The following is a 99,564-nucleotide window of genomic DNA, read 5'->3' on the forward strand; positions in this document are numbered from 1 at the left end:
CATCGACAGGGATTTGCTTTGTCGGGGTGGCAGGATTCGAACCTGCGACCTCCTGGTCCCAAACCAGGCGCGATAACCGGGCTACGCTACACCCCGAAGAAGCGGAGAGACTGGGACTCGAACCCAGGCGACAGTTACCCGCCGACAGATTAGCAATCTGCTCCGTTACCACTCCGGCACCTCTCCGTTGCAATCAAGTTTACCTTTTTTGCGGTTGCAAATGTAACTTTTCATTCGATATTTAACAACTAATTGCAATTTTTTTTACTGTTTTTTTTGGGCAGTCGGGCAAAGCACTTCATTGTCAACAAAATGAAACCATTTAGGCGATTCGGCGCTATTTAATTAATTGCAAAAGGACATCCTAAATCGCTTGAAATTGGTTAAATTCGCAACCAAACAAATTAGCAACAATACTATGAGCAAAAAAGTGGTTATCGTGTCGGCTGTGAGGACGCCAATCGGAAGCTTTATGGGTGCCCTGTCTACGGTTCCCGCGCCAAAATTGGGTGCGGCGGCCATCAAGGGGGCGCTCGACAAAATCAACCTCGACCCCAAATTGGTCGATGAAGTATTAATGGGCAACGTCGTACAGGCGGGCGTCGGGCAAGCACCGGCACGTCAGGCGGCACTGTTTGCCGGGTTGCCCGAAAGTGTCGTCACGACCACGGTCAATAAAGTATGCGCCTCGGGTATGAAAGCCGTGATGCAGGGCGCGCAGGCCATCATGCTGGGCGATGCCGAGATTGTCGTGGCCGGCGGTATGGAAAACATGAGTTTGATCCCGCACTATGTACAAATGAGAACGGGCATGAAATTCGGCGGGACGAGCCTCGTCGACGGTATGCAAAAAGACGGACTCAGCGACGCTTACGACAACAATGCCATGGGTGTTTGCGCCGATGCGTGTGCCGTGGAATACAACATTTCGCGCGAAGACCAAGACCAATTCGCGATCAACTCCTATGAGCGTTCGGCCAAGGCCTGGGACGCCGGAAAATTCGACAACGAAGTCGTTCCCGTGGCCGTGCCGCAACGCAAAGGCGACCCGATCATGGTGACCAAGGACGAAGAATATACCAATGTGAAACTCGACAAAATACCGGCCTTGAACCCGGCCTTTACCAAAGACGGTACAGTCACGGCGGCCAATGCCTCGACCATCAACGACGGTGCGGCGGCCTTGGTCCTGATGAGCGAGGAAAAAGCACAGTCGCTTGGGTTAAAGCCGTTGGCCTATATCAAATCATACGCAGATGCCGAGCAGGCGCCGAAATGGTTTACGACCGCACCGGCCAAAGCGTTGCCGATTGCACTCGACAAGGCGGGCATCACCAAGGACCAGGTTGATTTCTTTGAATTCAACGAGGCGTTCTCGGTGGTTGGTTTGGCCAATACGCAAATCCTTGGCCTGGACGGCAACAAAGTAAACGTCAATGGCGGTGCGGTATCGCTCGGGCATCCGTTGGGCGCTTCGGGAGCCCGGATCATCGTGACGCTCATCAACGTGCTCGAACAAAACAACGGCAAGATTGGCGCGGCGGCGATTTGCAATGGCGGCGGCGGTGCATCGGCGATTGTGTTGGAACGCGCGTAATTTTTATTTTAAATGTTGAATTTTAAATTTTGGATGGTGGGACGCCAGGCGCCGGAAAACCGAAAAAACATCGGTGACGTTACAGGCCCTAGCCCCGATAGGGCCGAGCGTTAAAAAACAGTCCGGTGGACTGTTTTAGCGAAGGAGCCAGATGGCGCGCTGGCAATATTTAGAAAAAACATTATAAAAAGTACATAGCCCTAGCCCGGATAGCAGCGAAAATCCTTTTTGCCTAATCATGAGATTTCTCCATGCGATCGAAATACGAAACGCACCCAGAAACATCATCGTGCCACAAAAAGCAAAAAGATTAGCTCACTTAACACTTATTTTATTTAAGTGTTCGCTGAATGCTAAAAAGCATTTGCACCGGATAGCGGGAAATAGCTCCCAACCATTCAAAATTTAAAATTTAAAATTCACCATACAACCAGATGTTCGGAATCTGTAACCTAGCCATCATCCCTTTGCGCGCCGAAGCCAGCGACCGTAGCGAAATCGTGTCGCAGGTATTGTTCGGCGAACACTTCGAGGTTTTGGAAACGGCCAAACAGTGGACGCGCGTGCGTTTACAGTACGACCAATACGAAGGCTGGATCGACACCAAACAGTACCGCGCGATCACCAAGGAACAGTACAAGCAGCTCAGCGAAGACGCGATCGTGCTCAATTCGGATTTGATCGAATACATCACCTCGCCCAACAATTTGCTGTTGCCGATTCCGTTGGGTGCCTCGTTGTCGTTTTTGAATTATCCCGAGATCAACACCGACAATTTTGATTTCGAGGGCATGCGCATCAGCGGCGTCAAGCCCAAGGCGAATTTGATCAACACGGCTTTTGCGTATTTGAACGCGCCGTATTTGTGGGGCGGCAAGACGCCATTTGGCATCGACTGTTCGGGATTCACGCAAATGGTGTACAAGCTCAACGGGTACCATTTGCTGCGTGACGCCTCGCAACAGGCCACGCAGGGCGAACCCTTGAGTTTTATCGAAGAGGCCGAGCCGGGCGATTTGGCGTTTTTTGACAACGACGAGGGCCGCATCATACACGTGGGCATCATCATGGACAACAACTACATCATCCATGGCAGCGGGAAAATCCGTGTGGACCGCCTGGACCATTTGGGGATTTACAACGCCGAGCAGAACCGGCATACGCACAAGCTGCGCGTGATCAAGAAAATCATTTAAACCGTTTACCGCAAAGTACGCTAAGTTTTCCGCAAAGGTTTGGAAGGTTAGAAAAGTTAGGCCATAAAAAAGCCGCCCTGATCAGGACGGCTTTTATTTTTAAGCATAGCCTTTGTGAACTTTGCGAAAACCTTTGTACACTCTGCGGTTAAACTGTTATTTCCCCAACTTGGCTTTGAGCGCTTTTCTCTTTTCGGTCAATTCGAGCGCGCCAAGTTTTTCACAAAGATTTGGAGGAAAAAATAGGCCATAAAAAAGCCGCCCTGATCAGGACGGCTTTTATTTTTAAGCATAGCCTTTGTGAACTTTGCGAAAACCTTTGTACACTCTGCGGTTAAACGGTTATTTCCCCAACTTGGCTTTAAGCGCCTTTCTCTTTTCGGTCAATTCGAGCGCGCCGTATACGTTGTACAACGTCTCTCCTACTTCGACATCCGGGTTGATTTCGTAGGCTTTTTCCAAATGCGGGACGGCCGAACGGAACATGTCGTCGCGTTGCTTTTTGAGCGCGTCGTAGCGTTTCATGTCTTTGTCTGAGGTGCCAAGCTTGTTCATCTCGTCTACCAGTTTTTGCTCGTTGGCCATCTTGAGGATCGCCAGGTTCAGGTGCGCCTGCCAGTAATCGGGTTTGATTTCGATCGCGCGTTTGTAGTAGCCTTCGGCCGCAGTCGGGTCGCCTTTTTGCGAGGTTACGCCCAGGTTGAAAAACAAATCGGGATTGTTTGGCTCTTTCTCGACGATCTTTTTGGTCACAGCCTTGTAGCCTTCCATGTCGTTCATCTTGAGCAACACTTCGGCTTCGGCTTGCAGGATGTTGATATCGTCCGGGCTCAACGTTTTGGCTTCGGCCAACGCGGCCTTGGCCTGCTCGTTCTTGCCTTGTTGCACATAGATCAAGGCGATGTACTTGGCGATTTCGCCTTTCTTGGACGCCATTTTCTCGTCACGCGGCGCGGTGGCCAGTTTCAACCGAACCTGGTTGTCGCGGTTTTTCTTGGCGGCATCGTCAGAACCGTAGAATTCCTCTTGCTCGCTCACCGCATTCTTTGCGTAATAATTGGTGGCTTCGCCCGTGAAGTTCGATTTCTTGAGTTCTTCGAAATACTGCAACGCCTTGTTGTAATCGGCGGCGGTCATGTAATAGCTCGCGGCATAGTACAGGTTCTCGAGGTTGGACGTATCGGCTTCATAGGCCGCATACAGCAAATCGGCGGCGCCTTTGTTGTTGTCTTTCTTGATCTCGGCCTGCGCAGCGGTCAGCAGGTTGTTCTTGGCCTTGCCCAAATTGGTTTGTGCGTCGGAGGTGAACTTGGATTTACCCGCCGCCTTTTCGATCGCGAGCACTTGCGTATAGGCCTTGGCCGATTCGACAAGGTTTTTGCCGAGTTCCATTTTTTTGTCGGCCAGATCCATATGTGCGTTTCCTTTGACGAAATAATATTGCGCCTTTTCGCTTTCGGATGCACCGCCAATGCTGCCTTCGGCCTGCTTGAGTTGGTTGATCGCCTCCATCGCATTGCCGCCTTTGAGTGCTTTCTCGGCCGCCTTGATCTGGTCTTTTTGGGCCAAACCGCTCGCCGAAATCAACAGCGCCGAGGCCAATATTGCATATTTGCTTTTCATTATGGTTGTGTTTAATTGTTATTCTTCTTCGTTGCCTTCTTCGGGCTGGTCGTCTACGTCTTCGTCGTCGTAGTTGTCGGTCGCTTCAGAAGTCGATACCGGAACCGCGTTCGGCGAGATGATGTCGCCGTTCTCGTCGCGTTCTACGTCGAGCGACTCCTCTTCTTTCATGACCTTGGTCACGGCCGCGATCGAATCGTTGCCCTTGAGGTTGATCAGACGCACCCCTTGTGTGGCACGGCCCATGACGCGCAAATCTTCGACGGCCATACGGATGGTGAGCCCCGATTTGTTGATGATCATCAAATCGTCGGCATCGGTTACGCTGTTGATCGAAACGAGTTGCCCCGTCTTGTCGGTAATGTTGAGCGTCTTGACACCTTTTCCGCCACGGTTGGTGATGCGGTAGTCATCGAGCGACGAACGTTTGCCGTAGCCGTTTTCTGAAACCACTAGGATTTCGCTGTTCATGTCGTTGACGGCCACCATACCGATGACTTCGTCTTTGTCATGCGCCAGCGTGATGCCGCGTACCCCCGAGGCGGTACGTCCCATCGGACGCGTCTTGCCTTCTTCGAAACGCACCAATTTACCCGATTTGACGGCCACCAGTACGTGGCTTTGGCCTGTGGTGAGTTTGGCCTCGAGCAGCTCGTCGTCTTCGCGGATGGTAATGGCCGCGACACCGTTGGCACGTGGGCGTGAATATTGTTCGAGCGGGGTTTTCTTGACCTGCCCCTGCTTGGTCACCATGATCACATAGTGCCCGTTGATGTATTCCTGGTCTTTGAGGTCCTGCGTACAGATGAACGCCTTGACCTTGTCGTCCTGTTCGATGTTGATCAGGTTTTGGATCGCACGGCCTTTGCTGGTCTTGCTGCCCTCCGGAATCTCGTAAACGCGCATCCAGAAACATTTTCCTTTTTGCGTAAAGAACAACATGTACTGGTGGTTGGTGGCCACATACATGTGCTCGAGGAAATCGGCGTCGCGCGTACCGGCACTCTTTTGCCCTACGCCGCCGCGGTTTTGCGTCTTGTATTCGGTGAGTGGCGTGCGTTTGATGTAGCCCGCATGCGAAATGGTGATCACCACGTGTTCGTCGGCGATCAAGTCTTCGATGCTCACGTCGCCGCCCGCATATTCGATCGAGGAACGACGGTCGTCGCCGTATTTGTCCTTGATCTCGACGAGTTCGTCCTTGATGAGCTGCATGCGCATTTCCTTGCTCGCGAGCAACGCCTTCAAGTGTTCGATGAGCTTCATGATGTCTTCGTATTCGGCGCGGAGCTTGTCCTGCTCAAGACCCGTGAGCTGACGCAAACGCATCTCGACGATCGCCCTCGACTGGATGTCGGAAAGGCTGAAACGCGTCATCAACTTCTCGCGCGCCTCGTCGGTGTTCTTCGAGCCGCGGATGATGGCGATGACCTCGTCGATATTGTCCGAGGCGATAATAAGCCCTTCCAAGATGTGCGCGCGTTCCTCGGCCTTGCGCAATTCGTACTGCGCACGACGCACGACCACTTCGTGACGGTGCTCGACAAAATAATGGATCAAATCCTTGAGGTTGAGCAACTGCGGACGGCCCGCCACCAGCGCAATGTTGTTGACGCTGAACGACGACTGCAACTGCGTATATTTATACAAGGTGTTGAGCACCACATTCGGCACGGCGTCGCGTTTGAGGATGTATACGATACGCATCCCGTTGCGGTCCGATTCGTCGCGGATGTTCGAGATGCCTTCGATTTTTTTGTCGTTGACCAAATCGGCGGTCTTTTTGATCATCTCGGCTTTGTTGACCTGGTACGGGATTTCGGTCACGATGATCGATTCGCGCCCATCGACTTCTTCAAAATTGACCTTGGCGCGCAACACGATACGGCCGCGGCCGGTCTTGAACGCCTCGCGTACGCCGTCGTACCCATACACCACGCCGCCCGTAGGAAAATCGGGGGCCTTGATGTGGTTCATGAGTTCGTCGATTTCGATCTCGTTGTTGTCGATGTAGGCCAGCGTACCGTCGACCACTTCAGACAAGTTGTGCGGCGGCATGTTGGTGGCCATACCTACGGCAATGCCCGATGCCCCGTTGATGAGCAAATTCGGTACGCGCGTTGGCATGACTTTGGGTTCTTCGAGGGTGTCGTCGAAGTTGAGTTGGAAATCGACCGTTTCTTTGTCGATGTCTGCCATTATGTCTTCTGACATCTTGCGCAAACGCGCCTCGGTGTAACGCATGGCCGCCGGGCTGTCGCCGTCGATCGATCCAAAGTTACCCTGACCGTCCACCAGCAGGTAGCGCAAGCTCCAGTCCTGCGCCATACGCACCATGGCGTCGTATACCGACGAGTCGCCGTGCGGGTGGTACTTACCCAAGACTTCCCCTACGATTCTCGCCGATTTTTTGTGGGCACGGTTCGAGAAAACGCCCAGGTCGTACATCCCGTACAAAACCCGTCGGTGTACGGGCTTTAGTCCGTCGCGTACGTCGGGCAACGCCCTTGACACAATAACTGACATCGAATAATCGATGTAAGCAGATTTCATTTCGTCCTCAATGTTAATCGGAATTAACTTTTCTCCGTCAGACATAGGTTATAATTTGGTTTAAAAATATTCTATATAAAAAATCCCGCTAATATAACCTTTCCCGCCCATTTTAAAGGCATCGGTTAACATAAATTTACCGCTATTTATTAACAAAAAAGCGCCAAAATTCCGTTGATAAGTTAGTAAATCTTTAACGCGGGAATTGGAGTTTTTTTCGTCAATTAGCCTGACAGCAGATGTTGTCAGTCCCGTGTCAGGAATGGTTTTTGCAAAACCGCACCATTATTATTAAATTTACAAGACCAACTTCATTATTATGGATGATAATTTTTCACCAAGAGTCAAGGATGTAATCACGTACAGCAAGGAAGAGGCGCTCCGTTTGGGGCACGACTTCATTGGTACCGAGCACCTGATGTTGGGGATACTGAGGGATGGCAATGGCAAGGCAATCACAATCCTGAATAATTTGTCGGTAGACCTCGAGCATTTGCGCCGAAAGGTCGAAATCCTAAGCCCGGCCAACCCCAACGTAACAACAAGTAACGAAAAGAAAAACCTGCACCTGACCCGCCAGGCCGAGCGTGCCCTGAAAACCACATTTTTAGAAGCCAAGGTGTTCCAGAGCACCTCGATCAGCACGGCACATTTGCTGTTGTGCATTTTGAGAAACGAAAACGATCCTACAACCAAGCTGCTGAACAAACTCAAGATCGATTATGATTCAGCCAAAGAACAGTATTTGAACATGACGCCAAACGAAGATAATTTCCTCGAAAATTTACCTAAGAATGAGTCTTTCAACGAAGATTCAGGACAGGATGACAGCCTTAAGGAAGGCTCGTTCAACAACCCGGCCAACAAGTCGAACAAAAAATCGAAAACGCCGGTACTCGACAACTTTGGACGCGATTTGACCGAACTGGCCGAAGAAGGCAAGCTCGATCCGGTCGTAGGCCGTGAAAAAGAAATCGAACGTGTGTCGCAAATTTTGAGCCGGCGCAAGAAAAACAACCCGCTGCTCATTGGTGAGCCAGGCGTCGGTAAATCGGCAATTGCCGAAGGATTGGCGCTACGCATCATCCAAAAGAAAGTATCGCGCATTTTGTTCAACAAACGCGTGGTGACGCTCGATTTGGCGAGCCTTGTCGCGGGAACCAAATACCGCGGACAGTTCGAAGAGCGTATGAAAGCCGTGATGAACGAACTCGAAAAGAACGACGACATCATTTTGTTCATCGACGAGATCCACACCATTGTGGGCGCTGGCGGTGCCACGGGTTCGCTCGATGCCAGCAACATGTTCAAACCAGCGCTTGCCCGTGGCGAAATCCAATGCATCGGCGCGACGACTTTGGATGAGTACCGTCAGTACATCGAAAAAGACGGTGCTTTAGAGCGTCGTTTCCAAAAGATCATCGTAGAACCTACATCGGTCGAGGAAACGATTACCATCTTGAACAACATCAAGAACAAATACGAAGACCACCACAACGTCACGTATACGCCCGAAGCCGTAGAGGCCTGCGTAAAATTGACCAACCGATACATGAGCGAAAGATTCCTGCCGGACAAAGCGATCGACGCGATGGACGAAGCCGGATCGCGTGTGCACATCACCAACATCGAGGTGCCGAAACAAATTTTGGATCTGGAGCGCCAACTCGAAGAAGTGCGCGAGCTCAAGAACTCTGTCGTCAAAAAACAGAAATACGAAGAAGCGGCCAAGTTGCGCGACGACGAAAAACGCATCGAAAAAGATTTGGCGATTGCACAAGAACAATGGGAAGAAGATTCCAAATCGAACCGTATTTTGGTGACCGAAGACAATGTCGCCGACGTCGTTTCGATGATGACCGGAATCCCCGTGAACCGCATCGCACAAACCGAAAGCAACAAACTGGCCAACCTGCCCGAACTCATCGAAAACAAAGTCATCGGGCAAAAAGAAGCGGTGCTCAAGATCGCGCGTTCCATCCAAAGAAACCGCGCGGGATTGAAAGACCCGAACCGTCCGATTGGTTCCTTTATTTTCCTTGGGCAAACGGGCGTCGGTAAAACGCAGCTCGCCAAAGTCCTGGCCAAGGAATTGTTCGATTCTGAAGATGCGCTTATCCGCATCGACATGAGTGAATACATGGAGAAATTTGCGATTTCGCGATTGGTGGGTGCGCCTCCTGGGTACGTCGGCTATGAAGAAGGCGGACAACTCACCGAAAAAGTGCGCAGAAAACCGTATTGCGTGGTGCTTTTGGACGAGATCGAGAAAGCGCATCCGGATGTGTTCAACATGATGCTCCAGGTTTTGGACGACGGGTTTTTGACCGACAGTTTGGGCCGTAAGATCGACTTCAAGAATACGATCATCATCATGACTTCGAACGTGGGCGCACGCCAACTCAAGGATTTCGGACAAGGTGTCGGGTTCGGAACGGCTGCCAAAGTAGCCAATGCCGACGAACATTCAAAAAGCGTCATCGAAAATGCGCTCAAGAAGACGTTCGCCCCTGAATTCTTGAACCGTATCGACGATGTAATCGTATTCAACGCGCTCGAGAAAGCCGACATCGACCTGATCATCGAAATCGAACTCAAGAAATTGTATGCACGCATCCAGGAGTTGGGCTACAACCTGACGTTGTCGGACAAAGCCAAGGCGTTCATCGCCGAGAAAGGTTTTGACAAACAATTCGGGGCCAGGCCGCTCAAACGCGCGATCCAGAAGTATGTCGAGGACGCGCTGGCCGAAGAGATCATCACTTCGAAGATCAGCTCGGGCGACGAAATATTCATGGATATTGAAGACGACACTTCGCAAGAACTTACCGTTAAAATCAATAAAACTGAAAAGCCTACTAATTAAGTAGGCTTTTTTTAGGCAGCGAAAGTTGCTATATTTGTCCCTTAAGAAATCGAACCGCAATGAAAGAAACCGAGGAGCTTTTAGAACTTAACAAACGCCAGAAGGAATTTTACAATTCGACACAGCCGTCCAAGAAAAACTTGCCGACACGCATTTGGTCTAATTTCCGCAATGGCTTGCTCAGTGATTTTCGTAAGAAGTTCGACTTGAAAGACAGGGTTTATCAGGAACACAAAGTTTGGATGGGCGATTTAAGCGACAAAAAAATCCTGGACCTTGGATGCCTGCGCGGCAATGCTTTGTCGTTGTACATGGCCGAAAATGCAAAGGAATACATCGGTATCGATTTGAGCGACGTCGCCATTGCGACTTTGCAGCAAAAAATAGAAGCTGGAGGATATAAAAATGCTAAGGCCATTGCGATCGATTTTTTTTCCCCCGAGTTTAACCACGGCGACTTTGATATTGTTTACGCTTACGGCGTGTTGCACCATTTTGAAAATTTCGACATGTTGGTTGCCCGACTTAAGGAAAAACTCAAGCCGGGAGGTATAATCGTATCATACGATCCGCTCGAGACAAGCCTCCCTATCAAGGTGTTGCGCACCTTGTACCGCCCATTCCAGAACGATGCCGATTGGGAATGGCCTTTCACCAAAAAAGTCATCCAAAAAATCAAGAACAATTTTGAGGTCGAACAAGTGCGCGGTATACTTGGCCGTAGCAAGTATGGTGTGCTGATCAACGTTTTGCCGTTGGGAAGCAACTACAAAGCAAAGATCATCTCAAAAATGATCGAAAAAGACTGGAACACACAAAACATAGACGACATCTACTCTTGCATGCACGTCACTTTGTTGTTGCGAAAATAAGACCAATCTTACGCTCCTTGATCGTTTGTCCACGATACGCTAGCATCGGAGAGACAACCATGTTTCTTTTTGGCGACGAAATCTTCATGGATATTGAACACGACACTTCGCAAGAACTTACCGTAAAAATCAACAAAACTGAAAAGTCTACGAATTAAGTAGGCTTTTTTGATGTGATTACAGAGGGGAAATTTACGGTTTTTCTGCAACAAGGGTATCGAAAAAAATCGTATTTTCTACCCAATTGGGTAGGGGAATTGGGTTTATCCCTAACCAATATTTTTGAGACTTGGATACAGAAAAACTGCATCTTTTGTTAAATAACCATTGCCTTAGCCCCTTTTTCAAATACTTTCGAAACAATTCAGAAGTCAACCACTTTTATCACATTGTTATTTTTGTGTTAGCAATGTACCGCCTATCGATTTTTAATTTAATTTCGGGCACTTTTTAGAACACCATGACCGAAAACAAAGTCATACTCGGCAGCGAAGAATGGTTCTCGTTTCCCGAACTCGACATCCCAGCCATCAAGGCACGCATCGATTCGGGCGCAAAAACCTCTGCCCTGCATGCAATCAACATCGCGCCTTTTCAAAAAGACGGCGAGAATTGGGTCAAATTCGATGTCAAACCTATCCAAAACGACCTCAAGACTGTCATCCATTGTCAAGCACAACTCGTCGACAAACGCATCGTCAAAAGCTCGAGCGGGTTTCGGGAGCAACGGTTTGTGATCCGTACGACGCTCGACATCGGGTCTGGAAACTGGCCGATCGAAATGACGCTCACCAACCGCGACTCGATGGGGTTCCGGATGCTGCTCGGGCGCGAAGCCATGAGCGGACGTGTGCTCGTGGATCCCGAACAAAAATACGTCCTGAAAAACAACCCTACCGACAAGCTCAAGGAAATCTACAAAAACGCGCCGGAAGCCCAAAATGGCCTTCGCATTGCGTTGCTTGCGAGCAATCCCGAACTATACAGCAACAAACGGATCATGGAAGCGGGCACCATCCGCGGGCACGAAATGGAATTCCTCAACATCAAGGAGTGTTACATGAAGCTCGATGCCAAGTTGCCCGAAATCCATTACCGCGGCGGTAAGATCCTGCACCGTTTCGACGCCATCATCCCGAGGATCAGGCCGAGCGTTACTTTTTACGGCTGTGCACTCACACGGCAATTCGAGGCGCTCAAGGTGTTCTCGCTCAATTCGTCCAAGGCCATCGCGCAATCACGCGACAAACTGTATTCTTTGCAGTTGTTGCTCAACCAGGGCATCGACATCCCTACCACGGGGTTCGCCAATTCGCCGCTGGACACCGACGATTTGATCAAAATGGTGGGTGGCTCACCGCTCATCGTCAAACTGCTCGAAGGCACGCAGGGCAAGGGCGTCGTGCTTGCCGAAACGAAAAAGGCCGCCGAATCGGTGATCAATGCGTTCAAGAGCGTCAACGCCAACATCCTGGTGCAGGAATTCATCAAGGAGGCCAACGGAAAAGACATCCGTTGTTTTGTAATCGACGGAAAAGTGGTCGCGGCCATCCAACGCGAAGCGCTTCCGGGCGAGTTCAGGGCAAACGTCCATTTGGGCGGCAAGGCTTCGGTCATTAAGGTTACCGATGAAGAAAAACGGATCGCAATCAAGGCCGCCAAGGCGATGGAACTCAAGGTAGCCGGCGTAGACATCATCCGATCGGCCAAAGGCCCATTGTTGCTTGAAGTCAATTCTTCGCCGGGCTTGGAAGGCATCGAGGGCGCGACCAACAAAGATATTGCGGGCAAGATGATCAAGGCTATCGAAAAAAACCTTAAATTTAAACTGACCAAACAACCGACGGAATAACCAAAAGCAGTCGGCCCAATTGTTTTATCAGTGAATCCGTATCTCGATATCGCCCTGCGTTCGGTAGCCGTCTATGTTTTTATGGTGGTGGCCTTGCGCCTGTTCGGCAAAAAGGAACTCTCGCAGCTCAATCCGGCCGACATCATCCTAATCCTGCTCATCAGCAACGCAGTCCAAAATGCGATGGTTGGGCCTGATACGACGCTACTCGGCGGGCTGGTCGCGGCCACCGCATTGCTCGTTCTTAATTTCATCCTCAAAAAAGCCATGCACCGTTTCAAATCGGTCGAGGGCCTGCTTGTCGACAAACCACAAATCCTGATCCACAACGGCAAGCTCGATTTCAAGTTGCTTTCTAAACTCGACATTTCGAACGACGAACTCAAGGAAGCCATCCGCGAACACGGCATCGAGCACTTCACCGAAGTCAAGCTGGCGGTATTCGAACCCGACGGGAACATTAGCGTCATCAGCGGCGATGTACGGCTACGCGAAACGCACTACAAACGCAGAAAAGCCAAGAAAACGCTGGTTCGCGCGCAATAAAAAACGGCCCGCATTGCAAGCCGTTCTTCTACCAATCATTAATTTGTTGCAAAAAAACGGTCAGGAAATAAACCATTCCGTTATGGCCCTACGCCCGATTTTGACGCGTCCTATTTTTTGTCTCTGTGTTGTTGGCCATCGTCGTCATGTTCCTCGATCATGTCGTTTCCAGAAACATCACGATTCGACGGCGCCATTTCGGATACTTCTTCCGATCCGTCACGGTGGTCGTAGTGACTCGGCGAATCATCCCGATCGCGTTTGTCCAAGTGATGTGTTTCCATAATTTGATTCATTTACACTCCCCAAGTTACAAAAACCATGGCCCGTATGAAACTTTTTGGCGAAAGTTTGGGACGACGTTAAAATCGAAAAAATCAGCCCAACAGCTCCTCCTCGATCCTGAAACTTCTCAAAAACGCAACCGATTTCTCGATGTCGTAATGCAAAATCCTGTCCTCTTGTACGACGGGTACATCGGCGCGATAGGCTTTTAGGAACGACTCGATGAGCCCGCTCGATTGCAAAGGTCTTCTGAATTCGATGGCTTGCGACGCGTTCATGAGCTCGATGGCCAGGATGCGTTCGAGATTGTCCATCACACGCAAGACCTTGGTTGCCGCATTGGCGCCCATGCTCACGTGGTCTTCCTGTCCGTTGCTCGACACGATGCTGTCGGCGCTCGCGGGCGTACAAAGTTGTTTGTTCTGGCTGGCGATGCTGGCCGCAGTATATTGCGGGATCATAAACCCCGAATTGAGTCCGGGATTGTTGACCAAAAACGGCGGCAACCCGCGTAAGCCTGATATCAATTGATAGGTCCTGCGTTCAGAGATGCTGCCGAGTTCCGACAATGCGATCGCAAGGAAATCAAGCGCGAGCGCCAGCGGTTGGCCGTGGAAATTACCGCCCGAAATGATTTGGTCGGAGTCGATAAAAATATTGGGGTTGTCGGTCACCGAATTGATTTCGGTCCTGAATACTTTCTTGACGTAATCGATTGCATCTTTCGAAGCGCCATGCACTTGCGGGATGCAACGAAACGAATAAGGATCTTGTACGTGCTGTTTGGGTTGTTCGATGATTTGGCTGTCGGCAAAAAAACCAAGCATGCGCTCGGCGGTGACGACTTGCCCTTTGTGCGGACGGATCAAATGGATCAGCTCGTTGAACGGCTCTTTTCTGCCATCGAATCCTTCGAGCGAAATGGCACCGATCAAATCGGCAAACCACGAATATTTAACCGCGCGCAACAGCACATGCACCCCATAGGCGCCCATGAACTGGGTTCCGTTGAGCAAGGCCAATCCTTCTTTGGATTGCAACACTATGGGCTGCCACCCGAACTGTTCGAGCACCTCGGCCGCCGCATAACGCTTGCCCTGGTAATCGACCTCGCCTTTGCCGAGCAACGGGAGCGACAAATGGGCCAGCGGCGCCAAATCGCCCGAAGCGCCCAACGAGCCTTGTTCATAAACCACCGGCAGCACGTCGTGGTTGTAAAAATCGATCAAACGCTCGACGGTGGCCAACTGTACGCCCGAATTCCCGTAGCTGAGCGACTGTATTTTAAGCAACAGCATCATCTTGACGATGGCGTGCGGCACTTCGTCGCCCGTTCCGCAGGCATGCGACATGACGAGGTTTTCCTGTAATTTCGAAAGGTTCTCGCTAGAAATCTTGATGTTGTAAAGCGATCCGAATCCGGTGTTGATGCCATAAATGGGCGTCTCGTTCTCGCGCATTTTCTGGTCGAGGTATTCGCGGCATTTGTCGATGTTGATCGTGGCTTCTTCGGATAACGCTAGTTTTTGCTGATGGTCTACGATGTGTTGTAAATCGTCGAGTGAGATTACATCCGAGGAGATGTAGTGTGTATTGTCCATGGTCATAAATTGTAGGCCAAAATTGCGCAAACCATCCCTAAATTCCAAGGTTTGTTAATAATATTTAAAATAATCTGAAGCCTTGGATTTTATCAATACATTTGGCTGGATTAATCGACTTCACCATGAAAAAAATATTGTATTTGTTGTTTTTGATGACGCTCCCCGTCCTTGCCGGTCCTACGCAAACCATCGTGTTTTCGGGAAAAATCAGTAATTCGCCCGACGGTGTGCTGAAAGTACGCGGCGAATCGTTCGAAAAAGACATCAAACTCAAACCCGACGGTAGTTTCTCGGAAAAACTCGACTTGGGCTACAACGGATCCTACCTGATCGCCTCGGGCAACAACCGCGCGGCGGTATATTTGACGCAAGGCATGACGCTGGCCCTCAACGCCGACCACAACGACTTTTACAAGACGATCAAATTCTCGGGCAAAGGCAGCATGGAAAACCAGTACATCGCCAGCAAGAATGCCTACGTGAATGCGATCAACCAACAAAAACTGTACGTTTTGGACGAGACCGAATTTCTCAAGGAAATCCAAGCGGTCAAGAAAGACATCCTCGTTTTGTTCGATGCGGGTAAATTCCCCAAAGGTGTATTTGCCGAACGCGAACGCAAAAACATCGATTACCTCGCGCAGATTTTTGTACTCAACTATGGCAAAAACCACGCGCATTTTGCGCAGTTGCCCGATTTTAAGCCATCGGAATCATTCGACAAAATCGACCCGAAGATCAACCTCGACAGCGAAGCCGACTTTTTGTTTTCGAACCCTTACAAGCAATTGATCAACCTCGATTTTAACCAAAAACTCGAGGCGCAACTCAAGCCCGAAGACCAATTCCTTTGGAAAGTAGCGCTGCCCGAGATCAAAAAATACAAAAGCCAATCGATCAGGAACGCGTTGGCCTATGCGCTTACGGTAGAAGTGAGCGGGTCGAACCCCGAGGTGGAAACGCTTTACAACGAACTGCTTGCCTTGTCGACCAATCCGCATTTCAAGAAAGAGCTTACGCAGCAATACCAGAAAATAAGCGCGCTCAAACCCGGCGGGGCCTCGCCTGCTTTCAACTACGAAAACCACAAGGGCGGCACGACTTCGCTTGAAAGCCTCAAGGGCAAATACGTGTACATCGATGTGTGGGCCACGTGGTGCGGGCCGTGTATACGCGAAATTCCCGCACTGCAAAAAGTGGAAAAGGATTTCCATGGAAAGAACATCGAATTCGTGAGCATCTCGATTGACGCCAAAAAAGACCACGACAAATGGAAAAAGATGGTGACCGACCGGCAAATGGGCGGTATCCAACTCATGGCCGATAACGATTGGAACTCGCAATTCGTGCAGGACTATGGGATCATGGGCATCCCAAGGTTTATCTTGCTCGACCCGGACGGGAAAATCGTCAACGCCGATGCGCCGCGACCGTCCGATCCGGCATTGCTGGCACTGCTGGCAGAATTGAAAATCTAGACAGGGCCCCGTTTGGGGCTTTTTTTATGGGTTGTGGTTTTTTTACATCCGCAAATAATCTGCATTAAAATTAACATCTTTTCACAAAGCAAGACCAATCAAATAATTATTCGCAAAAATTTCACACAACTGCTTGCCGATTCAAAAAAGTACCTATTTTTGAAACCATGACACGGAGCAAAAACATCCATTTTAACCGCACTGCCACCCTTTGGACAGTCACATCCGTGGGCACCACTACCCCGTTGGGGTAAACACAATCACATATCATCCGCGCTGTGTTTCTTGTCATGAGAAACGTTTTTCTATTATTTAAATTTCCAAAAAATGAACGTACTGAAATTCGGCGGTACCTCTGTTGCCAATGCCCAAAACATACAAAAAGTCATCGAGATCGTCGCGAACCAATCGCACCAGGAACGGCTCGTGGTGGTCGTGTCTGCCTTTAGTGGCGTAACCGATTTGCTGCTGCTTGCCTCGAACAAAGCCGCACAAAAAGACCGCAGCTACAAAACCGCGATCTCGGACATCGAAACCAAACACCTGACGGCCATCGCCGAACTGACACCGGGCAACCCAGCCGTAGCCGACCACACGCGCGGCCAGATCGGGCAACTCGAAACCTTGCTCGACGGGTGTTTCTTGCTCGGCGAACGATCGGAGCGCACCGCCGACGCGATTTTGGGTTTCGGCGAGTTGCTTTCGTCGTACATTATTGCGCAGGCCTTTGTGCATGCGGGGCACCAGGCGCAATACAAGGACAGCCGCGAGTTGATAAAAACCGACAACCGTTTCGGGAAGGCCAATGTCGATTTTGAATTGACCAATCAACGCATCGCCGATTACTTTTCACAGGACAACCATCCCATTACCGTTATGCCGGGCTTCATCGCCGATTCGACCGATGGACACCACACCACTTTGGGCCGTGGTGGATCGGACTATACGGCGGCCATACTCGCGGCGGCGCTCAATGCAAGACAGCTCGAGATTTGGACCGATGTAAACGGCATGTTTACGGCCAACCCGAAAATCGTCAAACAGGCCACGCCCATCACGACGATTTCCTATCAGGAAGCGATGGAACTTTCGCACTTTGGCGCCAAGGTGTTGTATCCGCCGACCATACAACCCGTACTCAGCAAAAACATCCCAATCCTGATCAAGAACACATTCGAACCCGATGCCGAAGGGACCACCATACATGCCGACGCCAACGGCGAAAACCCGATCAAAGGCATCACACACATCGACAAGATCGCGCTCGTAACGCTCGAAGGTTCGGGCATGGTAGGCGTCGCGGGATCGTCGAAGCGGTTGTTTGAGGTGCTTTCGCATGAATCGATCAATGTAATCTTCATCACGCAGGCATCGTCGGAACATTCGATTTGCATTGGGATACTCGACGCCGACGCCGACAATGCCAAACGTGCCATCGACCATGCATTCGCAACCGAGATTGCCCAGAACAGGATCGAACCTTGCCTTGTCGAAAAAGGACTGTGCATTGTGGCGCTGGTGGGCGAAAACATGAAGAACCACCAAGGCATTTCGGGCCGCATGTTCAGTACGTTGGGCAAGAACAACGTCAACATCAGGGCCATTGCACAGGGCGCTTCGGAACGCAATATTTCGGTGGTCATTGCCGAACGCGACGTCAAGAAAGCGCTCAACACCTTGCACGAACGTTTCTTTGAGGACAACACCAAACAACTCAACCTGTTCGTCATGGGCGTGGGCAATGTGGGTGAGAAATTCATCGACCAGATCCAGCAACAGCGAAAATTCCTCAAAGAAAACCTCAAGATCAACCTGCGCGTGATTGCATTGGCCAATTCGCGTACCATGCACTTTGACGAGGACGGCATTTCTTTGAAGGACTGGAAAACGTTGTTGGCCGACGGCGAAAAAGCCGATATGGCACAGTTTCTCGAGAACGTCAAGACACTCAACCTGCGCAACAGCATTTTTGTGGACATCACGGCCAGCGAAACCGTGTCGCTGACCTATGCCCATTACCTGGAGGAAAGCGTGGCGGTGGTCACCTGCAACAAAATCGCGTGCGCATCGGCCTATGAGAATTACAGCGGGCTCAAAAGCTTGTCGCGCAAATACGGCGCGCCGTTCCTTTTCGAGACCAATGTGGGTGCGGGATTACCGATCATCGACACGCTCAAGCATTTGATTGCTTCGGGTGATAACGTGCATAAAATACAGGCCGTACTGTCGGGTAGCCTCAACTTTATTTTCAACAATTTCAGCTACACGCACAACTTTCACGATGTCGTAAAAGAAGCAGGTGTTCAAGGATTTACCGAGCCTGATCCAAAAATAGATTTAAGTGGTGTAGATGTGGCGCGCAAAATCCTGATCCTGATTCGCGAAAGCGGCTACCACATGGAAATCGAAGACATCGAAAACAACAGTTTCCTGCCTGCCGACTGCATGCAAACCACCAACAACGACGATTTTTTCAAATCGCTTACCACGCATGCCGCGCACTTCGAACAACTGCTTGCCCAGGCCAAGGCAAAGGACAGCCGCATCAAGTTTGTCGCCGAATTCGACAACGGAAAAGCCAAAGTGGGGCTGCAATTCATCGCAAAAGACCATCCGTTTTACAATCTGGAAGGAAAGGACAACATTGTGTTGTTTTACACTGACCGCTATGTCGACCAGCCGCTGCTCATCAAGGGCGCGGGCGCGGGCGCGGCGGTGACGGCCTCGGGTATTTTTGCCGACGTGATACGCATCGGAAATGTTTAACTTGCCGTCATGAAATCGATCCGAATATTCTGCCCTGCGACCATCGCCAACCTTTCCTGCGGTTTCGACGTGCTCGGACTTTGCCTTGACACCGTAGGCGACGAGATGATCATCCACAAATCTGCCGAGCCCGGTGTGCGCATCACCAAGATCGAAGGCGCAAACCTGCCGACAAATCCCGAAGCGAACGTCGCGGGTGTTGCCGCCTTGGCGTTGTTGCACGAATGGCAAACCGATTTTGGCTTCGACATCGAAATTTACAAACGAATCAAAGCCGGCAGCGGTATCGGGAGTTCTGCAGCCAGCGCAGCCGGTGCCGTATTTGGCATCAACGAATTGCTCGCACGCCCGTTCGAAAAAAACGAATTGGTCAAATTTGCGATGAAGGGCGAACAACTGGCCAGCGGCAACGCACACGCCGACAACGTGGCCCCTGCCCTTTTGGGCGGATTTACGCTGGTGCGCGGCTACAATCCACTCGATGTGATCCGTATCGAAAGCCCAGATGAATTGCACGCGGTGGTCATCCACCCGCAAATAGAACTCAAGACCGCCGATTCGCGAGCCGTGTTGCAGCCCACCGTGCCGCTCAAAAAAGCGATTGCGCAATGGGGCAACGTTGGCGGATTGGTCGCAGGACTGTATACGAGCGACTACGATTTGATCGGACGTTGCCTGCACGACGAAGTGGCCGAGCCGTACCGAAAGGCATTGATCCCGGCGTTCGAGGAAATCAAGAATGTCGCGTTGCAGCAAGGCGCATTGGGCTCGGGGATTTCAGGATCGGGGCCGTCTATTTTTGCGTTATGTAAAGGGTTGTCAACCGCAAAGGCTGTCGCTTCAGGAATTTCTGTCGTGTACGATCGTATCGGTTTGACCTACGAAACCCATATCTCTACCGTCAATCCTAACGGCATCAAAATCCTAAACCAAGACTGATGAAGTATTACAGCCTCAACCATAAAGCCCCTAAAGTTTCGTTCCAACAAGCCGTCGTCGATGGATTGGCACCCGACAAGGGATTGTATTTTCCTGAGCGCATCACACCGCTCAGCGCGGATTTCTTTGCGAGCATCGGCCAAAAATCGAATGTTGAAATTGCGTTCGAAGCCATTCGGCAATTTGTCGGCGATGAAATTCCGGAAAACGAACTCAAGCGAATCATCGATGAAACGCTTTCGTTTGATTTCCCATTGGTCAAAGTCGAAGACAATGTTTTTTCATTGGAACTTTTCCACGGCCCGACCATGGCATTCAAGGACGTGGGCGCACGGTTCATGGCGCGTTGTTTGGCCTATTTCAACCGCAACAATCCGACGCAAAAAAATACGGTCTTGGTCGCCACATCGGGCGATACGGGCGGCGCGGTAGCCAGCGGCTTTTTGGGCGTAAGCGGCGTAGATGTGGTGATTTTGTATCCGTCGGGCAAAGTCAGCGACATCCAGGAACGACAGCTCACGACGCTCGGCCAAAACATTCGTGCGCTTGAGGTGGACGGCGTGTTCGACGATTGCCAGGCCATGGTCAAAAAAGCGTTTCTTGATGAGAGCTTGTCGCACAAGAACTTAACATCGGCCAATTCAATCAATATTGCGCGTTGGCTGCCGCAGATGTTTTACTTCTTTTTTGCCTACAAACAACTCGCGGCGCAAAATAAACCGCTCATCGTTTCGTGCCCAAGCGGCAATTTCGGCAACATTTGCGCGGGCATTATGGCCAAACGATTGGGTTTACCGATTGCGCATTTTGTCGCGTCGACCAACGCCAACGATACGGTCCCTCGTTTTTTTGAACATGGAAAATACGACCCAAAATCTTCGGTCGCGACAATCTCAAACGCCATGGACGTGGGCAATCCGAGTAATTTTATCCGCATCCAGGAATTGTACGGCAACGATTTGGCAGAATTCGAAAAAGACTTTTCCTCGTATTCATTTTCCGACGAACAAACAAAGGCTGCGATGAAACAAATCCACCAACATTCCGGCTATGTCGCTGAACCGCATGGCGCCGTGGGCTACCTGGGTTTGAAAAAGGAATTGGGAAACCATCCGGATGCGGTGGGCGTATTTCTCGAAACCGCGCATCCGATTAAATTTGACGCAATCGTCGAAAACACTTTAAAGGTCAAATTGGAAATTCCCGAACAAATCAAAGGTGTGCTCGATAAGGAAAAGGTCCGTACCAAAATCAAGACTTACGAAGATCTGAAAGATTTTTTGGGATAATCACCTCAAAGTAAAGAAGTTCACGCAAAGGACGTCAAGCTGGTGTTGTGTTTCTTAGCGCTTCTTTGCGAAACCTTTGCGCGCTTTGCGGTTAACCTACAAAACCAATTCACCAAACAACCGGTCGAACGTCTGCTCCAAATCGTGCGTCATTCCCGGATGCGGACGCGAGGTTTGGATAACGGAACTCCGGATTGCCGTGAGCCAACGGAAACGTTCCGGGACTTCGAATTGCGCGATCGGGCCGCCGGTTTTTAAGCCGTTGGCGATTTTGACGAACGAATCGAGGTTCAAACGAATTTGCGCCACATCGGTTTCTGGCGACAATGCCAACAATTTGGCCTCGTCAATCTCGAACCTGACATGTATTTTCTTCGCGCGTTTGCAAAACAAAACCAGCCCGACGTTCAGGAATTCTTCGCGTTCGACCCTTGGCACGACGCGGATGACGGCATACTCATACAACTGCAGCTCTGGCATCTTGGGCTTGTTTTAGGAAAATGGCGGAATGGTCGCGGCGGGTTTTCAGGAATTGGAAATAAATGTCGCGGATTTCGTCGGGCGATTGGTCGGCGTCTTGCCACTCTAACCAATCTTTTGGAATGAGATTGATGGTGGATTGCAGGACATCGTCGGTCAAAATCGACTTAAATTCACTATCGACTTGTTCCAACTGCGTGGCCTTGGGCAACAAAACGTGGTCTTTGATCAGCGCGAACGGTACTTTGGCCTGCGTATCCGAATCGGTGAATGCATGGTGGAAATAAAGGCACGCGCCATGGTCGATGAGCCACAATTCCTTATGCCAGACCAACATATTGGTATTTTTGAACGTACGGTCTACGTTGGTGATGAAGGCGTCGAGCCAAACGATTTGCGACGCGAGTTTTTCCCCGACATCGGTCACGACGGGATCAAAATTGATCGCACCCGACAAATAATGCAGTGCGAGGTTCAAGCCTTGGCTGCCTTGCAACAAATCCTGGATTTCCTCGTCGGCTTCGGTACGGCCAAAGGCTTCGTCGAGGTTTGCAAAAACCAGCTCTGGAACAGGCAATCCGAGTGCGCGCGCGACTTCGCCACCGATAAGCTCGGCGATCAAGGCTTTGACACCATGTCCCGCGCCCTTGAATTTGAGCACATACTTGAAATCGTCGTCGGCTTCGGCGAGCGCAGGGAGCGAGCCGCCTTCGCGCAACGGCGCAATGTATCTCGTGACGTTGACTGTCCGCAATTGGATTGGCTTTTTCATACGGTTACAAACTTACTACTTTATTTGAAACCGATTTCATTGCGGTTGCCCTGCAAGGTCAGGAATGCCTTTCCGAGAAAATGGATGATGTTTGACGCGACAAACGATTCATGCCCGGTGTGCGGCAAAGCCAAATCGGCAGTCAGGCCGTGCAGGTAAGCGCCGAGCTGTGCGGCTTCTAGCGGTGTGTAGGTTTGAGCAAGCAAGCCTGTGATGATACCGGTTAAGACATCGCCGCTACCGGCCGTGGCGAGCGCTTGATTACCGGTGGTGTTTTCATAGACGTTGTCGCCGTCGATGATTTGCGTGGGTGCGCCTTTTTTGACGACGATCAGTTGGTGTTCTTTCGAAAACGTGATGGTTTTTTGTATCGTCTCTTCATCAGATTGGGTTTTGCCTATGAGCCGCTCAAGTTCTTTGGGATGCGGCGTCAGGATGGTTTGTGGCGGCAACAGTTCAAGCCATTTTTTATTTTGGGAAAGAATATTGAGTGCGTCGGCGTCGATGACGAGCGGGGTTTTGTTGGTCTGGAGAAATTGATGCAATGCGTCTTGGGTTTCCTGCTCCTGCCCTATTCCCGGGCCGATACCGATGGCATTGGGTATTATGGTGAATTCGATGCAGGAAATGTGTTCTTGGACTTTGTCGGTGATGACCATGACTTCTGGATTCGCGGTTTGCAGGATTGGATAGCCACATTTGGGGATGAAGGCAGTGACCAGACCTGCACCTGCATGCAATGCCGCTTTGGACGAAAGTGTGATGGCGCCGATTTTACCGTAGCTACCGCCGATGAGCAGCGCGTGGCCTTGTGTGCCTTTGTGGGCTTGGGCGGCGACGGGTTTGTAGATTTTTTGGATATTCATTTATTTATTATTCTTTATTCTTATTTTTTATTGTTGATTCGACGTTCGACATTCGACGTTCGACATTCGATGTTTTGAGCCTATGAATGTTGAACATTGAAGTTACGGAAATTTCGCTTAAACGAAAAGTTTGTTTTGGATGACGATTCCTAGCCCGGATAGTAGCGGCATCCTTTTGCGGCCGCAGCGCAGCGGAGGCCGTAAAAGATAAAGCGGATAGCCGGAAAAAGCTCCTAAAAAACATCCGCAAACGATTTCAAATTGCAAATATTTCCCCTAACTTGCGGCTTCAAAATTCACCACACAAAACCATGAAAAATACTGCGCTGACGCACATCCACGAACAACTTGGCGCCAAAATGCTGCCGTTTGCGGGCTACAATATGCCGATTACTTATGAGGGCGTGAACGCCGAACACGAAACCGTGCGCAATGGCGTGGGCGTTTTTGACGTGTCGCACATGGGCGAGTTCTTTTTGAGCGGCCCGAAAGCTTTGGATTTGATCCAGAAAGTGACGTCGAACGATGCATCGACACTCACCGTAGGTCGTGCGCAGTATTCGTGTTTGCCGAACGCCGATGGCGGAATCGTCGACGACTTGATCGTGTACAAAATGGCCGAAGAGCAATATTTGCTTGTGGTCAATGCATCGAACATCGATAAGGATTGGGCGTGGATCTCGAGTCATAACGATTTGGGTGTGACGATGGAAAATGCATCCGACGACCATTCGTTGTTGGCCATTCAAGGCCCGAAGGCGGTTGAGGCGATGCAGGCATTGACCGACATCAATTTGGCCGACATCAAATACTATCATTTTGAAGTGGGTAAATTTGCAGGATTTGACGACGTGATCATTTCGGCCACGGGTTACACCGGTTCTGGCGGATTCGAGATTTATTGCAAAAACGACCAGGCCGAAGCGATCTGGAACAAGGTTTTCGAAGCGGGCGCATCTTTTGGCATCAAGCCGATCGGTCTCGCAGCGCGCGATACGTTGCGACTCGAGATGGGCTTTTGTTTGTATGGTAACGACATCAACGATACGACATCGCCGCTTGAAGCGGGATTGGGTTGGATCACGAAATTCAACAAAGATTTTGTCAATTCCGAAAATCTGAAGCAACAAAAGGAAGCAGGCGTTTCTAAAAAACTTGTCGGATTTGAACTGATCGAACGCGGGATTCCGAGACATGATTATGAAATTGTTGACGCGTCGGGCAATGTCATTGGCATCGTCACGTCGGGAACCATGGCGCCAAGCTTGAACAAAGGCATCGGTTTGGGTTACGTTACGACCGAAAACAGCGCAGTCGATTCGGAAATCTTCATCCGCATCCGCAACAAAGACATCGCCGCCAAAGTGGTCAAGTTGCCTTTTTACAAGAAATAAAGTACCTGAGTACCTGAGTAGCTGAGCACCTGAGTGCCTGAGCCATTTGTAAATCGGATAGAAAAAATTATTTTTGCACCACAGCAATAAAAAATAACAATAAAAAATAAAGCATAACTAAGGATGGGAAGAGCGTTTGAATTTCGCAAAGGAAGAAAAATGAAACGTTGGGCGGCCATGGCCAAAGCGTTTACAAGAATCGGCAAGGACATCGTGATGGCGGTCAAGGAAGGCGGGCCAAGCCCCGAAGCCAATGCGCGTTTGCGTGCGGTGATGCAAAACGCCAAGGCGGCGAACATGCCCAAGGAAAACGTAGAACGTGCGATCAAAAAAGCGACCGACAAGGACACGGCCAACTACAAGGAAGTTTTGTTCGAAGGTTATGCGCCGCACGGTATCGCTTTACTGATTGAAACGGCAACCGACAACAACAACAGAACGGTGGCCAACATCCGCAGCTATTTCAACAAATGCAATGGCACGATGGGCACGCAGGGCTCGGTGGAATTCATGTTCGACCATACGTGTAATTTCAGGATTCCATCGGCGGGCATCGATCCCGAGGAATTGGAATTGGAACTCATCGATTTTGGCGCCGAAGAAGTATTCGAGGACGAGGACGGCATCTTGATCTATGCGCCGTTCAACAGTTTCGGGTCGATCCAAAAGGAGCTCGAGAACCGCGGCCTCGAGATTTTGTCGTCGGGCTTTGAAAGGATTCCACAAGTCACCAAACAACTCACGCCAGAACAGGTGGCCGATGTCGAAAAGTTACTCGAGAAGATCGAGGAAGACGACGACGTGCAGAACGTGTACCATACGATGGAGGAATCCGGGGAATAAGATGATACGCAAGAGTCTATTTTTCGGTCTCTTTTTTTCAGTGCTCGCAAGTTGTGGCGACGATGAAGGGCAAGCTTATGTGCATCCGACTAAAATTATGCAAGTAAAGCAAGTTTTCAGTAATGGAAGCGTCGATGTAAAGAATTTTACGTTCAAATTCGGAAGCCTGAACGATTGCCAACGGATCACTTACGATACCAACAGTACAGATAACATCATCCAGAATTTTATCTACAACGAACAAGGCGTGCTCGAAAAGGCGTTTGCACAAAACAACCGTGTTTATTATTTCTGGCTCGAAAGCGGACTGGTCACCAAGCGAGAGGAAGCCGGATTCCCCGCAGACTTAGGTGAAGACGTGATGGCGCGTAACATTTACATTTACAACGCCGACAAGCAATTGACCGGAATTGATTTTTATGTGCGGCAACCGACGTCTGTAGATTTGGTGTTGCTCCAACGGTATGTTTACGAGTACGACGGGCACGGCAATATCGTCAAATTGAATTACATCAATCCCGGCAGTCCGCAAAATAACTCGTACACGTTGTATACGCATGACGACAAGGTCAATCCGTACCACAATTTTGAACCCAAAGTAAATATCTCAGCATACAATCCATACAACAAGAATAATATTCTGACGCAAAAGACTTATCGTGCCAGCGATCCGTCGACAGTATTGAATGAGATCACCTACAGCTATCAGTATGACGAAGGTGGCTATCCGACCTATTCGCTCACCACAAGTAGTGGCAGTTCGCCATTGCAAACGTATTTCACGTATCAGCACTAGTTGAAAATAAAAAAACTCCGAAAGATTTATTCGGAGTTTTTATATCTATAAAACGAAGTGTGTCTATTTAATGAATTCGATCTTCTGCGCTTCCTCGACATTCACGCTGTCAAAGAAACCTTGCTCGTTCATCCATTCGTCGCTGAATACCTTGCTCATGTAGCGTGAGCCGTGGTCAGGGAAAATCATGACGACGTTGCTGTTGGCGTCGAACTCACCTTCTTCGGCGTATTGCTTGATGGCCTGCATCACCGCGCCTGAAGTATAGCCGACGAACAAACCTTCTTTCTTGGCGACCTCGCGGGTGGCGTGCGCGCTTTCCTCGTCGGTGACCTTGATGAATTTGTCGATCAGGTCGAAATCGGTAGCCGATGGAATCAGGTTCTTCCCGAGTCCTTCGATACGGTACGGGTAGATTTCCTTGTTGTCGAACTCCTTGGTTTCGTGGTATTTCTTGAGCACCGATCCGAAGGCATCTACGCCCAGGACACGGATGTTCGGGTTTTTCTCTTTCAAGTATTTGGCCGCACCCGAAATAGTACCGCCTGTTCCGCTACAAGCCACCAAATGCGTAATCTGTCCGCCGGTTTGCTCCCAAATCTCGGGGCCGGTCGTTTTGTAATGCGCATCGATGTTGAGCTGGTTGAAGTATTGGTTGATGTAGACCGATCCTTTGATTTCTTCGTGCAAACGCTTGGCCACGTTGTAGTACGAACGGTCGTCGTCGGCAGAAACGTGCGCCGGGCAAACATACACCTTGGCGCCCATGCTGCGCAGCATGTCTATTTTGTCTCTCGAAGATTTGGAACTCACCGCAAGGATGCAACTGTATCCTTTGATGATGCTCACCATGGCCAGGCTGAATCCTGTGTTGCCAGAAGTGGTTTCGATGATGGTATCCCCCGGGGTAAGAATGCCTCTGCGTTCGGCTTCTTCTATGATATAAAGCGCAATCCTGTCTTTGGTGGAATGTCCGGGATTGAAAGCTTCTACCTTTGCGTAGAAATTGCCCTCTAAATTTTCGGTTACCTTGTTGAGTTTGATCAGCGGGGTATTACCTATTAATTCCAAGACACTATTGTAGGCCTTTATCTTTTCTTTCATAAAAAATTGGTTAATCAAGGTGGCATTCCGGTTTTAACGGACCTCAAATCCTTGCAAATTTAACAAAAAAAAACTAACTAGGTTTTAATTTTTTCCAAATCTAGTAAAAAACTGAACTCCTTGGCGACTTCCTTTAGCGCTTCGAAACGCCCCGAAGCCCCGCCATGTCCGGCTTTCATATTGGTATCTAAAAACAATAAATTTTTATCGGTCTTGTTTTCGCGCAACTTGGCCACCCATTTGGCGGGCTCCCAATATTGCACCTGCGAGTCGTGTAACCCCGTAGACACATAAAGGTTCGGATAGTCCTTTTTGGCCACGTTGTCATAAGGCGAATACGACTTCATGTAGTCGTAGTATTTTTTGTCGTTCGGGTTGCCCCATTCGTCGTACTCTCCCGTCGTGAGCGGGATGCTGTCGTCGAGCATGGTCGTGACCACGTCTACAAATGGTACCTGCGCGATCACGCCGCGGTACAATTCGGGTGCCATGTTGATCACTGCCCCCATGAGCAAACCGCCGGCCGAGCCGCCCTCGGCATACAAATGTTGTGGCGACGTATAGTTTTGCGCGATCACATACTTAGAGCAATCGACAAAATCGGTGAACGTGTTTTTCTTTTTAAGCAGCTTGCCATCCTCATACCATTTACGTCCCAACTCCTCGCCGCCCCTGATGTGCGCAATCGCAAAAATAAATCCGCGGTCGAGCAACGTGAGCCGTGCCGACGAAAAATACGGATCCATCGATGCGCCGTACGAACCATACGCATACAGCAGCAACGGGTTCTTGCCGTCCTTCGATATCCCTTTGCGGTATACCATCGAAATCGGGATCTTGGTTCCATCGGCCGCCGTGGCCCAAACCCGTTCCTCGGTATAGTTGTTTTTGTCGAACTTCCCGCCAAGCACCTGCTGTTCTTTCTTGACATCCTTGGTCTTGGCCTTCATATCAAAATCGATGACAGACGGCGGTGTGGCCAGCGATTGGTAGCTGTACCGCAACACATCGGTATCGAAATCTACATTGGATGTCGTATAGGCGGTATAGGTCTCGCTGTCGAACGGCAGATAATAATCGCCCGAACCGCTCCACGGCTTGATCAGGATTTTGTTGAGTCCGTTCGAGCGCTCCTCGACCACGAGGAAATTCTTGAAGATTTCGATGTCCTCGAGTAAAACGTCTTTGCGGTGCGGAATCAAATCGACCCAATTTTCCTTTGAAGTCGCCAATTCGGGCGTTTTCATGAGCTTGAAATTGGTCGCCTTGTCCTTGTTGGTCACAATGTAAAAATGGTCGCCGTAATGCGCCATGTGGTATTCGAGCCCGCGCGTACGCTTTTGAAACACCTTGAATTCGCCCTCAGGCTTATCGGCAGGTAGGATCCGGAACTCGGTGGTCATCGTGCTCGAACAACCGATCACGATGTACTTTTTTGATTTTTCCTTGCTGATCGACACATCGAACGTATCGTCTTGTTCGTCATACACCAGCGGGTCTTGGGTCACGTCGTCGCCCATCTTATGCCGATAGACCTTGTCCGGACGCAGTGTCACCTTGTCCTTGCGCGTGTAAAATATCGTACGGTTGTCGTTGGCCCAAACCGATCCGCCGGTCACATTGTCGATCTGGTCGGGCAAAATCTCGCCCGTTTGCAAATCCTTGATACGGATGGTGTAAATGCGGCGGCCAACGGTATCAACACCAAAGGTGGCAAAACGGTTGTCGGGGCTGATGCCCAACCCGCCGAGTTGAAAATAACTGTGTCCTTGGGCCAGTTCGTTGCAGTCGAACAAAATTTCCTCGGGCGCCGACAAACTGCCCTTTTTGCGCGCATGGATCGGGTAATCCTTACCCTTTTCGAAACGCGTGATATAGTAGTAGCCGTTGTACAGGTACGGCACCGACTCGTCGTCTTCTTTGATGCGCGCCTTCATCTCTTCGAACAAATCGGCTTGGAACGTTTTGGTGTGCGCGGTCATCGCCTCGTAATAGTCGTTTTCCCGGTTCAGGTAATCGATCACTTCGGGGTTGTCGCGGTCGTTGAGCCAAAAATAATCGTCGGTGCGACGATCGCCATGTTTTTCAAGAACGACGGGCTTTTTGGCCGCCGTCGGAGGGGTTGTAGTAGGCATCGAATGGGTTTTGCTTTGCGGATACGATACAGCAAACATCAGGCAGTGCAAGCCCAGCAACATGACATTTTTCATTGGTATGTTTGTTGAATATCACCTCGCAATTTAGTAATTTCGGCCTGTAAACACCATAAAAATTATCAACATGTTTGGAGACCTCATGGGCATGATGGGCAAGTTACAGGAAGCCCAGAAAAAAGTAGAAGAAACCAAAAAAAGACTCGACACCGTACTGGTCGACCAACAGAGCAACGACGGCCTACTCAAGGTGACGATGACCGCCAACCGCCAGCTTAAATCGATTGCGATAGACGATGCGTTGCTCGAAGACAAAGAACAACTCGAAGATTACCTGCTCTTAGTTATGAACAATGCCATTTCGCGCGCCACGGCCATCAACGAGGCCGAATTGGCTGCGGCGGCCAAGGACGGGTTGCCGAATATTCCGGGGATGTTTTGATAGTCGTAAAGTCATAAAGTCGTAAAGTCTTAAACGCAATCGTCGCCGGAAGCAAGCCTTTATGACTTTACGACTTTACGACTTTATGACTTTACTACTTTATGACTTTCGACTAAAAACCCAACTTCTCCAACGCCTCCAACACATACGAATGCATCACCTCCTTATAATCAAGGTGCGTCACGATGCGCAGTTTGCCCTGCCCCATCGAACTGATAAAGATGCTTTTTTCCTTGAGTTTGGCGATGATTTCGTTTTCGTTCCGGTCGGGTTTGACCGAAAAAATCAGGATGTTGGTCTCGACAGGCTCTACACCCGAAACCCAGTCGCATTTTTGCAACGCAACGGCCAATTCCTTGGCGCGCCGGTGGTCTTCGGCGAGTCGGGTGATGTTGTTCTCGAGCGCATAGATCCCGGCCGCGGCCAGATAACCCACCTGACGCATACCGCCGCCGAGCAGTTTCCTGACCCGTAACGCCTTGTGTATCGTTGTCTTGTCCGACAGCAAAACAGAACCAATCGGCGCGCCTAACCCCTTCGACAAACAAACCGAAACCGTGTCGAACAGCTTCCCAAATTCGCTCGGATGCTGCCCTTTGGCCACCATCGCGTTCCAGATACGTGCGCCGTCGAGGTGAAACTTGAGCCCATGTGCGTCGCAAACCGCCTTGATCTTTTTGAGTTCGTCGATCTCGTAACACGCGCCTCCGCCTTTGTTGGTCGTATTTTCGACACATACCAACGACGTGAGTGGCGCATGGTAAAACTCAGGATCGTTGATCGCGCCGCGTACCTGATCGGCGGTGATCATGCCGCGGTTTCCATCGAGCAAATGGCACGAAACCCCGCTGTTGAACGCCACGCCGCCGGCTTCATAATTGAACACGTGCGCGTATTTGTCGGCAATGAGTTGCTCGCCGGGTTGCGTGAGCAGCTTGATGGCCGCCTGGTTGGCCATGGTTCCCGACGGGAAAAACAATGCGGCCTCCATCCCAAAAAAATGAGCCAGCCGCGCCTCTAGCTCGTTGACCGTCGGGTCTTGTTTGTACACGTCGTCGCCCACCTTGGCCTTGAACATGAATTGCAGCATCTCGTTCGAGGGCTTGGTTACGGTGTCGCTGACTAAATTTATTTCCATAATCGCAAAAGGATGTCTATTTTTGTGTGATTTTTTAGGAGCTATTTCCCGCTTTCCGCTTGCTGCAAATGCGAAGCATTCACCGAACACCTATAAAAAATAAAAGTTCAGTGAGGTAATCGGGGCTAGGGCTTCCCAAGTACTTCGACGTTCGGCGTTCGTTAATCGACATTCAAGGTTCAAAAAACTTAAAATGTCGAATGTCGACTAACAAATATTGAATGTCGAAGTAAAAAACACAACCACATTCCCGCAAAATTATAAACTATTTATGACAAATACCGAACAAATCAAAGGTATTACAGAACGTTTGGGGGCGCTCAAAAAGTATCTCGACATCGACGCCAAGCTCATCGAGATCGCCAACGAAGAAGAGAAGACCTTTGCACCAGACTTTTGGAACAACGCCAAGGAAGCCGAACTCATCGTCAAAAACCTGCGCGCCAAGAAAAGTTGGGTCGAAGATTACAACAAAGCCATCGAACTCGCCGACGAACTCCAGATCACCTACGAGTTCTTTAAGGAAGGCGAACTCACCGAGGCCGAACTCGACGAACAATTCGACAAGACCAACACCCATATCGAAAACATCGAATTCAAGAACATGCTTTCTGACGAGGGCGACAGCTTGAGTGCGGTGCTCCAAATCACGGCCGGCGCCGGCGGAACAGAAAGTTGCGACTGGGCATCGATGCTCATGCGTATGTATTTGATGTGGGCCGAGAGCCACGGCTACAAAGTCAAGGAGCTCAACTTCCAGGAAGGCGACGTCGCGGGCATCAAAACCGTGACGCTCGAGATCGAAGGCGATTTTGCATTCGGCTGGCTCAAGGGCGAAAACGGCGTGCACCGTTTGGTGCGCATCTCACCGTTCGACAGCAACGCCAAACGCCATACTTCTTTCGTATCGGTCTATGTGTATCCGCTGGTAGACGATACCATCGAAATCGAAATCAACCCGGCCGACATCGAAATCACGACCGCGCGTTCTTCGGGCGCCGGCGGACAAAACGTCAACAAGGTAGAAACCAAAGTGCAGCTCGTGCACAAACCCACGGGCATCCAAATCCAATGTTCCGAGACGCGTTCGCAGCACGACAACCGCCAGCGCGCCATGCAAATGCTCAAGTCGCAGTTGTACGAAATCGAACTCAAGAAACGCCTCGAACAACGCGCCGACATCGAAGCCAGCAAGATGAAAATCGAATGGGGCTCGCAAATCCGCAATTACGTGATGCAGCCGTACAAACTTGTCAAAGACGTGCGCACCGCTTACGAAACCAGTAACGTGGATGCGGTCATGGATGGCGAAATCGACGAATTTTTGAAGGCGTATTTGATGATGATGGGACAAAGCGAAGATTAATCTTCGTAAATTCTAAAATCCAAATTCCAAATTCTAATGCTTCTTAGAACGTTTGGAATTTGGAATTTGGAATTTGATTTTTCCTCTTTCATCTACCCATCGAAAGGTTGCCCAACCGATGCGATTGTTTATCTTTGAAAGAAAACAACCATGTCGAGACCCATTTTGTCATTCATCGTTTTACTGATGTTGGGCTGTCAGCAATCCAAAACCGAAACGCCGGCGGATGTCGTCGAAAAAACCGTCGCCAATCCGGTTGCCGCGGTCAAACGACCAAGACCCGTGATCGATACTTTTATAGTGGGCGACAACCGCGACACGTTGTTCATGCAATTCGACACCGTCAAAAAATCGGCCGTATTCCGCTACAAAGGCGAACCCATCCTGTTGCAATCCCAACCCACGGGCTCTGGCATCAAGTACTCCAATGCCGATTTCGAGTACAACGAATGGCACGGCGAATCGACACTTAAAAAGAACGGCAACGTCATTTTCTCGAACAAATGAAAAAATTAGTTTTCCTGATGCTTGTCACGGTAGGCGTTTCGGCGCAAAACCTCAAGGTGATGAGCTACAACATCCGCGTCGATTTTGGCGGCGACGGCGAAAACAACTGGGAATTCAGACGCGATTTACTGGCCGGCCAACTGGCGTTTTACGATCCGGATTTCATCGGGACGCAGGAAGGCAAAAAACACCAGCTTGATTACATCGACCAATCGCTGGCAAACCATGGCTACATTGGGATCAGCCGCGACAATTCTAAAACCGAAGGTGAGTTCAGCGCGATTTTTTACAACACCAAAAAGTTCAAATTGGTCGAACAACAAACATTTTGGTTGTCGGAAATACCCGAAGTAAAATCAAAGGGTTGGGACGCCGCCTACGAAAGGATTTGTACCTATGGCTTGTTCGAAGATTTGCATACAAAGAAACAATTTTACGTGTTCAACACGCACCTCGACCATGTTGGGGAGTTGGCGCGAACGAAAAGTGCACAACTCATCGTCGACAAAATCAAATCGGTCAATACGAAAAATTTGCCGGTAATCTTTACGGGCGATTTCAACAGCAACCCGACGAGCAGCGCCTACCAAACCATCGTGGGTCACTTGAACGATTCGAAAATGGTGAGCAAACAGATGCCGTTCGGACCATCGGGTACGTTCAACGGATTCAAGTTCCACGAACCCGTGACGCAACTGATCGACTACATTTTCATCAGCAAGGAAGCCATCGTCTTGAAACATGCAGTAATGAGCGATTCGAAGGATTGTAGGTATCCGTCGGATCATTTGGCGGTGTATGCCGAAGTTATCCTTAACCAATGATGAAAATATGCAGAATTTCTGTATCGCAGTATCAAAACTTTTTTTTAGGGGTAAACCCTACTCCCCCTGCCCTACGGTTAGAAATTACGATTTTTTTCGATACCCTGGCTGCAGAAAATCTGTACTTCTTTTGTTGCTCTTGACGGTGTCGGTTCATGCGCAAGAAGATGACAAACCGCTTCCGTGGATTGTTAAACTCAATGTGCCGCAGCTGATCGACATGACCAATTTCCCTGTCGTTCAATTGTCCTTGGAACGCAAAATAAATTCCGAATGGAGCGTTATTGCAGAGGGTGGCGTGCAATGTTACGACGACCGCATCAAACCCGACACCGTCTTCTATAGTCCCCGTGGCTTTAAAGTCAATGTCGAATTGCGCGCATATTTGTTAAAAATCATCAACCCAGAACGATTCCATAAGGAAGGCGGACTATTTGTGGGAATCCAGCCGTTTTATAGATACAATCAATTTTCTGAGGAAGTTTCTTATTTTAAAGAAGAAGCCGACACCGCACCAAAGGATTCGTTAACCGAGCGCATAGAATACAATGATTCGTTTGGCGCGAGACGCAAAGTATTCGGCGTAAATCTAACCGTGGGACACCAACGGTACTTTTGGAAACGCTTTGTCATGGAGCCCTCGCTGGCCGTTGGATACGCCTATCGAAAGGTAACCAACATTAACCGCAGCTATGATCCGATAAAAGACAATTCGACATTCAACCACGACCTTTCCCAAATGGAATACCGCGCAACAAGCGAGAGCAATGGAAGCACGTTCAATTTTACCATCAACTTCAGAATCGGATACTCTTTCTAACATGAAAACCTACATCGCCCTACTCCGCGGCATCAACGTCAGCGGCCAGAAACTGATCAAAATGGACGCGCTTCGCAAGGCACTTACGGAACTGGATTTCGAAAACGTGTCGACCTACATCCAAAGCGGCAACATCTTGTTCCAAAGTAAGACCGATGACGTCAAGAAACTTGAAAAACTAATCCACGATTTGATCGAAAAGCATTTCGGTTTCGACGTTTCGGTGATTGTCGTGACACCGCAGGATTTGGTCGATACAATGAAGAGCAATCCGTTCGCAAACGACCATATCGAACTGCCGCAGCCTTACGTCAGCTTTCTATCGGACGTGCCGACAAACGAAAACACGGCAATCCTAAAAGCGATTGATTTCCAGAAAGACCGTTTTGAAATCGTCGGCAAAAACCTATACATCCACTATGCCGATGGCGCGGGCCAAACAAAACTCAGCAATGCCGTCATCGAAAAGAAATTGAAATTGACTTCAACCGCGCGCAACTGGAAGACTGTGCTCAAACTCATCGAGCTGGCCGAGGCGATCAAATAAAAAAGCCACCTGAAAAGGTGGCTTGTGTTTTATAAGAAGACTTTTAGGATGTAATAAAATATTCCCGCGATCACCGCCGATACAGGAATCGTCAGGATCCAAGCCCAAAGCAGGTTGATCGTGACACCCCAACGAACGGCCGAGACGCGCTTGGTGATCCCCACCCCGATGATACTACCGGTAATGGTATGTGTGGTCGAAACGGGCACCCCGAAATGTTCGGTCAAATACAACGTCACGGCACCCGAGGTTTCGGCGGCCACGCCTTCGAGCGGAGTTACCTTGGTGATTTTCGAACCCATCGTCTTGACGATTTTCCATCCGCCCGACAAGGTTCCGAGCGCGATCACGACAAAACTCGCCAGCGGCACCCACCACCAGAATTCGTCGTTGACGAATAATTTAAAACGGTCGGCAGAATCGGCGGCCACATAGACAGGATCGGCCATATCCATTTTGTAGCAAATGACGGCCGCACCAATGATACCCATGACTTTTTGCGCATCGTTACCGCCATGGCCCAAGCTGAACATCGCCGACGAAACGAGCTGCAATCGCTTGAACCAGCGGTCGGCCTTGGATGGGTTGGCCTTTCGGCAAATCCACATGATGGCCACGGTGATAAAATAAGCGATGATCAAACCCAGCAACGGCGCCAAAAAGATGAACATGAACGTCGGGATGACCTTGGCGTAGTTGATGACGTCGACTTCCTTGCCGTCTACGATGGCCGACAAAGCCCCAGCGTGCGCCAGTGCCGCGCCCATGAATCCGCCGAGCAAGGTGTGCGACGAAGACGACGGAATACCGAGCTTCCAGGTCAATAGGTTCCAGATGATGGCCGCGATGAGTCCGGCCAGGATCACGTCGAGCGTAATGAAATGTTCCTCGACCGACTTGGCGATGGTATTACCGATCTTGAATTCGCCGATGATGAACTTGGAGATGAAGTAAGCCGCGAAGTTGAACACGGCCGCCCACAAAACAGCCTGGAACGGCGTGAGCACCTTGGTGGCGACAATGGTGGCTATCGAGTTGGCCGCGTCGTGGAATCCGTTGATGTAGTCGAATACGAGCGCCAGTACGATGATGATGATGAGCAACGTAAAATCCATAGTGTCGCGGGGTTACGAATGCTTGACCGAAATTTGTTCGAGTACGTTCGATACGCTCTTACACTTGTCTGATGCCGATTCGAGCGCCGACAATACCTCTTTGTATTTGATGATGTTCTTGGCGTCGGTCTCGTTCTCGAAAATATCGGCGACCGCTTTGTCGAATACGGTATCGGCCTTGCTTTCGAGCTTGTTGATTTTCTTGCACACCTCGGCGATGCGTTTGTGTCCGTTGTCCAAATCTTTCAAATGCTTGATGGCCTGCGCGATAAGCTGGCAAGCTTCAAGGTTAATTTCGGTGAGTTTGCGGATCGACTTGGTGATTTTTTCGACCTGGTACAAACGCATACGACTGGCCGCCCCGTGCATGTAATCGGCCACGTTGTCGATCGATTTGATCAAAGAGTGGATGTCTTCGCGGTCAAACGGCGTAATGAAGTTACGGCTGAGTTCGAGGTGGGTCGTGTGCGTGATCTCTTCAATCTTGGCTTCGAGCTCCTCGATTTTCATGAAATAGTCTTCACGTTCGGTTTTTGGTACGTTGATGGCTTCGTGCAGCGTTTCGGCGAGCAATGTCAGGTTGGCCGACGCCTGTTCGAAAAGCGGGAAAAACTTCTTGTCTTTGGGTACTAAAAACTGGAAGATGCTGTTTAGGTTCATGTTGTCTTTTTTGATGGTGCAAAGGTAGGCTTTCAATGTTAAGAGAACATTAAGTTTTGATTCGATTGCGGGGAGCGGTTTTTTGGGTGCTGTGGATTGCGGTTGCCGGGGTTTGGGTTGGGGATGCTGAATTTATTTCAGCATCTAGGCCCAGACCCTGAAATAAATTCAGGGTCCCCACCACCCCAACCACTCCAAAAAAATACAGTCCCAAAAATCGCAAACGTTTTCGTAAATTAGCCCCGCAACTAACAAACCGATTTCCTAACTTCGGCCCAAACCACGATTTATGGATCTGAACTTCAATAAAAACGAAGACCACAACAAACTTTTACGCTCCGAACTCAAACAAAAACTGGCCAAAGTCAAACTCGGCGGCGGCGCCAAACGCATCGAAAAACTCCATGCCGAAGGCAAGATGACCGCGCGCGAACGCATCGACTATCTTTTAGACGACAAAGCCAAAAGCATCGAAATAGCAGCATTTGCCGGCGAAGGCATGTATGCCGAACACGGCGGTTGTCCATCAGGCGGCGTGGTCGTCAAGATCGGCTACATCCGCGGCAAGCAATGTATCGTCGTGGCCAACGACGCCACGGTCAAGGCCGGCGCCTGGTTCCCCATCACGGGTAAAAAGAACCTGCGCGCGCAGGAAATAGCCATGGAAAACCGTCTCCCTATTATTTATTTGGTCGATTCTGCGGGCGTGTATCTCCCGATGCAGGACGAGATTTTCCCCGACAAGGAAAACTTCGGCCGTATCTTTCGCAACAACGCCATCATGAGCAGCCGCGGCATCACGCAAATCGCGGCCGTCATGGGCTCGTGCGTGGCGGGCGGTGCCTATTTGCCCATCATGAGCGACGAGGCGCTGATTGTCGACAAAACGGGAAGCATCTTTTTGGCCGGAAGTTACCTGGTCAAGGCGGCCATCGGCGAGTCGATCGACAACGAAACTTTGGGCGGTGCGACGACACATTGCGAAATTTCGGGCGTGACCGATTACAAAGCCAAAGACGACAAAGACGCACTCGATACCATCAAGAACATCGTAGACAAGATCGGCGATTTCGACAAGGCGGGCTACAGCCGCGTCAAACCCGAAAAACCCAAACTCGACGAAAAGGAAATATTCGGCATCCTGCCCAAGGCGCGTACCGAGCAATACGACATGATGGACATCATCGCGCGACTGGTCGACAATTCCGAATTCGAAGAATACAAGGCAGGTTACGGCCAAACCATCATCACCGGCTATGCGCGTATCGACGGCTGGGCGGTCGGTATAGTGGCCAACCAGCGCAAGGTCGTCAAATCTAAAAAAGGCGAAATGCAGTTCGGCGGCGTGATCTATTCGGATTCGGCGGACAAAGCCACACGGTTCATCGCCAATTGCAACCAAAAGAAAATCCCGCTCGTTTTTTTACAGGACGTAACAGGCTTCATGGTTGGCTCGAAATCGGAACACGGCGGCATCATCAAAGACGGTGCGAAAATGGTCAACGCCGTATCGAATTCCGTCGTACCGAAATTTACCGTCGTCGTGGGCAACTCGTATGGCGCAGGCAATTATGCGATGTGCGGCAAGGCCTACGACCCAAGATTGATTTTTGCCTGGCCAAGCGCCGAAATGGCCGTGATGGGCGGTACGCAGGCGGCCAAGGTGCTCATGCAAATCGAAGCATCGGCGCTCAAGTCAAAGGGCGAGCAAATCGATGCCGAAAAAGAAACCGAACTGTTCAACAAGATCAAGGCGCGTTACGACGAGCAGGTCTCTCCTTATTATGCGGCGGCCCGGATTTGGACCGATGCGATCGTCGATCCGCTCGAAACACGTACCTGGATTTCGATGGGCATCGAAGCGGCCAACCACGCCCCTATCGAAAAACCGTTCAATTTGGGTGTGATCCAGGTGTAACCAAAATCGTATCTTCGCAACCAATCGCAAAGATTTCCCATGAACAGATTTGTCTTGTTGCTTTTGTTGGTTGGTTTTCAGGCCAGCGCCCAGCATTTTACGCGTAAAGATTCGTTGCGCGGCAGCTTACGTACAGAACGCACCTGTTTTGACGTGCAGCGTTATGATTTGAACCTGCGCATCGACCCCGGCCAAAGATCGATCGTGGGCTACAACGACATTTCGTTCAAAGTAATTGAAAACACCCGACGCATCCAGATCGATCTGTTCGCCAACATGTCGGTCGACAGCATTGTGTTTGGTACGCAAAAACTCGCCTACCACCGCGAGTTCGACGCGGTTTTTATCGACTTCGACCATTCGCTTGAAAAAAATACGCTGCAAAAAATCCGGTTTTACTATTCGGGCAAACCAATCGTGGCCGCGCGCGCACCTTGGGACGGCGGATTCGTATTCAGCGACGACGATGGCAAACCATGGATTGGCGTGGCCGTACAAGGCATTGGCGCGAGTTTGTGGTACCCGGTCAAGGATACCCAAACCGACGAACCCGACCAAGGCGCATCAATCAAAGTCGCCGTTCCCAACGGACTCATGAATGTGTCCAACGGACGTTTCCTCGGAAGTGAAGATTTGAACGACGGCTATACGCGTTGGGATTGGGAAGTCAAGAATCCGATCAATACCTACGACATTACCGTCAACATTGCCGACTATGTGCATTTGCACGACCAACATAACGGGCTCGACCTCGATTATTACGTATTGCGTCGCAACGAGCAAAAAGCCAAGGCGCATTTTGAAGAAGTCAAACCCATGATGGATTGTTTCCAGTCTAAATTTGGACCCTATCCTTTTGCCAACGACGGCTACAAGTTGGTCGAAACGCCGTATCTGGGTATGGAACACCAAAGCGCCGTGGCCTATGGCAACCGATTTTTAAAGGGCTATATGGGCAACGATTTGTCGGGAACGGGCGTTGGTTTGTTGTTCGACTTCATCACGATACACGAATCGGGGCACGAATGGTTCGGCAACAGCATCACCAGCGCCGATGTGGCCGACATGTGGATCCACGAAGGGTTCACGTGCTATTCCGAATCGGTGTTCCTCGAGTGTAATTTCGGTAAGGAAAAGGCCTACACCTACATCAACGGGCTCAAGCGAAATGTAGACAACGACAAGCCCATCATCGGGCAGTATGGCGTTTGCAACGAAGGTTCGGGCGATATGTATTACAAAGGCGCGCTGATGTTGCATACCATACGCCACATCATCAACGACGATCAAAAGTGGTGGAAGCTGATCCTCGATTTTTCGAATACATTCAAACACCAAATTATTGTCCACCAAACCGTCGTCGATTTTTTCAATGCGCAAACCGGACTCGATTTGACGCCCGTGTTTGACCAATACCTGCGCCACAAAAACATCCCGACCTTCGAATGGCGCATCAAATCGAAAAAACTGGAGTACCGTTGGGTGGCCGATGTTTCGAATTTTGACATGCCGGTCGACGTTATCGTTAACGGAAAAACCGTTCGGCTCAAACCTACCACGCAATGGCAACGTTCCGCGATCAAGGTCAGGAAAAAAGCCGATGTGGCGGTGGCTGTCGATCGTTTCTTTGTGAATACGGCCCACTAGTCGGTTTAATTTAACGCAGAAAATTCACATAATATATTAATTATCCGTAATTTAGTTTGAATTTTAAAATCAAACAATCATGGATAACGTTAAAAAATGGAACAAATGGGCCAACGCCCATACCAATTATCCGCTCGACTTCTTGCGGATCGCGTTGGGGATTTTCTTGATTCTAAAAGGAGCCTCATTCATCACCAACACGGCTTACCTCGACAACATCCTGTCGTCGGTCAGTTATTTCCCCGGAGGGATGCTGACCTTTCACTACATTGCGGCGGCGCACATCATGGGCGGGATCATGATTGCCGTAGGACTGCTCACGCGCTGGGCCATCATCGCACAGTTGCCGATTTTGTTCGGCGCGGTGATCATCAATTTTATCGGGGATTTCAGTTTGCGCAACCTGATGCTGTCGCTTGTCGTGCTCGCGGTGTGTCTGTTCTTCCTGTTTTACGGAAGCGGCAAACATTCGGCCGACTATTTTTTCAAGATGCAACAATGACGGAAACGCAAAAAAACAACGCCTCGTAATCGAGGCGTTTTTTTATGTATTCAAGGCTTGCAAAACGGTTTCCTTTCGCATGATTTTGCCGGTCTCGGTTTCCTTGAATCGGGCCACATAGATTACCTCCTTGGGTTTCTCGTACTTATCGAGGTCGTCGAACGACAATGAAGTTTGCGGTTCACCTTCGATGAACAACACCAGCTTTTGCCCTAGCTTTTCGTCGGGTACGCCGGACACAAAAAAACGTGCGTTGACAGACCCCGCCAATTTGTCTTCGATTTGCTCTGGAATCAACTTGATGCCGCCGCTGTTGATCACGTTGTCAAAACGCCCCAAGAACTGGAACTGGTTTTCGTTGACCAATTTCACGAGGTCGTTGGTCACGATAATGCCGGACGAAATGCGCGGCGCGTGGATCACCAGGCAGTTGTTGTCGTCGTAGGACAAAGTCACGTTGGGCAATACCGTGAAGGCCTTCTCGCCTATTCTCTTGGCCGCGATATGGGTGATGGTTTCGGTCATGCCGTAGGTTTCCCATACTTCGGTGGGTAATTTCCTGAGTTCCTTTTCGAGCGACTTGCTGATGCCCACACCGCCCACGATCAACTTTTTGGTTTTCCTGAGCTTGTCGAGCGACTGTTGCGCCTGCAACGGCACCATGGCCACAAAATCGTAGGATTGGTCATTGTTGGCGGCGAACGGCTTGGCGCTTGGTTCGACAAAATCGGTATCGAGCCCGAGCACAAACGCACGCACAAGCATCATCTTGCCCGCGATGTATTTGACAGGCAAACAATGCATGATGCGGTCGCCGGGTTGCAAGTCAAAGAAATCACCCGTGGCCAGCGCCGAATTGACCATCGCCTGTTTGTCGATGCGGATTTGTTTGGGTTTGCCCGTCGTACCCGAAGTCGTCATTTCTACATAAGGCAAGTCGTCGAACCAATCGAGGATGAAATGCCCCACCGGTTTTTCAAAATCGTCGCCTTCCTTGATGAAGCTGTAGGCCACGCGGCACAAATCGTCTTTGTCCAGATGAAAGCCATTGAGCTTAAAGCCCGTGTGGACGTTGTGGTAAGTCGGGATCGCCAGGGTTTCCATGATCGGCTGTATTTACGGTTGAAATCGGTTGCAGTTTTCCGGTAAGTTTGGGCCACCAGTCGCGCCAACCGTAGCGCCTACTAAAGATAAACAAAAGAATCGGGAAAACCACCACCACAGGCAAAAGAACATCTAAAGTGGCGTCGGGTTCGGCGGTGCTCTTGAACACAGAATAGGTCTGGAACGCCGTCCAGTCTGAAGTGACGAGCAAAGCCGTCAGCAAATTGTTGGCCGCGTGGAACCCGAGCGCGAGCTCCAGCCCGTCGTCCATGAGCGTCAGTATGCCCAGAAAAAAACCTGTGCCGATGTAGTACACCATGACAATGTAGCCCATCTTGCCGACCTCTGGATTCATCAGGTGCATCCCTCCGAACAGTACCGACGTAACCAACAACGGCACCCATCGGTTGCCCGCCATGAGGCCGATGCCTTGCATGAGGTACCCGCGAAAAAGGTATTCCTCGGCCGAGGTCTGGATGGGGATCATCAGGGTCGCGATGACCAACAAAATCAGGAACGGAACCGGTTTGAACGCCACCACAAAATCTTCGGGATAGGCCCAGTACAGCGCCAAGGTCGATACGACGCTAAAAGTGGCCCAAACCCCGAACGCAAAAAAGATGCGCTTCCAATCGACTTGTGGCCGCGCCGTGGTGAGCGACAGGAACGATTGCTTGTGTACCAATTTGACCACGAGAAAAATCGCGAGCATCGTGGCCACAAACGTGAGCAGCACCAGGAACAGCGACAAATTGGGCTCGAGTACCGACATGATCTTGGCCGGATCGATGTTGATGCCCGTACCGTCGGCCATCGACTTGGCCAAAACGGCCACCGTAAACGGAATTTGCCCGATGACATAGCCCAGGGCAATAATCACGATGCCCAAAAAATACCTGACAAAATAGTCGCCCGAACCCATGTTCGGCTTGCGCGCTTGTTCTATAAACATCTTTGTTTTCGTTTTAGTTGGCCTAAATTTAGCCATTTTTTTGCATCGGGCGTGGCTTTCACCGCTATTTGAATCGGTTTCACCGCATTTAACAAACCTTTGTGATTTGGCGCTTAAACCAAAAACTATTTTTGCTTTCTCAACGCCCAAAAAAAACCACATGAAGAACGCATCCCTGTTCGCCTTTCTTTTGATCCTGTCAAGCTTTACGACATGGGCACAAGACAAAGCCCAAACCTCAAAAATAAAGATCACTGGCAAGGTGATCGAAAAAACCAGCAAGCAACCGCTCGAGTACGCGACCGTAACGCTCACCAATACGCAAAACCCCAAGGGAATCGCGGGCGGGATCACCGACAACAAAGGACAATTCGATGTAGATGTCGCGCCCGGCACCTACAACATCAAAATCGAATTCATTTCGTTCAAGGCCACCGAAATCAACAACAAATCGATCACGCAAGACACCAACCTCGGCACCGTTGCATTGGCCGAAGACGCCACGCAGCTTGAGGACGTCGTGATCCGGGCCGAAGCCACCACGGTGCAAATCAAGCTCGACAAAAAAGTGTACAGCGTTGGGCAGGATTTGATGGTCAAGGGCGGTACGGTAAGCGATGTACTCGACAACATCCCGTCGGTGACGGTAGATGCCGATGGTACCGTGGCATTGCGCGGCAATGAAAACGTGCGCATCCTAATCGACGGAAGACCATCGAACGCAATCAACATTTCCGAAGCTTTGCGCTTGATTCCGGCCGATGCGATCGAAAAAGTAGAAGTCGTGACCAACCCATCGGCGCGGTATGATTCCGAAGGCGGCGGCGGACTTTTGAACATCATCCTCAAAAAAGGCAAGAACCAGGGCGTAAACGGCACCGTCATCGCGTCGGCAGGAAACCCCGAAAATTATGGGCTTTCGGGCAACATCAACTACAAGACCGAACAATTCAATTTATTTACGACCACGGGCTACAATTACCGTGTGAACCCAGGGAACTCGCTGACCGAGACGCAGTACTTGAATCCGTCCGACCCGAACCGCACCTACATCGACGAGCGCCGCAACAACGAACGCATGAGCAAGGGCATCAACTCGAATTTTGGATTGGATTGGTACCTGACGCCATCGATCACCTGGAGCAACTCGATCAATTTGCGCAAAAGCACGGGACAAAACCCCGATTTCGTATCGTTTGATTATTACGACCAAAACCGCGTACACCAGTTTACCGACTTTCGTTTGAACGACCAGCAGGACCGCGACAACAATGTCGAGTATGCGACCAATTTTGTCAAGAATTTCAAGAAAGACGGCCACAAGCTCACCATAGACGCGTCGTTTTCTAAAAACAAGGACAACGATTTTTCGGTCATCAACGGCATCGAAGAAGTCACGTTCAACAAACAAACCCAGGGGCGCAACATCGTACAGCTCGACTACGTGCTGCCGATTGGCGAAAAAAGCCAGTTCGAGGCGGGCTACAAAGGCGATTTCAACAAACTCGTCACCGATTTCGAGGTCGATACGCTCAACGTGGCCACAGGCAATTATGAAGTGCATTACGGGTTTACGAACGAGCTCGAATACAAAGAACAAATCAATGCGTTTTACACGCAGTTCGGTTCGAAAATCAAGAATTTCTCGTGGCTGCTGGGCCTGCGTTACGAAGATTCGAACATCGACATCAACCAATGGTCTACGGGCGACTACAACAACAAAAAATACGGTAACTTTTTCCCGAGCGCTTTTTTGACCTACGAATTGTCGGAGCAAAGCAGCACATCGCTCAGTTACAGCCGCCGCATTTCGCGTCCGCGTGGGCGTATGATCAACCCGTTTTCGAATTATTCGAGCAACATCAACATTTTCAGGGGTAACCCCGACCTCGATCCGTCGCTCACCGATGCCCTCGACCTGGGCTACCTCAAACGCTGGGGCAACAAGCTCACGTTGAGCACCTCGGCCTATGTGAACATCACCGACGACGCCACACAATTCATCCGCCGTGATTCGGGGTTGCGTTCCAACGGCATCCCGGTAATCGAAAGCACACCCGTGAACATCGCGACCGAGACGCGTTTCGGGTTTGAGTTTACGCTCAACTATTCGCCGTTCAAATGGTGGCGACTCAACGGCAACTTCAACTTTTTCAGCAACCAGACCGACGGCGAGTATACCTTCATACAACCCGCCACCGACCTCGCGCCGAGCTCGGTTGAAGTCATCGACCTCGACAACAAGGCCACGTCGTGGTTCACGCGCGTGACGTCTAAGGTGACGCTGCCGTACAAAATCGACTGGCAGACCAATTTCACCTACAACGGCGCACAAAAAACCGCACAGGGCGAAAGCAAAGGCATCGCCAGCGCGAACCTTGGGTTCAGCAAGGATCTGTTCAAGGAAAAAGCGACGTTGGCGCTCAACGTACAGGATTTGTTCAACTCGCGCAAACGCATCAACGAGACCTTTTTAGAAGACGTTTCGAATTCCTACAGCGAAATGCAATGGCGCGAGCGCACGATCACGCTGTCGTTCACCTATCGCTTCAACAAAAAGAAAAATGAAAAGGAACGTCCGCAACGCCGCTCAGAGGACGATGGCGGGGAATTCCCTGGATAAACCGCTTGTCGGCGCATTTACAGTGTGCACAGCAAGGTGTAGATTTACAGATTTTATGTAATGGATTAATCGGCCAAACTGCTAACTTCGTTCCATGGGAAGGGGGAATTGGAAGGTATCCCTAAAAAAATCCACTGAAACATCTTTATAGAAAATCTGCCTTTTTTGTTAAATTTTTTTCTAGGGGCTTGGGTCTCAACCAAGCATAAAAAAAGGAAGCTGCAGGCTTCCTTTTTTTCAACTGCATCTAGCGATGACAGCTGTTACTCTTCGAGTTTCTTTTTGGCTCTTTTCTCTTTCCAAAGCTCGATGCTCGCCCCGAAAACCCAGTAAAATACGAAGTTGATCAGGAAAATCATCAGCCAGAAACCCATCGTCAAGATGGTCAAGAAAAGTAAGAAGCCCAAATACTGTTGAAATTCAAACATGTTTTCCGGAATTTTTTTGAATTATACGCAAATGTAGTTTTTATTTTTTTCACGGCAATATAACCCCGACGATTTTTATAAAATAGTTTTTATGCGTACTTTCGCGTAGGTTTTTTGGGAGCTTTTTCCGGCTATCCGCTTTTATCTTTTGCTTCGTAAACTACGCAAAAGGATAACCGCTTCTATCCGGGCTAGGGCCTTGTCAAAACCTCGGCGTTCATCATTCAAATATTAAAAATGTCGAATGTCGATCAACAAATTTCGAAGTTCGAAGTTCCAAATAACCACCCGAGGCGCAGCCGAACTGATGGAGCGCAGCGGAATAAATCAACAAATACACACCCGAGGCCAAAGACCGAACTGAACAAAGTTAAATCAACAACAATAACAATGGAATACAGAATCGAAAAAGACACCATGGGCGAGGTTAAAGTCCCTGCCGACAAATACTGGGGCGCCCAAACCGAACGCTCTAGAAATAACTTCAAGATTGGCCCATCGGCGTCGATGCCCAAGGAAATCATCGAAGGTTTCGCCTATTTGAAAAAAGCCGCGGCTTACGCCAACTGCGACCTCGGCGTATTGTCTATAGAAAAACGCGATGCGATTGCCGCCGTGTGCGACGAAATCCTCGCGGGTAAACTAGACGACCAGTTCCCACTCGTGATCTGGCAAACCGGCTCGGGTACGCAATCGAACATGAACGTCAACGAAGTCATCGCCAACCGCGCGCAAGTACTTGCAGGTTTCAAAATCGGCGAAGGCGAAGCCGTCGTCAAAGCCAACGACGATGTCAACAAATCGCAATCGTCGAACGACACCTACCCTACCGGCATGCACATCGCCGCCTATAAATCGGCGGTAGAAATCACGATTCCGGGTGTCGAAAAATTGCGCAACACGCTCGATGCCAAAGCCAAGCAATTCATCAACGTCGTCAAAATCGGCCGTACGCACCTTATGGACGCCACACCGCTTACGCTCGGGCAAGAACTTTCGGGCTACGTCGCTCAACTCGAATACGGCATCAAAGCCTTGAAAAATACGCTGGCACATTTATCGGAACTCGCACTCGGCGGAACCGCCGTAGGAACAGGATTGAACACGCCTGCTGGTTACGACGTCAAAGTAGCCGAATACATCGCGAAATTCACGGGCCATCCGTTCAAGACCGCACCGAATAAATTCGAAGCATTGGCTTCGCACGACGCCATCGTAGAAGCGCACGGCGCGCTCAAGCAACTGGCCGTGTCGCTCAACAAAATCTCGAACGACATCCGTATGATGGCGTCGGGCCCACGCTCGGGCATCGGCGAAATCTTTATTCCCGAGAACGAACCGGGATCGTCAATCATGCCGGGCAAAGTCAACCCGACGCAGTGCGAGGCTTTAACCATGGTGTGCGCACAGGTCATGGGCAACGACGTCGCGATTGCCGTCGGCGGGATGCAAGGCCATTATGAATTGAACGTATTCAAGCCCGTCATGGCTGCAAACTTTTTGCAATCGGCGAGATTGATTGGCGATGCGTGCGTTTCGTTCGACGAACATTGCGCACAAGGCATCGAGCCGAACTACGCGAGAATCAAGGAATTGGTCGACAACTCGCTGATGTTGGTCACGGCATTGAACACCAAAATCGGTTACTACAAATCGGCAGAGATTGCGCAAACCGCACACAAAAACGGCACGACTTTGAAAGACGAAGCGGTTCGTTTGGGTTATGTATCTGCCGAGGATTTTGATGCATGGGTCAAGCCAGAGGACATGGTGGGAAGCCTGAAGTAATTGATAACTAACAATTATGATTGAAAGCCGAAAACGTTGTTTTCGGCTTTTTTATGCGCAATCCAAAATCATTATCACTTATTAATTGTAATTCGTTTTTCAGCTTGTTCCGCACGATGGGCGATTGCTGAATCATGGATCAATTTTCCGTCTTGCGAAATGGCACCGAGCACAATTCCCTCCGAAATCAAAACCGCATTCTTGATGATGTATTGTCCTTCCAATGTTGGAACCAACGGTATAGATTGCCACGTGTCTTCCCTAAAAACAAACAGCGGCAGCAAGGTGCCCAACATCTGAAAGTACATCAGCGGCAATACATGATTGGTCCATTTTTTAATCCATATGCCGATGCCGATGAAACATTCGAGCGTGCCCAGTATGGGCATCGAATAGTGAGGTTCCAGCCAACCGTTGGTGAGCCACAGAATGGTTCGCGATGCGATGTTTTCTGCCGGACTTGTGCTTTCGAAGAATTTTAAAAAACCAAACCATACAAAGATGACGCCCACCGAAATGCACAAAGCTATTATCCCGTTGCTTTCGATGCCTTTGCGCAATCGTTCGAGGCAAGTATTTGTTGCCATATCTATCTAAAAGTAACAAAAAAGCCCTATCGGGTTTTACAACCAGACAGGGCTTTGTTTCAGGATTTGATCGGTTACTGCTTTACAAATTTCTGATGCATGAGGTTCCCGCCCGAGACGGCGCTTAAAAAATAAGTTCCGGACGGTAGGGCTTCCACATCGATGGCTTGGGTCGGATTGACCAAGTCCATCACGCGTTGCCCGCCCATATTGTAGATGGTGATTGTATCGATTGCGTAAGGTGATTTGATGTGAAGCGACGAGTATACCGGATTGGGATATACGGCCATGCCCGCGGGTTCAAATTTTTCGGTTCCGAGTACCTCGCACGCTGAATCGACCAGGCAATTGTTATAACCGTAAAAAGACACCACCGTCTGTAACATACCCACTTGCCCCGAATCGGCGCAAACATAACCCAGATTTGGGTTTGCTGCGAGATTGATGTAGGTTTCGATGCGTCCATTTTTGATGCCGAGCGAGGTCAGCTGATTGTTATTGGCAAAAAGTTCGTTCAAATTGTAATTGTAGTTGAGTTCCAACGACGTCAATTGATTGTAGGAACAATCGAGGCTGTAAAGGGTCGGGAAGTCAGAGAAATCGAGCGACGTGAATTGATTGAAACTGCATCCCAATACGTTGAGGACAGGAAGTCCGGCCAGGTTTAGCGATTGGAGTTGGTTGCTGCCGCAATACAATCCACTAAAGTAATTCAAATTGGTCAAGCTCAAAGAAGTCAAGTTGTTGTTGGAACAATCCAAACTGGAAAGGTACGGCAGATTGCTGGCAGAAAGCGCAGTGATGTTATTGCCGCTGCACGAGACTTGACCCGCCCCAGGCATCCCATTGATGTCGAGTGAGGTCAATTGATTGTTGTCGCAAGACAAATAACCCAAAGCCGGCGAGCCCGAAAGTTGAATGTGCGTGATTTGGTTGTTCGAACAATAGCAAGAATTCAGCAACGGGAGTTGGCTAATGTCCAATGAAGTGAGCTGATTGTTGTCGCAACCCAGATTCTTAAGGGTCGGAAAGGCCGATAATCCGAGTACGGTCAATTGGTTTTTGCTGCAATACAAATTCTCAAGCAGTGGCAGGTTGGGTAAGTTCAGCGACTCAAGCAGGTTTTGTGAACAATCGAGCAAGGTCAGGTTGACCAATCCCGTAATATCAAAATCAGTGATGTGGTTGTTGTTGAACATCAGCATCCTGAGGTTCGTAAAAGCCGAAATTCCTGCCAATGATTCGATATACACGCTAGTAGGCAGGTCGTGGCCCACATCGAGAATATAGACCTGCGCAGCCTCGCTAACTTGGATTTCCCCATCGTGGTTGGTGTCGACCACTATAGCATTGTACAGAAAATCAAATGCAATATTATTTGTTGCGTCGGAAGCGACCAACTTGGCTTTGAACACAGGATCCGGAATGCTGACGGTTTGCGCGTGGCAGGCGAAACCCAGTGCGAGGAAACAAACTGTTGTTTTTAAAAATCGTTTCATAGTTTAACGTTTGACGAATCTGATTGGTGTGTTGGTCGTTACTGTTTGAACCAGCATCAAATAATTCCCCGCGGTCAGACGTGAAACTTCTATTTCTGAAGAGATGTTTCCATTGATTTCCATTAACAATTGGCCCAGCGTGTTGTAGATTTCGATTTTGGTAACCTTTGCACCGGCCGGCGCGACAAGCGTGATGCGGTCTGTCGCGGGATTGGGCACCAATGAAAAACGGTCATCGGCGGGCTCGAAAGCAGCAGCGTCCAGCGAGATACAAAGATTGTCTACCGTGCAACCCGAGTAACCGTAAAAATTGACGAGCGACTGATACTGTGCAACCTGAGCGGAATCGCAACACAAGTATTGCATGTTAGGATTCCCCGAAAAACTCAGGTAAGTCTCTTCGTGGCCATTCTTGATGTTGATCGAGGTCAATTGATTGTTGTTGGCCGAAAGTTCGAAAAGGTTACTTTGTCCAAAATCAAGCGCCGTAATGTCGTTGTCCGAGCAATTCAATTGATACAATCCTGTCATTTGTGTGAGTTGGTCGAGGTTGGTCAATTCGTTGGACTGGCACGCAAGCGTCTGCAAGTTGGTTCCGGTAAAATCCAAACTCTGCAATTGGTTGTATCCGCAATCGAGCAGATACATCGAAGAGAGCCCCGTAATATTCAGCGATGTGAGTTCGTTACTCGGACATTTTACCGACAGTAATTGGGTGTTTGCCGACAAATTCAGGCTCGACAGCTGATTTGCCCCGCATTCGAGATATTTAATGGACGGGGAACCGACCAGGTTTAGCGCAGTGAGCTGATTGTTGGTGCAATTAAGGCTTTGCAACGATGACAGGTTATTGATGTTAAGCGTCGTCAAATTGTTGTTGGCGCAGCCAAGGTAGTAAATCGAAAAACTTTGCAGCGTCAGTGACGTAAGCTGGTTATGGGAACAATCGAAGTTTTGTAGAAAAAAAAGTCCGCCCAAATCGACTGATGTCAAGTTATTGAACGTACAATCGATGTACTGCAAAGAACTCATTCCGTTGAGGTTCAGCGCTTGGAGGTTATGATGGTCGACGTTAAGGGAACGCAGGTTGGTAAATTGCGCAATGCCTTCAACCGATTGTATCATCGGCAAATTCCCATAGTAATTGCTCAATCCCAAATACCTCACCTGGGCGGCTTCACTTTGTTGTATCTCGCCGTCGTGGTTGGCGTCAATGGCGATGTAATTGTCGCTGGCGTTCATCGCAATGAGGTTGGTTGCCGACGACGACAGTAAAATCGCTTTGAGATTTGCATCCGGAAAGACCAGATTTTGCGCATTGGTTTGGGCCAATGCCATAAGCAACAATAAATAGAGTCTTTTCATGCTTTTTTTGGCTAATATAAGAAATTTAAGACATGAAAATACCCAAGATCAATTCTATTGGGTCAAAAATTTAATTCTTGACAAACCTATTTTGAGAGGTGCCGCGATCGGAAATGACCTGAATCATGTAGCTTCCCGTTGCCAATTTCGAAATGTCGAGTTGCGAAATACCCTCGCCGGTTTGCATGAGCATCAATTTTCCCGACAGGTCGAATACCCTAGCCGAGGTAATCCGCCTGCCGTCCTTGGCTTTGATGTTCAGGATGTTGTTGGCTGGATTGGGATAAATCCTAAAATCGATCGGCGCGGTTTCGAAACTGCCCACCTTGAGCCCCTGCCCTTCCGTAATCGTAATGAATTGGTTATTCGATACGTTCGTAAAGACCTCATCGGCGGTTGTCGATGGCCAATCGACCGTGATCGATGTGATCGTGGCCGCATCGCCCAAACCAAAATGCGCGCGCAAGTCATTTTGCGAGCAGTAGCCGCTTTGTGCCGATATTTCGCGCATTTGGGTCACTTCTTCGCCATTGATCGTGGCCGTCACCCGTATCTTGGCGCCGATCGCCGATCGATTGGCCAACGTCCCGACCAATTTGATCGTGATCCAATGGTTGGCGTTGCCGTCGTTGTGGTACAGCAAATCGTTGGCATCGACACCGGCGAAGGTGGTGGTCGCCACAGCCAAATCCTCGAAGCCGTCGTTGTCGTAGTCGCCGAACGCGCATCCGTAGGACCACGACAAATCGGTGGCGGGTGCCCCGATTTCTACTTTGGTGAACGTGCCGTTTCCGTTGTTGGTATACAGGAAATTGTTGAGCGGCGCGGCCACCGGATTGAACGCATTGGTCACAAACAAATCCAGATCGCCGTCGTTGTCTATGTCGCTCCACGCCGAGCTGAACGAATGTGAATTGGCCAGCGAAACCGGATCGGAAGTGATTTTGGTGAAATTGAAATTGCCGTCGTTGCGGAACAGCGCATTGTTCGCGCCGTCGTTGCACAAATACACGTCGAGGTCGCCGTCGTTGTCGTAATCGCCCCAGCTGCTGCTCATGGTCGAGCCGCCGTTGGTGACCAATTCACCGGTTGAGATGCGCGTAAACGTCCCGCCGCCGTCGTTGCGGTACATCAGTTCGTTGTTGTTACCCGCGCCTTCAACCGTCACGAACAGATCGGCATCGCCGTCGTTGTCGATATCGGTCCAGTTCACCGACCGGCACCGTACGGTATTGAGCACCGGATCGCCCGTCAGGATTTTGGTGAAATTGTTGCCGCCGTCGTTGTGGTACAATTGGTTGCGGCGTAGGTTCACCGTAGATCCGCTGCGCGTGACAAACAAATCGACCAGGCCGTCGTTGTCATAATCGCCCCACGAGGCCGTTTCGCTGTACCCGCCCGACGCAATCATGGGCTGCGTGGTTTGCTGCGCGAAATTCCCCGCGCCGTCGTTCAGGTAAAACATGTTGTCTTCGAGGTACCAGTTGACGACCACCGCATCGAGGTCGCCGTCGTTGTCGCAATCGGCAAAAGTGGCGCCGTCGCTCGGATTGCCGTCGTTTGTGATCGGGTCGGACGTGACAAGGGTGAAACCGCCGACCGTGTTGCGGAACAGCGCATTGTTCTGCCCTCCTGCTTTTCCGTTCGAGATGAACAGGTCCAGGTGGCCGTCGCCGTCTACATCTACCCAATTGACGCTTCGCGAATCGCCGGGCGTGGTGACGGGTGTGCCCGTGGTGATTTTGGTGAACGTTTGTGCGTGCGTTGCATAGGCCGCCATGAACGCGGCAAAAACCAATGCCCCTTTGCTTTTTTTGTGGTCAAATTGTTTCATATCGTTTGTCTTTTAAGGTTTTGCGTCATTAAAATTACACCAACGCTTTGGGTTGATTTTCAAAGTTCTACCGACAACCGCTTGCATCGGAATCAATGCCGTGCAACGCATACCGGCGCATTTGGTGGGGCGCAACCTGTTGTTCGTGTGTTGCAAACATCCGTTCATGTAGAAGCTTGTCGTCCAACCATATTATTCGCTATTTTTGGCCTATGAGCAAACGTGTGTGGTACCATATCGCCTTTTGGGTAGTGTACATACTTTACAAGAGTTACCTGAATTTTGATGCCGGATCGATGGGTAGCGATATCACATCGGCGTTTGCGTCGTTCCTTCAGGTGGTGTTGGTGCAGTTGGTTTTTGCGGGCGTCAAGATTCCGTTGGTGTATGCACTCTTTTGCGCCACCGACCGGTATCTGCAAAAACGTGCCTCGGTCACCCAAACAATTATGTTGGTTGCATCGCTGTTCGCCGTAGCGATATTTTGTATGGTACTCGTGAACCACTTTGTCGTTTTCGGGATGATCTACCAAATGCCTACCGAAGATTTACCGACGAGCCTTACCGCCGTCAAAAGCCTCAGTTATTGGTTTTTTATCCTTGCATTTGTAGGCGGGGTTGCCATTTCGATCAAACTCGTGCGGTTGGGCATTGCGCAAAAAATCGAGGAGCAGGAATTGGTCAAAAAGAAACTCGAAATGGAATTGCAGTTTTTGAAGGCGCAATCCAATCCACATTTTTTGTTCAATACGCTCAACAACATTTATGGCCTGGCGCGAAAGAACTCCGACAAAACGGCCGAAGTAGTGCTCAGGCTCTCGAGCATGTTGCGGTACATGCTGTATGAAACCGCGCACGAATCGATCGCCATCGAACACGAGATCAAAATCATCGAAGACTATATCGAACTCGAGAAACTGCGTTATTCCAATCGGCTCGACGTGGTGTTTCATCATTCGGTCGACAACAAACAGGAGAAGCTGGCGCCCTTGATACTGTTGCCTTTTGTAGAAAATGCGTTCAAGCACGGTGTGGGCGAATCGCGGTTCCGGAGCGAAATCAACATCAACCTTACGCTCAAGGACCAACGGCTCACATTTGTAGTCGCAAACTCGAAAGAAACGACCGATAGCGAAGACAGCGAACCCAAGATTGGGCTGGCCAACATCAAACGTCAACTCGAACTGATTTATCCGGGCCACGAACTGGCCATCGACCAGACCTCCGACACATTCAAAGTAGCACTTAACATCGACCTCGCATGGAAAAATACAACTGTCTTATCGTTGAAGACGAACCGCTGGCCGCCGAAATTCTGAAAGATTACGTAGACATGGTGCCGTTCCTGGATCTGGTAGCGGTTTGTCATGACGCAATCTATGCGATCGATGTGTTGCACCAGGAGAAAATCGACCTGATGTTTCTGGATCTCAACCTGCCCAAACTTAAAGGGTTCGACTTTCTCAAAACGCTTAAAAACCCACCGCAGGTGATCATCACGACGGCTTACCATGAGTATGCGCTCAAGGGCTATGAATTCAATGTTGTCGATTATTTGATGAAACCCATTGCGCTCGATCGTTTTCTGGTGGCGGTCAACAAACTCAAACAACCTACAGCGCCCTCCCCAACGCCAATGACATCACACGAAAAGGAACGTGCGTTTATGTTTTTTAATGTCGGCAAGAAAAAGGTCAAGGTTTATTTCGACGAAATCCTTTACATCGAAAGCGTCAAGGAATACATCAACGTGGTGACTATAAACAATTCGGTGTCAGCTAAATTTCAGATGGGCCAAATCGAGGAACTGCTCCCCAAAGACCGCTTCCTCCGAATCCACCGCTCGTTTATCGCGGCCAAGGACAAAATCGATGCGTTTTCGGCCACCGACGTTGAGATCAACCGCAAGCTACTCCCTATCGGCCGAAGCTACAAAGAACTGGTGCTGTCTATCATCGAAAAATAAAAAACCTCCCGAAAAGGAGGTTTCTATGGTGAATCGATGTTTCGGTCAGCGTTTTAGGAATTGGAAATTGGCGGTGCCCTTGTTTGAAACTACCTTGATGAAGTAACTTCCTGTTTTGAGTCTTGAAACGTCGATGGCTTGCGTACCGTCTGCGTTCGGGACCGCGATCACGAGCTGCCCCAACGCATTGTATACCGCGACCGACGAAACGTCCATGGCGTTCTTGGCTTGAATGTGCAATAGATCGTCCGCCGGATTCGGATACACCGCAAAATGGTCCGAGAATGTAAAATCCTGCGCCTGCAACAACGCAATGGTGGTTACGGCAGGTTCGGTCACGATCGGATAATTGAAATCGAAATAAATGCTGGCCGTATTGCTGAACGTATCGCCCAACACCAGCGTCGGCTTGGTCTTGATCTTGAACACCACGTAGCCATCGTTGGCTTCTGGCCAAAACGGCAACTGGATGTTCTCGAAAACAAACTCAACCCTGTTGCCGTCGATGCGGGTATAAAAATCATGGCTGCCATGTAGCGGAACAAGCGAAGCGACATCAAACTTGGCCGGATCGATCATGTCCTTGACCACGATATTTTGCGCAAATCCCGTCCCCGTATTCTCAAAGCGAATCTGGTAATGGACGTAGTCGCCCACTGCCGACGGCGCAATGGTAGGTCCTTCAAGACAAATCTTATCGTTCGGGTCGAACGAATTGACCACGGTTTGTACCAACACCGCACTGTTGTTTTCGGGCGTTTCATCGGTTTGCGATGTGGCGATTGATGCCGAGAAATCGAGTACATCGCCTCCGTTGAGCGGCGGATTCTCCATTGGCGTGTTCAGGTTGAACACCGCTCCTATTTCGAGTCTTTGGAACGGTTCGAGGTTGGTGAAATTCCAAGTCAACGAATTACTGGTTTGCGAAGCCACTGCCGGATTGGCGGTCAAAAAATCCATCACGTTGCCCTCGAACTGCAACGTAACGCTACCCGATTGGATTTGGTTGCCGTTGTTTTTGACGATAAGGCTGTAGGCCGAATCAAATCCGGGAATAGCAGAAAGGAATGGCAACAACACGAGTTCAAGATCAGGATGCGACCCGTTGGCCGTGATACAGAAGTTTTGCGTAAGCGGGCTCGGCATGGTTGGGAAGTTGGCTACAAAACTGGCCGGGTTCACATTAAAATAAGATGGGTACTCGAGTATGGGCGTAACCGTATGCGCTCCCGCGCTGACCGGCAACGAATAGTCACCCGACTGGTTCGATATGAACGTGCCCGAGCCCGCAGTCGAGGAAATGTTGAACTTGAGGTTGGGCGCAATGTTGTTAGACATACCGCAATCGGCCAAAACATTGGCCTGTCTGTTGTTGCCTGAAATCGTGTAAAAAACACCACCCGGATTGAACGTACAATACGAATTGACATGGCACCCGATCGGATTGTAGGCGTTCACGTTGTCTTGTACGCTGTTGAGTTCGGCCTCGTCGGCGCAAATGTACTCGAGTTGCGGACATCCGCTGAACCACATCGATTCGGTGCGTCCGTTTTTCATGAAAATGTACTTGAGGTTCGGGCTGTTGATCGCAAAAACGTGATCGAGCGCGATGAGTCCCGATACGTCGAGCGTAGTCACCTGTGTGTTGTTCATCGTCAAACTGGTGAGTGTCGGGAAATCGTTGAGAAAACCCAGATCGGTAAACGGGTTGTTGTTGAACACAAAATAACGCAAGGCACCCAGGCCCGAAAAATTCACCGAGGACAATTGGTTCGATTGGATGTCCAATTCATACAAATTCGGCAAATTGGTAAGGCTGATGCTGGTAAGCAATCCCTCGCCAAAAAAAAGCCGTTCTACGGTAGGCATGTTCGAAACCGACAGGCTCGTCAACTGCGTCCCCCACATGTTGCAATCGATGAGCGTGGGCCAATTCGACAAATCGAGCGACGCAATCGGGTTGCCGCCCGCGGTCAGGTATTGAATGTTGGGCGCCCCGATGTTGTCGATGCTCGTCAGGTTGTTGTCGTTGACATTGAGTAAAATCAAGTTGTTGAGTGCATGGAGGTCGACCGCGCCAATGTTGTTGTAATGCGCATACAGTTGTTCGAGCGCCGTAAAATGCTCGATGCCCGCAATGCTCGAAATAGATGCATCGCCTACATTGAGGTATTTGAGGTTTTGCACTTCGGCCACTTCGATTTGCCCGTCGTTGTTGGTGTCGATCTTGACATTGGTCCCGATGGGATTCTGGGCGACGGTATTCCAGGTTTGGGCCGTCAGTAATTTGGCCTTGAAATTAGGGTCCGGAAAGTTGATGACCTGCGCCGAAGCACCAGCCGCACCCAAGGCGAAAAGCAACGTGTACAGTTTTTTCATGTTTGCAGTTTGATGGGTAAATGTATGAAAATATACTAACGCTCAAACATTTGCCCGCAATCGATCCGTCTTTTGCCGAAGAACGCTTGGGATTCATTGTTGGTTTGTTGATATTTGTAGTAAACGACCGCCCATGAAACTGCTCTGGAAATACATGCGCCCGTATTCGAAATGGGTTGCGCTGTCGCTTATACTGGCGGGATTGGCGCAAATCCTTGCGTTGTACGACCCGATTATTTTTGGGAAAATCATCGACATTTACACCCAAAACGATTCATCAGCCACGACACAGCAACAATTCGACCAGACCTATCGGTTGCTTTTGATAGCCATCGCGATTGCCATCGCCTCAAGGCTGCTGATGTCGTTCAAGGACTACTATCTCAGGATGGTCGTACAAAAATTCGGGCTCGAGATCTTTAACGATGGGCTCCGGCAAACGCTCAGGCTGCCCTACCAGGAATTCGAAACGCAAAGCAGCGGTGAAATTTTATCGATATTGCAAAAAGTGCGCGCCGACAACGAAAAATTCATCTCGTCGTTCATCAACATTTTGTTTTCGTCGCTCGTGGGTGTCGGATTTTTGTTGTGGTATGCAGCCACCAAACACTGGGCATTGATCCCGATTTTCATTGTGGGCGTGGTCGTCCTTGGCGGATTGACGAGCATCCTGAGCCGATCGATCAAAGACTTGCAACGCTCGCTGATTCGGCAAAACCGGCAAATGAGCGGTACCATCACCGAGAGCCTGCGCAACATCGAACTCGTTAAAAGCCTCGGACTCACCTACCCCGAAATCCGGCGGCTGCGCACGCACACGCAGGAAATCTACGACCTCGAAATGGCCAAGGTCAAAAAGGTCCGGACGCTGTCGTTTTTTCAAGGCGGGATCCTGATACTGCTCAAACAATCGATTTTATTCATGTTACTTTGGCTGATCTTTCACCGCATCCTCACGCCGGGCGAGCTGATTTCGATGCAATTCATCTCGACGGGCATCATCGGGCCGTTACAGGATTTGGGCGGCATCATCCTGTCGTTCCGCGAAGCCGAAACATCGCTGCAATTGTTCGAGGAATTGATGCAAAAAGAAACCGAATTCCGCCCCGAAGAACCCGTAGAGGTTGGCGAAATCGAAAAACTCGAATTCAACAACGTATCGTTTACGCACAAAAATGCGTCCTTCAAGGCCATCGACTCGATTTCGTTCAAGGCTTCGCTGGGCGATACGATTGCGTTTGTAGGCCCGTCGGGTTCGGGCAAGTCGACGCTCGTCAAATTGCTTGTGGGGCTCTATCGTCCCGGCGAGGGCGATATTTTGTACGACGGCATCTCGATACGCGACTTGCGCTACAACCGCATCCGACGCCAATTGGGATTCGTGACGCAGGACACGCAATTGTTTTCGGGTACCATACGCGAAAACCTGACGTTTGTCAAACCCGACGCCACCGACGAAGAACTGCACGACGCGCTGCAAAAGGCATCGGCCACGACGCTATTGACGGGTTCCGACAAAGGCCTCGACGCCATCTTGGGCGAAAACGGACGCAAACTTTCGGGCGGCGAAAAACAACGGCTTTCGATTGCGCGCGCGTTGATCCGCAAACCCAGATTGCTGATTTTTGACGAGGCGACCTCGGCGCTCGATTCGATCACCGAACGACAAATCACCGAAACCGTACGCGAAATCTCGGCCGACAAACAGCAAATCACGATCGCCATCGCGCACCGGCTTTCGACCATCATGCACTCGGACACGATTTATGTGCTCGAACGTGGCAAGGTGGTCGAACACGGCTCGCACGATGAACTGTTGGACGCCAAGGGGTTGTACTTTGCGATGTGGCGTCAGCAAATCGGGGAGCGCAATGTACTTTCGTCGGAAGCCGAAGTGTGACAATAATTCCCTGATCGTTTTATCGTTTCAGGAACTGGGCGACAGTGTTGCCTTTAGAAGATTGGATCTTGACAAAATAAGTTCCCGTTTTCAACATCGACACGTCGATTGCCTTGACCTGACGCGCGTTCGGAACAGCCAGCACCAGTTCACCCAACACATTGTAAACGCCCAGCGATGACAGCTCAAGATCTTGTGTTGCCGTAATTTGAAGCACGTCGGTGGCAGGATTCGGGTACAACGCAAAATAACTTTCGAACGCGAAGTCCTGGTTTTGCAGCAACGCAATCGCAGTCACCGCAGGCTCGGTCACAATCGGATGGTTGTAATCGAAATAAATGCTCGCGGTGTTGCTGAACGTATCGCCCAAAACGAGGGTTGGCTTGGTTTTGATCTTGAACACGACATAACCGTCGTTGTTGGCGTCGTCGAACGGCAGGTGGATGTTTTCGAAGATGAATTCGACTTTATCGCCTTTGATGCGGGTGTAAAAATCGTGGCTGCCGTCGAGCGGAACCAGCGAGGCGATATCGAATTTGGCCAAATCGATCATGTCCTTGACGACAATGTTGACCGCCTCGGCCGTACCCGTATTCTCGAAGCGGATCATGTAATGCACGTATTGGCCCGCCATTTCAGGACCTACCGTGGTGCCTTCTAGACAGGTTTTGTCGTTGGGATCGAAGGAGTTGACGGCTTTCTGTTTGAGGCTACCAAAGTTGTCGGCATCATAGACATCGCCCACAATCGGAAAAATAACCGTATCAAAACCAAGGTCGTCGCCAGAATTCACTGCAGGATCCTCTACCGGCGAATTCAGGTTGAAGGTAACCAGGATCTGGCGCGTCTCGAATGGCAAAAGGTCGTTGTAATCGAAATACAGCTCATTGGGCTGCGTGACCGATACGGGCTGCGAAGCGGTCACGAAATCCATCAGGGCATCCATAAAAGTGAGTTTGACCTGCCCGGAAAGCACGACGTTTCCTTGGTTACGGTACAGTATCTTATAATGGGCATCGAATCCGGGCCGCGCAATTCCGATGGGAATGATCACCGAAGCCAAATCAGCGTGTGTCCCGATGGAGGTCACGCAAAAATCCTGTACCGGATCGGGGGCCTGAAAAACCGGCAACGAGACCGAGACCGATGTCGGTGAAACGGCAAAATACTCTGGATGTTCGAGCACCGGCGTAAGGGTATGCATCCCTGCTTGTAGCGCAATAGAATAGTCGCCGCTGTCATTTGCGATGAAAGTACCGGACTGGCTGCCGCTACTGACCGAAATCCGCAAATGCGGAAACACGCCATCTTCCTGGCCGCATCCGTCCGCGGCAGCGTCGAACCGTGTCGTACCCTGAACGTTCGTATAGGCGCCGCCGGGAACGAACGAACAATAGCTGTTCAGATTACAGTTGGTGTAGCCGTAGTCGTCAAGCTTGGTACGAAAACCTTCGAGGTTGAAATCATCCACACAAACATACGAAAGCGTCGGGCAATCCTGTAAATTGAGATTGGCCAGCATCTGGTAGCTGTAGGTGTAGCCGGATTTCATGTTGAGCGACACCAACGGATTGTTGTATGCATGCAAACTGCCGGTACCCTGACCGCCACTCAAGTCGAGATCGGTAAGTAGGTTATTTTGACAGCGAAGTACCGCCAGGTGTGTCGTAGGACTTACATCTAGGGTGGTCAGTAAATTGTCGTTGCAAAACAGACGCGTCAACAGTGGAGTCTGGGACAGGTCCAGCTGTGTAATCTGGTTGTTGTCGCAACCCAAATGCGAAAGCTGGGTGTTGGCGCTAAGGTCCAGATTGGGCAGTTGGTTACTTCCGAAATAAAACTGCGAAAGTGTGGTGATTCCTTGTATATTAAGATCGGTGAGATTGTTGCGCTCACATCTGAAATTGACCAGGTTGGTTAGCGCCGATACGTCGAGAGAAGTCAGCTGGTTGTCCGCACAATTCAAATCGGTGATATTGGTAAAATACTCGATGCCAGAAAGGCTCGTTAAATTGAGTGGATCGTTGGGGTTTGTCAAGTTGCCTTGGACGGTTAACTTGTAAACGAGTAGAGCCTCCTGCGCGTCGATTTCGCCATCGCCGTTGGTATCCACGACAATGTCGTTGCCCATTTGGTCTGCGGCGACCAAGTAGTAATTGGGATTGGTATTGGTCGTAGAAGACAACAGTTGATTCTTGAAATTAACATCAGCAAAGCTGATAATCTGTGCTTGGGCAATGGCCGTGAGCAGCAGCATAAACAACAAAAAGTAAGGTTTACGCATAAACTTTTTTTCGGTTTGTTAGTTCGCAATAAATGTAACAAAAAAAGCCTCCCGTTTCCGAGAGGCTTGCAAATATTTCAGAAAGAGCGAATTACTTCTTCTCTTTCTTCTCCATTTTCGCTTTCAAATCGGCAAGGATGTCATTGTTGTCGCCCAAGGTAGCAGCTGGTGCATTGTTGGTCGATGACATGTTGTCGTTCGAGTTGTTTCTCACGTTCTTCTCCTCTTCTTCGCGGAAGATGGCCGTGTGAGAAGCCACTACTCTCTTGAACTCCTTGTTGAATTCGATTACTTTGAACTCGGCAGTTTCGCCTTTTTTCAACTTCTTACCGTCTTCTTTTTCCAAGTGACGTGAAGGGATGAAAGCCACGATGTCGTCGCCAAATTCAACCGTAGCACCTTTGTCTACGATCTCGGCTACCTCACCGGTGTGAACCGTACCTACAGCAAAGCTGTCTTCGTACTTGTCCCAAGGGTTTGGCGTGGTTTGTTTGTGGCCCAAAGACAATTTGCGTCCGTCAACATCCAGTTCCAAGACCACAACGTCGAGCTTCTCGCCCACGTTCACGAACTCAGACGGGTGCTTGACTTTCTTGGTCCAAGACAAGTCAGAGATGTAGATCAAGCCGTCGATGCCTTCTTCCAATTCTACGAACACACCAAAGTTGGTGAAGTTGCGCACGATACCACTGTGCTTAGAGCCTACAGGGTATTTGGTCGTGATGTCGGTCCAAGGATCTTGCGTCAATTGTTTGATACCCAAAGACATTTTGCGGTCTTCGCGGTCCAAAGTCAAGATTTGCGCCTCTACAGTATCGCCTACTTTTACGAAATCCTGCGCAGAACGCAAGTGCGTAGACCATGACATTTCAGAAACGTGGATCAAACCTTCTACACCTTCGGCTACTTCGATGAACGCACCGTAGTCGGCAATAACCACTACTTTACCTTTCACTTTGTCGCCTACTGCCAGGTTTGCATCGAGTGCATCCCAAGGGTGTGCGTTAAGCTGCTTCAAGCCCAATTGGATACGTGTTTTCTCGTCGTCGAAATCGAGGATAACCACGTTGAGTTTTTGGTCCAATTCCAAGACTTCGCTCGGGTGGTTGATGCGTGACCAAGAAAGGTCTGTAATGTGGATCAATCCGTCTACGCCGCCCAAGTCGATGAATACACCGTAAGAAGTGATGTTCTTGACAACACCTTCCAAAACTTGGCCTTTTTGCAATTGACCGATGATCTCTTTCTTTTGAACTTCGATATCCGCTTCGATAAGCGCTTTGTGCGATACGACAACGTTCTTGAATTCGTGGTTGATTTTCACGACTTTGAATTCCATCATTTTGTTGACGTAAACATCGTAATCGCGGATTGGCTTGACGTCGATTTGCGAACCTGGCAAGAACGCCTCGATTCCGAATACGTCTACAATCATACCGCCTTTGGTACGACACTTCACGAAACCGTTTACGATTTCGCCCGTTTCGTTGGCAGCGATCACGCGGTCCCAAGATTTGATGGTACGTGCTTTACGGTGTGACAAAACGAGCTGACCGGTTTTGTCCTCACGGACGTCGATCAAAACCTCTACTTTGTCGCCCACTTTCAAGTTAGGGTTGTAACGGAATTCGTTCAATGAAATAACGCCTTCCGATTTTGCGTTGATGTCAACAATGGCGTCACGGTCTGTGATACGCACTACAGTTCCTTCAACAACTTCCTCTTGGTCAGTGGCAATGAAGGTTTTTGAAACCAATTCCTCGAATTCTTTGAGGTGTTTCTCATCTACCGCGTCGATACCTTCTTGGTAGTTGCTCCAGTTAAAGTTGGTCAAAAACTCTTCTTGTGTTTTCAATAATTCAGACATGCTGATAAAAAAATTTGTATTCTGTTCTTTTCTAATTTCTTACGCGGATCAAAAAACAGAAGCTGTTAGTTTTAAAATGTTGAATCCCTTTGGAAATGCTTCTCCGCCAAAAGGTGCGCAAAAGTAATTCTTTTATTTGAATTGGCCAAACATTCGACCGATTAATAATCAGCCGATTGGGTAGGGTTTTTCGCTCGAAGGCTGTTATCCGAAAACATTCCTTACATTTAGGAACCCAAAACCACACCGCGTTGAACAACACAACACATACAAACGCCCGTAGTACGCCGGCATGGTGTTGTTTGGCCGTGGTTTTCCTTTTGCTGTTTTCTATCGACGTTTGCGCGCAACTGCCCAACTTTACGCTATCGATCACCGCCACCGATGAAACCTGCCCGGGCAACGGATCGATCTCGTTTTCTGTTTCGGGTACCGATCCCGCGGCAACCGTCACCTATCAGGTATTCCAGCTTCCCAACACCACGACACCCATCGCATTCCCGACCGGCAACACCATCAATGGGCTTGTCGCCGGCGATTACCAGATCGTGGCCACACAAACCCTGGGTGCGCTTTCGAATTCGCAAACCTGGACCGAAACGATTACCGACGAAACCATTCCGCTGCTGTATACGATTGGCGGGACGAATGTATCGTGCGGCAACAACGGCACGATGACGATCGAAGCTTTTTCGGGTACGCCCGTTTCGTACGAAATCATTGCGGGTCCGATGATCCGTCCGTTGCAAACCAGTCCCGTATTTACCGGGCTTGCCGCGGGTGCCTACCAGGTTCGTGTGTTTGACGACTGCGGACAGGGCTGGGTCATCACGCACACGTTGTTCGAATCGACGGGCAATTTCCTTTCCTGGGCCGAAACCGACGATGCGGTGCTTGTCGACTGCAACCAGATGACCATCACCAACACGCTATCGCCCGCCATAGACGAAACCCTTTCCTACCCGATCACGATCACCTACACGATTTTTCCGCCCGGCGGCGGGTCGCCCATCGTACAAACGACCACGCTCACCAGCGGCAGCGTGTCGGAACAGGAATTCGTGACGGTCATCCCTTATTACAGCGACCTGGTTTACAACTATACCGTCGATGTGGTCGATGGATGCGGCAACGCCTATGTTTTCGAGAACATCCTGATCAACAAACGTTTGCTTGTCGAGATGCGGTCGCCGCCGGCTGAATGTGGCGAATACATGCTCACGTTTGCGCTCCAGCACTACATGCCGCCGTTTACGATCACGTTCTTGCAGTCGCCGCCCGGCTTTGATCCCGTGGCCTACAACCCGGGCCATCCCGGGCCGTTTTATGACGAGTTGATCAATTACGGCAACAGCAACAACGGCGTGCCTTACGGATTGTATGAAGCGACGATCACCGATTCGTGCGGCCATTCGGTGACGGTCCAGGCCGATTTGCAATACCGTGACCCGGAACCACAACCAACGCCCGAGCCGCACGAAGGATGCGATTCGAACATCAGCGACATCATGATCAAGGTGAGCGGATACATCCTCAATTCGGCGGTGATTATGAGCGGGCCGTCGGCATACAGTACATCTTACCCTATAGATGTCGGGCATTTGATCGATCCGTCTGCCGGACATTTGGAAATCCCGAACATGAACGCGGGTACCTACCTCATCGTCATGACCGACACCTGCGGCAACACCTACAATTATGAACTCATCGTTGTGGATCCGGGCAGCGCGATGAGTTGGCATCGGTTACCCGGTTGCGAGCCCGGCCACGGAACCATGCAAATCAGGGCGGGTTCGGGTATCTCGTTGCACACGGTACGGATGATTGCCGCCCCGTCCGCTTATACGGTACCCCTTCCGCACGACGTATCTTACAACATCAGCCCGTTGTTTCCGGGGATTTTTTCAATGGCGTCGTTACCCGACGGCGACTATACTTTCGAAATTGTGGACAGTTGTGGTTACACCCGGCAGATGACCGTTCCGGTATTGGGCTACGAACCGGTTACAGATGATACTTATACGGTAATCCCGCATTGCGGTTCGTTTGACCTTGACGTACATTTCTTGGCTTCAGGGCCTAACTCGGTCACCATTGCGTCACTATGGCTACAGCGTTACGATCCGCTAACCAATACCTGGGGCAACCCGCAAACGGGCGTTCCTTATAATCCCGGCGACACCCCCAACGACATGAATTCGTACCGGCTTTTTCAGCTCAATGCCATCAACTACAACATCGCTTATTTGGGCGATTTTAGGATACTCCATCGGTTTCAGGTCTACGAAAATGGAAGCGTAGATCTTTACAAACTATGTGTCGAAGAAATTTTTTCGTTTACGGTGTCAAACGAAATCGACATCACCAACATCCAAAAAAGTACATGCGACGGGATCAATTCGAACGTGACGATCACCGCCCATGGCGTCCCGCCGCTCACCTACCAGATTACCTCTAAGGACAGCCAGCCTTTTTTTGTCAACAATGGCGCAAGCAATACTTTTTTCAACCTGCAACCCGCTGTATACAATTTCCAGGTAGTCGATGCATGCGGCAACATCACCAACGAGTTGACCGATGTGGCGTTGTTGCCTTCGCTTGTTTTCATAAACCAGCCCGACGACCTGGTGCTGTGCGACGACGACAATAACAGCCAGGCCACGTTTGATCTGGCTTCTCAAACCGATGTTGTGTTGGGCAGCGCCTCGGCCGCCGATTTTACCGTGACCTACCATTTGTCGGCGCAGGAAGCCGCCACAAACAGCAATCCGTTGCCCGCATCGTACACCACGGGATCGCGCCAAATATTTGTCAGGATGCAGTACAACACGGTGGCCACGTGCTACGACACGACTTCGTTTGATGTGATCGTCAACGACTATCCCGAACTCGACATGGCGCTGAGCTATGGATTGTGTCTGGGCGAATCGACCACCATTACCGCCGACGCGGGATTCGATTCCTATTTGTGGTCTACGGGCGAAACGACGCCTTCGATTGTGGTTGACGAGGCCGGCACCTACACGCTCGACATCACCCAAACCACAAACGGCGTGACGTGTTCGGCGCAATACACCGTGACCGTAGTCGGGTCGCAACCACCTGCGATCAAGACCATCGAGACCACCGATTGGACCAACGACCAGAACACCATTTCGGTTGTGCTTGGCGGGCCGACTGGCGATTATTCGTATTCGCTCGACGGCATCAACTACCAAAGCGGATCGGTTTTTTATGGATTGGCGCCGGGCCTGTACACGGTATATGTGAAGGACAACAACGGTTGCGGGATCACGACGCAAGAAGTGCATCTGCTGGCGTATCCGAAATTCTTTACGCCCAACAACGACGGCTACAACGACTTTTGGCAGGTCTATTTTGCCGCGACCGAACCGCACCTGAAAGTGTACATCTTTGACCGTTACGGCAAACTGCTGACCGGATTCGGGTCGGATAGCCGCGGATGGGACGGCAGGTATAACGGCCAAGAAATGCCATCGACCGACTACTGGTTCTTGGTGGTACGCGAAAACGGGAAAGAGCACCGCGGGCATTTCGCCATGAAACGGTGATCGTTTTACAGGAAAGCTTTGTTCTCGACGGCCATTTTCACCAACGACGCCACGTTCTTCGCGCCGAATTTGGCCAGCAAACTCTTGCGGTGCGTATTGGCCGTGGCCAGACTGATGAACAATTTATCGGCGATTTCGGGATTCGTATAGCCGTCGCAAATCAACCCCAGGATTTCCTTTTCGCGCTTGGTGATCACGGGAACCGAGTTTTCGGGATTGTAAAAAGAAGCGGCCGCCTCCAGACAAAGATACTCCTCCCCGTTCATCACGGCTTCGATCGCTTCGAGAAGTTCTTCTTTTGACGCATTCTTCAACAGATAGCCCGAAGAACCGCTGCGCATCATGTCCTGTATGATCGACTGTTGGTTGTAGGTGCTCAATCCAAGTATCTTGATTTTGGGATAGGTCTTGGCTACTTTTTTACAAAGGTCGATGCCACTGCCGTCGGGCAACCCAATGTCCATCAGGATCACATGCGGTTGGTGTCGGCTAAGAAATTCCAGACACGAAGCAACATCCATCGCGTGGCCCAGCCAATCGATGTGCGCTTCGTCCTGTAAAATGGTACGGATTCCTTCGATCACCATAAAATGATCGTCTACGATAAAAATACTGGTGTTCATGTAATTGGAATTTCTATTTCGACAGACGTTCCTTTTCCGGCATCGGAATTCACGTCGATTTTTCCCTTGATCAGCTGTATACGGTTCTGGATGTTGCGCCACCCGATACCTTGCGCATGGCTTAACTTGGCGCGGTCGAAACCTTTTCCATCGTCTTCGACGGTAAGGTGCAGCATGTTGTCTTCTGTAGACAAATGCGCCTGTACCAGCAGGTTTTTCGCCTCGGCATGTTTCATGCTGTTGTTGACAAGTTCCTGGACGATCCGATAGCACGCGATCGAAATCTCCTGGTTGAACGCGTGTTGCTCCATGTCGATCGATTGGTATTTGGCCTGTACCGATGTCGAACGGTTGAGTTCTACACAAAGCTCGCGCAAAGCGCTGTCCAGACCGTATTTCATCAGGTTCTCGGGCAACATGTTGTGGGCCACGCGGCGCATCTCGCGGATGCTGTTATCGAGCTGGTCGATGCTTCTTTCGAACGCCACCGCGTTTTCGGGCGTCATGATCAGGTTTTCTTTCATGGCATTAAACGATAATTTTACGCCGCTGAGCATCCCGCCAAGCCCATCGTGCAGGTCCTTGGCCAAACGCGAGCGTTCTTGTTCTTCGCCGCGCAGGACGGCTTCGGTGGCGGCGAGCTGTTTTTCGGTTTCAAGTTCGAGTATCTTTTGTTGTTGGATGGTTTGCCGGTGCCTGAGGTTCCGGTAGATCAAAAACCCGATCAACAATACCACCAACGCCACGCCGGCAAGGATAAAATTCAACAAACGGCGGTATTCGAGCTTGGCGGTTTGGGCCTTGATTTGCGCGTCTTTCTTGGCCGTCTGGTATTTCTTTCCGGCATCGACCTCAAAGCGGTTCAGGTCTTCGTTGGTGATGATTACTTCGATGGAATCGGATTTTCGTTCATACATTTCAGCCTTGGCAAAATCGCCTTGGGTATAGTTCATCTTGACCAGTAATTCGTAGTAGGAATTTTTCATGAATTGGTCGTCGCCCAACACGTCCAACTGTTCGTTGGCGATGGCCTCGGCATTGGCGTATTGTCCGCTGAAAAAATAGTTATACGCCTTCAGGTAAGGCAGCCCTTCTTCGTTGGACGCCACTTTTTTACCCATCGGATTGCTTGAAATGAACCGATCCAACTCGGCAAGATGGGTATTGAGTGCCTTTTTGTCGCCGCGTTCCTGCGCCATATAACACAAATTGACAAGCGATTTTACGACCGATCTCGGGACATTGTTCTGGTAGGCCAGCCGTTTGATTTCGTAAAGCGTGCGTTCGGCTTCGGCGCGCTCGCCCACTTCTTTTTGCGAGATCGCGACATTGTTCAAACTGATCAGCAACCCCTTGATGCTGTTGTATTTCTTGCTCACGGCGATGCCTTTCTTCCCGTAGGCGATCGCCTTATCGTATTGCCCGAGTTCGTTGTAAAGCCGCGACAGGTTGCCAAAGATGATCGGCAGGTTCAACGTATCTTTCAATTGCTCGGTAAGATGCAGCGCCTGGTGCGCGGTTTTGATGGCCAGGCTGTCTTTCTCAAGATTGATGTACAGCACAAACAGCGTGCGGAGCGCTTCGGCTTTGTCATAGCTGTTTTTGTTTTTTTCGGCCTCTTTCAACGCCTTCAGGTTGTAGACCAGTGCTTTTTCGAAGTCTTGTTCGGCGTGGAAAATCTTGATGCCTGTGAAATTGTACTGGTTTTCGTATTGGTTTGCCCTGAATTTCACAATCAGGGATTTCCCTTTGTTCCAATAGATTTTGGCCGAGTCGGTATCGCTCAACACATAGTCGCTCGCGAGTTCGAAATAGCGGTTGATTTGCGCAGTATCCTGCCGGGAAGCCTTGATTACGGCAAACAGGCTGTCCCTGTCGAGTCGGTTTTGCGACCACAAACCAACCGATGTCAGCAATACCAATAACGCTAAGGGTGTTTTCAACGGAAGTTATTTTTAACAAATGTAGAAATCTATTTGTTTCAGCCGCATCATTCAAAAGGATGATTTTTAGCCATCTACCCAAATATCATCTTTTTGGGCGATTGATTCGGGTTGACAATCTTGCCAACTTTGTAACCAACAGTAAACCATAAAAACGAATCACCATGAAACGTACACTACTTTTTGTTATGGCGTGTTTTGTATCGAAGCTCTCGTTTGCAAATCACGATCCCGCCCCACTGAACCGGGCCAACGACTATTTTGTCGGCCAAAAGTTTGCTTTCGAGCAGAACAAAGGACAAATCACAGGCGCCGATGCATCGAAGGTCACCTACTTCCTCAAAAGTCAGGACATGACTTTCTTTCTTTTGAAAAACGGCATCGCCTACCAGTTCAACAAGCAAAACCGTCCCGCGAATTCAATCTTGCAAAGCCCTGAGCAGCAACTGAAGAAACCCGCACAGGAGCAAACCCTGACCGAGACTTATCGAATGGATATGCTATTGCTGGGCGCGAATCCAAACCCAACGATCACCGCAGAACATCCGGTAGATGCCAGCATGAACTACCTGGGCAAGAACATCGCGGGCGTACAAAAATTCACCAGGATCACCTACCACGACATTTATCCCAACATCGATTGGGTGGTTTATATCAAGGACGGACAAGTCGAATATGATTTTGTCGTGCGACCGAACGGCGACCCGAACAAAATCCGATTCCAAGGCAAATGGGTCGAAAAGATGCAACGCAATGCCGACGGTACCATTTCGCTCGACTGCCGTTTGGGCAAGGTAACCCAGCACGCGCCATTGAGCTTCCAGGACGGCAAAACCATCGCATCGACAGCAGTCGTAGAAGGAACCGTATTGCGTTTTGACGTAGCCGATTACAACCAAAGCCAAACGCTGACCATCGATCCCGTGGTGGGATGGGCTACCTATTACGGCGGCTTGGGTACAGAGGTGGGCACGTCGGTAGTGGTAGATGCGTCGAACAACATTTATTTGTCGGGATACACCAACTCCGACACCAACATCGCCTTTGGCGGCTATCAAAATTCGCTTGCAAGCGGCAATTACGACGCGTTTCTTGCCAAATTCAACGCGTCGGGCACGCTGTTGTGGGCCACCTATTACGGCGGAACGGGCACCGACAAAGGCAATGCCGTGGCCTTGGACCCCTCGGGTAATGTGTATATGGCAGGCATGACTTCGTCGGGAACCGGCATAGCGTCGGCCGGCGCACAACAAGGTTCGAACGCAGGTTTGGACGACGCTTTTTTGGTCAAATTTGATCCCGACGGCAACCGGCTTTGGGCCACCTATTTTGGAGGCGAATATTTTGACGAGGGCTACTCTTGCGCCGTAGACAACGCCGGAAACGTTTACATGTCGGGCTTTGCGTGGTCGAGTACGGGAATCACCACGGCAGGCGCTCACCAGCAAGCCACAGGCGGCGCCACCGATGCCTTTTTGGTCAAGTACGACAGCAACGGGGTAAGACAATGGTCTACGTACTACGGCGGCGAATTGTGGGAAACCGGATACTGCGCCACCGACCCCAACGGCAATGTATACCTCGCCGGATTCACCAGCTCGACGGTCAACATCGCCACGCCTGGTGCACACCAAACCGTAATCGGATGGGGCGACGACGGCTATCTGGTCAAATTCAACAGCGATGGCGTACGCCAATGGGGCACGTACTACGGCGGCTCGAATTATGATTGGGCGTATTTCATCGATACCGATTCGCAAGGAAACATCTATTTGGATGGCCATACCGGATCGCCCGAAGCCATCTCGACACCGGGTTCTTTCCAGCCTGTCATTGCGGGGAATTACGACGCCTATCTGGCCAAGTTCGACCCTGACGGCACCCGCATCTGGGGAACCTATTACGGCGGGCTCGAACAGGAAAGATCAACCGGCTGTGTCATCGACAGCAACGACAATATCTTTTTGATTGGCTATGCCAATTCTTCGACCGGCATTTCATCGCCGGGAGCTTATCAACAGACGTATGGCGGTAACCAGGATGCGTTTGCGGCCAAATTCAACAGCGATGGGGAACGTATCTGGGGAACGTATATTGGCGGGGACGGTGCAGAGATGGGTAACTTTTGTACGATAGACGCCGCCGGCAATGTGTATTTCACGGGTTACACCGGTTCCACCGCGAACATATCGACACCCGATGGCCACCAACCTATTTTTGGCGGTAGCCAGGATGCTTTCTTGCTCAAACTCACCAACAACGGATCGTTGGCCACGAAAGAAGTGTCATCGACAGGTTTCGAAATCTACCCGAACCCGACGACCGATATTTTGGAAATCGCATCAAACGCCACCATCACGTCGGTGACGCTCTTTGATCCGACCGGTAAACAACTGATGCAACTGGACAACCCCGGACACAGGCTCTCGCTGGCCACCTATCCTACAGGCGTCTACCTGATGAAGGTTGCCTTCGAGGACGGCCAAACCGAAATGCGAAAGATCGTCAAGAAATAAAACAAAAAGCCCTTCCAAAATCAGGAAGGGCTTTTTTTTAGTGTGCGACGTTTTCTACGTCTTTCGGATTGTGTTCGTGTTTGAACAACAACAGGAACAAAACGGCCACTACCATCGCATAGACCGCAAACGCGAGCCAGATGCCGTGCCAGTCTTTGTGTCCTTCAGCCGTGGTATAAAAACGGTCTATCGCATAGCCGCTGATTTTACTGCCCAAAAAGGCGCCCACGCCGTTGGTCATCATCATAAATAAACCTTGCGCGCTCGAACGGATTTTCGAATCGGTTGTGGTCTCGACAAACAACGAGCCCGAGATGTTGAAAAAATCGAAAGCCATACCATAAACGATACACGAGAGGATGATCATCCACAAACCGTCGGCCGGGTTACCGTAAGCGAACAAGCCAAAACGCAGCACCCACGCGAGCATCGAGAACAACATGACCTTCTTGATCCCGAAACGCTTCAAAAAGAACGGAATCGTCAAAATAAAAGCGGTTTCCGAAATCTGCGAAATCGACATGATGATGGTCGAATACCGCACCACGAAAGACTCGGGCCCATACAACGGATTGTTTTTGAAATCGTCCAGGAACGTATCGCCGTACATGTTGGTCAATTGCAACGCGCCGCCGAGCAACATCGAAAACAAGAAAAACAGCGCCATCTTGTAATTGCCGAACAGCTTAAAACTGGTGAGCCCCAATTGATCGGCCAGGCCCGCATCGGCCGCGATCGCTTTTTGCGGCGGACACTTGGGCAACGTAAACGAAAAGATGCCGAGCAGGATCGCAAACGCGCCCGCGATCAGGAATTGGTTGGTATTGGCCTTGCTCCCCGTAAGGTTGGTGACCCACATCGCGGCGATAAAGCCGATGGTTCCCCACACGCGGATGGGCGGAAACACCTTGACCACATCAAAATCATTGTTCTTCAGGATGGTGTAGGCGATGGAATTCGACAGCGAAATCGTTGGCATGTAGCAAATCATGGCCGCGAAAATCACGTAATACAACGTGTCGGCATCGGTCACCTGCGGTACATAAAACAAGACGATGCCGTACAGGATGTGCAGCAATCCGTAGAGTTTCTCGGCGTTCATCCATTTGTCGGCAATGATGCCCGTGAGCGCCGGCATGAACAAAGACGACAGCGCCAACGTCGAGAAAATAGCGCCGAACTTGGCCCCGGCATTCTCGCCGGCCGCCATCGGACTGTTAAAAAAATAGGTTGCAATTGTGATCAGCCAGGCACCCCAGACAAAAAACTGGAGGAAACTCATCAGCGTGAGCCTGAATTTAATTCCCATGTAGTAAAAGTATTGGTTTGGTAATAGGCGGTAAATCTAAAAAAAAAGTTTTACGAAAACGATTTTTGGTCAAATCTTCTCGACCAATGCCACGACTTTGGCGAACTGTTCCTCGCGCGTGAGTTCGGAGTTGTCGATCTCGATGGCGTCTGGCGCCTTGACGAGCGGTGAATCGTCGCGGTGTGTATCGATGTGATCGCGCTCGACGACATTCTTCAAGACTTCTTGAAAGGTAACGTCCTGCCCTTTTTGCTGTAACTCCTCGAAACGCCGCTGGGCACGTGTGTGCGGGCTGGCGGTCATGAAAATCTTGAGTTCGGCATCGGGAAAAACCACCGTTCCGATGTCGCGACCGTCCATGACGATACCCTTGCCTTGGCCCATCTGTTGTTGTTGTTCGACCAATTTGGCGCGCACTTCAGAGACTTCGGCGATGCGGCTCACAAAATTCGATACGTCGATCGTGCGGATTTCCTGCTCGACGTTTGTTCCGTTCAAATACATCTCGCCAAAACCCAATGCCGGATTAAATTGAAACGCCAACTTAATGGACGGCAACGCATTGACCAAACCGTCTTTGTCAAAAAATTCAACTCCGATATAACCGTTCTGCATCGCAAAAAAAGTCACGGCACGGTACATCGCACCCGTGTCGACATACACATAACCAAGGTGTTTGGCCAGTTGCTTGGCCAAGGTGCTTTTTCCGGTAGACGAGAATCCGTCGATGGCGATGGTAATTTTTTTCAAAACGAACTAGTAAATATCTTCGGCAAAATTGATCGTGAGCCCAAACAAACTGGTGTTGGCCGCGAGCGTATAACGCGAATACGAATAATCAAATTTGAGTCGGCCCATCTTGAGCCCCACCCCTACGCAAATTCCTGAAAAATGACGTTGCTCGAGGATGCGCATTTCCTCGCCTCGGCGAAAATTGTAACCCACGCGAAAATTGAATCCGCGCTTGGGAAACAATTCGGCGCCGATAATCAGGTGACGCAGCGCATTGTTGAAAAAACCGACTTTCTCGGGCGTCGAACCACCGTCTATGTTGTTCTCGGCACGCGCCGGATTCGAAAACGATACATTCCACTGCTGCAGGTTTTCGAGCGTCAGGTGCCAACGGATCGGTACATTTTCCATCTCCTGCGAAATACCCGCCATGATCTCGAGCGGGAGGTTTTCGTTCTGCTGCTCGTATTTGGTAAACTGCATACCCAGGTTACGTACCACAAGCGCGTAGTTGATGTCGTTGTCCTCATCGATGTATATCGCGCCGATGTCGAGCGCCCCGCCAAACGAGTGGTAGCTCTCAAGCGAGGACGAAATGAGCTTGGCGCTTGCCCCGACATAAAAATCAGAAAAAGGGATGTTGTAGGAGTAACCAAACGACAAAGCGATCTCGCTTCCAGTAAATGACGCGGTTTGTTCTCCGTCCTCGTTATAGCCATCGAAACTACCGTAATTGACGTAGTTCACGCCCGCTTGAAACGTTTGCACGTGGCGGTCGTATACATAGGCATACGATGCCGTGCCGTAAGTCACCTCGCCAAAATAGCTGCCGTAATTGAGCGACAACCTGTTGTCCATCTCGGGATTGATCGCTGCCGGATTGAAGTGCGCCTGGTTGACATCGTAATCGTAAATGGTAAGCACCTTGCCGCCCAGGGCCGCTTGTCGTGGCGAGGTTGTCAGGTTCAAAAACCGATATACCGATTTACCTCCTATCTGACCGTATGCAACGGAAACCGCAAAGAACGTGAATAGACAAAGGATTTTTCGGGTCATGCGTGGGTGCGTTTGCCTGTTATAACGCAAATGCGAAGATATTATTTTTCATAAGAAAACGGCCAATTAATTTGGCCGTTTTTATAGCAGTTACCCTGACAAGGCATGTGAAATTTCTCGATTCAAAAAACGTGATACCCGGACGCGGCACCTATTGTTGGTTTAAAGCGTAAAAACTTTAACAAAATGTACAGATTTTCCGTAGTGAAGTCTGCAACTCGTTTCGTAGGGAATACCTACATTGCCCCCTACCCTACGGTAAAAATAACATCTTAAGAAACAACTCAGCTACAGAAAAACTGTAAAAAGCCGTCCTGCACCTTAATTAAAAACCTTTGCATTTTTCACTTTCTCATTCGTCAAAGCAAACTTGAGCACCTCGCTCATTTCCTTGACGTAATGGAACGCAAGCCCTTCTAAATACTCCGGCTTGATTTCGTCTACATCTTGCTTGTTCTCATGGCACATGATGATTTCTTTGATGCCCGCGCGTTTGGCCGCAAGTATCTTTTCCTTGATGCCGCCCACCGGCAACACCTTGCCGCGCAACGTGATCTCGCCGGTCATGGCCAGATGTTTCTTGACTTTCTTTTGCGCGAGCAACGACACCAACGACGTAAGCATCGCGATCCCAGCGCTCGGGCCATCTTTGGGTGTCGCGCCTTCGGGGATGTGGATGTGGATGTTGTATTTGGTGAACAACTCGGGATCGATACCCAAACGGTCGGTGTTCGCTTTGATGTATTCCAATGCAATCGTGGCCGATTCTTTCATGACCGTACCCAGGTTGCCCGTCATCGTCATCGAACCTTTGCCCTTAGAGATCAACGACTCGATAAAGAGAATATCACCGCCCACAGAAGTCCACGCCAACCCCGTCACCACACCGGCCACTTCGTTGTTTTCGTACTTGTCGCGTTCCATTTTGGGCATGCCAAGGATCTTTACAAGGTCTTCGTCGGTGATTTTTTTGTTGTACTCTTCTTCCATCGCAACCGATTTGGCTGCGCTGCGGATCACTTGCGCGATCTTGGCCTCGAGCCCCCTGACACCCGATTCACGCGTATAGCCCTCGACGATTTTCTCGAGTTGCTTTTTGCCGATGGTCAAATCTTTCGACGTCAGGCCGTGCGCCGCCAATTGCTTCGGAAACAAATGCTGTTTGGCGATTTCGACCTTTTCCTCGATCGTGTACCCCGACATTTTGATGATTTCCATACGATCGCGCAGTGCGGGTTGGATGGCCGCGAGGTTGTTTGAGGTGGCAATGAACATCACCTTGCTCAAATCATAGCCCATTTCTAGGAAATTGTCGTAGAATGCGCTGTTTTGTTCAGGATCGAGCACTTCCAACAACGCCGACGATGGATCGCCGTGGTTGCTGTTCGACAATTTGTCGATTTCGTCGAGTACAAAAACAGGATTCGAGGTTCCGGCCTTTTTCAAGCTTTGGATGATGCGTCCCGGCATCGCGCCAATGTAGGTTTTTCGATGTCCGCGGATTTCGGCTTCGTCGCGCAAACCGCCCAGCGAAATACGCACGTATTCGCGACCGAGCGCCTCGGCGACCGAGCGTCCTATAGAAGTTTTACCCACGCCTGGAGGCCCCGTCAAGCAAATGATCGGCGACTTCATGTCGGCACGCAGCTTGAGCACGGCCAAATGTTCGATCATGCGTTTCTTGACTTCTTCGAGCCCAAAATGGTCTTTGTCGAGTATTTTTTGCGCGCGTTTTAGGTCGAAATTGTCTTTCGAAAACTCGTTCCACGGCAACTCGAGAATCAGTTCAAGGTAGTTGCGTTGGATGCCAAAATCAGGCGACTGCGGATTGGTGCGCTGCAACTTCGACAGTTCCTTCTCGAACTGCTTGGCCGTCTTGTCGTCCCACTTCTTGGCCTTGGCCTTGGCGCGCATCTCATCGATTTCCTGTTCGTGTGAGGCGCCGCCCAATTCTTCCTGGATGGTTTTCATTTGCTGGTGCAGGAAGTATTCGCGTTGCTGCTGGTCGAGATCGAACCGCACCTTAGATTGGATGTCGTTTTTGAGTTCGAGTTTCTGGAACTCGACATTCATGAACTTGAGCGTTTCGAGCGCGCGTTCCTTGAGCGCGTTGATCGAAAGCAGGTCTTGCTTTTCCTTGACCTGCAGGTTCATGTTCGACGATACGAAGTTGATCAAAAACGATTGGCTTTCGATGTTCTTGATCGCAAACGTCGCCTCGGTTGGGATGTTCGGGCTTTCCTTGATGATTTGGATGGCCAGTTCCTTGATCGATTCGAGTATGGCCAAAAATTCGGTATCGTGCTTGCCGGGGCGCTTCTCCTCGACTTCCTTGATGCTCGCCATCAAATACGGGCGTTCGGCCGTCACGGCGTCGATCGCGAAACGCTTCTTGCCTTGCAAAACCACCGTGATGTTGCCGTCGGGCATTTTGAGCACGCGCAGGATACGCGCCACGGTACCTATGGTATGGATGTCGTTCTTGGTAGGATCTTCGTCTTCCTCGTTCTTTTGCGCGACCACGCCAATGATCTTGCCCGCCGCATTGGCATCGTTGATCAGTTTGATCGATTTGTCGCGTCCGGCCGAAATGGGGATCACAACGCCCGGAAACAAGACCGTATTTCGCAAAGGTAAGATGGGTAACGATGCAGGCAATTCCTCGTTGAGCATTTCTTCTTCGTCCTCGGGTGTGAGCAGCGGGATCAATTCCGCTTCCGAGTCAAAATCCTGCAGTGACAAATTGTCAAAAGTGAAAATATTCGAGTGTGGCATAGATTCTAAAAAGGGTCAAATTGACAGATTGTTTGTAAATGGAACAACAAAGATACGGCAGGGTTTGGTCAATTGGTACGCAAAATCGATGTACTGCCTAATAATTCGTTGCATCCAGTAAAAAGTCAATTTTTGTGCCATACGTCGATGTTTTTGCGTGTCGTACGTCGATAGTAGGTAAAAAAAAGCCCGAACATTTAAGTTCAGGCTTGTAAGGTATTGAATGTGTTGCTAGTTGACGATGTAGGATTCGAGTTCCTGCGTGTTCGGTCCATTGACCACACGGATCGGACCGATGTCACGCGCAAACCAGTAGGCACTTTCGTAGGTGCTCGTTCCGGCCGAAATCACACGGTTGACCTTGATTACATTGTTATAGGTCGTACCGTTGACCGTCGCGGTGACGTCCTTGGCTTCTACGGTACAAACGATCGACATGCTCATTTCGATCGGTGGCATGCCGGTATAGGTTGTGGTCTGTACCCAGGAATCGGTCCAGGTGGCGCCCACAGGTACGTTGTCCTTAAGAATGATGATTTCGTTTCCAGAGGTTACCCCTGGCATTGGCGTGGTATGGGTGACCTCCTCGGTTTTGATATAGTAAACGCCCGCAGCTTTCCTGATTCGCGTCGTGGCGGTGTTGGGCGTGGTAGGCGTAGTGAAAGTGTAGTAGTTGAACCCGCCAATGGTGTTGGTCGAGACAATTGCCAGCGGCGGCTCCTCTGTACCATTGAGGTTATACACCCACTGGTTGCCTATGGCGGTTGGCCAGTAATCGCCTGTAGGCGTAGGGGTCACTCCCACAGCTGCCACCGTAATCGGGCCGGTCCAGTTGCTGTTGCTGGTTGGCGAACAATTGGTACGCACATAAAAACTATAACCTTGGTTGGCCAAAATTCCGGTAATGGTGCGTGTAGGCGTGGTCGACGAAACCGTCGTACCCGAACCGAGCGCAAAACCTTCGTTGCCATATTGTACTTGCCAAGCTGTTCCCGCACCTGCATCCCAAGTTACGGTAATCTCGGTATTTCCTGCAGAGCGCGTGGCCACCACATTGGTCGGTTGCGCGCAACTGCCGATCTCCCCGCCTACCGATATAGGGCCTACCCAGCCGCTGAACGTCGTGGCGTCGCATACCGTACGGATGTAAAACTCGTAGTCATTGCTCGAATCAAGGTCGTTGATGGTGGCCTGCGTGTCGGTCGATACCACTTGGGTACCCGACCCTACCGCAAAGCCGGCCGGACCGTATTGGATTTGCCAAGAACCGGTTCCTGCTGCGGCGCTCCAGCTCAGGTTGACGCTCGTTCCGGCGATAAAATCGCTGGCTTCGAACGTGGGTGGCGCGGCACAAGTATTGGGCTCTTCTGTGTTGAACAACGCAGGATCGACGGGTTCGCTGTCGCACGAAAGGAAATTCAATCCGATGAAGACCAGCGCTATTACGGCTACTATTTTTGATTTAATCATGGTGGTGGTAATGGTTTAAGACTTGGTCATTTTTTTCATAAAACGTTCCAAATATAATTAAATCAACGATGGATGCCGAAAAAAAATTTACATTATTTTTATCGAAAGTGTAACACCCAAAATAAACCCGCGTCCTTCGCTTTAAATCATCATCAACCGCTTGAGTTTTGCCAAACACGATATCGAAGAATTGATTGCGCTTTGCCGTGAGCGCAACCAAAAAGCACAATTTGAGGTGTATGGTCGCTATTGCAAGGCGATGTACAACGTGGCTTTTCGAATCGTCAAGGATGCGCACTATGCCGAAGATGTGATGCAGGAAGGCTTCCTCAAGGCCTTTACCAAGATCGACGATTACCGGCAAGAAGTGGCATTCGGCGCATGGCTCAAGCGGATCGTGATCAATTACAGCATCGATTTTTTAAAGAAGACCAACGCCTACAAGGCCGACGACATCGAAAAAATCATGTACAAGGTCGAAGATACGGGCCAACCCGAGGGCGACTTTGATTTCAATCAGATGAAAGTCAACCAGGTGCTCGGGGCCATCGACAAATTAAAGGACAATTACCGGCTCGTGCTCACGCTGTTTTATATTGAAGGCTACGACCACGAAGAAATCACCGAAATCATGAACATCAGCTACGCCAACTGCCGTACGACCATGAGCCGTGCGAAGGAAAGCCTGCGCAAACAATTACAGAACTAAAATCGCATGAAAATGAACAATGACCCAATGGAGGATTTATTTGAAAAGTTCGAAGGACAATGGGATATCCATGAACCGGACGAAAACCATTACGACCGTTTCCTTGCCAAACAGGCCAGAAAAAGAAGTCGTTCGAGACGCTGGTACGGTTTGTCGATCGCCGCATCGGTATTGCTTCTCGTGGGCTTTTTTACCTTTTTCAATGACAACCTGCGCATAGGTTCTGAAAAATCGGAGCTGCAATTCGCGTCCAAGCAAACACGCGAAACCGATTCGATCTTTACGGCCATGATCAAGATCGAACTCGAAAAAGTCAAGGAAAAGAAATCGCCGCTCAACGAAAAAATAGTGGCCGATGCCTTGGTCCAGATGGAGAAACTCGACAAAGACTATGAAAAGATCAAACAGGAATTGATCAAAAATGGCGAAAGCAAACAAATCATCCACGCGATGATCCGCAACCTCAAAATCCGGATTGCGTTTCTGGAAGACGTGCTGCTGCACATCGAAAACAACGAAAAACTTAACGATACCACCCATGAGAACACGATATAATTTGATCTGGTTGCTGGTGCCGATGTTGGTGTTCCCAACCGAAACCAACGCGCAGAAATACACCAAACAAAAAAACATCAAGAAAGCCTACCATGTCAACGCCGACGCGGGCATCGACATCGACAACGCCTACGGCAATGTGTATGTGACCACCTGGACCGAAGACAAGATCGAACTCGACATCCTGATCAAGGTGGCGAGCGACAAAGAAGATTGGGCCGTCAAAAAGCTCAACGACATCGACGTAGACATCACGGCGCTCAAACATTTGGTGACGGCCAAGACCAACTTTGCCAACGGCGCGGGCAAATCGAGCACCAAGAACAACAGCATCGAGGTCAATTATACCATCAAGATCCCGCGCAACGGCAGCGTGACGGTAGACAACAAATACGGCCAGATCATCACGACCGACCTGTTTGGCGCGACCCACATCGAGTGCAAATATGGCAAGATCGCCTTGGGCAAACTCAACTCGGGCAGCAACGTGATCGACATTGCGTATTGCGGGAAATCGACGATCGACTACGCCAAAAGCGCACGTATTTCGGCCGACTACTCCGGACTCACGATGACCGATTTTGGTACGGTGGCGCTCAACGCCGATTATACCGATGTGCACTTTGAAAACGGCGACAACATGAAGTTCGATTGCAACTACGGCAACCTCAAATACGGCAAGGTAGGCAACCTCGAAGGCTCGGGCGACTATCTGTCGATTGGCATCGCCGAAGTCTCAAACAACCTCAAAATCAGCACGAGTTACAGCAAGCTATCGGTAGACCAATTGACGGCCAAGGCGGGCAATGTGGTGGTGCAAACGGGCTACACCTCGGTCGATATCGGCTACAGCCCGAACTACACGTTCGATTTTGATGTCAAGGTCAAATATGCCAACTTTAGACATTCGGGCGATTTGGACATCAACAACCGCCACGAGACCTCGACCAGTAAATCCTATTCGGGATACCACAAAAAACAAGGCGTAAACAAAGTCGTGATTGTATCGGACTATGGCAACGTCAACCTCAACAAAAACCAATAATCATCAAAGTTTCATCATCATGAAAAAAGTTCTTTTAATCGCAATGTCCCTGACCGTCATCTCGGCGTGTGCACAGGGCAGAATCAAAGGCAACGGCCAGTTGGCCACCAAAACGGTCACGACCGAAGATTACGAAAAGGTTTCGGTAGCCGGGTTTTTCGATGTCAATCTGGTTTCGGGAAATGAAGGGAAAATTACGGTAGAAGGCGAATCGAACCTCATCGAACACCTCAAGATCGAATCGGTGGGCGGCGTGCTCAAAATCGCCACCCAGCCAGGCAAAAAACTAAGCACGACGCACGGAATGGGCATCAAGATCACCGTCCCGTTCGAAAGCATCAGCGGCGTAAGCCTGTCGGGTTCGGGCGATGTGAAAGGTAAAAGCACAATCAAGGCGGGCACTTTCGAAACCGCGCTTACGGGTTCGGGCGATTTGACCCTTGACGTAGAAGCCGATACCGTAGAAGCCGCCGTCACCGGATCGGGCGATTTGGTCCTCAAGGGCAAAGCCGATACCCTGCGGTGCGACGTCACCGGATCGGGCGACCTCAATGCCTATGGCTTGCAAAGCGTAAAAGTGCAATCGCAGGTCACCGGATCGGGCGACTGTAAGGTGTTTTGTACGGGCGAGCTCGAAGGGCGCGTGAGCGGCTCGGGCGACATCCATTACAAAGGCGACCCGAAAAAAACCGACAACAAGGTTTCGGGCTCGGGCAGCATCAGCAAAGCATAAACAAAAAGGCGAAAACAGTGTTTTCGCCTTTTTTATTTAATATCTATTGCTATTATTTATTTGGCCTTCTCGGGGTACGCGCAGCAGCAATAGCACGCCGACGATAAAGAAAAGCGCCAGGAATACGATCGCAAAACGCGGGCCCTGGAATTGATCGATGATGCCGTACACGCACATCCCGATCACGATGCCGATTTTCTCGGAGACATCGTAAAAACTAAAAAACGAAGCCGTATCCTCGGTTTCGGGGAGTAACTTGGAATAGGTCGAACGCGACAGGGCCTGTACCCCGCCCATCACGAGCCCGACAAGTGCGGCCATCACGTAAAATTCTGTGGGTTTGGTCATGAACCATGCCGAGATGCAAAGCGCCGTCCAGAACACATTGATGACAATAAGCACGGGAATGTTGCCGAATTTGGCCGACGCACGTGAGGTGAGCACCGCGCCCAACACGGCAACAAGTTGGATCAACAAGATACAAATGATCAGGCCGGTCTGGCTTTGCTCCTTGCTTTCCCACTGGATTTCACCTTCGCCGAAATAAGTAGCCACGAGCATCACCGTTTGTACGGCCATGCTGTAAACGAAAAAGCCCGACAAGTAACGTTTGAGCGGTAAATTGCCTGCCAGCATGCCCCACACTTTCTTGAGTTCGCGGAATCCGTTGAACAACACTTCGCGCGTGACCTTGTCGGCATTGCGGTTGCCTTTGGGCAAATAATAGTAGGTATACTGGCTGAACAAAATCCACCAGATACCCACCATGACAAACGAATAGCGCATCGCCTGCACGGCCTCGGCACCCGATTCGGCACCCATGATCATAACTAAGTTGACGATCAACAAAATCACACTGCCTATATAGCCCATCGAATACCCGCGCGCACTCACCTTGTCCTGTTGTTCGGGATAGGCGATGTCGGGCAAATAGGAATTGTAAAACACCAGGCTTCCCCAAAATCCGACGAGCCCAAGGAAATAAAACAGCAACCCGGGATAAATGTTCTCGAGGTCGAACCAATAAAGCCCCACGCAGGATAAAGCGCCCAGATAACAAAAGAACTTCATGAAATTCTTTTTGTTGCCCACGTAGTCGGCAATGCCCGAGAGCAACGGCGACATGAACGCCACGACCAAAAAAGCCGCCGCCGTGACAAAACTGATCAGTGCGGTGTCTTTGATTTGCGTGCCGAAAACCTGTACGGAATTGACGCCATCGGGAAATTGCGCCTTGTAAAATATGGGGAAGACGGCCGATGAAACCGTCAGCGGATACACCGAATTTGCCCAGTCGTAGAACGCCCACGCGTTGCGTAATTTTTTACTGCCTTTTTCGAGTTGTGCCATAGTGCTTTTTTGAGGACACTAATTTATTTATTTTTTGATTCGTAGCAGAGAATCCGATGTTATTAAATTGACGCTTTCGAAAATCGGCTTAAACGATTGATTTTCAATCCTATCAACAATCGTACATCAATAAAAAAACCATCCCGAGGGATGGCTTGTATTTTTCTTCTATCCAATTTATTGGAACTTGACCCCAAACTTGGCGGCCTCGGCCTTGGCCTGCGGAATCAAACTCTTGATGTTGGCGATACGCGTCGCATCGGACGGGTGCGTGCTCATGAATTCCGGTGGCGCCTGCCCTCCCGATTGCGCCGACATCCTGCTCCAGAACAAGACCGCCTGCTCGGGATTGTAACCCGCGATGGCCATAAGCGTAAGCCCAATCATGTCGGCCTCGCTCTCGTGGCTTCGGCTAAAAGGCAACATCGCCCCTACGTTCGAACCGATGCCGTAATACTGTTGCCACATCGCTTGTTTTTCCTGCGATTGTCCGCTGGTGGCCACTGCTACGCCTACCGCGCCCAACGCCTGCAATTGCGAGGCGCTCATACGTTGCGCACCATGGTTGGCCAGGGCATGGGAAACTTCGTGGCCCATGACAGTGGCCAATCCCGCTTCGTCCTTGGTGATGGGCAAAATACCGGTATATACCACGATTTTACCGCCGGGCATACACCAGGCGTTGACCGCTTTGTCTTCTACGAGTTTGTATTCCCACTGGTATCCATTTAGGTAATCGGCGTGTCCATTGGCGTTGAGCCAACGCTCGGCGGCATTCTTGATCTTCATGCCTACATTGGTAACCTGCGTCGCCGCTGGGGTTCCAGTGACCACTTTGTTTTCCTTGAGGAACTCGCCGTACTGCTGGAAGGCCGACGGGAACAACTGTGCGTTGGACACAAAGTTCAAATTGCTTTTTCCGGTGAACGGATTGGTCGAACACGCAAAGGCCAGCGCGAGCGCGCCAAAACCTGCGAATAAGAAAGGTCTTTTGCTCATCCTGAGTGAAAGTTTTTGGATTTGTTAAAGCAAAAGTACAACTAAATTATTCTGCCGTGATATGTAATTCCGTAAAATCTTTATCGATTACCAATGTCTTGCCGTCGAACGAAACGGTGTCGAATTCGGCGCGTTCGTTGTCTACATAGATGCGTTTGACCTTGAACGGCAACGCGTGCAGGTTGATCCGGTACTTGCCATACGGTACTTCGTACTTGCCTTCCTTGAACTGTTGCACGATCAAATTCTTCTCGCTGCCCTTGAGCCTAAACGTAGACAGGCTGTAACGTCCTTTGTTGTAATCGTAGCCATCCTGCGCGTCCTCGTACAAACTCGAGTTTTCCTTGCCGAGCTTGAAATACACGTCGAGCGAGATCTCGTCGAATTGCAATTCGCCCACATATTGTTGCACGGGATATTTAGGGATGATGGCGCCTTCCTTGATAAAAATCGGGATCTGGTCGTAATCGGTCTTCACCCACAACTCCTTGCGGCCCGAAACGACTTCGCCCGTCCAGTAATTGTACCAGTTGCCGATGGGCAGGTACATCCTGCGTCCCTGGGCGTTCGGTTCGAGTATCGGACACACCAGGATGTGGTTGCCGAACAAAAACTCGTCGGTACGGTAATGGGTTTGCGGATCTTCCTGGTCGAAATACACCAGCGGCTTGAGCATCGGCACGCCGTCGTTGATGTATTCCCAGAACATCGTATACAGATAAGGCAACAGCTGGTAACGCAATTCGACGAATTTGCGCGTGATGTCGATTACGTCTACGTCAAACGACCAAGGTTCCTGGTCGCCGTGGTCGCCCGAAGAATGCGTGCGGCAAAACGGATGGAACACGCCCAATTGGATCCAGCGCGCGTACAATTCGCCCGACGGTTGTTCGGCAAACCCGCCAATATCCGATCCGGTAAAGCCCATGCCCGAAATCGACATGCGTTGCATTTGGATGTTGGCGATCCACAAATGTTCCCATGACGCTACGTTGTCGCCCGTCCAGGAAGACGTGTATTTCTGCGCTCCCGAATAGGCCGATCGTGTGATGATGAACGGTCGCTTCGGATAGGCAAATTGTTTGACGCCTTCGTAGGTGGCGCGTGCCATTTGGGTCCCGTAAATGTTGTGCGCCTTGCGGTGCGAGCACGGATTGCCGTCGTAGTCGTGGCGCACGTCCATCGGGAAGGTTTTGCCGGGGACTTCCATCACGGCGGGTTCGTTCATGTCGTTCCAGACGCCTTTGACACCAATGTCGGAAATCAACTCTTTAAAAAGCCCGGCCCACCATTCGCGTACGGCGGGGTTTGTATAATCGGGGAAATTACATTCGCCGGGCCAGACTTTGCCCTTCATGTAAGGCCCATCGGCGCGTTTGCAGAAGTAATCCTTATCGAGCGCTTCCTGGTACACCCAATAATCCTTGTCGATCTTGATGCCCGGATCAATGATGACCACCGTCTTGAAACCGTCTTCGGCCAGTTCGGCCACCATTTTCTTCGGATCGGGGAAATAATCCTTGTTCCAGGTAAAACAACGGAATCCGTCCATGTAATCGATGTCCAGATAAATCGCGTCGCACGGGATGCGCAATTCGCGGAACTTGCCCGTGATCTCCCTGACCTTGCTCTCGGGGAAGTAACTCCATTTACACTGGTGGTAGCCGAGCGCCCACAATGGCGGCATCTCTGGCTTGCCCGTCAAATGGGTGTAGGTCGTGACCACGTCGGACATGGCCGGGCCGTAGATGAAGTAGTAGTTCATTTCGCCGCCCTCGGCCCAAAAACTAGTGACGTTGCGTCGTTCATGGCAAAAATCAAAGAAGGTCCTGAAGGTGTTGTCAAAGAAAATCCCGTAGGCTTCCTTGTGGTGCAACCCGATGTAAAACGGCACCACCTTGTACAGCGGCTCCTGGTCTTTGTGGAACGCGTATTGGTCCATCGCCCAGTTCTCTACGCGCTTGCCCTTGAGGTTGGCGTGCGACGCCTTGTCGCCCATGCCATAAAAACTCTCGCCATCGCGCGAGGCCTTGCTCATCTTGACGATGTTGCCGCCAAAATGGTAGCTTTCTTCCCAATGGAAACCTTTTTCGTCGTCAAGGATCAGCTGGCCGTCAAGATCGGTCAGAGAAATGCGCAAATCGGCTTTTTGCACCTTGCAGATCACTTTGCTGGTTTGGATTTGGTAGTGGTTTTTCTCCTCGGTCACCTCGAGCGCGTTAAAACCATGCGATTGCGTCTTGTCTATCGCATAGGAAAAATCCTTGCTGAAGTAGCCCTTGGTGGTGTAGCGAAACCGCAAAAGACTGTCGCGCAGGACCGTGATTTTGAGGATGACGTTGTTGTCTGTATTGAAGTATACGGAATCGACGTCCTTGCTAAAACCGGTCACTTTGGACGGAAACAAGTCGCCTTTGTATTCGAGTTCGGTATTTGTAATCATTCTTGATGCTATTGGCTTGGTGGTGTCCCAAACATACGAAATATCGGTTTTGGCCCGATGGAATTCGGGGTATTTTTACGAAAACGTTGTCGTTAAAAACGGTAGGATTCCATCGGCCGTCGGCAATTTCTTGGTGCTCGCGAAACAAAAAAGTATATTTATCGCTCAAAATCAATCCCATGCCCAGAAAAACAGTTTTGTTGTTGGCTTTTGTATTTGTGAAGTTCGTTTTGCAGTACGTTTTGGTCGACGCGCAGTATGATTTGCACCGCGACGAATACCTGCACCTTGACCAAGGCCATTACTTGGCTTGGGGCTATGTATCGGTCCCCCCTTTCACTTCATGGGTTTCGTGGATCATTTTTGCGCTCGGCGGCGGTGTCTTTTGGGTCAAATTTTTCCCCGCGCTGTTCGGGGCTTTGACACTAGTGGTGGTTTGGAAAGCGATCGAGACGCTCAAAGGCGACACTTTTGCCTTGTGTCTTGGCGCAACGTGTGTGCTGCTGTCGGTATTGCTTCGCATCAACTTGTTGTACCAACCCAATTCGTTCGACGTATTGTGTTGGACCTCGTTCTACTATTTTTGTCTGAGGTATGCCCAAACCGAATCGCCGCGATGGTCGTGGCTGGGCGCCGTTGTTTTTGCCTTGGGTTTCCTGAACAAATACAACATGGTGTTCTTGCTCGGTGGCTTGCTCCCTGCACTATTGTTGTCGCCGCAACGAAAATGGTTGGCGCGTCGTCAAACCTATTGGGCCGTTGGCTTGGCGTTGCTGTTGATTTCTCCCAATATTTGGTGGCAATACCAAAACGACTTCCCTGTGGTGCACCACATGCAGGAATTGGCGCGAACGCAATTGGTCAACACCAGTCGCGTTGCTTTTCTCAAAGAACAACTGCTCTTTTTTGCGGGCGCCCTGCCCATCATCGTGGCCGGTTTATATGCCTTGTTGGTCTACAAACCGTTTGCGGGATTTCGGTTCTTTTTTGCCGCATTGGTTTTTACCTTGGCCATTTTTTGGATTTGTAAAGCCAAAGGATATTACGCCATCGGCATCTACCCTATCTATATCTCGTTCGGAGCCGTATTCGTTTCACAAGCGTTGCAAACCAAGCGGCTCAGGTATGTTCGGTTATTGGTGTTTATGCTTCCTGTTGCCACATTCTTACCGATGTACCAGGTGGCATTCCCAAACCACGGCCCAGAATATGTCGTCGCCCATTCCAGCCGATACCAGGATTTGGGATTGCTGCGCTGGGAAGACGGTAAAGACCACAGCTTGCCGCAGGATTTTGCCGATATGCTGGGTTGGCGTGAACTCGCAAGAAAAACCGATTCGATTTACGCGCCACTGGCCGCGCAAGGCCGTACGATGGTCCTGTGCGACAATTACGGTCAGGCAGGCGCCATCAACTATTATTCGAAGACCGGTATCCGGGCCGTATCGTTCAATGCCGATTATGTCGGGTGGTTTGATTTGTCGGTGCCTTATATCAACTTCATCCGCATCAAGGAATACGACCCCAACGAAGACGAACTCGAACAAACCGGGCCCTACTTTCAAACAGGACAGATTGCGGCGCGCGTCACGAACCAATATGCGCGGGAATACCGCACCGCCATTTTTGCATTCTCTGGCGCCAAGATCGACATTAATCCGCTGCTTGCCAACGAGGTACGTGAAGCCAATTCAAATCGGTAGAATAATTGGCCGTTGGTTTTGACCGATTTTGGTCACTTTATCTGAAATAACGGCGTTCCATCGATTAAATAATACACGGCCCGACAGGATTGTTACATTTGACTTACCCAATCCCTAAAAACCGAAATCATGGAAACCACACCAAAAGAAGGCCTTTGGATCATGGTTGAAGAACCCATCGAAGAGACCAACGACAACACCACATCAACCGAAGACAAATCCTTTAAAGACACGTACGATTATTTTCCCGACTTCGGGATCTAACACGCCATTATTCCCCCATCTATCATGAAAAACAGACCTGTCCTCATCGTTTTGCTGTTGCTCAACGCCGTGGTCCTATTGGGCCAGCTGTGGCCTTCGGGCGCACCGCCGTTTGCGCGTTACGTCAACATTGCATTCTTGGTATCGAGCTTGCTTTATTTTGTCTGGGCGTTGCGGTACAACTGCGATTAAGCCAACTTAAATACGACCACACCCAGCGGTGGCAACGTCACTGCGGCCGAAAATTCCCTGCCGTTGCACGATTCTTTGTCGATTTTGACGGCTTTTGCGTTGGTGACGCCGCTTCCGTCGTACGCGGTTTCGTCTGTATTGAAAACCTGGACGAGTTTTCCTTTTTTGGGTAGCCCGATACGGTAGCCCTCGCGAACCACGGGCGTAAAATTGCACACTACCACGAGATTTTCCTTTTCGTTCACCCCTTTGCGGATGTAAGACATCACTGCATTTTGGTGGTCGGCGTAGTCGATCCACTCGAAACCGTCGGCGGTAAATTGGTTTTCGTACAGCGCCGGGTTGGTTTTGTACAAACCATTGAGGTCGGTGATTAACTTTTGTATACCGCTGTGGTAATCGTACTGCAACAAATGCCAGTCGAGGCTGCCGTCGAACTTCCATTCGGCCGATTGCGCAAACTCGGCTCCCATGAACAACAACTTGCCGCCGGGATGCGTAAACATGTAGCCGTACAACAATCTTAGGTTGGCAAAACGCTGCCATTCATCGCCCGGCATGCGCCCAAGGATCGAATGTTTGCCGTAGACCACTTCGTCATGTGAAAGCGGCAACATGAAGTTTTCAGTAAAGGCATAGGTCATCGAGAACGTCAGGTCGTTTTGGTGGTATTTGCGGTACACGGGTTCGCGCTTGAAGTACTGCAGCGTATCGTGCATCCAACCCATCATCCACTTCATCCCGAATCCGAGCCCACCCAAAAATGTAGGGCGCGACACCATCGGAAACGACGTACTTTCCTCGGCAATGGTCTGTACGCCTTCGAACATGGTATAAACCGCTTCGTTGAAATCCTTGAGGAAACTGATGGTTTCGAGGTTCTCGCGTCCGCCATAAATGTTGGGCTCCCACTCGCCGTCGTTACGCGAATAATCAAGGTATAGCATCGACGCGACTGCATCGACACGCAATCCGTCGATGTGGTAATGTTGGAGCCAGAAAATCGCATTCGAGATCAGGAACGCACGCACTTCGTTGCGGCCGTAATTGAACACCAGCGATTTCCAGTCGGGATGGTAGCCCTTGCGCATATCGGGGTGTTCGTACAGGTTCGATCCGTCGAAAAAGCCCAAACCGTGAGCATCGCTCGGGAAATGCGACGGCACCCAATCGAGGATCACGCCAATGCCCGCCTGGTGCAGTTTGTCGACAAGCACCATAAAATCCTGCGGCTTGCCAAAACGCGACGTGGGCGCAAAATACCCCACGAGCTGGTAGCCCCATGAAGGATCGTACGGATACTCCATCACCGGCATGAACTCAACGTGCGTGAACCCGGTTTGCTTGACGTATTGGACGAGTTGGTCAGCGAGTTCCAGATAGGTCAAAAATTCGCCGTAGGCGTTGCGCCTCCACGAACCCAAATGCACTTCGTAAACAGAATACGGCTTTTCTAGCGCATTGTGCTCTTTGCGCGTGTCCATCCATTTTTTGTCTTTCCATTTGTAGTCGAGGTCCCAAACCACGGACGCGGTTTGCGGCGGATGTTCGCAATACAACGCGAACGGGTCGGCCTTTTCGGTGACGATGCCACTGTGGTTCGACTGTATTTTGTATTTGTAGATCGCGCCTTTCTCTACCCCAGGGATGAATCCTTCCCAAATTCCCGATCCGTCCCAACGCACATTGAGCGGATGCTCGCCCTGTACCCAATAGTTGAAATCACCTACCACCGATACCGATCGCGCCGCAGGGGCCCAAACGGCAAAATAGGTTCCTTTGACGCCATCGACTTCTGTCAGGTGCGCGCCCAACTTTTCATACAGACGGTAGTGTTTGCCTGCCTTAAAAAGACTGATGTCGAAATCGGAGAAAAGCGAATGTGGTTTTACGTTCATGCTGTGTATTTTGAAATGGATTGAATTTACATTGTTTTTTAAATGGATGTGCTACTTTTTTTTACCAGGAAACGATAGATGAAGTAACACAAAACGCTGATGGCCACCACCACCTTGGCGCTGAACGGATCGCCGAACACAAATCCGACGATGAGGGCCAAAGTGACCAGCACCAGCAGTCCGGAAGAAAACGGATAGCCCCAAGCCCGATAAGGCCTTGGCGTTCCCGGTTCTTTGATGCGCAACGCAATGACCGATGCAAAGGCAAACAGCGTCACCACGGCCATCATAAAGGTCGCCAAACCGAAAAGCGTTTCAAACGAACTCAGCACAATCAGGATGGCGTCGAAAACACAAATCGCCATAAGTGCGACATGCGGTGTACCACCCGTATTGACATAGGTAACTTGTTTAGGGGCAAATCCGTCGCGTCCGAGCCCAAACAAAATGCGCGGCGGAATCATCACATAGGCGTTGAGGATGCTGATGATCGAAAAAACCGAAACCGCGGTGACCAACGTCGAACCCCAGGAACCGAAAGCCACATCGGCGGCCTCGGCGGCGGCCAACGGCGATTGTGCGATCACGTCGATGGGCACGGCATACAAAATGGCGCCGTTGATCAGCAAATAAATCATCATGACGCCAAATGCCCCGATAAGGTACGAACGCGGCACTTGTCGTTCGGGATGGCTGTCTTCTTCGGCGAAAAAGGATACGGCCATCCATCCGTCGTAGGTACCCATGATCAGTTGCAACGCCTTGAATATGCCGATGATGGCCGTTCCGGTAAAGGCGAACTGTGTGGTTTCTGGCGTCGCATAACCGGGCCGTGCGACAAAACATCCGACAATCAGGATCAAAAACAATACGATCTTTAAAATACTCGAAACCTTTTGCAACGTACTGCCGCTGCGTACCCCGGGCAGGTTCACGGCGCTAAAGAAAAGCAAATAGCCCAAAGCCAGGAACGTTTCGTAGGGAACAAGCGTTGGAAAAATATCGGCCGTATATTCGCCCAGAACGATGCAAAAAAAAGCGGGCGCTATCGCGTTGTTGAGCAAATCGAACCAACCAAAGAGGAAACCCGCAAAATGACCAAAGGCACGATGGATGTAATTGTACGCGCCGCCGGCCTTGGGCATCATCACCGTCAATTCGGCATAGGAGCTTGCGGCGAGCAAAATGTAGAGCCCAATCAACAGCCAGCAAGCCATGATCAGCATCGGGTCGGGCACCAACGCAGCGATACTGCCCGGCGTACGCAATATCCCCACACCTATCGTACTGCCCACGACAATGGCGATGCCGAAAAATATCCCGAGTACTTTTTTTAACGGAGCATGGTCTTGTTGCATGGATTGCTGTTATTTGTTAAACGCCATGATGCTCGCAATTCCCGTCAGCGGAATCACCGCCCAACGTGGCCTTGAGTTGAGTTCATAGCCGAGTTCATAAACCGCTTTCTCGAGTATGCAGTACTTGAGCAAAAAGTCGATTTCCTGTTTGTAGCCGATGTTGAGGTTGCCGTTCTGCGCGACCTCGGTATAGGTTTGCAGGAACACGCCCACCAAATACTTGAACAACACCTCGGCGGCATGGAACAGTTCTTTTTGTTCGTACGGATACTTGTCTTTGTTGTTGAACAAAGTCGCATAAATGGCGTAATGGAACGATCGGAACATACCCGCCACATCCTTGAGCGGCGGCTGCTTGACCTTGCGGTCGCGGATGGTGCTTTCGGGCTCGCCTTCGAAATCGAGCAGGTAAAAATCGTCGCCGTTTACCAACACCTGCCCCAAGTGGAAATCGCCGTGGATGCGGATGCGTTCCGACTTCATCTTGGTCCAGTCGAAATCGAGGAAAATCTTTCGGATCTCCTTTTTGTTGTCGAGGAACTGGTTGGCCAGCTCGAGCGCCAATCCGTCGAGTTTGTGCAGGTTGTTTTCCAGTATGTTCAAACGATTCTGGAACTGGTATGTCAGTCGGTTCTTGAGCCATACGGTATAGTCGCCGTTGTAGGTCGTTGGGGTAAAAGCCGTATCGTGTATGTCGCTGCCGAGCGCGATGTGCATCTCGGCCGTACGCGTGGCCAGGGTGTGGATGCGCAAAAAGATACTGAGTCCCGCCCAGTCGATGATTTCGTGCGGAACGGCGTTGATCTTTAACCGTTTGAACAAATCGACATCGGGCAGTTTTGCAATCTTGATTTTTTTGTTCTTGAGGTTGTCGAAAATGCGGTCCATCTCGTCGAGCATGAACGCCCATGCATCGCCCTGGTTCGGGACAAGCTCTTGCATGAGCCCGAGCGTGATGTTGCCTTCGGTAAGTGCCACACTGATGCTGCCGGTGTAGGCAGGCGAACTCTTGAAATCCATGCGTTCGGTCAAAAAGCGCGAGATCTCGTAATCGGGATTGGTGCTGATGTAGATGCGTCTGAAAATCTTGAGCACGAAAACTTCGTTGTAAATGATCGAAGTGTTGCTTTGTTCTACGCCCATGAACTTGGACGATTTGTATTCTTTTTCCTCCAGCTTTTCGCCTTTGTGGAATTTGACTTTCAATTCTTTTGAGCCAGAATTTACAATATTGTCGAACAACAACTTACGAAAATCTTCCTGATGTAAAGCATCAACCAAAAATCCTTCTTGTCCGTTCATTTTTACGGGCGCGATGATGGTGTTCGTATCGAGCTCCTCGGCCGCCATGAACGCAATCGGCATAAAATAATGTTGGTAAAATGCCTCCTTGAAATTGACCTCGAGCAACACGCCGTAATAGGTATTTTTCTTGGACGCGATCTTGAACCATTCGACCACTTCGATGTATTTGAGCGTACTGGCCTTTCCGCCGTACCATCGTTTGTGGATGATGTAGTCTTCGAGTATGTCCGACGAAAACACCTTCACGAAGTCGGCATCCTCGAACGCGTGCTTCCAGTCGGCGTTGAACACCAACGGATTCTTGAACCCATCTTCGTTGATCTGGTCTTTCATTACTTCTTGATTTTGAATAAATGGAAAGGCAGCGCGGGATGCAATTCGACAAAATTCCACTCCTTGTCCCACAAATAGCTGTTGCCTGTGATCAAATCGCTTACCGTAATCGGTTGGTTGCCGAGGTGCTCGAGCGGCAAACGCACCATGGCACGTTGCGCGTAATACGGATCGAGGTTGACGATCATCAACGTTTCGTCTTGCTTGTTGTCGTCGTACTTGTAATAGGCGATGATTTGGTCGTTGTCGGCCTCGCAAATATGGATGTTGTTGGTTTGCTGCAACGACGGCAATTCCTTTCGCAAGGCATTGATGCGCGAGATCACCATCGTCAGTTTGTTTTGTACCGACCAATCCCAATGGCGCACTTCGTACTTCTCAGAATCGAGGTATTCTTCCTTGCCCGGCATGGCCGCCGACACCATGTATTCGAAAACGGGCCCATAAATACCCACGCTCGAACTCAAAGTAGCGGCTAAAAAATACTTCTGTAAATGGATCGCTTCGTTGCCGCCCTGCAATGCATACGGGTTGATGTCGGGCGTGTTGGGCCAAAAGTTAGGCCGGTAAAATTCCTTTTGGTTGGTTTGTGTGAGTTCGGTGACGTATTCGATGAGTTCGGCCTTCGAATTGCGCCACGTAAAATAAGTATACGATTGTGTAAAGCCTTGTTTGGCCAGTTCATGCATGATCTTCGGACGTGTAAATGCCTCGGACAAAAACAACACATCGGGGTGTTTTTTCTTGATCTCGCCAATCAACCAACCCCAAAAATAAAACGGCTTGGTATGCGGATTGTCTACCCGGAACACGCGTATGCCGCACTCCTCTACCCAAAACAAAGCGCTATCGAGCAATTCTTTCCACAGGTTTTTCCAGTCGTCGCTTTCAAAATAAATCGGTTGGATGTCCTGGTATTTTTTGGGCGGATTCTCGGCATATTGCACGGTGCCATCGGGACGCCATTTGAACCACGCCTTGTGGTCCTTGACCCACGGATGGTCGGGCGCGGCCTGCAATGCGTAATCCATCGCGATTTCGATACCGAGTTCCTTGGCTTTCTTGACAAGCGATTTGAAATCGGCTATCGTGCCCAGCTCTGGGTGCGTGGCCTTGTGCCCGCCGTGTTTGGAACCGATGCCCCACGGCGAACCTACATCGCCGGGCTGCGCATGGGTCGCATTGTTCTTGCCTTTTCGGTTGACTTCACCAATCGGATGGATGGGCGGAAAATACAGCGTGTCGAATCCCATGGCCGCTACCCTTGGCAACAACTTTTCGCAATCTTTGAACGTTCCGTGTTGGCCCGCCACTTCCGATGCCGAACGCGGAAAAAACTCGTACCACGTACTGAACAATGCCTTTTTTCGATCGACATACACTTGCAGTTCGATCGATTTGTTCTCGATGAAACGCACCGGATATTTCTTGAATAACTGATGCAATTGATCGGACATGGCTTCCTCTACTGCAGTATCATATGCCTTGGCATCACCAAAAACCTTGGCCACCTTTTTGAGATATGTCGCTTCGGTTTTGTCGGCGCGTTTCACGATGGCATTGACGTATTCGGCGCCTTCCAGCAATTCCGACTTGACATGCTGGCTGTCTTGAATTTTGCGTTCGGTACCGTGTTGCCAGTTGAGCGCATAATCGACCCATCCTTCGACAAAATACGTATACAACCCTTGCTTTTCAACGGTGAACCCGGCCGTCCATTCATCGTTTGAGGTTGGCACCATCCTTACTTCGGTCCAGGCTTTGTCTTTTTCGTGTTTGTATTTGACACAGCATTCGATCACGTCGTGTCCGTCCGAGAACACATCGGCCGTTACCACTACTTTTTGTCCGACAATCCGTTTGATATAAAAAGCGCCGCTGTCGAGTTGCGGCTGTACGTTTTCGATTACGATACGCGTCTGGTTCTGCATTTTAAGTATATTTTATGATTTCTAAGTTAACAAAAATTAGCTAAAACGGTACCTTCGTTTAAAATTTAGTGGAATGTCAAAAAACGTAAAGAAACGCAGTCAAACGTTGAAAATTCCTAGGATAATCAAGATATCCGCTAAAATAATCGCGCTTATTTCGACCAAATGGCTGGTGCGTTTTGCCGCGCGTTTGTTCACCACGCCCATCCGGCACAAAATCCCCAAACGCGAACTGCACATGGATGCCGAGAGCCACCAAACCAAGCTCCATGTCCCATCGATAGACAAAGAAGTGGTCGTATACCAATACGGTCAAGGCGCAAAAAAAATATTGCTCGTACACGGATGGTCGGGTCGCGGCACGCAACTCGTCAAGTTTGCCGATGCGCTCACGCAAAAGGGCTATACCACCGTCAGTTTCGATGCGCCCGCACACGGAAAATCGCGCGGAGACACCACATTGATGCCCGAATTCATCGAATGTATACTCGAAATCGACAAAAAATACGGCCCGTTTGAATCGGCCATCGGGCATTCGCTGGGTGGGATGTCTTTGCTCAATGCGGTCAGGCTTGGTTTCAAGACCAATCAACTCGTGACCATTGGTAGCGGCGACATCATCAAAGATATTTTCGACGAATTTGTCCGTCAAATGGAACTCAAACCCGAAATCAGCGACCTTATGCGCGACCATTTCGAACACCAACACCATAAAAAAATGGCCGACTTTTCGTCTTACCTGTCAGCACAAGTCATCGACCTTCCGGTGTTGGTCATCCACGACGAAAACGACGCCGAAGTTCCCGTGCATTGCGCCCGTCACATCCACCAACACCTCAAGAACGGCGAACTGATGGTCACGCAAAAGCTCGGACACCGAAAAATACTGGGCGATCCGGCGGTCATCGCGCGATCACTCGCATTTATCAACGCATAAAAACAAAGCCATGGCCTACCCGATCGAAAAATCAGAAGAACAATGGAAACAGGAATTGGGACTCGAACGCTACCGTATCCTGCGACAAAAAGGCACCGAGTTTCCGCACTCGGGCGCCTACAACCTTCACTTTGAAAAAGGCACCTATGTATGCGGTGCGTGCGGCGAGCCTTTGTTCGAAAGCGACGCCAAATTCAACTCGAGTTGCGGCTGGCCGTCGTTCGACGAGTCGATTCCCGGCAAGGTCGAATACATCCGCGACACCACACACGGCATGATCCGCACCGAAATTTTGTGCGCCAATTGCGGCGGCCACCTCGGACATGTGTTCGACGATGGGCCCACCCCAACCGGGACGCGGTATTGCGTCAATTCGCTTTCGGTCGACTTCAAGCCGTAGCTCATTCTTCGATATACGCGAATTCGAAAAATAATTTTGCGTACAGGCCAAGGAAATAGCCTTATAAATTTGCTTTGGGCGTGCCGGCGTTTGGAAATAAGTGCGCCGATTGGTATTTTTATCACGCCGTCGGGCTGTTCGCTGCAAGTCCTCGCCGCTCTCCCGAAGTTTCGGGACGTTTCGCGGCTGGGGGCTTTGCACTGCCATCCCTCACGCAAATCAACCGCACATGGTACACATCCCGGAATACTCTTTGGTCATCAGGCCACCGCAACCCATCATCGAAACCGTCGCCGAACTCAAGAAGCGGCTGCGCGCCGAAATCGGTTGGTTCGGTAGCGCCAATTCGCAAGCGCACGTTACGGTTTTCAATTTTGACGCAACGCCCGACGAATTGCCCGTCTGGAAAGACAACATAAGTCAGTTTTGCGAAACCATAATTCCGCAAGAAGTTGTATTCGATCACTTTGACGCGTTCCCGCCGCGTACTTTTTTCATCGCGCCCGACGGCAAGTCGATGCGCTATTTGAATGAAGTCATTGTCCGGTTTTCGCGGTTCATCAAAGTGAAGCCCCAAGCGCATGCGCACCTATCGGTGGCACGTAGCCTTAAGGAAGGCCAGTTGGAACAAGCCAAGAATTTGTTTACGGATGAACCGCTCTATTTTGAGTTTCTTTGCGATGCACTGACCTTGCGACAATTTGACCATGAATCCAAGCAGTACGCGAATATTATTGGGCGATTCGCTTTTACGGGAACAAAGGAGTTGGATTTGCTTTTTTGATGGGATGCTGAACTTGTTTCAGCATCTACGAGAGGATAAATTTACGTGACGCTTCCATGGAATGGCCGTTCCCAGATGCTGAAACAAGTTCAGCATCCGCTCCTGCAAAAAACAAAAACCCCTCACGTAAGTGAAGGGTCTTCAAAAAGACCCGAGCCCGCAGGGGCGAACCGGGCGAAGCCAAAGGCGGCGGCACTGTCACCAAAAACAAAAACCCCGTCATTTCTGACAGGGTTTTCAAAAGAAAGGCGGCGGCCCGAGGGCTTTGCCCGAACTGCGCCGCACCCATAAAAAAAGAACCCCGACCTTTTCAGGTCGGGGCTCCACTAAGAAAGGCGGCGACATACTCTCCCACAGGATTGCAGTACCATCTGCGCAGGCGGGCTTAACTTCTCTGTTCGGGATGGATATGAGATATAGAGGAGGAAGCCCGGTGGGCTTCAGGTACACGGGCTTCAGCCCGCACAAAACAAAAAATCCCCATCAAGTAAATGATGAGGATTCTTCTTAAGAAAGGCAGCGACATACTCTCCCACAGGATTGCAGTACCATCTGCGCAGGCGGGCTTAACTTCTCTGTTCGGGATGGGAAGAGGTGAGCCCCGCCGCAATAACCACCTTAGGTTTTAAGTCGCAAGGCCTTAAGGTCTTAAAGTCGCAAGGCCGGTTGCCTTTATGACGTTTATGACTTTTG

At 50.2% G+C, this 99,564-nt stretch carries 75 protein-coding genes, 2 tRNA genes and 1 rRNA gene; 39 read left to right on the forward strand and 39 right to left on the reverse strand.

Features of this window, described 5'->3' with window-relative positions:
* Window positions 1–21: 21 nt before the first annotated feature.
* Window positions 22–96: transfer RNA gene (locus BLP55_RS13360), tRNA-Pro, on the reverse strand.
* Window positions 97–102: 6 nt separating this feature from the next.
* Window positions 103–186, reverse strand: a tRNA-Ser gene (locus tag BLP55_RS13365).
* A gap of 232 nt (window positions 187–418) precedes the next feature.
* Between BLP55_RS13365 and BLP55_RS13370 the strand changes: the two genes are divergently transcribed.
* Window positions 419–1,597, forward strand: a complete 1,179-nt coding sequence (locus tag BLP55_RS13370; protein ID WP_091145567.1) for an acetyl-CoA C-acyltransferase — start codon at window positions 419–421, stop codon at window positions 1,595–1,597.
* Window positions 1,598–2,031: 434 nt separating this feature from the next.
* Window positions 2,032–2,793, forward strand: coding sequence for a C40 family peptidase (locus BLP55_RS13375; RefSeq protein WP_091145331.1), 762 nt, complete (start codon window positions 2,032–2,034; stop codon window positions 2,791–2,793).
* A 342-nt stretch (window positions 2,794–3,135) separates the two neighbouring features.
* Here BLP55_RS13375 and BLP55_RS13380 read toward each other — a convergent pair whose 3' ends face one another.
* Window positions 3,136–4,416 (reverse strand): tetratricopeptide repeat protein, encoded by a 1,281-nt coding sequence (locus BLP55_RS13380; protein ID WP_091145335.1) that lies wholly within the window; start codon window positions 4,414–4,416, stop codon window positions 3,136–3,138.
* Window positions 4,417–4,434: 18 nt separating this feature from the next.
* Window positions 4,435–7,014 (reverse strand): DNA gyrase subunit A, encoded by a 2,580-nt coding sequence (gene gyrA / locus BLP55_RS13385; protein ID WP_091145340.1) that lies wholly within the window; start codon window positions 7,012–7,014, stop codon window positions 4,435–4,437.
* Between the two features lie 274 nt (window positions 7,015–7,288).
* Between gyrA and BLP55_RS13390 the strand changes: the two genes are divergently transcribed.
* From BLP55_RS13390 to BLP55_RS13405, 4 genes are all read left to right on the forward strand, one after another.
* Complete coding sequence (locus BLP55_RS13390) at window positions 7,289–9,835, forward strand: ATP-dependent Clp protease ATP-binding subunit (protein WP_091145343.1); 2,547 nt, start codon at window positions 7,289–7,291, stop codon at window positions 9,833–9,835.
* Window positions 9,836–9,894: 59 nt separating this feature from the next.
* Complete coding sequence (locus BLP55_RS13395; RefSeq protein WP_091145346.1) at window positions 9,895–10,707, forward strand: class I SAM-dependent methyltransferase; 813 nt, start codon at window positions 9,895–9,897, stop codon at window positions 10,705–10,707.
* Window positions 10,708–11,167: 460 nt separating this feature from the next.
* Entirely contained in the window at window positions 11,168–12,559 is a 1,392-nt protein-coding gene (gene rimK, locus BLP55_RS13400; RefSeq protein ID WP_091145349.1) for a 30S ribosomal protein S6--L-glutamate ligase, read from the forward strand.
* Window positions 12,560–12,589: 30 nt separating this feature from the next.
* Window positions 12,590–13,105, forward strand: a complete 516-nt coding sequence (locus BLP55_RS13405) for a DUF421 domain-containing protein (RefSeq protein ID WP_244503466.1) — start codon at window positions 12,590–12,592, stop codon at window positions 13,103–13,105.
* Window positions 13,106–13,215: 110 nt separating this feature from the next.
* On the opposite strand, the gene BLP55_RS17040 is transcribed toward BLP55_RS13405, so the two are convergent.
* Together BLP55_RS17040 and hutH are read right to left on the reverse strand one after the other, a co-directional pair.
* Entirely contained in the window at window positions 13,216–13,389 is a 174-nt protein-coding gene (locus BLP55_RS17040) for a hypothetical protein (RefSeq protein WP_170826873.1), read from the reverse strand.
* Window positions 13,390–13,482: 93 nt separating this feature from the next.
* Window positions 13,483–14,991 carry a histidine ammonia-lyase gene (hutH, locus tag BLP55_RS13410; RefSeq protein WP_091145575.1) on the reverse strand — a complete coding sequence of 503 codons (1,509 nt, stop codon included), beginning with the start codon at window positions 14,989–14,991 and terminating at the stop codon, window positions 13,483–13,485.
* A 125-nt stretch (window positions 14,992–15,116) separates the two neighbouring features.
* On the opposite strand from hutH, the gene BLP55_RS13415 reads away from it, so the two are divergent.
* The 4 genes from BLP55_RS13415 (at window position 15,117) to thrC (ending at window position 21,466) form a co-directional block, all read left to right on the forward strand.
* Complete coding sequence (locus BLP55_RS13415) at window positions 15,117–16,472, forward strand: TlpA family protein disulfide reductase (RefSeq protein WP_091145354.1); 1,356 nt, start codon at window positions 15,117–15,119, stop codon at window positions 16,470–16,472.
* Between the two features lie 327 nt (window positions 16,473–16,799).
* Window positions 16,800–19,238: a bifunctional aspartate kinase/homoserine dehydrogenase I gene (gene thrA / locus BLP55_RS13420; protein WP_091145358.1), complete on the forward strand. Its 2,439-nt coding sequence runs from the start codon at window positions 16,800–16,802 to the stop codon at window positions 19,236–19,238.
* A 9-nt stretch (window positions 19,239–19,247) separates the two neighbouring features.
* Entirely contained in the window at window positions 19,248–20,177 is a 930-nt protein-coding gene (locus tag BLP55_RS13425; RefSeq protein ID WP_091145361.1) for a homoserine kinase, read from the forward strand.
* On the forward strand, window positions 20,177–21,466 hold the full coding sequence (gene thrC / locus BLP55_RS13430; RefSeq protein WP_091145364.1) for a threonine synthase: 1,290 nt from the start codon (window positions 20,177–20,179) through the stop codon (window positions 21,464–21,466). Before BLP55_RS13425 ends, thrC begins: the two co-directional genes overlap by 1 nt.
* Window positions 21,467–21,562: 96 nt before the next feature.
* Here the strand turns inward: thrC and BLP55_RS13435 are convergent, their stop codons facing one another.
* The 3 genes from BLP55_RS13435 to BLP55_RS13445 are packed head-to-tail and all read right to left on the reverse strand — an operon-like array spanning window position 21,563 to window position 23,584.
* Window positions 21,563–21,946: a DUF3037 domain-containing protein gene (locus BLP55_RS13435; RefSeq protein WP_091145367.1), complete on the reverse strand. Its 384-nt coding sequence runs from the start codon at window positions 21,944–21,946 to the stop codon at window positions 21,563–21,565.
* A complete protein-coding gene (locus BLP55_RS13440) occupies window positions 21,924–22,718 on the reverse strand; it encodes a HipA family kinase (RefSeq protein ID WP_091145371.1) in 795 nt (264 codons plus the stop codon). Before BLP55_RS13440 ends, BLP55_RS13435 begins: the two co-directional genes overlap by 23 nt.
* A gap of 20 nt (window positions 22,719–22,738) precedes the next feature.
* Complete coding sequence (locus BLP55_RS13445) at window positions 22,739–23,584, reverse strand: NAD(P)H-hydrate dehydratase (protein ID WP_091145375.1); 846 nt, start codon at window positions 23,582–23,584, stop codon at window positions 22,739–22,741.
* Between the two features lie 311 nt (window positions 23,585–23,895).
* Here BLP55_RS13445 and gcvT point away from each other — a divergent pair, with 311 nt between their 5' ends.
* The 3 genes from gcvT to BLP55_RS13460 all read left to right on the forward strand — a co-directional run bounded on the left by gcvT (window position 23,896) and on the right by BLP55_RS13460 (window position 26,617).
* On the forward strand, window positions 23,896–24,978 hold the full coding sequence (gene gcvT / locus BLP55_RS13450) for a glycine cleavage system aminomethyltransferase GcvT (RefSeq protein ID WP_091145378.1): 1,083 nt from the start codon (window positions 23,896–23,898) through the stop codon (window positions 24,976–24,978).
* 123 nt (window positions 24,979–25,101) lie between these two features.
* A complete protein-coding gene (locus BLP55_RS13455; protein ID WP_091145382.1) occupies window positions 25,102–25,821 on the forward strand; it encodes a YebC/PmpR family DNA-binding transcriptional regulator in 720 nt (239 codons plus the stop codon).
* Between the two features lie 97 nt (window positions 25,822–25,918).
* The gene (locus BLP55_RS13460; RefSeq protein ID WP_139149674.1) at window positions 25,919–26,617 is read left to right on the forward strand and encodes a hypothetical protein; all 699 of its coding nucleotides are present in this window, start codon (window positions 25,919–25,921) and stop codon (window positions 26,615–26,617) included.
* 63 nt (window positions 26,618–26,680) lie between these two features.
* Here BLP55_RS13460 and BLP55_RS13465 read toward each other — a convergent pair whose 3' ends face one another.
* Together BLP55_RS13465 and BLP55_RS13470 are read right to left on the reverse strand one after the other, a co-directional pair.
* Complete coding sequence (locus BLP55_RS13465) at window positions 26,681–27,721, reverse strand: cysteate synthase (protein ID WP_091145578.1); 1,041 nt, start codon at window positions 27,719–27,721, stop codon at window positions 26,681–26,683.
* Window positions 27,722–27,798: 77 nt separating this feature from the next.
* Window positions 27,799–29,856 (reverse strand): S9 family peptidase, encoded by a 2,058-nt coding sequence (locus BLP55_RS13470; protein WP_394331929.1) that lies wholly within the window; start codon window positions 29,854–29,856, stop codon window positions 27,799–27,801.
* Between the two features lie 145 nt (window positions 29,857–30,001).
* Here BLP55_RS13470 and BLP55_RS13475 point away from each other — a divergent pair, with 145 nt between their 5' ends.
* Window positions 30,002–30,316 carry a YbaB/EbfC family nucleoid-associated protein gene (locus BLP55_RS13475; RefSeq protein WP_091145394.1) on the forward strand — a complete coding sequence of 105 codons (315 nt, stop codon included), beginning with the start codon at window positions 30,002–30,004 and terminating at the stop codon, window positions 30,314–30,316.
* A gap of 112 nt (window positions 30,317–30,428) precedes the next feature.
* Here BLP55_RS13475 and BLP55_RS13480 read toward each other — a convergent pair whose 3' ends face one another.
* On the reverse strand, window positions 30,429–31,454 hold the full coding sequence (locus tag BLP55_RS13480; protein WP_091145397.1) for a threonine aldolase family protein: 1,026 nt from the start codon (window positions 31,452–31,454) through the stop codon (window positions 30,429–30,431).
* A 271-nt stretch (window positions 31,455–31,725) separates the two neighbouring features.
* On the opposite strand from BLP55_RS13480, the gene prfB reads away from it, so the two are divergent.
* The 5 genes from prfB (at window position 31,726) to BLP55_RS13505 (ending at window position 35,518) form a co-directional block, all read left to right on the forward strand.
* Window positions 31,726–32,820, forward strand: a complete 1,095-nt coding sequence (gene prfB / locus BLP55_RS13485) for a peptide chain release factor 2 (protein ID WP_091145401.1) — start codon at window positions 31,726–31,728, stop codon at window positions 32,818–32,820.
* A gap of 150 nt (window positions 32,821–32,970) precedes the next feature.
* On the forward strand, window positions 32,971–33,327 hold the full coding sequence (locus BLP55_RS13490; RefSeq protein WP_091145405.1) for an MliC family protein: 357 nt from the start codon (window positions 32,971–32,973) through the stop codon (window positions 33,325–33,327).
* Window positions 33,324–34,151 (forward strand): endonuclease/exonuclease/phosphatase family protein, encoded by an 828-nt coding sequence (locus BLP55_RS13495; RefSeq protein ID WP_091145409.1) that lies wholly within the window; start codon window positions 33,324–33,326, stop codon window positions 34,149–34,151. The genes BLP55_RS13490 and BLP55_RS13495 overlap by 4 nt, the downstream gene beginning before the upstream one ends.
* Before the next feature lie 130 nt (window positions 34,152–34,281).
* Entirely contained in the window at window positions 34,282–34,971 is a 690-nt protein-coding gene (locus BLP55_RS13500) for a DUF3575 domain-containing protein (RefSeq protein ID WP_170826874.1), read from the forward strand.
* A 1-nt stretch (window position 34,972) separates the two neighbouring features.
* Window positions 34,973–35,518, forward strand: a complete 546-nt coding sequence (locus BLP55_RS13505) for a DUF1697 domain-containing protein (protein WP_170826875.1) — start codon at window positions 34,973–34,975, stop codon at window positions 35,516–35,518.
* 29 nt (window positions 35,519–35,547) lie between these two features.
* On the opposite strand, the gene BLP55_RS13510 is transcribed toward BLP55_RS13505, so the two are convergent.
* A complete protein-coding gene (locus BLP55_RS13510) occupies window positions 35,548–36,633 on the reverse strand; it encodes an inorganic phosphate transporter (protein ID WP_091145421.1) in 1,086 nt (361 codons plus the stop codon).
* A 12-nt stretch (window positions 36,634–36,645) separates the two neighbouring features.
* Window positions 36,646–37,293: a DUF47 domain-containing protein gene (locus BLP55_RS13515; protein ID WP_091145424.1), complete on the reverse strand. Its 648-nt coding sequence runs from the start codon at window positions 37,291–37,293 to the stop codon at window positions 36,646–36,648.
* 289 nt (window positions 37,294–37,582) lie between these two features.
* On the opposite strand from BLP55_RS13515, the gene BLP55_RS13520 reads away from it, so the two are divergent.
* From BLP55_RS13520 to BLP55_RS13530, 3 genes are all read left to right on the forward strand, one after another.
* A complete protein-coding gene (locus BLP55_RS13520) occupies window positions 37,583–39,211 on the forward strand; it encodes an acyl-CoA carboxylase subunit beta (RefSeq protein ID WP_091145427.1) in 1,629 nt (542 codons plus the stop codon).
* Window positions 39,212–39,250: 39 nt separating this feature from the next.
* A complete protein-coding gene (locus BLP55_RS13525) occupies window positions 39,251–40,858 on the forward strand; it encodes a M1 family metallopeptidase (RefSeq protein ID WP_091145431.1) in 1,608 nt (535 codons plus the stop codon).
* Between the two features lie 79 nt (window positions 40,859–40,937).
* Window positions 40,938–41,360, forward strand: coding sequence for a DoxX family protein (locus BLP55_RS13530; RefSeq protein ID WP_091145434.1), 423 nt, complete (start codon window positions 40,938–40,940; stop codon window positions 41,358–41,360).
* 42 nt (window positions 41,361–41,402) lie between these two features.
* Here BLP55_RS13530 and BLP55_RS13535 read toward each other — a convergent pair whose 3' ends face one another.
* Both BLP55_RS13535 and BLP55_RS13540 read right to left on the reverse strand, forming a co-directional pair.
* Window positions 41,403–42,464: an AMP-binding protein gene (locus BLP55_RS13535; RefSeq protein WP_394331928.1), complete on the reverse strand. Its 1,062-nt coding sequence runs from the start codon at window positions 42,462–42,464 to the stop codon at window positions 41,403–41,405.
* Window positions 42,415–43,416 (reverse strand): CPBP family intramembrane glutamic endopeptidase, encoded by a 1,002-nt coding sequence (locus BLP55_RS13540; RefSeq protein ID WP_091145437.1) that lies wholly within the window; start codon window positions 43,414–43,416, stop codon window positions 42,415–42,417. Before BLP55_RS13540 ends, BLP55_RS13535 begins: the two co-directional genes overlap by 50 nt.
* Before the next feature lie 160 nt (window positions 43,417–43,576).
* On the opposite strand from BLP55_RS13540, the gene BLP55_RS13545 reads away from it, so the two are divergent.
* Window positions 43,577–46,039 carry a TonB-dependent receptor gene (locus BLP55_RS13545; RefSeq protein WP_091145584.1) on the forward strand — a complete coding sequence of 821 codons (2,463 nt, stop codon included), beginning with the start codon at window positions 43,577–43,579 and terminating at the stop codon, window positions 46,037–46,039.
* 263 nt (window positions 46,040–46,302) lie between these two features.
* Here BLP55_RS13545 and BLP55_RS17045 read toward each other — a convergent pair whose 3' ends face one another.
* On the reverse strand, window positions 46,303–46,467 hold the full coding sequence (locus tag BLP55_RS17045; protein ID WP_091145441.1) for a hypothetical protein: 165 nt from the start codon (window positions 46,465–46,467) through the stop codon (window positions 46,303–46,305).
* 390 nt (window positions 46,468–46,857) lie between these two features.
* Here BLP55_RS17045 and fumC point away from each other — a divergent pair, with 390 nt between their 5' ends.
* Complete coding sequence (gene fumC, locus BLP55_RS13555) at window positions 46,858–48,255, forward strand: class II fumarate hydratase (protein ID WP_091145445.1); 1,398 nt, start codon at window positions 46,858–46,860, stop codon at window positions 48,253–48,255.
* A 74-nt stretch (window positions 48,256–48,329) separates the two neighbouring features.
* Here fumC and BLP55_RS13560 read toward each other — a convergent pair whose 3' ends face one another.
* The 4 genes from BLP55_RS13560 to BLP55_RS13575 form a co-directional block, all read right to left on the reverse strand.
* Window positions 48,330–48,815, reverse strand: coding sequence for a hypothetical protein (locus BLP55_RS13560; protein ID WP_139149675.1), 486 nt, complete (start codon window positions 48,813–48,815; stop codon window positions 48,330–48,332).
* 101 nt (window positions 48,816–48,916) lie between these two features.
* Window positions 48,917–50,341: a T9SS type A sorting domain-containing protein gene (locus BLP55_RS13565; RefSeq protein WP_091145453.1), complete on the reverse strand. Its 1,425-nt coding sequence runs from the start codon at window positions 50,339–50,341 to the stop codon at window positions 48,917–48,919.
* A gap of 3 nt (window positions 50,342–50,344) precedes the next feature.
* The gene (locus BLP55_RS13570) at window positions 50,345–51,706 is read right to left on the reverse strand and encodes a T9SS type A sorting domain-containing protein (protein WP_091145457.1); all 1,362 of its coding nucleotides are present in this window, start codon (window positions 51,704–51,706) and stop codon (window positions 50,345–50,347) included.
* A 70-nt stretch (window positions 51,707–51,776) separates the two neighbouring features.
* Complete coding sequence (locus BLP55_RS13575; protein WP_091145460.1) at window positions 51,777–53,540, reverse strand: FG-GAP-like repeat-containing protein; 1,764 nt, start codon at window positions 53,538–53,540, stop codon at window positions 51,777–51,779.
* Window positions 53,541–53,752: 212 nt separating this feature from the next.
* On the opposite strand from BLP55_RS13575, the gene BLP55_RS13580 reads away from it, so the two are divergent.
* Both BLP55_RS13580 and BLP55_RS13585 read left to right on the forward strand, forming a co-directional pair.
* The gene (locus BLP55_RS13580) at window positions 53,753–54,859 is read left to right on the forward strand and encodes a sensor histidine kinase (RefSeq protein ID WP_170826876.1); all 1,107 of its coding nucleotides are present in this window, start codon (window positions 53,753–53,755) and stop codon (window positions 54,857–54,859) included.
* Complete coding sequence (locus BLP55_RS13585; protein WP_091145465.1) at window positions 54,802–55,506, forward strand: LytR/AlgR family response regulator transcription factor; 705 nt, start codon at window positions 54,802–54,804, stop codon at window positions 55,504–55,506. The genes BLP55_RS13580 and BLP55_RS13585 overlap by 58 nt, the downstream gene beginning before the upstream one ends.
* 45 nt (window positions 55,507–55,551) lie before the next feature.
* Here BLP55_RS13585 and BLP55_RS13590 read toward each other — a convergent pair whose 3' ends face one another.
* Window positions 55,552–57,885: a DUF7619 domain-containing protein gene (locus BLP55_RS13590; protein ID WP_091145468.1), complete on the reverse strand. Its 2,334-nt coding sequence runs from the start codon at window positions 57,883–57,885 to the stop codon at window positions 55,552–55,554.
* 133 nt (window positions 57,886–58,018) lie between these two features.
* On the opposite strand from BLP55_RS13590, the gene BLP55_RS13595 reads away from it, so the two are divergent.
* Window positions 58,019–59,785 carry an ABC transporter ATP-binding protein gene (locus BLP55_RS13595; RefSeq protein ID WP_091145471.1) on the forward strand — a complete coding sequence of 589 codons (1,767 nt, stop codon included), beginning with the start codon at window positions 58,019–58,021 and terminating at the stop codon, window positions 59,783–59,785.
* Window positions 59,786–59,804: 19 nt separating this feature from the next.
* Here the strand turns inward: BLP55_RS13595 and BLP55_RS13600 are convergent, their stop codons facing one another.
* Together BLP55_RS13600 and rpsA are read right to left on the reverse strand one after the other, a co-directional pair.
* A complete protein-coding gene (locus BLP55_RS13600; RefSeq protein ID WP_091145474.1) occupies window positions 59,805–62,069 on the reverse strand; it encodes a T9SS type A sorting domain-containing protein in 2,265 nt (754 codons plus the stop codon).
* A gap of 91 nt (window positions 62,070–62,160) precedes the next feature.
* Window positions 62,161–63,936: a 30S ribosomal protein S1 gene (gene rpsA / locus BLP55_RS13605; protein WP_091145477.1), complete on the reverse strand. Its 1,776-nt coding sequence runs from the start codon at window positions 63,934–63,936 to the stop codon at window positions 62,161–62,163.
* A gap of 251 nt (window positions 63,937–64,187) precedes the next feature.
* Here rpsA and BLP55_RS13610 point away from each other — a divergent pair, with 251 nt between their 5' ends.
* Window positions 64,188–67,508, forward strand: a complete 3,321-nt coding sequence (locus BLP55_RS13610) for a T9SS type B sorting domain-containing protein (RefSeq protein WP_139149676.1) — start codon at window positions 64,188–64,190, stop codon at window positions 67,506–67,508.
* Window positions 67,509–67,513: 5 nt separating this feature from the next.
* On the opposite strand, the gene BLP55_RS13615 is transcribed toward BLP55_RS13610, so the two are convergent.
* Both BLP55_RS13615 and BLP55_RS13620 read right to left on the reverse strand, forming a co-directional pair.
* Window positions 67,514–68,131, reverse strand: a complete 618-nt coding sequence (locus BLP55_RS13615) for a response regulator (protein ID WP_091145484.1) — start codon at window positions 68,129–68,131, stop codon at window positions 67,514–67,516.
* The gene (locus BLP55_RS13620; RefSeq protein WP_139149677.1) at window positions 68,128–70,074 is read right to left on the reverse strand and encodes a tetratricopeptide repeat-containing sensor histidine kinase; all 1,947 of its coding nucleotides are present in this window, start codon (window positions 70,072–70,074) and stop codon (window positions 68,128–68,130) included. The genes BLP55_RS13615 and BLP55_RS13620 overlap by 4 nt, the downstream gene beginning before the upstream one ends.
* A 164-nt stretch (window positions 70,075–70,238) precedes the next feature.
* Between BLP55_RS13620 and BLP55_RS13625 the strand changes: the two genes are divergently transcribed.
* Window positions 70,239–72,590, forward strand: coding sequence for a DUF7948 domain-containing protein (locus tag BLP55_RS13625; RefSeq protein ID WP_091145492.1), 2,352 nt, complete (start codon window positions 70,239–70,241; stop codon window positions 72,588–72,590).
* Between the two features lie 37 nt (window positions 72,591–72,627).
* On the opposite strand, the gene BLP55_RS13630 is transcribed toward BLP55_RS13625, so the two are convergent.
* The 5 genes from BLP55_RS13630 to BLP55_RS13650 all read right to left on the reverse strand — a co-directional run bounded on the left by BLP55_RS13630 (window position 72,628) and on the right by BLP55_RS13650 (window position 79,932).
* Complete coding sequence (locus BLP55_RS13630) at window positions 72,628–73,899, reverse strand: nucleoside permease (protein ID WP_091145496.1); 1,272 nt, start codon at window positions 73,897–73,899, stop codon at window positions 72,628–72,630.
* Between the two features lie 69 nt (window positions 73,900–73,968).
* Window positions 73,969–74,649: a (d)CMP kinase gene (gene cmk / locus BLP55_RS13635; protein ID WP_091145499.1), complete on the reverse strand. Its 681-nt coding sequence runs from the start codon at window positions 74,647–74,649 to the stop codon at window positions 73,969–73,971.
* A 6-nt stretch (window positions 74,650–74,655) separates the two neighbouring features.
* Window positions 74,656–75,687, reverse strand: coding sequence for a type IX secretion system protein PorQ (porQ, locus tag BLP55_RS13640; protein ID WP_091145501.1), 1,032 nt, complete (start codon window positions 75,685–75,687; stop codon window positions 74,656–74,658).
* A gap of 321 nt (window positions 75,688–76,008) precedes the next feature.
* Window positions 76,009–78,462, reverse strand: a complete 2,454-nt coding sequence (gene lon / locus BLP55_RS13645; protein WP_091145504.1) for an endopeptidase La — start codon at window positions 78,460–78,462, stop codon at window positions 76,009–76,011.
* Between the two features lie 231 nt (window positions 78,463–78,693).
* Window positions 78,694–79,932, reverse strand: a complete 1,239-nt coding sequence (locus BLP55_RS13650) for a fibronectin type III domain-containing protein (RefSeq protein ID WP_091145507.1) — start codon at window positions 79,930–79,932, stop codon at window positions 78,694–78,696.
* Window positions 79,933–80,092: 160 nt separating this feature from the next.
* Here BLP55_RS13650 and BLP55_RS13655 point away from each other — a divergent pair, with 160 nt between their 5' ends.
* Genes BLP55_RS13655 through BLP55_RS13670 form a run of 4 tightly spaced genes read left to right on the forward strand, consistent with a single transcriptional unit; the run spans window position 80,093 to window position 82,974 of the window.
* Complete coding sequence (locus tag BLP55_RS13655) at window positions 80,093–80,641, forward strand: RNA polymerase sigma factor (RefSeq protein ID WP_091145510.1); 549 nt, start codon at window positions 80,093–80,095, stop codon at window positions 80,639–80,641.
* A 12-nt stretch (window positions 80,642–80,653) separates the two neighbouring features.
* The gene (locus BLP55_RS13660) at window positions 80,654–81,196 is read left to right on the forward strand and encodes an anti-sigma factor (RefSeq protein WP_244503467.1); all 543 of its coding nucleotides are present in this window, start codon (window positions 80,654–80,656) and stop codon (window positions 81,194–81,196) included.
* Window positions 81,180–82,241 (forward strand): hypothetical protein, encoded by a 1,062-nt coding sequence (locus BLP55_RS13665; protein ID WP_091145519.1) that lies wholly within the window; start codon window positions 81,180–81,182, stop codon window positions 82,239–82,241. The genes BLP55_RS13660 and BLP55_RS13665 overlap by 17 nt, the downstream gene beginning before the upstream one ends.
* A 19-nt stretch (window positions 82,242–82,260) precedes the next feature.
* Window positions 82,261–82,974 carry a head GIN domain-containing protein gene (locus BLP55_RS13670; protein WP_091145523.1) on the forward strand — a complete coding sequence of 238 codons (714 nt, stop codon included), beginning with the start codon at window positions 82,261–82,263 and terminating at the stop codon, window positions 82,972–82,974.
* Between the two features lie 36 nt (window positions 82,975–83,010).
* Here the strand turns inward: BLP55_RS13670 and BLP55_RS13675 are convergent, their stop codons facing one another.
* From BLP55_RS13675 to BLP55_RS13685, 3 genes are all read right to left on the reverse strand, one after another.
* Complete coding sequence (locus BLP55_RS13675) at window positions 83,011–84,324, reverse strand: MFS transporter (protein ID WP_091145527.1); 1,314 nt, start codon at window positions 84,322–84,324, stop codon at window positions 83,011–83,013.
* Window positions 84,325–84,501: 177 nt separating this feature from the next.
* Window positions 84,502–85,323, reverse strand: a complete 822-nt coding sequence (locus BLP55_RS13680) for a M48 family metallopeptidase (RefSeq protein ID WP_091145531.1) — start codon at window positions 85,321–85,323, stop codon at window positions 84,502–84,504.
* Window positions 85,324–85,369: 46 nt separating this feature from the next.
* A complete protein-coding gene (locus BLP55_RS13685; RefSeq protein WP_091145536.1) occupies window positions 85,370–87,766 on the reverse strand; it encodes a glycoside hydrolase family 31 protein in 2,397 nt (798 codons plus the stop codon).
* A gap of 179 nt (window positions 87,767–87,945) precedes the next feature.
* Between BLP55_RS13685 and BLP55_RS13690 the strand changes: the two genes are divergently transcribed.
* The 3 genes from BLP55_RS13690 to BLP55_RS17050 all read left to right on the forward strand — a co-directional run bounded on the left by BLP55_RS13690 (window position 87,946) and on the right by BLP55_RS17050 (window position 89,925).
* The gene (locus tag BLP55_RS13690) at window positions 87,946–89,469 is read left to right on the forward strand and encodes a glycosyltransferase family 39 protein (RefSeq protein WP_091145588.1); all 1,524 of its coding nucleotides are present in this window, start codon (window positions 87,946–87,948) and stop codon (window positions 89,467–89,469) included.
* Window positions 89,470–89,598: 129 nt separating this feature from the next.
* Window positions 89,599–89,733: a hypothetical protein gene (locus BLP55_RS17355; RefSeq protein ID WP_262494181.1), complete on the forward strand. Its 135-nt coding sequence runs from the start codon at window positions 89,599–89,601 to the stop codon at window positions 89,731–89,733.
* Window positions 89,734–89,757: 24 nt separating this feature from the next.
* Window positions 89,758–89,925, forward strand: a complete 168-nt coding sequence (locus tag BLP55_RS17050) for a hypothetical protein (RefSeq protein ID WP_170826877.1) — start codon at window positions 89,758–89,760, stop codon at window positions 89,923–89,925.
* Here BLP55_RS17050 and glgB read toward each other — a convergent pair.
* From glgB to BLP55_RS13710, 4 genes are read right to left on the reverse strand one after another with little or no spacing between them, the layout of a single operon-like run.
* On the reverse strand, window positions 89,922–91,823 hold the full coding sequence (gene glgB / locus BLP55_RS13695; protein ID WP_091145540.1) for a 1,4-alpha-glucan branching protein GlgB: 1,902 nt from the start codon (window positions 91,821–91,823) through the stop codon (window positions 89,922–89,924). The genes BLP55_RS17050 and glgB overlap by 4 nt on opposite strands.
* Before the next feature lie 38 nt (window positions 91,824–91,861).
* Window positions 91,862–93,181, reverse strand: coding sequence for an APC family permease (locus BLP55_RS13700; protein ID WP_091145543.1), 1,320 nt, complete (start codon window positions 93,179–93,181; stop codon window positions 91,862–91,864).
* Window positions 93,182–93,190: 9 nt separating this feature from the next.
* Window positions 93,191–94,819 carry a maltokinase N-terminal cap-like domain-containing protein gene (locus tag BLP55_RS13705; RefSeq protein ID WP_091145545.1) on the reverse strand — a complete coding sequence of 543 codons (1,629 nt, stop codon included), beginning with the start codon at window positions 94,817–94,819 and terminating at the stop codon, window positions 93,191–93,193.
* The gene (locus tag BLP55_RS13710) at window positions 94,819–96,750 is read right to left on the reverse strand and encodes an alpha-1,4-glucan--maltose-1-phosphate maltosyltransferase (protein ID WP_091145548.1); all 1,932 of its coding nucleotides are present in this window, start codon (window positions 96,748–96,750) and stop codon (window positions 94,819–94,821) included. The genes BLP55_RS13705 and BLP55_RS13710 overlap by 1 nt, the downstream gene beginning before the upstream one ends.
* A 73-nt stretch (window positions 96,751–96,823) precedes the next feature.
* Between BLP55_RS13710 and BLP55_RS13715 the strand changes: the two genes are divergently transcribed.
* From BLP55_RS13715 to BLP55_RS13725, 3 genes are all read left to right on the forward strand, one after another.
* Window positions 96,824–97,687, forward strand: a complete 864-nt coding sequence (locus BLP55_RS13715) for an alpha/beta fold hydrolase (protein WP_091145551.1) — start codon at window positions 96,824–96,826, stop codon at window positions 97,685–97,687.
* Between the two features lie 10 nt (window positions 97,688–97,697).
* A complete protein-coding gene (gene msrB / locus BLP55_RS13720) occupies window positions 97,698–98,087 on the forward strand; it encodes a peptide-methionine (R)-S-oxide reductase MsrB (protein ID WP_091145554.1) in 390 nt (129 codons plus the stop codon).
* A gap of 229 nt (window positions 98,088–98,316) precedes the next feature.
* Window positions 98,317–98,871 carry a 2'-5' RNA ligase family protein gene (locus BLP55_RS13725; protein ID WP_091145559.1) on the forward strand — a complete coding sequence of 185 codons (555 nt, stop codon included), beginning with the start codon at window positions 98,317–98,319 and terminating at the stop codon, window positions 98,869–98,871.
* Window positions 98,872–99,382: 511 nt separating this feature from the next.
* Here the strand turns inward: BLP55_RS13725 and rrf are convergent.
* Window positions 99,383–99,492 (reverse strand): 5S ribosomal RNA (rrf, locus tag BLP55_RS13735).
* Window positions 99,493–99,564: the final 72 nt, after the last annotated feature.

The sequence above is a fragment of the Flavobacterium caeni genome, from assembly GCF_900101895.1.
In the GTDB taxonomy this organism is placed as follows: Bacteria; Bacteroidota; Bacteroidia; order Flavobacteriales; family Flavobacteriaceae; genus Flavobacterium; species Flavobacterium caeni.

Coding starts and splice junctions, on each gene's coding strand:
- BLP55_RS13705 (WP_091145545.1), bottom strand. CDS start 94,819: ATGAAAGACCAGATCAACGAAGATGGGTTCAAGAATCCGTTGGTGTTC.
- BLP55_RS13455 (WP_091145382.1), top strand. CDS start 25,102: ATGGGAAGAGCGTTTGAATTTCGCAAAGGAAGAAAAATGAAACGTTGG.
- glgB (WP_091145540.1), bottom strand. CDS start 91,823: ATGAACGTAAAACCACATTCGCTTTTCTCCGATTTCGACATCAGTCTT.
- BLP55_RS13540 (WP_091145437.1), bottom strand. CDS start 43,416: ATGTTTATAGAACAAGCGCGCAAGCCGAACATGGGTTCGGGCGACTAT.
- BLP55_RS13470 (WP_394331929.1), bottom strand. CDS start 29,856: ATGCCTACTACAACCCCTCCGACGGCGGCCAAAAAGCCCGTCGTTCTT.
- BLP55_RS13660 (WP_244503467.1), top strand. CDS start 80,654: ATGAACAATGACCCAATGGAGGATTTATTTGAAAAGTTCGAAGGACAA.
- BLP55_RS13615 (WP_091145484.1), bottom strand. CDS start 68,131: ATGAACACCAGTATTTTTATCGTAGACGATCATTTTATGGTGATCGAA.
- BLP55_RS13600 (WP_091145474.1), bottom strand. CDS start 62,069: ATGCGTAAACCTTACTTTTTGTTGTTTATGCTGCTGCTCACGGCCATT.
- BLP55_RS13465 (WP_091145578.1), bottom strand. CDS start 27,721: ATGAAAGAAAAGATAAAGGCCTACAATAGTGTCTTGGAATTAATAGGT.
- BLP55_RS13425 (WP_091145361.1), top strand. CDS start 19,248: ATGAAATCGATCCGAATATTCTGCCCTGCGACCATCGCCAACCTTTCC.
- BLP55_RS13585 (WP_091145465.1), top strand. CDS start 54,802: ATGGAAAAATACAACTGTCTTATCGTTGAAGACGAACCGCTGGCCGCC.
- BLP55_RS13680 (WP_091145531.1), bottom strand. CDS start 85,323: ATGAGCAAAAGACCTTTCTTATTCGCAGGTTTTGGCGCGCTCGCGCTG.
- BLP55_RS17040 (WP_170826873.1), bottom strand. CDS start 13,389: ATGGAAACACATCACTTGGACAAACGCGATCGGGATGATTCGCCGAGT.
- BLP55_RS13440 (WP_091145371.1), bottom strand. CDS start 22,718: ATGAAAAAGCCAATCCAATTGCGGACAGTCAACGTCACGAGATACATT.
- fumC (WP_091145445.1), top strand. CDS start 46,858: ATGGAATACAGAATCGAAAAAGACACCATGGGCGAGGTTAAAGTCCCT.
- rpsA (WP_091145477.1), bottom strand. CDS start 63,936: ATGTCTGAATTATTGAAAACACAAGAAGAGTTTTTGACCAACTTTAAC.
- BLP55_RS13575 (WP_091145460.1), bottom strand. CDS start 53,540: ATGAAACAATTTGACCACAAAAAAAGCAAAGGGGCATTGGTTTTTGCC.
- porQ (WP_091145501.1), bottom strand. CDS start 75,687: ATGACCCGAAAAATCCTTTGTCTATTCACGTTCTTTGCGGTTTCCGTT.
- BLP55_RS13435 (WP_091145367.1), bottom strand. CDS start 21,946: ATGCCAGAGCTGCAGTTGTATGAGTATGCCGTCATCCGCGTCGTGCCA.
- BLP55_RS17045 (WP_091145441.1), bottom strand. CDS start 46,467: ATGTTTGAATTTCAACAGTATTTGGGCTTCTTACTTTTCTTGACCATC.
- rimK (WP_091145349.1), top strand. CDS start 11,168: ATGACCGAAAACAAAGTCATACTCGGCAGCGAAGAATGGTTCTCGTTT.
- BLP55_RS13715 (WP_091145551.1), top strand. CDS start 96,824: ATGTCAAAAAACGTAAAGAAACGCAGTCAAACGTTGAAAATTCCTAGG.
- thrC (WP_091145364.1), top strand. CDS start 20,177: ATGAAGTATTACAGCCTCAACCATAAAGCCCCTAAAGTTTCGTTCCAA.
- BLP55_RS13625 (WP_091145492.1), top strand. CDS start 70,239: ATGAAACGTACACTACTTTTTGTTATGGCGTGTTTTGTATCGAAGCTC.
- BLP55_RS13490 (WP_091145405.1), top strand. CDS start 32,971: ATGTCGAGACCCATTTTGTCATTCATCGTTTTACTGATGTTGGGCTGT.
- msrB (WP_091145554.1), top strand. CDS start 97,698: ATGGCCTACCCGATCGAAAAATCAGAAGAACAATGGAAACAGGAATTG.
- BLP55_RS13685 (WP_091145536.1), bottom strand. CDS start 87,766: ATGATTACAAATACCGAACTCGAATACAAAGGCGACTTGTTTCCGTCC.
- BLP55_RS13515 (WP_091145424.1), bottom strand. CDS start 37,293: ATGAACCTAAACAGCATCTTCCAGTTTTTAGTACCCAAAGACAAGAAG.
- BLP55_RS13565 (WP_091145453.1), bottom strand. CDS start 50,341: ATGAAACGATTTTTAAAAACAACAGTTTGTTTCCTCGCACTGGGTTTC.
- gcvT (WP_091145378.1), top strand. CDS start 23,896: ATGAAAAATACTGCGCTGACGCACATCCACGAACAACTTGGCGCCAAA.
- BLP55_RS17050 (WP_170826877.1), top strand. CDS start 89,758: ATGAAAAACAGACCTGTCCTCATCGTTTTGCTGTTGCTCAACGCCGTG.
- BLP55_RS13520 (WP_091145427.1), top strand. CDS start 37,583: ATGGATCTGAACTTCAATAAAAACGAAGACCACAACAAACTTTTACGC.
- lon (WP_091145504.1), bottom strand. CDS start 78,462: ATGCCACACTCGAATATTTTCACTTTTGACAATTTGTCACTGCAGGAT.
- BLP55_RS17355 (WP_262494181.1), top strand. CDS start 89,599: ATGGAAACCACACCAAAAGAAGGCCTTTGGATCATGGTTGAAGAACCC.
- BLP55_RS13630 (WP_091145496.1), bottom strand. CDS start 73,899: ATGGGAATTAAATTCAGGCTCACGCTGATGAGTTTCCTCCAGTTTTTT.
- BLP55_RS13475 (WP_091145394.1), top strand. CDS start 30,002: ATGTTTGGAGACCTCATGGGCATGATGGGCAAGTTACAGGAAGCCCAG.
- BLP55_RS13395 (WP_091145346.1), top strand. CDS start 9,895: ATGAAAGAAACCGAGGAGCTTTTAGAACTTAACAAACGCCAGAAGGAA.
- BLP55_RS13390 (WP_091145343.1), top strand. CDS start 7,289: ATGGATGATAATTTTTCACCAAGAGTCAAGGATGTAATCACGTACAGC.
- BLP55_RS13380 (WP_091145335.1), bottom strand. CDS start 4,416: ATGAAAAGCAAATATGCAATATTGGCCTCGGCGCTGTTGATTTCGGCG.
- BLP55_RS13480 (WP_091145397.1), bottom strand. CDS start 31,454: ATGGAAATAAATTTAGTCAGCGACACCGTAACCAAGCCCTCGAACGAG.
- BLP55_RS13535 (WP_394331928.1), bottom strand. CDS start 42,464: ATGGAAACCCTGGCGATCCCGACTTACCACAACGTCCACACGGGCTTT.
- BLP55_RS13650 (WP_091145507.1), bottom strand. CDS start 79,932: ATGATTAAATCAAAAATAGTAGCCGTAATAGCGCTGGTCTTCATCGGA.
- BLP55_RS13460 (WP_139149674.1), top strand. CDS start 25,919: ATGCAAGTAAAGCAAGTTTTCAGTAATGGAAGCGTCGATGTAAAGAAT.
- BLP55_RS13700 (WP_091145543.1), bottom strand. CDS start 93,181: ATGCAACAAGACCATGCTCCGTTAAAAAAAGTACTCGGGATATTTTTC.
- BLP55_RS13415 (WP_091145354.1), top strand. CDS start 15,117: ATGAAAAAAATATTGTATTTGTTGTTTTTGATGACGCTCCCCGTCCTT.
- BLP55_RS13710 (WP_091145548.1), bottom strand. CDS start 96,750: ATGCAGAACCAGACGCGTATCGTAATCGAAAACGTACAGCCGCAACTC.
- BLP55_RS13595 (WP_091145471.1), top strand. CDS start 58,019: ATGAAACTGCTCTGGAAATACATGCGCCCGTATTCGAAATGGGTTGCG.
- BLP55_RS13495 (WP_091145409.1), top strand. CDS start 33,324: ATGAAAAAATTAGTTTTCCTGATGCTTGTCACGGTAGGCGTTTCGGCG.
- BLP55_RS13545 (WP_091145584.1), top strand. CDS start 43,577: ATGAAGAACGCATCCCTGTTCGCCTTTCTTTTGATCCTGTCAAGCTTT.
- BLP55_RS13375 (WP_091145331.1), top strand. CDS start 2,032: ATGTTCGGAATCTGTAACCTAGCCATCATCCCTTTGCGCGCCGAAGCC.
- BLP55_RS13670 (WP_091145523.1), top strand. CDS start 82,261: ATGAAAAAAGTTCTTTTAATCGCAATGTCCCTGACCGTCATCTCGGCG.
- BLP55_RS13590 (WP_091145468.1), bottom strand. CDS start 57,885: ATGAAAAAACTGTACACGTTGCTTTTCGCCTTGGGTGCGGCTGGTGCT.
- BLP55_RS13370 (WP_091145567.1), top strand. CDS start 419: ATGAGCAAAAAAGTGGTTATCGTGTCGGCTGTGAGGACGCCAATCGGA.
- BLP55_RS13570 (WP_091145457.1), bottom strand. CDS start 51,706: ATGAAAAGACTCTATTTATTGTTGCTTATGGCATTGGCCCAAACCAAT.
- gyrA (WP_091145340.1), bottom strand. CDS start 7,014: ATGTCTGACGGAGAAAAGTTAATTCCGATTAACATTGAGGACGAAATG.
- BLP55_RS13505 (WP_170826875.1), top strand. CDS start 34,973: ATGAAAACCTACATCGCCCTACTCCGCGGCATCAACGTCAGCGGCCAG.
- BLP55_RS13725 (WP_091145559.1), top strand. CDS start 98,317: ATGGTACACATCCCGGAATACTCTTTGGTCATCAGGCCACCGCAACCC.
- BLP55_RS13530 (WP_091145434.1), top strand. CDS start 40,938: ATGGATAACGTTAAAAAATGGAACAAATGGGCCAACGCCCATACCAAT.
- BLP55_RS13525 (WP_091145431.1), top strand. CDS start 39,251: ATGAACAGATTTGTCTTGTTGCTTTTGTTGGTTGGTTTTCAGGCCAGC.
- BLP55_RS13675 (WP_091145527.1), bottom strand. CDS start 84,324: ATGGCACAACTCGAAAAAGGCAGTAAAAAATTACGCAACGCGTGGGCG.
- BLP55_RS13445 (WP_091145375.1), bottom strand. CDS start 23,584: ATGAATATCCAAAAAATCTACAAACCCGTCGCCGCCCAAGCCCACAAA.
- BLP55_RS13580 (WP_170826876.1), top strand. CDS start 53,753: ATGAGCAAACGTGTGTGGTACCATATCGCCTTTTGGGTAGTGTACATA.
- BLP55_RS13665 (WP_091145519.1), top strand. CDS start 81,180: ATGAGAACACGATATAATTTGATCTGGTTGCTGGTGCCGATGTTGGTG.
- thrA (WP_091145358.1), top strand. CDS start 16,800: ATGAACGTACTGAAATTCGGCGGTACCTCTGTTGCCAATGCCCAAAAC.
- hutH (WP_091145575.1), bottom strand. CDS start 14,991: ATGGACAATACACACTACATCTCCTCGGATGTAATCTCACTCGACGAT.
- BLP55_RS13690 (WP_091145588.1), top strand. CDS start 87,946: ATGCCCAGAAAAACAGTTTTGTTGTTGGCTTTTGTATTTGTGAAGTTC.
- prfB (WP_091145401.1), top strand. CDS start 31,726: ATGACAAATACCGAACAAATCAAAGGTATTACAGAACGTTTGGGGGCG.
- BLP55_RS13510 (WP_091145421.1), bottom strand. CDS start 36,633: ATGGATTTTACGTTGCTCATCATCATCATCGTACTGGCGCTCGTATTC.